Source organism: Nocardia sp. NPDC019395 (assembly GCF_040632335.1).
In the GTDB taxonomy this organism is placed as follows: Bacteria; Actinomycetota; Actinomycetes; order Mycobacteriales; family Mycobacteriaceae; genus Nocardia.
This window is the reverse complement of the sequence record NZ_JBEYBT010000001.1, coordinates 1153068-1268410: the sequence shown is the minus strand read 5'-3', so window position 1 is coordinate 1268410 and position 115343 is coordinate 1153068. Positions and strand designations below refer to the sequence as shown.

Genomic DNA, 115343 nt, shown 5'->3' with positions numbered 1-115343 from the left:
GCAGATGTAGGAACGTCCGGCGCCTGACGCGTACCTCCTGTTCCGCGCAGGTAGGCGCGTCAGGCGCCCGGATCCAGTTCGCGGACGACGCGGGCGGGATTACCCACCGCGACAACATTCGGGGGCAGATCACGAGTGACCACGGCCCCGGCCCCCACCACCGTGTTCTCTCCGATCGAGACCCCGCCGAGCACGATCACTCCGCCGCCGAGCCACACATTGTCACCGATCGTGATGGGCTCGGCGGCTTCCCATTTCGCGCGTCGCGGCCCCGGGTCCAGCGGATGGGTGGGTGTCAGCAGTTGGACGTTGGGGCCGATCTGGACATCTTCGCCGATAACGATCTCCGCCACATCCAGGGCCACGAGCCCGAAGTTGGCGAAACTGCCCGACCCGATACTGATCCGGTTACCGTAGTCCACGCGTAACGGGGGACGGATGTCGATGTCCTCCCCCACCGAACCGAGCAGCTCGGTCAGGATTTCCCGCCGCCTCTCCGGCGTCCGGGCAGAGGTCCGGTTGTACGCCTCCATCAGTTCCATCGCCCGCAGGCTCAGTTCGCGGAGCTCCGGATCGTCGGCCAGGTACAGATCCCCGGCCAGCATCCGCTCCCGCATCGACCGCTCGTCAGCCACCCGTGGAGCGTAACCGCCAGGGGGATCGATCACGGGATCCGCCCTCGACGATTCCCCGGAAGGCCGACCGGGCGATCCCGCGCGGATGTATGCAACCATCGGGTACCGACGACCCTGCCCCTCGAGGAGCGCCCCGTGCCGATGATCGAATTCCCCGCGCCGCGCGGCCCGCTGCCCGGCTACCTCGCGGTACCCGACTCCGATGGGCCCTGGCCGGCCGTCGTGGTCGTACACGATGCGTTCGGACTGAGCGACGATATCCGCCGCATCACCGACCGATTCGCGGCGAACGGCTATCTGGCCCTCGCTCCCGCGCTCTTCCGGCGCGGCCTGCGGATCGGGTGCGTTGTGCGCACGTTCCGCTCCCTCGCCGAAGGGCGCGGCGATGCGATCGACGATCTCGTCGCCGCCCGCGACCACCTCGCCGCCGACCGGCGGTGCACCGGCCGGGTGGCTTCGGCCGGGTTCTGTATGGGTGGCGGATTCTGCTTGTTGCTGGCTCCGCGCGGAGTATTCGACGCCACCGCTCCCAATTACGGTGTCTCACCACGCGGGATCGATGAATTGCGGAACGCGTGCCCGACCGTGGCCAGCTACGGGGCTCGCGACCGGATGCTCCCCGGAGCTGCCGAGCAGCTCGAGCAGGTACTCACCGCGGGCGATGTGCCGCACGATGTGCGCGAGTATCCGGAGGTGGGGCACTCGTTCATGAACAACTGGCCGACGCCGGCGCCGCTGCGTGTCGTGGAGCGCACGGCCGGACTGGCCTATTCGGAACCGGAGGCGGAGGATGCCTGGCGGCGGATCACCGCGTTCTTCGATGAACACCTGAGGGAGCCCAGTAGGTCGTGAATCGCAACCCCCGCTCGATCAGGAGTGGGTACGGCGGATACGCCGCGGCCGGTCGGGTTGCGCCGACCGGCCGCCGCCTGCCCCGAGCCGGATACCGAGATCGATGAGACATAAACCATCATCGATATCGACCGACCGTGGCACCCGGCTACATCAACATCATCGCGCCGAACATCAAGAACATGAATCCCATGAGCTTGCTGTACATTTCGGTCCTCTCCGCTCCTTCGCGGCCGCGCCTCCGGGCATTCGACCCGGAAGTACAACCATGCCGCCATTGAACGGTACGCCGGATGGCGACTCATATGACGCGCGCGAGCATTCCCCGCGACGGTAAATCGAATCGCTCCGCCCGCCTGCCCGCACCGGGGTACGCACCGTTCCACTCGATCAGTCGTGTTCGGCCGTACCGAGGACATCCCCGGTATTCGCGTCCACCGACACCTCGTACTCCGCGCCGGCGGGCGTGACGACCTCCACCTCCCAGACGGTCGTCCGATGCTCGGTATCGAGTTCCGCCGATATCGCGCGGCCGCCGCCGGGAACCGCGGCCGTCGCGGTATCCATGGCCCGCTGCCGGTCGATTCCGGGAGCCGAGACGAGCATCCACTCCCCCGCCGAACTGCCCCCGGCGACACTTCTCTCGACGGCATCCGGACCGACCGAAACCGCGGCGACGGCGAGACAGGCACCGGCGACAACCGCGGCGACCGCGGCGCCGACGAGAAGCCAGCGCAAACCCGCGACGGCGTTACGAAGAATTGTTCCCATGGTGAGACCTCCTGTGTACGTGGATGTTCGGGATGTGTCACCACTGTGGCAAGGCGACGCTGAAGACGACCTGAAGCCACCTGAAGATCGTTTCAGCATTCTTCTGACACTCTGGGTGGATGCGCCTGCTGATCGTGGAGGACGAGAAACGCCTCGCTCATACCTTGTCGAAGGGCTTGTCCGCGGAGGGTTTCGCCGTGGATGTCGTACACGACGGCGTCACCGGACTCCATCACGCCACCAGCACCGACTACGACCTGATCGTCCTCGACATCATGCTGCCCGGAATGAACGGCTACCGGGTGTGCTCCACACTGCGCGCCGCGGGCCACGAAACCCCGGTACTGATGCTGACCGCCAAGGACGGCGAGTACGACGAAGCCGAGGGCCTGGACACCGGTGCGGACGACTATCTCCGCAAACCGTTCTCATATGTGGTGCTGGTCGCCCGGATCAACGCGCTCCTGCGCCGGCGCACCCGCGGCGGCGCCCGGATTCTGCGCGCCGGCGATCTCGTCGTGGACCCGGCCACCCACACCTGCCGCCGCGGCGAGCACGCGGTCACCCTCACCGCCAAGGAATTCGCGGTCCTGGAACAGCTGGCGGTGCGGGCGGGTGAAGTGGTGTCCAAAGCCGATATCCTGAGCCACGTCTGGGATTTCGCCTACGACGGCGACCCGAATATCGTCGAGGTGTACATCAGTACGCTGCGCCGCAAAATCGACGCGCCTTTCGGCCGCCGCAGCATCCTGACCGTTCGCGGCGCCGGTTATCGGCTGGCTAGTGACTGTGGCTGAGCGCGAACGCCGCGGACGATCGTGGTGGCGTTCGGTCCGGGCCCGCACCACTACGGTGGCCACCGCGGTCGTCGCGGTGGCGCTGACGGCGGCCGGGCTGATGGTACTCACCTCGTTACGTCACAGCCTGGTCGACAGTGCCAGTGTCCAGGCCGAGCACACGGCACGCCAGATCGCCGGACAGCTGGAACAGGGAACCGAACTCACCGCGCTCCGGTTCCCCGATTCCGACGATGAACCGGTACAGATCGTGTCGGCCGACGGCCGGGTACTCGCCGCCGAGGGCGATCTGCTCGGCCGGGAGCCGATGGCGAACTTCGGTCAGTATTCGGCGACAACGGATAGCGGTGCCGACGACGACGAGGATGACGACGACGAGAACGAGGACGACTCCGACAACGCGGCGAGCGGGGCGCACGATACAGGCGAATCCACCGGCAGCGCAGCGAATACCGCGGCCGGCACAGTAGGCGGCAACACCGCCACATCGTCGAGTGCCGACCCGATCCTCGGGAATGTGCAGCTGGCAGTGGACGATTCGTCCGCCCCGGAGAACTTCCGGGTTGCGGCACTCGCCGGCTCCGCCCCCGACGGGCGTCCGGTCACGGTCTATGCGGGCGCTTCGCTCGAAACGGCCGACAGTGCCGTCGCCGAGGCGCGCGAGGCCATGTTGCTCGGATTGCTGCCACTTCTCGCGGTGGTAGCAGCCGTGACCTGGCTGGTCACCCGGCGCGCACTGCGTCCGGTCGAGGCCATTCGCAGCGAACTCGCCGAGATCATGCACGGTGATCTGTCCCGCCGGGTACCCGAACCGGCCACCCGCGACGAGATCGCCAGACTCGCCGCGACCACCAACGACACGCTGGCGGCATTGGAACAGACATCGCAACGACAGCGCCGGTTCATCGCCGACGCCGCACACGAACTACGCAGTCCCATCGCCAGCTTGCGGACCCAGCTCGAAGTCACCCAGGCACATCCCGGCCTGCTCGAGCTGGACGGCCTACTGGGCGATACCGTGCGACTGGAACATCTCGCGGCCGATCTGCTGCTGTTGGCCCGGCTCGACGCCGGCGAGCAACCCCGGGCCGATACCGTGGACCTGACGTCGCTGATCGACGAAGAACTCGGCCGGCGCGTGGGCGACCGAATTCCGGTCGAATCCGTTCTGCCCGGCGAGCAAGTTCTGGTCACCGGTAGCACCACGCAGCTCGCGCGGGTATTGGGCAATCTCGTCGACAACGCCCAGCGGCACGCCGCCACAGCGGTCCGGGTGAGCCTCGACCGGGTGGTCGGCCGGGCCGTCGTGCTGGTCACCGATGACGGGCGCGGTGTCCCGGAAGCCGATCGGGACCGGATATTCCAGCGTTTCGTCCGCCTCGACGACGCCCGCAGTCGTGACGACGGCGGCGCGGGCCTGGGCCTCGCCATCGTTCGCGATGTCGTCACACGCCACGGCGGGGAGATCCGCGTCGAGGGCGCGCGGCCCCGGGGCGCCCGGTTCGTCGTCGAGATCCCGCTGCACCGGTGACAGCGGGTATCTGCGCCGGTATCAGGCGGCGGCGAACAGCTGCCCGGTGTCACCGAGTGCCTGCTCGCGCAGCGCACTCAGCGTGCGGGCCAGGATCCGGGAAACCTGCATCTGGGAGATCCCGAGCCGTGCGGCGATCTGGTTCTGGGTCAGGCCGCCGAAGAATCGCCAGACGAGAATCTGACGCTCCCGGCGCGGCAACCGGTCGATCAGCGGCCGGACTGTGATGGCGTCCTCGAGCAACTGATAGCAGGGTTCTTCACGGCCCAGCCGGGTGAGCACGGCGGGCGGCGGAGTGTCGTCGTCGTGCTCACGGACCGCGGCATCGAGGGAATTGCCGGTGTGGCCGTTACCGGCGATCAGTGCCTGGGTGACCTCGGTCAGTTCGGCCCCGAGTTCCGCGGCGATCTCCCGTGCGGTCGGCACCCTGCCGAGGCGCTGGTACAACGCTTCGGAGGCGGGGCCGATACGCAGATGAAGTTCCTTGGTGCCGCGCGGCACTCGCACGGCCCAGGTGTGATCCCGGAAGTGGCGGCGCACCTCACCCATGATCGTGGGGACGGCGAACGACAGGAACGAACTGCCCCGCGTCATATCGAAGCGATCCACGGCCTGTACCAGTCCCACCCGGGCGATCTGGAGCAGATCGTCGAACGCCTCCCCGCGACCGTTGAACCTGCGCGCGATGTGCTCGGCCAGCGGCAGGCCCAGATGTACGATCTCCGCCCGTATCTCCTGCCGTCGCGGGTCATCGGGTGCCAGTGCGGCGAGCTTCTCGAACCGGGGTTCGAGGTTGTCGTAGCTGTCGCTGCCACGCCCGGGACGGGGGGCGCGGCCTGCGGCGGCGCGTTCGCCGGGAACGGCTGCGGTCGTTTCGTTCATCGTGGGCTCCTCGGGTGTTCCCAATCGGCTCGCTGATCGGCTCGACTCAGGAGAAGTACCCGATCCGGCGTGATCGAAACGTGACCTACACCCGGCCGCCCCGATCGCCGTGACCCGTCACCGTCCCGGGAGGCCACCGAAATACACTCTTACCCAGGTGCATTCACCGATACCGCAATGACTCACGACGGATACCGTTGCCAGGACGAGCTACCACCGGCCGATATGCACGATCCGGTCGAGATCGGCTCGGGCAGCGGGTTTGAAATCGGTCCCCTTCGTATACGCGACAGGCAGCAGCGCACCCTGGGACACCTTCTCGTACGGTATGCCGAGAATATCGGCGGCCTCCCGCTCGTACTTCAAATGCAGTGTGGTCCACGATGTTCCGAGCCCCCGGGAGCGCGCCGCCAGACAGAAGCTCCATGCCGCGGGGAACAGCGACCCCCAGTAGGACGCGCTCTGCGCACTGGGCGCATTGTCGACACGTCCGGCCAGGCACGGCAGGACCAGGACCGGTACCTCGCCCATCTTCTCGGCCAGGTACTGCGCCGACCCCGCGACCCTCCGGCGGGTCGCGTCCTGTTCGGCGTCCCCGATCATCTGATTACCGGGGAAGTACTCGGACGCGGCATACTCCTCGAACGCTTTGCGATAGAGCTCACCCAGCGACCGGCGCTGCCCCGGATCGGTGACGACGACCCAGTGCCAGCCCTGTTTGTTGGACCCGCTCGGCGCCTGGACCGCCAGCTCGATACATTCACGGATGATCTCGATCGGTACGTCACGCTCCAGATCGAGCCGTTTGCGAACAGCGCGGGTCGTGGACAGCAGCTCGTCCGTGGACAGGTCCAATTCGCTCGGCACAGCAGACTCCTTCACTCGTTCGCGGCACGGGCGGGGAACCGGCGAGCGGCTGTCGCGGGCGCCGGCAGCCCTCTGGGAAAGATACTCCCGGTCGCACTTCGTCCGCGCCGCCGTCGGCGACACGCACAAGGCCCGCTCCCTCCCTGCGCGATGGGGCGCCGGCTGCCGCCCGGGCAGGCTCGGCACCGGCGGGCCGGTGAGGCGCCGGTGGTACCGCCGAGTGTCCCGGCGTCGCAGTGAGCGCGCCGACCCTACGAGTGGTGGTTCTCGGCGTGCCTGATCTGATCCCGGGGCTGAGCGAACCGGATGGTCTCCCACACGATCAGCAGCACCAGCACCCCGCACAGAATGGCCAGGGAGGCCAATGCGGGCAACGCCGCGGCCAGCGGGGTCGACGCGGCCAGCAGCACTATCACGACCACCCGCGATACGGTGACCTCGCCCGTCGCGTACGCCTTGAAACCGACCAGACCGATCAGATACAGAACCACCCCGCCGTACAGGGCGAACAGCGGGATCCCGTACAGGGCGTCGCTCAATGTGTGATGGGAACTGTCGCCGACGTAATACAGCACCTTCTTCAGCCCCAGCGACAACGCGATAACGCCCGCGATCATCGGAAAATGCCAGTATGTATAGCAATTCCGCGCGATCTTGATCTGCCGATCGCCGGTGGCCGCGGCCAGCGCGTGCTCCACCGACAGCGCGGCGACATCGAAATACGCCCACCACAGCAGACCCGATATCGCGAGCCCGAGAAGGGAGCCGACCGCGATCGGCCAGGAGATGGGCAAGGCCGCCACCCCGATCCCGATCGATACGATGGATTCGCCGAGCGCCACGATGACGATCAGGCCGTAGCGTTCGGAGAAATGCTTCGCGGAGTTCACCCGCCAGCCCTCACCCGACAGCAGGGTCCACACCATATCGCCCGCGATCGCGGCGATCCACAGCCAGATCTGCGCGGCACCCGAGGTGGTCGCCGCGACCACGAGCAGCGCGGTGCCGACGGTGATCGACCCGAGTCCCCAGCGGATCACCTGCGCACGCAGTTGCCGGTCCTGCGCACTGGCCAGCCAGAACATCGTCAGATGCACGAGCCTGGCTACCAGGTATGCGATGGCGAAGACCAACGGCCCCGACCAGCCGCCCGGCAGATCCTGGAACGCCTCCGGGATGGTCAGCGCGGCGATGAACGCGGCACCCATGGCCGCGAACATCGCGACCCGGGCCAGGCCTTCGTCGGCACGCACCACATTGCCGAGCCAGCTGTAGGCGATCCACACCCACCACATCACCGCGAGGACCAGTAGTGCCCGCAACATGTTCACGGCGCTGGTGTCGTCGGCGGCCAGATCGGTGACCTTGGTGAGCGCGAACACCAGCACCAGATCGAAGAATAGTTCGAGCTGTGTGACCGCGGCGCCCTGAGCCACCGGCCGTAATCGCACCCGCTTGGTTCCGATCATATGGCCAATACTCGCACTCGGGGGACGGCGATTGCCACCGGCGGGGATCGCCCGGCGCCGTGGCGCGCGCCGGCCCCGATATGATCTTGATCGGGTATTGGCAATGAGGAGTGGAAACCGACGTGGGAAGCTGCGGCCGAGGTCTCGGATCCGGCGTCGAGTTCGCTGCTGCACGCGAGCCGGTCCGGACGTCGGGGGGCATCGAGCAACCGTCTCCGGCCGTATGCGCGCGCACCGCATCGCACTGTTCGCGAACCATCGCCACCCATCAATGCAACGATCACCTTTTCCATGGAGGATTTGTCATGTCCAGACGTATGCCCGGGTTCCGATTCCGTGGCCTGATAACGGGCGTCGTAGTGGCGGGTTGCGCCGTACTCGCACTCTCGGGGTGCTCCGCCATCGACTCGTCGCTGGCCACGGACACGGATACGGACTCGGCACCCGTGTCCACCGTTCCGGGACAGGCCGGTACCGACGAGGGCGGCGACGTCTCGTTCGACGCCGAGATCGGTGAGTGCGTCACCCTGTCCGGGACGATGTCGGCCGCCGAAATCGACCATGCGGCATGCGGGTCCCCGGAGTCCAATTACAAAGTGGTTGCCAAGGCCCCCACCCAGGACGGCTGCGCATCCGATGTCGACCAGACCTATTACGTGACACGTGGCGGCGTGGAGCAGGGCGCATTGTGCCTCGATATCGACTGGGTCGAGGGCGAGTGCATCACGATGCCGTCGGGCAGCGACAGCCCCGCCCACAGCCCGTGCACACCGGGCACACCCGACCTCGTACGGGTGGTGAAGATCCTCACCGGCACCACCGATGAAGCCGGTTGTCCCACCGAGACGACCAGCTACTACACCTACGACGAACGTCAGCTCGTCACCTGTGTGGCCGAGGTCTAGCGATACCCGATCACCGAACAGTATGTGTGGCCCCGCGCGACAGCGTGGGGCCACACATGTTCTCGCGGAAAAGAACCGGCCGGCCCGGACGCGTGTGCCCGACCGCCTGTTCACGACGAACGAGGACGGCTTGTGGGTCACGGAAACGCCCACCGGAGCCCGGACCACCCGAGTAGCCTCGCGAGTGGTCAGGTGATCAGCATCTACGTCGACCCCGGTGGTATCGAGATGCGCGACGAAATGAACGACGAGGCCTACAGCGCGGACCGGACCGCTGTAACCGATACATCGGTCGCGGCGATGCTCGGCGTAGTGGCACCGTTGTGCACCGCACCGCCCGGTGTCCTGATGCCGGACCCGACCCCGCACTATCTCCTGGAGTCCGAATGAGTTCACCCGCCCTCACCGTCGCGGTGCTGGGAGCCGGCCTCCTCGGTGACCGGATCGCCGACCGGATCGGCGCCCGGCCCGGCCTCGAACTGGCTGCCCGTATCCCGGATTCGCCGACTCCGCCCGCGGGCACCACATGCGTCGTCTATGTACCGTCGTTCACCGAGATCACCGCCGGAGCACCGGAAGCCGTACTCCCTCAGCTGTTGCGGGCCGGCTACGACGTGATCTCGACAGCGCCCTTCGACGGCGACGTCCCGGCCCCGGAACTCCACGAGGCCTGTACCGCCGGAGATTCCACTTTCCACGCGACCGGTGCGTTCCAGGCCACGATTCCGGCCCGCCTCATCCGGTCATTGACGGAGGTCACCCGCGGTATCCGCCGCGTGGAGCTCGTGGAGGAACTGGACCTCACGGGTACCGGCGTCTATCCCTGGGGCGCGGTAGGAGAAACCGGTATCGGAGCCGCCGATACCGCGGCCGCGGCGGCCTGCGCGGGCGCAGTGGACGGCTACTACACGGCCGGTCTCCGGGTTCTCGACGAGGTCGCGTTCGCCGGTACAGCCGGTGATGCGGCTGTACCGAGCCGGACGGTCGACGTGGTCACCGGCGACGACGGCACGGTCGAGAAGGTGATCGTCGAACGCGAACTCGGGCCGTCGCTGAGTTATCGGTCCATCTGGAAGGCGGCCACCACGGACCGGGCGCCGTTGCGCTACCGGCTCACCACCACCACGGACTCCGCGAAGGGCACGGCCAACGTCCGATTCCGCTGCACCGAAGGCCTGCATCCGGCCGATCACCTGACGTGCGTCAATGTCGTGGAGGCGATCGGCCCGGTACGCACGCGGGCCGCGGGGATCTCCCACAGGGATCTCTCGATCACCGGTCTCGTCGCCGGCGATCGCCTCAGCGGATGAGCCGACCGCCGCGCCGCGAACCCACTGCGACGTAGCCGATCTACGCGTCGAAGAGCAAGTAGAGCCCGGTGAACGTATAGCCGACCATGAGCAGCATGAGCGCGAGCTGGCCCGTGAGACGATGCGCGCGCGGTAGCAGGCGCAGGCAGCGGTCGTGGGCCGCGGCGACCGCGAGGATATGGCCGGTGACGACGGCGAGGACTTTGATGGTGCCCAGCAGCGCCGGATGCGTGGACAGCAGGTAGGCGACATCACGGCCGGCCAGGCCGAACAGGTTCCGGCCGGCGCCGAACGGGTCGGCGAACAGGATCACCGTGGCCTGGCCCTTCTCGACCAGGAATGTCAGGTAGTGCGCGATCACGTACCCGGCGATGATCGGAGTCAATGTGTAGGACAGCCGGGTCGGCAACCGGAGCCGTTCGGCCCGCGGCAGACCGCCTGTCGCCGCGGCCGCGAACCGGAAGCTCGCCCCGACGATCACGATGAAAACGAGCAGGCCGGCGGTGGTGACCGCTGTTCGGGCGGCGGTACCGTGCACATCCGCCAACAGACCGCGCCACCACGGGAAGAGCGAGAAGCTGTCGAACGCGGTGGATCCCAGCAGCGTGGCCGCCACGGCCACCGAACCCGGACCCACCGGTGTCCCGGCGAGATTCGACAGCGGGGAGCGCAGGACGAACGTACCGTCCGCAGCGCGCCCGAGCGGGCTCAACCGGCCCAGCAGGCTGCTGAAGACCTCGAGTGGATCGGCCTTTTCGGCCCAATCGGAGCCGAAAACCAGGAGACCGCCCAGGCCGAGGACCAGATATCCGGCCAGCCATACGGTTACCGCGGTGACCGAGCCGGGATCGGGCGAGGCCAATTCCAGCCAGACGAAGCTGAACAACCCGAGCGCCGCCGGCCACCGCCCCCACGAATCCGGATACCGGAAAGGTCCGGTGGCCGGAGAACGCCCGAGCAAGCGACAGACAGCGCGGTGCACCGCCCGTACCGGGGACAGCAGCTTCCACACCGGACCGGCGACGAGCGAGGCCACCATCACCCCGACCCATACGAACACGTAGACGACACCGGGAACCGGATTCGCCGCGGGGTCGGACGGACCGAACACACCGATCGCCAGCACAACGGCCACGGCCGCGACCGTCAGCACCGACACTCCGGCGCGGACCACCGCGGCATCCACGATCGCCCGCACCACCGGCGGCACCGGCACACCACGTGACCCCGGATCCAACCGTGGTTCCCGCCAGGCGAAGGCGACGACCGCGAACGAGAAGGTGAGCGCCCAGGCCGCGCCGATCAGCGCGTAGGTCAGGGGAATCGGCAGATCCGCGGCACCGCCGAGCCCATGGGCGAGCGGCGTCACTCGCGGACGAGGACTGTCGCCACCGTGATCCCGGTGTGGTGCAGTTCGATATCGACCCGGCCCGGGATATCGACAGTGAACTGGAAGCGCTGGCTCTCTCCCGCTACCACCGGGAAGATGTGGTCCGGGTGCGAATGCACGTGCAGTTCGTCGTCGGTATCGCTGTCGACGGTCAGCTCGATCGGCTGGCCCACTCGCGCATCGAGTCTGGTGTCCACGGGCGTCACCGACCCGCCGGCGATTCGCACGGCCAGAGCGACGCTCTGCGCCGTATCGGTCACGCCGGCCGACACTCCCGTATCCGTCTGCTCCGGGTCGGCGGCCGCGCAGCCGGCGGCGAGCAGGCCCGCGACCAGTAGTGCGGGGAAACAGCGGCGCGGTAGGGGCATCAACTCTCCTCGTCGGTATCGGAGCCGGGTTCGTGGTCGTGGGACGGCGGCTCCGGGTCGTCACCGCCGCGGCGATCACGCACGGCGATACCGATCACGACGGCGGCGATGAGAAAGGCCGGCAGGAAGGCGGGGATCGCCAACAGGATCGAATGGTCGGCCAGCACCACCACACCGTCGTACCGGTCGCTCATGGCACTGTCGCCCGGGCCCGCTCCCCCGCCCGCTCACTGTGCGGATAGCGGTCGTTGATCCGGGCGGCACCCCAGGACAGCGCGGTGATCAGGGCCAGACTGCAGACCAGGACGACCAGCGATGCCGCGCCGAATAGCCAGGCCGGATGATCGAACGACCGCTCGCGCTGCAACACCGAGATCTCGGCGACGAACGGGCGGGTGAAGGTTTCCGCCGCCGGGACCTCCTCGGCACCGATTCCGGGATCGGCGGCCATGAAGATCGGCAGCGCGGTGTAGGTGCGCCCGTCCTGGATACGCAGCACCGTCTTCCAGGTACCGTGCACCGGAACGGGTTTCGTCGATTCGTAGTGACCGGGTCCCACCCGCCGCAGTTGGTCCACCACCAGGCCGCGTCCCGGGCTGTCGCTGCCGACACCGCCCTGCCAGGACAAGATCTGCACCCATTCCGGGTCGGTACCGACCAGATCTTCGGGCGTGATCCGGATATCGGCGTACACCATGCGGCCGCCGGCGGCGGGAGCGTCGCTCAGGTGTACTTCGGCCCGGGCGTCCCGGGGAACCTCGATCATCAGGCCACTCGTGGTGGTCGCGGCCACCACGAGCACCGCGGTCACCATCAGCGTCCGGCGCACCGCCGGGCGCGGGAGGGGTTCACCCAGCAGTACGGTCGCCAGCATCGCGCCGACCACACCGCCCGCGATACCGGTGGGCACCGCTGTCGCCAGCAGTTCCGGCCACATCGCCGCGGGCCACGGGTCGACGAACATTGCCGCCACCCACAGCGATTCGAGCCAGAGCCCGATGGTCGCGGCCGCCAGGCCGGCCAGCGCGCCCCAGAGGATCCGGCGGCGCGCGAGCGGCAGCAGGGCGAGTAGTTCCACCACGACCGCGATACCGAGATAGAGCGGGAAAACATTCCGCGGCGCGTCGATGATCGGACCCCCGACGAGCACCGCCACCACGGCCCGTACCGCGGCCGCGAACGCGACCACCACCAGCGTGCTGCCCGCGCCCGATGTCAGGCGCGCGGCCACCAGCGAGACCGTCGCCGCGGCGACTATCAGCATGGGCTGCAATACCAGCCGGAACTGCTCCACGCCGAAGTCGTATTCCACCTGGAACACCGAGAGTCCGATGAGCAGGCCGCCGAACGCGAAGGTACGCATCAACCACATCCGCCACGGTCGCGGCCGGTCCGTGGGCGGCCGGTTGTGCCGCCCTTCGAACTCGAGCAGCAGCACACCCACCAGCGATAATCCGGCCCCGCCGATCAGCATGAGATGCGTCGGCCCCCACAGAGTGACGTCCTGACCGAATATCCGGTGCCATATATCGTCGAGCGGGAATCCGATCAGGGCATACAGTCCGGAGCCGGCCAGCAGGATTCCACCGACGGGCGCGTACCAGGTGCGAGTGATCCGCACCGCGGCCACGCCGGGTTTCTCGTCCAGCGGCAGCACGATCGCCGCCATCCCGGCGGTGAACAGGAAGAACAGGCCCGCGAGGATGAAGTAGTGCGCCGGGTTGGCCAGCGGCCCCTCGTCACGGCCGTTGCCGATATGCAGGCTCACATCCCAGATGAAACCGAGCAGCGCCGTCAGGATGGTGGCCAGGAACAATGCCAGCGGCAGCGCCACCCAGCCGGGCTGGTCGAACGCGCTGCCGAGCCGGTCGGCCAGGCGCTGCAACCAGGTGATGCGGCGGGTCCGGTGGAGGTAGCCCACCCACATGAGCACCAGCGCGATAACCCCGGCGGACCCTGTCATGAGCGCGACCTGGTCCAAGGCCGCGCCTCCACCTTCGCTGCCCGGAGCGGCCGACCACTCGATCAATTCGTACGCACCGTACGGCACTGGACCTCCACACCCGCGGGGCTAACTGTAACGAAAAGTAGCATGAATTCGACTCGGATACGCGTCTTCCCGCCCCCGCGGCAAATCGAGCCTGTCCCAAGGCCATTCGACCCGGTGGGCCGCCAGGTGCGGGCATGACCTGTTCGCCACAGTGCCGGGCAGCGAACAGCTCTACCAGCCCCACCGGTTTCCGTCGAACCCATCCGGATCATGGCGCCGGGCACCTGCCGGATCAGCGCCCGGACCGCGCCGGCGCCGAGGTCGAACGGCGCCACCGCCGATCTCGAGCGCCGCGCGTGGCCCGATCAGTCGCGGAAGGCGTCCTTCACCTTCTCACCGGCATCCTTCAGATTCGATTTGACCTGATCGGCCTTACCTTCGTTCTTCTTGTCTTCGTCGCCGGTGGCCTCGCCGACCTTCTCCTTCGCCTTACCTGCGATGTCCTCGGCCTTATTGCTGATCTTGTCGGTTCCGCTCACGACCGGACTCCTCTCATCGGGCGACCGACCTGCCCTATCCAGCCGGTCCGGGGCGCGAGTAGCCACCAACCGACCGGGTAAACAGGTTCGCCGGCGAAGTTCCTGTTCCGGTTCGAAGGTTCCACCGGCCTGCCGGTACCAGGACGGACCGTCAGGCCGGATGACCAGGTTTCAGATCGGCGACGTGGTGGTAGCGCAGCGCCGTAGGTTGGGGTTGCCCCGCCTCGCCCTCCTCGGGCGCCAGAACCAGTCCGGCATGATCGCCGAAATCGTGGCGGGCGAGGATCCGGCCACAGAACCAGGCCGCGGCATCACGAAGGACAGGCACACCGTGCGGACCGGCCCGCCAGGCACATCGCGCGAATTTATCGGTTTCGTCCCCTGTCTCCCCGCCGAACAGAGCCGCGAGGGATTCCGTGGCCGTGTCGACCAGGTGCACCGCGACAAAATCCGTCCGCCGCGCGACACGGTAGGTGTGATTCGCCTTGGACAGACAGACCAGGAACCGGGCGGGTTCGATCGCGACCTGCGACGCGAAGCCCACCAGGCACCCGGCTCGCTCCTCACCGGCTGCGAGGGTCACCACATAGACCGGCGCGTCGGCGGCGGCCACCAGGGCGTCGAAGGCACCGTGTGGGTGCCCGGATTTCTCCGGCATACGCCGTGTATAGCAGGCCGCCGCGGCCGCGACACCGTCCGGCGCGCACGACCGTGCGACCCGGCAGTCCTCGATCCCCGGCGCCTGCGGTCGACGGTTCCGGCTCTCCGTCCGCATGCCGCCAGAGGTTGCCCGAGCGGCGGCAGATCGGCATCGGTGAAGCGAGAGGGTCCGCCGGACACGCGCGCTTGGCTACGATGGCATCCATGTCGTACGACCGAGTGCCCGTCGCGCCGGCGAGTTCATCTGCCGGGTCCGGGTCCGTGTACGCGATGCCGGTGTCGTCGGGGCTCGGGTCCACCGGTGCCGGCAAAGCCTGAGTCCGGGGAGTTGCTCGTCCCCGCTGTCCTCGGGCGGGCACACGACGCCGCCGAAGAGCTGGCCGAGATCGCCGGCAGCACCGGTATCCGGGTGGCGGTCGCGGAATCCCTGACCTCCGGCCAGCTCGCCGCCGCGCTCGGCGCCGCGAGCAATTCGAGTGAGTGGTTCCGCGGCGCGATCGTCGCCTACAGCAGGGACGTGAAGCACCAGGTACTCGGCGTTCCCGACGGGCCGGTGGTCTGCGCCGCGGCGGCCGCCGCGATGGCCGAAGGAGTCCGCACACTGTTCGAGGCGACGATCGCCGTCGGAGTGACAGGAGCGGGCGGCCCCGCGCCACAGGACGGGCACGAGCCGGGTTCGGTGTGGTTCGCCGTATCAGTCGACGGTGCGGTCAGTACGCGGCATCGCGTCTTCGACGGTGCACCCGCCGAGATCCTGGACCAGGTCGTCGTATTCGCCGTGGAACTGCTGCTCGACGCGGTCCGCGAGCGAATCTGACGCCCCGGGGTGTCACGAACCCCGTAGCATCCGGCCGGCGGCTTCGACCGCCGGTCCCGAACTACCCGCGTCGGCGACGAAAACCGCGAAGGCGAGATCGCCGCGGATTCCCACGAACCAGCCGTGCGCATGGGTGTTGTCGCCGTACTCCGCGGTGCCGGTTTTACCGAGCAGATCGGGGATATCGGCCAGCTGAGTGGCAGTGCCCCCGGTGACGGTCTCCCGCATCATGGTTTTCAGCTGATCGGTCACCGTGGCGGGCAGTGGTTGCGGTGTGCGATCGGCCTTCCCGGGAGAGCCCGCGACCAGTACCGGCAGTGGTGCCGAACCGTGCGCGATCGAGGTGGCCACCATCGCCATTCCGAACGGCGACGCCGTCACTTCGCCCTGGCCGATGGCGGTCTCCACCCGCTGGGCCGGGGTTTGGGCCACCGGCACACTGCCCGTGACCGTCGTCAGGCCGGGCGTCACATAGTCGACACCGAGGCCGAGGCGTTCGGCGGTGGTCGACAGCGCCTCCGGCGGCAGATCGACGGCGAGCCCGGCCATTGTCGTATTGCAGGACCGGGCGAAGGCCGTATGCAGCGGCACCTGCCCCAGATCGAAATTGTCGTCGTTGGGGATACGCCGGCCCTGGATATCGGCGACACCGGGACACGGCAGCACGGTATCGGGGGTGGCGGTTCCGGCGTCCAGGACCGCCGCCGTCGTCACCGTCTTGAATGTGGAACCAGGGGGATACAGACCGGTGAGCGCGATCGGGCCTTCGGCGTCACCGGCGGCGTTCTGCCCGGCGGCCACGATTTCGCCGGTGGACGGCCGTATCGCGACCATCGCCGCGGGCTGACCGATCGGATCGAGCGCGCTTTCGGTCGCGCGCTGCAGCCCCGCGTCGATGGTGGTCCGGATATCGGTCGTCTGCCCGGGGTCCTCGCCGGCGACCCGTGTCGTGCCCTCGGGAGTCCGTGCCTCCACCACCCAGCCCGCCGCCGCGTCGGCCTGCTGCTGCCAGAGTTCGGCCAGTCCGGACATGGTCTGCGCCGAGATCGCCCGATCGTCTGTCAGCAGCCGCTTCTGCGGTGCGAGCGTGACACCCGGAGTCGCGGTCAGGGCATCACGGATCGGCGCGATATCGGTTTCCCGCAGGCTGATGGCGGTGACCGGCGCGCCCCGCGCGCCCGCGAGGTCCGCGTTCAGCGAGGCGGCGGTGATCCCCGGTGCGAGCGGGGCCAGCAGGCTCGCCGTGGCGGCGGTATCGGCGCCCGGCGCCAACTGGACCAAGGTCACCACCTGCTCCGACATCAGTTCACCGCCCGCGGCGTCGAGGACACGGGCGGGTTCCGGATACCTCGGCGTGTAGGACAACTGCCCTTGCTCGAGCCCCGGGGCGATCGTCGCCGGATTCCAGTGGACGCGACGGCCCGAATCGGTTTCCGCGGCGGTGCCGGTGGTTGTGTACTTCCATTCCTTCAGGCCCTGGTTCCCCAGCTTCCAGGTCGCGTCGAGGGTGAACGTATCGTCCTCGGTTCCGGTGACCGTGAACGTCACCTCCTTGCCCAGACCGTCGTAGAGGGTGCCGAGAGCCTGTTCCGCGCGGGCGGGGTCGTCGGTGAGCGCCGCCGCCGCGGCGGGATCGTCATTGTTCAGCGCCTCGGCGAAACGGCCCGCCGTGGTTTCCGGTTCGGGCGGCCCGGAGGAGCAACCGGCCAGCGCCAGACCGAGGATCGTCGACAGAACGAGGACTTTCCGATCGATTCGCATCACGTCCGACTGTATCGACCGGAACCGCCGCGCGCGTTATCCCGCGCGTCCCGCGGTCGAAGACCCCATCCGGCGACCGTGCGCTGCGCCCGCCGGTGAAATCCCGGCGTCTACGCTCGTCTCATGCCTGCCGAGCCTCCCACCGTCACCCGGTTGCGGCCGTTCGCCGCCACGATCTTCGCCGAAATGACCGAACTCGCGGTCCGGTACGACGCGGTCAACCTCGGGCAGGGTTTCCCGGACAGCGACGGCCCCGCGGCCATGCGCGAGGTGGCCCGCCGTGCCATCGCCGACGGCGGCAACCAGTACCCGCCGGGGCGCGGGATGCCGGTGCTACGTCACGCGATCGCGGCGGACCGCGCCCGCCGCTACGGAACCCCGTACGACCCCGATACCGAGGTGCTGGTCACCGTCGGCGCCACCGAAGCGGTCAGCGCCGCCGTCCTGGGGCTGGTCGAACCGGGTGCGGAGGTCGTGCTGATCGAACCCTTCTACGACTCGTATCCCGCGGCGGTGGCACTGGCCGGCGCACACCGGCGCACCGCCCGCCTCACCGCTCAGGGCGACCGTTTCGTCCTCGACCACGACAGCCTCCGGGCCGCGATAACCCCCGCCACCCGGATGCTGATACTCAACTCACCGCACAACCCGACGGGCACCGTCCTGGATCGTGCGGATCTGGCCGCGATCGCCGAAATCGCCTGCGAACACGATCTGATCGTGCTGGCCGACGAGGTATACGAGCATCTGGTGTACGACGGTGCCGAACACATCAGCATCGCCACTCTGCCCGGAATGGCGGAGCGGACCCTGGTCGTCTCGAGCGCCGCGAAAACCTTCAGCGTCACCGGCTGGAAGATCGGCTGGGTATGCGGTCCCGCCGCGTTGATCGACGGTGTGCTGGCCGCCAAACAGTTCCTCACCTTTGTCGGCGGCGGTCCGTTCCAGCCCGCTGTCGCCCACGCGCTCACTCATGAACTGGACTGGGTCGCGGGCCTGCGCGAGAACCTCGCCGGTGAACGGCTGCGCCTGTCCGCCGCGCTCGCCGATACCGGGTTCCGGGTACATCCGAGTGCCGGAAGCTATTTCGTCTGCGCCGATATCCGCCCGCTCGGCGCGGACGACGGTATCCGGTTCTGCCGCGAGCTACCGAAGCGGCTGGGGGTGGCCGCGGTACCGGTGAGTGTTTTCACCGATGACCCCGGCCCGTGGCGCCACCTCGTCCGGTTCACCTTCTGCAAGAAACCCGAGACGCTGGACGAAGCGGTACGCCGGCTCCGGCTCGCGCATATGCCCTGACGGCCGCGGCACTCCGCGATCACGCCGGGTTCTCGGCGATATGCACGGGCAGATCGTCGTCCCACGGCTGACGCACGACCATATCGGCGACCCGCACATATCCGCGTTCGAATTCGCCGGTCGCGGCATCCACCAGCCGGTAGCTCTGCCGCTGCCGGTGCAGGGGCTGCGCGTCCAGCAGCACCACCCGCACCTCGCCGGGCTCGAATCCGCAGCGTTGCTGCAGTGCGCTGATCAACTGCTCGTTGTGCAGGTGGCCGTCACCGAAATTCCAGCCGAGGGCCGTGGAGCAGATACGTTCGCCGTCGGTGAGCAGATAGTCGTCCTCGTTATGACCCGCCATCGCACGATGCGCCAGGGTGAACAACGCCTTGCCGTGCGTATTGAACGCGCGGAAGGCGTATCCCAGATACAGCGGTATCTGTGCGGCCTCCCTGCTCCCGTAGTACCGCTCGAGCTGGGCGGCGGGCATGGTGGCCACGGCGACGATACCGGCCCGGATCTTCGCATCGGCCGACGGTTTGATGCACCACAGCGTGGTGTCCCAGTTACCGGCGTAGTACCGCATACCGGGCAGGAAGGAGACCTTGCGCGGGAACACATTCCCGATCGCCACGATCCCGGCGAGTACCACCAGCAGAATCACCACCGGTACCGGATTGCCGATATCGCCGATACCCACATCCGCGTGCGCGACGAACAGCGTCAGCAGTCCGAAGATCATGAAGACATTCCACTCCAGCGGCACTCCCATCGGAATCGCCGTGAGGATCACCAGGTGGAAGCAGATGAGCGCGGTGGCGGCCACAGCCGTCGGGATACCGCCGTGGCTGAAGAACAACACGACCCCCGCGCACATCTCGATGGCCGTACCGCTGTGGGCGAACAGCCGGGAAAGCCGCCCGGGCCGCAGATCGTCGGGGAACCGCTCGAAAAACAGCCGTTTGACGGCCCGCGGCCGGACCACGGGGCTGTTGGACATCATCGTGGACACCACAAACGGAAAGTGCTTGTTCAGCTTCGATACCGCCGCGCCGACCCAGATGACGACGAAAACCACCTTGGCGGCGACGAGCGTATCCGCACCGCCGAAGAGGAAAGTGACCGCGAGCGCCCCGTACACCTCACCGCGCGCCGCCAGGAAAATGACCTTGTCGCGCAGTCCGAGCACGGCCAGCACGCCGAGCACCGCCGCGATCTCCCAGACCGGCAGCAGTCCGACCGACGTGCCCAGTTCGGGCACCGGCCCGGTACCGTCCGAGAACAGCGCCACCAGCAGCAGGATCAGCAGGGCCGCATACAACACCACGTCGAACGGGGTCCGGGCCGTGCCGCGCGTGAACGGCACCCGGCGCGGCCAGGGTGGCAGCCTGATGGTGCCCGGGCGCAACCAGTACAGGATCGACCCCATCGGCGGGAAGAACCGGTTGTTCAACGGCCCGAAACCGCAGCCGAGCCCCACCACTTCGAACAGCATCGTGAAGAGCACGACCTTCTGGAAGACGATCGGCTCCGACCACCACGACCCGACTGCGGTGAAACCGTCGATTCCCGCGGTGGTCAGCGCGAACAGCATTCCGCCGAGGATGTAGAGGGCGATCTTGACGACATAGAACAGGTGCAGTGGCGGCGGTGTCCCGAAGCCGACCTCGGCCCAGTGCCGGGCCATCGGACGGATCTTCTCCGCTCTGGTCCCCCGGCTCCATTCGTCGTAATCCACCACCGGAAGCTCCGGCCGGAGAATGCCGAACAACCGATCCGCTGTACCCACTGCGCGTCCGATCCCGTCCTCGTTCAATCACTTGATTGAAAAAGGTACTACGCGAGGGCTCGCCTCGGTCAAGTTTCGGCCCGGCGAATACGGATCTACTCGATGAGCTGCTCGCTCTTCAACCAGTCGTAGGCGACATCGGCAGGATCCTCACCGTCGATATCGACCCGGCCGTTGAGCTCCTGCATCAGATCGTCGGTGAGGCGTTCGGAGATCGTCCCGAGCAGCGGCCGCACCTCGGGATACTGCTCGATGATCGCGCCGCGCACGACCGCCGTACCGCTGTAGGGGAGGAAGAACTTCAGATCGTCGTCGAGAACCACCAGGTTCAGATTCTTCACCCGGCCGTCGGTCGTGTAGATCATCCCGAAATTGCACGGGGCGCCCTCGGCCGTCGCCGTGTACACCACACCGGCGTCCATCCGCGTGACATTCCCGGCCGGAACCCCGTTCGGATCGTTGTACGGGATCCCGTATTTCTCCAGCATCGGCAGGAAACCGTCGGAGCGGCTGAAGAATTCGTCGTCCACACAGAAAGTCCGGTCGGCGACCGGGAGCGCGGCCACATCGGACAGCGATTTCACTCCCAGGCGTTCAGCGGTCGGGGTGGACGCGCCGAAAGCGTAGGTGTCGTTGAAATTGGCCGGTGGCAGCCACTCCAGGTCGTACTCGCTTTTCTCGATATCGTGGACCCGTTGCCATAGTTGTTGCGGATCCGCGATCGTCTCGGTCTGGTTGTGGTAGGTGACCCACCCGGTACCGGTGTACTCCCAGAGAATATCGGCGTCGCCGTTCAGCTGGGCCTGTCGTGAGGACGCCGAGCCCGGGGCGCCGGTCAGGTCGGTGACCTGGGCGCCCGCCGCGGCCAGATAGGTGGCGGTGATCTTGCCCAGCAGAACACCTTCGGTGAAACTCTTGGACGTGACGGTGAGCTGCGCACCGTCCAGCGGCCGGTCACCACCGGGCAGGCTCGCGTCGTGGAACGTTCCGGACGAACTCACCAGGCCACATCCGGTGAGCATCGACAGTGTCACGGCGAATACGGAAATCGCGGTGGCCAGCCGGGTTCGTGGCGATCTCATGAGATACCTCGTGGGGTCGCGGCGAGTTCGACGAGTCTGCCCAGCCAATCGATGATCAGCGCCAGCAGCCCGACCAGGATGGCGCCGGAGACCAGCAGCTTCGGCAGGAAGAGGGTGACCCCGGTGGTGATCAGCGTGCCCAGGCTGGTCGCGCCGATGAAGGTGCTCAGCGTCGCGGTCCCGACCAGGATGACCAGCGCCGTGCGCACACCGTTGAGGATCACCGGCACGGCCAGCGGCAGCTCGACCTGGAACAGCGTCCGGGCGCCCGAGAAACCGATACCGCGCGAGGCCTCGATCGTCCGCTGATCCACCTGCCGCAAACCGACGATCGTGTTCTGCAGGATCGGCAGTACCGCGTACACCACGAGCCCGACGATCGCCGTACGGAACCCCGTTCCCAGCCAGAAGGTGAACAGGACCAGCAGGCCGACCGCGGGCGCGGCCTGGCCGATATTGGCGATATTGACGGCGAGGGGTTCGAACCGTTTGATACCGGGACGGGTCAGCGCGATCCCCAGCGGAATCGCGACGACGACCACGATCACCGTCGCCACCACCGTCAGTTTGATGTGCTCCAGAATCGTGGTCTGCAGGTTCGCCCAGCTCAGCGACGCCTCTTCGGTCGCGGTGAAGGTCGCCGACCGGTACCACAGGAAGTATCCGATGCCGATGACCAGGATGATGAGCGGTTCGAACCAGACATCGAGCGGTAGGCGGCGCACTCGGTTCATGACGGGCCGGCCGATCCGTGTTCTCCGGTGCCGGTCGCGTCGGGCAGCCCTGCGTCCCCGGTGCCGCCCGGTACGTCACCGGCGGCCGCATCCGGTACTTCGTCGTCCGCCGCGATTACGGGGGTCGGCGCCGGATCGGTCCCGTCGACATAGGTCACGTAGGAAACGTCCGATTCCTCGTCGCGTACGTCGGCGAGCTTGTCCCGGATCACCTCCGTCACCGAGCCGATACTGAGCGAACCGACGACCGCGCCGCGCCCGTCGGTGACGAGTGCGGCGCCCTGGCTGGTCGCCAGCATGGCGTCGAGCGCGTCGTTGAGTGTCGAGGAGCGCGCGACGACGGGCAACCGCCGGTCCAGGAAATCGGAAACCTCGGGTTTGGTGCCCAACTCCGCGAGTGTGGGCCACGACCGCGGCCGTCCCGCCTTGTCGACCACGACGACCCAGGTATGCCCGGCGGCCTTCGCACGGTCGATCACGGCCGGCGCCGGCTCACCGACCCGCGCGGTGACCACCTCGTCGCAGTCGACATCGCGCACCCGCGAAACGGTCAGATACGCCAGCTTCGCCCCGGATCCGACGAACTCCTCGACGAACGGCGTGGCCGGGTCGGTCAGGATCTCCTCCGGGCGCGCGTACTGTTCGATATGACCGCCCTCGGACAGAATGAGTACCTTGTCCCCGAGCTTGGTCGCCTCCTCGAAGTCATGGGTGACGATCACGATCGTCTTACCGAGTTCGTGCTGAATCGACAGCAGGCTGTCCTGCAGACGCGCCCGGGTGATCGGATCCACCGCCCCGAACGGCTCGTCCATGAGCAGCACCGGCGGATCGGCGGCCAGCGCCCGCGCCACACCGACCCGCTGCTGCTGTCCCCCGGACATATCCTTCGGCAGCCGGTCGGCGAATTCCGCCGGGTCGAGGCCGACCAGATCGAGCAGATACTCGGTGCGCTCGGCGATCCGTTTCTTGTCCCAGCCCAGCACCCGGGGTATGGCACCGATATTCCGGGCTACCGTCCAGTGCGGGAACAGCCCACCCGATTGGATCACGTACCCGATCGACTGCCGCAGTTTGTCCGGGTCCTCCCGGGTGACATCGCGGCCGCCGATGAGGATCCGGCCCTCGGTCGGTTCGATCAGCCGGTTGATCATCTTCAATGTGGTCGTCTTACCGCACCCGGACGGTCCGACGAAGGCGACGATCTCGCCGGCTTCGATCTCGAGATCGAGCCGGGCCACTGCCGGATTCTCCTGGCCCCGATAGCGTTTGACGACCGAGTCCAACGTGATCGACGCCCCGGTCACAGCGCGCTGCGCTGTCGCCGTCGCGGTCCGGCCGTTCACATCCTCGTTCACAGTGCCTCCTCGGAAGCGGATTCGTGCTGTCGGCGGAGGCCGTAGCGAAGGCGGAGGTATCGCATCACGATGCCTCCTTCGGAGCTGGTTCATGCGGTGCCCGGAGGCCGTAGCGGAGGCGCGGACACCGCGTCATGACAGTCCCTTCGCGATCGTGAGACGTCCGAGCAGGACGAGCAGCGCGTCGAACACCAACGCGATGACGACGATGAGGATGGTTCCCGTGAGCGCCATCTCCAAGGCGTTCGCTCCGCCGAGCCGGGACAACCCGTTGAAGATCAGTGATCCCAGGCCCGGGCCGAGAACGTAGGCGACGATGGCGGCGACGCCGACGATCATCTGGGTGGACACCCGGATACCGGTGAGGATCACCGGCCACGCGATGGGCAGTTCGACCGTCAGCAGAATGCGCCAGCGCGAAAAGCCGATTCCCTCAGCGGATTCGATCACCGAGGCCGGAACCGACCGCAGCCCGACGATCGCATTGCCGATCACCGGCAGGGCCGCGAAGAACGCCAGCATGAGAAACGACGGCACCACGCCGAGCCCGAACGGGACCAGCAGCAGCGCAAGCAGCGCCAGCGAGGGGATCGTCAGCGCGACCCGGCTCGAGGTCAGCGACAACGCGGACAGCAGCGGCATCCGGTACACCGCGACCGCGATGAGAACGGCGACCACGGTCCCGACCAGCACCGTCTGAAAAGCCAGGGACGCATGCTGGTACGTGAGGAACGTCAGGGTCTCGCCTCGCCCCTGCACGTAACTCCATAGATTCACGTGATTCCCCTCGTCGACCGCACACCCGCCGGAACGGGGCTGCGCAAGGCCACCGGACATACAAGGGGCCAAGAATAGCCGAACCCCGGCCGCGGGGCCGGATACAACGCGCGGTGGGTGGACCGCCGGATCAGCGGCCGGCGGTCGGATTCACCGCCACAACCAGTAATTGCGTGGCATCCATCGCAACGGACCGGCGTTGCGATCACCGTGATTCCATACGCCCGACACATACATCACCACCTGGCCCCGACCAGCTCTATCGCTATCGCGCGACCGTACAGCGAGCGGTCCACGCCGCCCGGTGCACCGGCCACCGCCACCGATCAGGATCCGGACGCGATCGACCCGCTGCGCGAATAAGACTCTCGGAGTTCGGTTTTCAACACCTTCCCACTGGGATTGCGCGGCAGTTCCGGGACCACCACGATATCCTTGGGGCATTTGTATCCGGCCAGCCGGGTCCGGGCGAAGGCCTCGACTCCCTCGGCGGTCGGCGGCACCGACGGGTCGGCCGGCACGATCACCGCGAGCGGTGCCTCACCCCAGGTCGGATGCGGCACACCGATCAACGCGGCATCCGCGATTCCCGGGTGGGCGGCCAGCACATTCTCCACCTCGGCGCAGTAGATGTTCTCCCCGCCGGAAATGATCATGTCCTTTTTGCGGTCGACGACATAGAGGTACCCGTCCTCGTCCTGACGCACCAGATCTCCGGAGTGGAACCAGCCACCGGCGAAGGCCTCCGCCGTCGCCTCCGGTTTGTTCCAGTACTCCCGCATCACAGTGGGTCCCCGATAGACGATTTCCCCGACCTCTCCGGGAGTCACCTCGTTCATCTCCTCGTCGACGACCCGGACCTCCACATTCAGGATGGGCGTGCCGACCGAGCCGATCTTGCGGATGGCATCCTCACCGCGCAGCGTGCAGGTGACCGGGCTGCATTCGGTCTGCCCGAACGCCGTGGACACCGAAGCCTGCGGGAAGGTCTCGATCATCGTGCGCAACAGGGTCGTCGACGCAGGCGCCGCACCCCACGAGATATGCCGCAGGGCGGACAGATCGTAGCGCCCGATATCCGGCAGCGCGCAGATCGCCTGCCACTGAGCCGGAACGTAGAAACAACTCGAAACACGTTCCCGGGCCAATAGTTCGACCGAAGCCGCGGGATCGAATCCGCCCGACGGTGTGATCACGAACGTGCCACCGGGTAGCAGGCACATCAGATAGCTGGACAGTCCGGCCACGTGGAACAGGGGCGCGCCGTTGAGCGCTACCCGGTCGTCGCCGGATACTCCCTGGTGCAGGATCACGCTGAAGGCATGGAGCAGCAGGTTGGTATGCGTCAGCACCGCGCCCTTGGGTCGTCCGGTGGTCCCGGACGTGTACATGATGTAGGCCGCCGCGTTCTCGTCGACGGTGATCTCGCCGCCTACCGGTTCCACGGCCCCCAGCGCCGTCTCGTACTCGTCGCCGTGCTCGCTCTCCGCGCCGATCACCAGACAGGCCCGCAACCCCGTGGCCTGCCGCCGCGCATCGGAAAAGACATTCGCGAACCGCGAATCCACCACTGCCGCGACGGCTCCGGAATCCTCCAGCAGATACGCGATCTCCGGCGCGGTCAGCCGGAAATTGATCGGCACGCAGATCGCCCCGAGGCGCATCGGCGCGAGAAAAGCCTCCACCACCTCCATCGAGTTGAGGCCGAGGACGGCGACACGATCACCCGCGCCGACCCCGCGGGCCCGCAATGCAGCGGCCAGCCGGGACACCCGTTCATCCAGTGCGCGGTAGCTCCGGGAGATTCCGCCGAACCGCAGTGCGGCGGTATCCGGGATCTTGCGGGCGTGGCGCGCGAGCTGATCGCCGGCGGTCATCCCTCGTGCGGTCAATTGCGAATTACCGGCCATGGCGAGCTCCAAAATCCGAGTCGATCAGACGCGAAGCCTACGCCGCTGTCCGTCCCGCCGTGACGCGTTCGGCATTCCCTACCGGACGACCTACCGCTTGTTCAGCTGTCCCGCGTCGACGGGGACGACCGTGCCGGTGACGTAGCGGGCGTCGTCGGACACCAGCCAGGCGATCGCGTTGGAGACGTCCAGCGGTTCGACCAGATCCACGGGCATCGCGTTGGACAGCGCCCGTGCCAGTTCCGGGGCCCGTTCCATAATGGCCGTCAGGTTGCCGTCCCCGGCCATCGGAGTGCGCACGGCGGTCGGGGCGACGCTGTTCACCCGGATATTGTGCGGTGCCAGGAAGTTCGCCCAGGAGCGCATCAAGCCGATCACGCCGTGTTTGGCCGCGGTGTAACCCAGGAATCCGGCCGTCGGGATACCGACACCGATCATGCCGCCGGTGGAACTGGTCAGCACGATCGAGCCGCCCTGACCGCGTTCGAGCATCGACGGGATCGCGACACGACCGGTATTCCATACACCTTTGAGGTTGACTCCGACGACGTCGTCCCATTCCTGGTCCTCGTCCACTCCGGCGCCACCGGCCCCGATCCCGGCGTTCGCCAGCACTATATCGACCGGACCGAGTTCGGCGGTACCGTCCTGGAACGCCTGCTTCAGCTCGGATATCTCGCGAACGTCGGCCTGCCGTGCGACGATTCGCCGGCCCAGTTTCTCGACCTCGGCGACGGTCTCGTCGAGCTCTTGGGCCGTACCCATCGGGTATCGCACCGAGCCCAGCTGTGCGCAGATATCCACCGCGATCACATCGGCCCCTTCGGACGCCAGCCGGATCGCGTGGCTGCGGCCCTGGCCGCGTGCGGCGCCGGTGATGAACGCGACTTTACCGTCGAGCTTTCCCATTTTCTCTCTCCTCGGGAGGCAGTGGAACTGCGATAGCGCACTGGGTGTGCGGTGAGCTAACCGACGGTGACCGGCAAAGTTTCCCACCCGCGCATCGTCGAGGTGGACGACAGTTCCAGCGCATCCCAGTCCACATCCCAGGCCGGGAAGCGGCGCAGGAATTCCTCCAGCGCCACCCGCGCTTCGAGCCGGGCCAGGGCCGCGCCCAGGCAGAAGTGGGTACCGAAGCCGAATGTCCGCAGGTTGGTCATCTTGCGGTGGATATCGAAACGGTCCGGGTCCGTCCAGCGCTCGGGGTCCCGGTTGGCGGACGCGACCAGCAGCATCATGGCACTTCCGGCCGGGACGGTGGTGCCGTGCAGTTCCACGTCGGCGGTGACGTAGCGGGCCAGGGCGTGGCCGGTCGGTTCGAAACGCAGGGTTTCCTCGATCGCGTTCGGGATCAGCCGCGGGTCGGCCGCCAGTTCGGCACGTTGATCGGGGAAACGGGCCAGTAGCGATCCCAGCCAGCCGATGAGCCGCGCGGTGGTCTCGTTTCCGGCCCCGGCCACTACCGAGATGTAGGTCAGGATCTCCTGACGGGTCAGGGTGCGCGTCACCCCCTGGGTGTCTTCGAATTCCGCGTGCAGCAGCTCGGTCATCAGATCGTCGGACGGGTGTTCGGCCCGCCAGTCGATGTATTCGGCGAAATGATCCGCGTTCGGGATCGCCTGGTCCGAGACCTGCATCTGCTGCCCCGGCTCGGTGCGCAGGTTCGCGTCGGCCCGATCGCGGACCCCCTGCTGGTCGGATTCCGGAATACCGAGCAGCATCCCGATGACCCGCATCGGCACCTCGTTGGCGAACTCGGACATGAGATCGAAACTGCCGGTGCCGGTGAGGCGATCGAGCGAGCGGACGCACAGGTCCCGGATCTGTGGCTCCAGGGAGAGTACCCGCCGCGGGGTGAACACCCGGGCCAGCAGCGCGCGGTGGATATCGTGAGCCGGCGGGTCCTCCATCAGCAGGGTGCCCGGCGGGATCTCGACTCCCGCCTTGATGATCTCCAGGATCGGGCCGCGCGACGATGAGAAGGTCTGCCAGTCGAGCAGGGCACGGTCGATATCGTCGTAACGGCTCAGTACGTAGAAATCGTGCTTGTCGTTGTAGTAGAGGGGTGCCTCGGCCCGCAGGCGCCGGTAGACCGGATACGGGTCGCGGGCGATTGCGCGGTCGAAGGGATCCCAGTAGACCGGATCATCACGACGCACGGGCGAACTCCTTCGATCACTACCGCCTCCGGTGACACGGTGCGACCGACCGCTGGAATCCCGGATGGTCGCGGGCGCCCAGCCGGTCGTTCCGGGCCACACCGAAAAGACGGTTTCCATTGAGCGATAATCACGTTACCAATCAAGGAAGCTTGATATAGCCGGAATGCGATTTCCATTCTTCCGGTGTGCGGGCCGGACGAAGTGCGACCGGCCCGCCAACCGAAACTCAGCGTTTTCACAGGTAGAGGCGCGCACCGGACCGTTGAACGCGGTTCCCGGACTCCGGGAGACAACACGCCTGCTCACGCAGTTTGCGGAGCGGATTCGGCAGAGCTGCACAGGCGAGGATGGTTTGCCCGACTTTCCCGATTACGAATGAGTCACGTTACCATCGCCCCCCGTGACGGACACCATGGTGAGGGCGGACCAGACGCCCCCGGACGAGCAATCTCGGGCCACCCGGCCCGCACGCGGACAATGGGCGAAAGCCGTCGCGTTGGTGGCCGGGCTTCTCGCTACGGTGTTCGCTCTGGCTGTACCGCTGCTGCCGGTGCATGTGGACAAGACAACCCTCTCCTGGCCCCAGGAGGGCTCGACCCGCAGCATCGCCGCACCGCTGGTGTCGTACGCCCCGCAGAGTTTCGACGCGACCGTTCCCGGAGCCGCCCTGGAGCAGCTCGCCGAGAACGGCGGCCTGGCTGCCGCGACCATGCCGGCCGACGCCCCCGATCTGGAGGAGTACGGCTTCGTGGCGCGGGTACAGCCCGCCGAGCGCGGTCAGCCGGCGCGGCTCGAGGTGGTGCTGCGCAGTCAGTCGATGTTCAGCCTGCCGCTCGACCAACTCGGCGACTCCACCCTCACGGTGCATTCCGACAATTCGTCGACCACCGCGGAACTGACCGGATCCGATAACCAGCCCGTGGTCCTACAGGGCGATTTCCGTCCGCAGATGGTCGGCATTTTCAGCGACCTGCCCAGTTCGGGCGGCACCATGGTGTCCGCGGAGGTCGACAGCCGATTCTCGGTCACGCCGACCCTGGCCAAACGCGCCGCCTGTGTCCTGGCGGTGATATTCGCCCTGATCTCGCTGGCTGCCCTGTTCCGGCTGGACCGTATGACCGGCCGGCGCATGAGGAGCCTGCTGCCGCAGCGCTGGCGCACCGTCACAGCCATCGACGCGGTAGTCCTCGGGACCCTGGCGGTCTGGCATTTCATCGGCTCCACAACCTCCGACGACGGCTACCAGTTCGGTATGGCCCGCACCTCGCTCGTCTCCGGGTACATGGCCAACTATTTCCGGTTCTTCGGCGTACCCGAGAACCCGGTCGGCACACCCCCCTACGACGTGATCGCCCATATGACCGAGCTCAGTGTCGCCAGTCCGTGGGTACGGCTGCCCACGCTGCTGGCCGCCTTCCTCGCGTGGCTGGCCTTGAGCCGGGAGGTCATCCCGCGTCTCGGCGTCGTACTGCGCCACGACAAGGTCGTCGTCTGGACCGGTGCGCTGGGGTTCCTCGCGATCTGGCTGCCCTATAACAACGGGCTGCGCCCGGAACCGGTGATCGCGGTCGCCGTACTGCTCACCTGGTGCTTCGTCGAGCGTGCCATCGCGACCAGGCAGCTGCTGCCCTACGCGATCGCCATCCTGATCGCCGCGTTCAGCCTCACCGCGGCACCCTCGGGCGTGATCTGTTTCGCCCCGCTGGCGGCCGGGGCACGGTCGGTGGTGCGGTTCGGCATCGCGCGAGCGCGCAGTATGTCGGCTGCCGATACGGGCCGGCGAGGCGGAGGCACGGCACAGACCTGGATCGCCCGCGCGCTGCCCTACGGCGCCCTCCTCGCTCCCTTGGCCGCGGCCGGAACACTCGTACTGGTATTCGCGTTCGGCGTCCAGCCGCTGTCGGCGATGTTCGAGATGACGCGCGTGCACAACGAAGTAGGCCCATCGATTCCCTGGTACGACGACTATGTCGCCTATCAGCGGCTGTTCACCCCCACCGCAGACGGCTCGATCGGCCGCAGGTTCGGTGTGGTCGCCATGTGGCTCGGCCTGCTGGTGTGCGCGTTCGTGATGCTGCGCAAGGGCGGCCGCATCCCGTTCGTCGCCTCGGGGCCGGCCAAACGTCTGCTGGGGATCACCTTCGGCGCGATGCTGCTGATGGCGACCGTCCCGACCAAGTTCACTCATCACAACGGCGTCTTCGCCGGACTGGCCGGTGCGGTGGCCGTCGTCACGGCCGTGGCGGTGGGTCCGCGGGTGATGCGGGCCCCGCGCTATCGGGCCCTGTTCGCGGCCGTGGTCGCGATCGCGATGGCGCAGATCTTCACCGGCGTCAACAAATGGTTCTACGCCTCCGGGCACGGAATCCCGTGGTGGAACGAGGCCCCGAAGATCGGGGGGATCGGTATGAGCCAGATCTTCTTGACGATCGCGGTGCTGTGCCTGTTGCTCGCCGCCTGGTGGCATGTCCGGGCGCCGGAACCGGGAACGCCGCACCGGGTGTCACCGCGCGCCTGGCGGCTGGCGAAGATTCCACCGCTGACGGTGGCCGCCGCGTTGATCGTGGTGTTCCAGGTGGGTTCGTTCGCCACGGCCGCGGTCAGCCAATATCCCGCGTTCTCGCTCGCCCGTTCCAATATCGACGCGGTCCTCGGCAAACCGTGTGGGCTGGCCAACGATGTACTGGTCGAGACCGACCCGAACGCCGCCATGCTCACGCCGCTGTCCGGCGACGCGGGCGACACCTTCCGTGGAGATTCCGCCGGCTTCGCACCCAGCGGCGTCGGCACCGTCACCTCCCCGGACGACGATGACGAATCCTCCGACGACGGCAGTATCGCCGACTCGATCGACGACGAGACCTCCGACGGCAGCCAGCGGACGCAAACCGGGGGCGCTCCCCTGCCGTTCGGGTTGTCGCCGGCCACACCGGTGCTCGGCACCGCCGGGCAGCAGGAAGCGGCCGAGCTCACCACCGGCTGGTACCGGCTACCCGACCCCGCGGACCGCGCCGGCATCATGGCGATCACCGCGGCGGGCCGATTCCGCGCGGTCACCCAGGACGGTTCGGTGATGCCCGGGCAACCCGTGGATATCGAATACGGCACCGCGGAATCGGCGACCAGCGCGCGGACACTCGGATCGGTGATGCCGATCGATATCGGCCCGGCACCGTCGTGGCGCAATCTCCGGGTGCCGTTGGACGAGATCCCCGAACAGGCCGATGTGGTGCGCATCGTGGCCAAGGACCAGACGCTGGACCCCTCGCAGTGGCTGGCGCTCACACCGCCCCGTATCCCGCAGACGGAATCGCTGGACAAGGTGATCGGATCGGACCAGCCGGTACTGCTGGACTGGGCGGTGGGGCTGCAGTTCCCGTGTCAGCGGCCGTACGACCACAAGGACGGTATCGCGCAGGCCCCCGGTTGGCGTATCCTGCCCGACCGGCCGGCCGCACAGACCACATCCGTATGGCAGAGCCACGACGGTGGCGGCCCGCTGGGCTGGAGCCGTCAGCTGCTGCGCTCCCAGACCATCGCCACGTATCTGAAGGACGACTGGAGCCACGACTGGGGCCAGCTCCAGCGCCTCACACCGATCGACCCGTCGGCCCGCGCGGCCACACCGGCGGTCACCCGGGAGCCGCACGGCGGGCTGTGGAGCCCGGGACCGATCAACGTCGACTGGTAGGCGGTCAGTCGCAGACAGCGCCCTCGGACGCCGACCCCACCAGCCGCGAATACTTGGCGAGCACCCCGCGCGTATAGCGCTGGGGCAGTGGTTCCCAGCCCTCGCGGCGGTGGGTGAGGTCCCCTGGCTCGACCAGTAGGTCGAGGGTGCCCGCACCGACATCGAGGCGGATGCGGTCACCGTCGCGTACGAAGGCGATGGGACCGGCATCCACCGCTTCCGGAGCCACATGGCCTACACAGAGGCCGGTGGTGCCGCCGGAGAATCGCCCGTCGGTGAGCAGCAGCACGTCCTTACCGAGTCCGGCGCCCTTGATGGCCGCGGTGATCGCCAGCATCTCGCGCATCCCCGGACCCCCTTTGGGTCCTTCGTAGCGGATGACCACGACGTCCCCCGCGGTGATCGTCCCGTCCTCGAGGGCGTCCATGGCGGCCCGCTCGCGGTCGAAAACCCGTGCGGTGCCTTCGAACACATCGGATTCGAAGCCCGCGGATTTGACCACGGCACCGCCGGGCGCGAGCGAACCGTGCAGGATCGTGATCCCGCCGGTCGGGTGGATCGGCGCCGACAGCACCCGCACCACCTTGCCGTCCGGGTCCGGCGGCGCTATATCGGCCAGATTTTCCGCCACCGTCCGGCCGGTCACGGTGAGGCAGTCGCCGTGCAGCAGACCGGCATCCAGCAGGGTTTTCATCAGTACCGGGACACCACCCACCCGGTCGATATCGGTCATCACGTGCCTGCCGAACGGTTTGACATCGGCCAGATGCGGGACGCGCCGGCCGACCCTCGCGAAATCGTCCAGGCTCAACGCGACCCCCGCCTCGTGCGCGATCGCCAGCAGATGCAGTACTGCGTTGGTGGACCCGCCGAACGCCATCACCACCGCGATGGCGTTCTCGAACGCCTCCTTCGTGAGAATGTCCGCGGTGGTGATCCCCCGCCGGATCAATTCGATCACCGCTGCCCCGCTGCGGCGTGCGTATCCATCGCGCCGGCGATCCGTGGCCGGCGGCGCCGCACTACCGGGTAGCGACATCCCCAGCGCCTCCGCCGCGCTGGCCATCGTGTTGGCGGTGTACATACCTCCGCAGGCGCCCTCGCCCGGGCAGATCGCCCGCTCGATCGCGTCCACATCCGCCCGGCTCATCAGTCCGCGCGAACAGGCCCCCACCGCTTCGAACGCGTCGATGATGGTCACCTCGCGTTCGCTGCCGTCGGACAGTTTCGCGATTCCCGGCAGAATCGAACCGGCGTAGAGGAAGACACTGGCCAGGTTCAGCCGGGCCGCCGCCATCAGCATCCCGGGCAGCGATTTATCGCAGCCGGCCAGCAGAACCGAGCCGTCGAGCCGTTCGGCCTGCATCACTGTCTCCACGCTGTCCGCGATCACCTCGCGCGAGACCAGGGAGAAATGCATCCCCTCGTGACCCATCGAGATACCGTCGGAAACCGAGATGGTGCCGAACTGCATGGGGAAACCACCGGCCGCGAAAACGCCGTCCTTGCAGGCGCCTGCCAGCCGGTCCAGCGACAGATTGCACGGCGTGATCTCGTTCCACGAGGACGCCACGCCGATCTGCGCTTTCGCCCAGTCGTCGTCACCCATACCGACGGCCCGCAACATCCCGCGGGCGGCGGTTCGTTCCAGGCCGTCGGTCACATCACGGCTGCGTGGTTTCATATCGGGGGAAGTCGAATCACGGGACACGGTGCCATCGTCCCCGCCGCGGGCCGGAATTTCGATGTACCACGCCGAACGGCGACACTGCGTGGACGCCCTGCTGCTCGGTGAACCGAATATCGAGTCCCGGACGGTGTGCTGCCGGCCGAACCATTCGTGCACCGGGCGAGCACAGCCCTGCGCGGCCTGATCTTACGGCCGCGGCGGAATCGGCCGGCCGCTCACCAGGTTTCGATGATCGGCGCGGGGTGCTCGATTCGCCGCCACTGCTCGGCGAGCCGGTCGAGCCGATGCGCGCCCATACCGCAGACGGCCGCGATCTTGTCGTCGCGGACCTCCAGGACCACCACGCCCACCACCCGGTCCGCGGTCGCGGCGATCATCGCCGGAGCACCGTTGACGAGGCCGGCGTAGACCGACATCGGACCGCCGACCAGCCGGCGTTTCGCCGCGGTCGGCTTGAAACCCGCGCGCAGGACGGTCGCGATCCGGCGGGGTGTCGTCAGAACCTGCAGCTTGGCGGCCAGTCCGGCGCCGTCGGAGATCGCGGTGGCGTCCTCGGTCAGCAGCGCCACCAGATGTTCGGTCCGCCCCGAGGCGGCGGCGGCGACGAATGCCTCGACGATCCGGCGGGCCGAGGCACGGTCGGTGGCGCGGGCGTTGCGCCCGGCGGAGACGCGCTGCCGGGCCCGGTGCGTATGCTGCTGGCTCGCGGATTCGGTGATGTCGAGGATTTCACCTATCTCGGCGTGGGTGTAGGAAAACGCTTCGCGCAGAACGTAAACGGCCCGTTCGACCGGGGACAGCTGCTCCATCAAGCGCAGCACCGCCAGAGTCACCGATTCGCGCTGTTCGACGGTATCGGCCGGGCCCAGCATGGGGTCGCCGTCGAGTAACGGTTCCGGTAGCCAGGCGCCGGCCGCGCGTTCGTGCCGGGCGCGCGCCGAGCGCAGCCGGTCGAGCGACAGATTCGTCACCACCTTGGTGAGCCATGCTTCGGGGACCTCGATACGGTCCCGGTCGGCGGCCTGCCAGCGCACGAACGCGTCCTGGACGACGTCCTCGGCGTCGGCGGCCGAGCCGAGCAGCCGGTATGCCAGCGAGGCCAGCCGCGGGCGGCCGGCCTCGAAGCGTTCCACGGTGGTGGTGTCCACGGTCGTCACTTTATGCCGCGACCCGCTCGCCACTCCGGTCCGGCACACCTGCCACACGAAGCCTGCGGGCGGGCAGGCCATAGGTCGGATGGCGCAGGCTCCACGGTCCCGCCGCCAGAATGGCGGCCTTCACGCCAGCGGCCGGACGGCCCCGCAGGGCCCCGGGCCGGGACCGCTCGTCACTGTCGACCAACTGGAAGAGCGCATCCTTGCGGCCGAGGCTGATGTGATTGCCGACGTAGGACAGCGCGGTACGCGAGACCGGACGGCCGGTGAGATCGCCGAGAATCGCGGCCGCGGCCTGCTTGGCGGTGAATCCCGCCGAAGCGCACGACATGGGCAGCGGCCGGCCGCTGTCACCGATCACGAACGCGCTGTCTCCGGCGGCGTAGACGTCCGGATGCGAGACCGACCGCATCATCCGGTCCACCCTGATCCGGCCGTTCTCCTGCACGGCGAGACCGCTCGCGGCGGCCACCGGGTGCACGGCGAAGCCGGCAGCCCAGACGGTAGCGTCCGCGGGGAAAACGGTGCCGTCGGCCGCGACCGCACTCTTGGCCTCCACCTTTTCGACGGTGGTGTGCTCGTGCACCGCGATCCCGAACCGGTCGAATGCCCGCCACAGATGCCGACTGGCGGCAGATCCCAGCCAGCCGCCGAGTTCACCGCTGGTGGCGAGGGTGACCCGCAGGCCCGGCCGGGATTCGGCGAGTTCGGTGGCGGCTTCGATGGCGGTGAGATTGCCGCCGACAACCAGCACGGTCCCGTTCCCCTCGAGATCGTCCAGCCGCCGGCGCAGCCGCAGCGCCGACGGACGTCCGGCGACGTGGAAGGCGTGCTCGGCGACGCCCGGCACGTCATGCGCGGCGGCGGTACTGCCGAGGGCGTAGACGAGGGTGTCGTATTCGAGCCGGTCGATACCGTCACCGGCTGTTACCGTGACGGTCCGCTCGCGCGGGTCCACGGCGTCGACATGTGCAATGTTCAGCCGGATACCGGTACCCGCGAACAGCTCCGTCAACTCGTGCCGGCGCAATTCGTGGCCCGCCGCGAGCTGGTGCAGGCGCATCCGTTCGACGAAATCGGGTTCACCGTTGACGACGGTGATCTCGACCTCGTCGCGGTGCAGCCGCCGGGCGAGCAATCCGGCGGCGTAGGCGCCGGCGTATCCGGCCCCGAGAATCACGATGCGATGCTTCATGACGTTGCTCCTGTCTGGTTCGCGTGCACTCTGAACGGCGCGGCGACGCGATCCCTGACAGGTTCAGGCTGTGATGTGGATCACTCCCCCGCTGGAGCAGGTCGCCCGCGCCGCAGAACCCGCCGCGCCCACGCCCGGATACGGGTGCGCCGCGGTTCCGGTTCGGCCACCTCGGCACCCTCCGACGCGGCCGCCGCCTGCGCGAACCGGGTATGCAACTGCTCGCGGACCTCGTCCGGCGTGTAGGCGCGACGGCGGCGCTCCGCGCGCACCACCACCACACCGGTGGCCACCACACCGGCCGCGCCCGCCAAACCCAGCACCTTCCACCACGTCATACCGCATAGGCTACTTGTATGGCGGGTACGGATATCGATCTCGACCGGGCTGTCGAGATCACCAGAACAGGCGATATCTGGCTGTTCCGTGGGCATTCCACGGCCGACCGGATGATCCGGATGACGACCAACAGCCCGGTCAACCATGTCGGTATGGCCGTGACGATCGATGATCTCCCCCCGCTGATCTGGCACGCCGAACTGGGCCGGTCGCTACCGGATATGTGGTCGGGCACCGCACACCGCGGCGCCCAGCTGCACAATCTTCGTGACGCGGTTCTGGTGTGGGCCAACCGCTACGGGCAGCGGGCCTGGCTGCGCCAGCTCGATCCACCGGCCACCCGCGAGATGGAGGACGGTGTGCTGCGCACCGTCGCCCGGCTCGACGGCACCCCGTTCCCGTCCACCGCCGCACTCGCCGGGCGCTGGTTCCGCGGCCGGATCCAGTTGCCCCGCCGCAAGTCTCGCCGGCCGGATGCCCGTGAGGTGGAGAACGCGTATTGCGCGGAAATCGTGGCCGCCACCTACCAAGGGATGGGATTGCTACCGGAGAACCGTAGCCCCGACTGGTACGACCCGGGCCGTTTCTGGAGCGGTGACCACCTCCGGCTCGCGGGAGGTCATACACTCGGCGGCGAGGTCGCGGTGCGCGTACCCGCCGAGGCAGCCGAACGACCGAGTGACCGGTGAGCCACCCACGGTGTACGGGGTGCGCGTATTCCACTGCATCATCGTCGTGACCGGCGAGCGGAGGATCTGGTACGGGGTCCAGTTGTCGCGTGGTGGCCCTGTACCGGGAATCCACTGCCCTGCATGCTCGTCCCATGACCCGACGCCTCTTCGCATTGTTCGCCGGTCTCTGGCTGTACGGATTCTCGATGGCCGTGATGATCCGTGCCGCAATGGGTTTGAATCCATGGGGCGTTCTCCATCAAGGCGTGACACGCCATCTCCCGCTGAGCTTCGGCACGGTCACCATCCTCATCGGTGCCCTCGTACTCCTCGCGTGGGTTCCGCTGCGACAGCGACCAGGTTTCGGGACGGTGTGCAATATCGTTCTGGTCGGGGTCGCGACCGATATGGGGTTGTGGTTGCTGCCGCAGTGGCATTCGATACCGCTGCGGGTGGGCGCGATGGTGCTCGCCGTGGTGCTCAATGCGCTGGCCGGGGTGCTCTATATCGGTGCGGGACTCGGGCCGGGACCACGGGACGGGCTGATGACCGGGCTGGTGCAGCGCACCGGGCTGTCGATACGCGTGGTGCGGACGACTATCGAGGTATCGGTACTGGCCACCGGCTGGCTGCTCGGCGGTGGGGTGGGAATCGGCACGGTGGTCTACGCCCTCGCCATCGGACCGTTGACCCAGTCCATGGTCCCGCTGGTCTCCGGGTGGTTGCCCGGGTTCGACACCAGGACGCAGGCCGGCGGACCTCCCACCGATTCGAAGGCCGCTGAACCGGAAGGTATCGGATGCGGAGACGGTACCAGCCGGCCGCGTGCGTGAGCGGTCGATGTGCCGGGCTCGTATCCGGGGCATTTCCATGGCGGACCCGGGGCAGTAAACTGGGCACTCGGTATTCGACTGCGCGCTGTGCAACGACGACCGGGGGGATCCTCCAACCACCAGGAATCTCCGATGGACATCCGAACCGACGAGATCGCCGACGGGATCTACCGCTTCTCCACCTACGTCCCGGATGTGGGCCCCACCGGCTTCACCTTCAATCAGTTCTTCGTGGATGCCGAGGAACCGCTGCTGTTCCATACCGGTATGCGGGCCCTGTTTCCCGCGGTATCCGCGGCTGTCGCGCGGATCAGGCCGGTCGAGCAGCTGCGGTGGATCACCTTCGGTCATGTGGAAGCCGATGAATGCGGGGCGATGAACCTCTTCCTCGAGGCCGCCCCGGACGCACAGGTCGCCCACGGTGAAGTGGGCTGTCTGGTGTCGCTCGACGATCTGGCCGACCGGATGCCGCGCCGGCTCGCCGACGGCGAGGAGATCGATCTGGGCGATCGGCGGGTTCGCCATTTCGACACTCCCCACGCACCGCACAACTGGGAAGCGCGGGTCTTGTACGAAGAGAGCACCGGAGTGCTCTTCTGCGGCGATCTGATGACCCAGCTCGGTGACGGTCCGGCGCTCACCGACAGCGATCTCGTCGGACCTGCGACGGTCGCCGAGGATGCGTTCCATGCGACCTCGCTCGGCCCCGCCGTACCCGCGACACTGCTCCGGCTCGCGGCGCTGGAGCCGAAGACGCTCGCCGTGATGCACGGTTCCAGCTACACCGGCGATTGCGCGCAGGCATTGCGCGATCTCGCGGCGGTCTACCAGGAGCGGATCTCCGACTGACCGCCGAATCGTTTGTTGACGGGAAATAGTTTTGTTGCAAAACTAACGCGCCATGGGAATTGTGATCGCCGGTGCGGGTATCGGCGGGCTCACCGCGGCGTTGAGTCTGCATGCCGCCGGGTTCCGGGATATCGCGGTATACGAGCGCGTCGACACTCTGCGCCCCCTCGGCGTCGGCATCAACCTCCTCCCGCACGCGGTGCGTGAACTGACCGAACTGGGCTTCGGCGAGCGCATGGCCGCCTTGGGTGTGGCACCCGGAACGCTCGCCTACTACAACAGGCACGGCCAGGAGATCTGGTCCGAGCCACGGGGTCTCGCCGCCGGCTACCACTGGCCGCAGTTATCGGTCCATCGAGGCGGGTTGCAGATGGAGTTGCTCGCCGCTGTCCGGGAGCGGCTGGGGGCGGACGCCGTCCGCACCGGGCACCGGCTCGTCGCCGCCGAACCGTCCGGTATCGCCCGCTTCCACACGGCAGCCGGTGAGGTGGCCGTGCACGCGGAACTGATCATCGGGGCCGATGGTATCCATTCGGCGCTGCGCCGCCGGCACCAGCCGGACGAAGGGGCGCCGGTGTGGAACGGGCTGACGCTGTGGCGCGGTACCGCGCGGTCCCCCGGCTTCCTCGACGGCCGCACGATGATCATGGCGGGTGACGCGCAGCAGAAGTTCGTCGCCTACCCGATCGGCGATACGGTCAATTTCATCGCCGAACGCCGGACCACCGGCCCGGGTGCCGGGGATGCCGATTGGAATCGTGCGGTCGACCCGGCTCCGATCGTCGAACTGTTCCGGGACTGGCGGTTCCCGTGGCTGGACGTGCCCGGACTCCTCGCCGCCGCCGACGAGATCCTGGAATATCCGATGGTCGACCGGGACCCGATCGACCGGTGGACCTACGGCCGGACCACCCTGCTCGGCGATGCCGCGCATCCGATGTACCCGAACGGTTCCAACGGTGCTTCCCAGGCCATCCTCGACGCGCGCACCCTCGCCTATCATCTCGCCACCGCACACTCCACCGACGCGGCGCTCGCGGCCTACGAGAACGACCGCCGGCCCGCCACGACGGCACTCGTGCTGAGCAACCGGCGCCAGGGACCCGAGCAGGTCATGGTCCTCGCCCACGAACGAGCACCGGACGGGTTCGCGCATATCCACGATGTCGTCTCGCCGGAAGAGCTCACCGAGATCGCCACCGGGTACAAGAAGGCCGCCGGATTCCACCCCGACGCGCTCAATACCCGGCCCTCGCTGTCGCCGCCGGCCGCGAACCGCTCCCTGGACCCGCTGGAGGCCGCTTCGTGACGGATCTGGATGCGGCGCGGCTGGCGTCGGTGATCTCCCCGCTGCGCCGGACACTGCTCGCCGCCGCCCGGGCCACCGAACACCTGCCGGAAATCCCGGACGCGCAGATCGAGATCATCCGGGCGCTGCCACCGGACACCGTCGTCGCTTCGGGCGAACTGGCCGAACAACTCGGCCTGAGCCGCTCTACTGTCAGCAATCTGCTCACCACGATGGCAGCGGGCGGATTGATCGAACGCAGCACCCGATCCGCCGACCGGCGTCATATCGAAATCCGCACCACCGCGCGGGCCCACGACCTCTTCGCCCGCTTCGACCTGGCCAGCAGCGCACTCGTCACCGACGCCGCCGCCACCCTCAGCGAGGCGGACCGCGCCGCGCTGGCCGCCGCCCTCCCCGCGCTCGAACGCCTGCGGGAGGCTCTCCAGGCACTTCGCACCACCGAGGAAACCGTATGAACATGCTCCGTCAGCGCCTATCCCGATGGATACAGGCGCGAGTCCTGCAGGGAGTCGTTCCGGGCCCGCACGATATAGCGATCCGCAAGAATCTGCGGGTCCCGATGGACGACGGGGCCGAACTCCTCGCCGATCTGATCACGCCGCTCGGCGATACCGATCCACAGCTGCCCACGATCGTGATCCGCGGCCCGTACGGCAGAAGCGGCCCGGTTGCCAACCAGGCTCGCGCGCTGGCCCGCGAGGGGTTTCCGGTGCTGTTCCAGAGCTGCCGCGGAACCTGGGGGTCCGACGGTGTGTTCACTCCGCAGATCGATGAGCAACGCGACGGGATCGCCACGCACCGCTGGGTCCGGAAACAGCCCTGGTGCACCGGCTCGGTGGTCACGTACGGGCCCAGCTATATGGGTTTCACCCAGTGGGCGGTGGCCGGGAAACTGCAGAACGAGGATCCGGCGAACGCGCCCGACGCCCTCTGCCTACTCGTCACAATGCCCGACTTCGGCGCCATCACCTGGGACAATGCCGCGTTCTCGCTGCGTAACGCGCTCGGCTGGACCCAAATGATGGACCGGATGATCCACCGGCAGCTGCTCGCGCTGGCACTGGGGCAGTTGCGGCCCGACGGCAAGCTACGGAAGGCCTTCGACGCGCTGCCGCTGGCCGACGGTGATCGCATCGCGAACGGCCGCCGGGTGCACTGGTACCAGGATTGGGTCGCGCACGAACGGCTCACCGACCAGTACTGGACGCAGCAGTCGCATACCGCGTCGGTCCCCGATGTCACCGCGCCGGTTTTCATGATCACCGGCTGGTACGACATCTTCCTGCCGTGGCAGCTGCGCAACTACGCGCAACTGGTCGAGGCCGGGCGGTCCCCGCGGCTCACCCTCGGCCCCTGGGGTCATATATCCCGGGGTATGGGAGCACCGACGATCAACGAGTCGGTCTCATTCCTGCGAGAGCACTTCACCGGCGCGCCGAGTACGCGGGTGGCGCCCGTACGCGCTTATCTCACCGGCGCCGAACACTGGCACGACCTGCAATCGTGGCCGCCGCCCGGCACGGTGACCGACGTCCGGTATCTGCAGTCCGAGGGCGGGTTGGCCACCGAACTTCCGGAAGGTGGAACCACGCGCTACATCTACGATCCCGCCGATCCCACCCCGGCCCTCGGCGGGCCGAGTCTCCAGCCGAATTCGGGTCCGGTCGACAACACCGCACACGAGCGTCGCGACGATGTCACGGTATTCCGGGACGAACCGCTCGGCGCACCGGTGACGGTCGCCGGAGAACCGGTGGCCCGCATCCGATTCCGGTCGTCACAACCCAGCGCGGACCTTTTCGTCCGGATCTGCGACGTGCACCCGGACGGCCGGTCGATGACCGTCTGCGACGGGATCCGCCGCATCGGCAGTATCGGCTCCGCCGCCACCGACCCGGAACCGGACGCCGACGGTTTCCGGGAGGTCGAAGTGCGGCTGTGGCCCACCTTCCACCGGTTCGGGTCCGGCCACCGGATCAGCGTGCAGATCAGCTCGGGTGCCCACCCCCGGTATGCCCGTAACCCGGGGTCCGGGGAGCCGGCCGTATCGGCCGTGACCCTGCATCGCGCCACCCAGGAGATCTCCCACGACACTCCCGCGCCGTCGCGTATCGATCTTCCGGTGTGGTCGTCATGAGCACCCCGCCCGTACCCGGACTGGAGCCGGCATTCGAGGTGGAGGTCCTACTCGGCCCGCTGGAGGATCACGGCGTGACCCGCGCCGGGCACCGCAGGGTCGTACCGATCGCGGGCGGCCGGGTGACCGGTCTGTTCGACGCGCATATCCTGCCGGGCGGCGCCGACTGGCAGGTGGTCCGGCCCGACGGCGCCATCGAGATCGACACCCGGTATTCGGCGCGCACGGACGACGGCGCGTATATCCATATCCGTACGTTCGGCGTGCGCAGTGGCAGCCCGGAGGTGCTGGCGGCGTTGTTGCGCGGTGATCAGGTCGCCCCTTCCGAGTACTACTTCCGTCTCGGCGTACAGCTCGAAACATCGGATCCACGCCTCGCCGAGCTGGAACACTCCATTTTCGTGGCGTCCGCGATCCGGGACGCCGGCAAAGTCCGCTATACCGCTTACCGGGTCACCTGACGGGCCCATCTCCGTCGCGGACCCGACAGACGACCCCGTGACTCCGGCAGCCGAGCCGAGAACGGGCAATGAGCCGCGCGGGCCGACTGTGTGGAACCGGGGCCCGGTTCGAGGATCAACCCGACGCCGAGCGCACCTCTTGCGCCAGCTCGTCATCGATTCCGACCCGTACCAGCGCGGCCGCGAACTCCGCCGCATGGTCGCCGGGCGCCAGACCGGCCAGTTTTCCGGGATCGCCCGGCAGCGCGACCCGTTCGGCGCCGTGCACCGCGCGGTCGTCGAAATGCGGGCGCACCCAGGTCCACACGTCCTGGACCTCGCGCAGGAATACCTCGCTGCCGGTCGGGCCGATACCTTTGAACTGCTGGATCAGTTCACCGGCCCGCTCGACGTCGTGATCGGCTTCCTCGGCCAGTTTCCGCAGGTCGCCGTCGTATTTCTCGAGTGCCTTACCGGCGATTTCGCCGAGCTGGGTGGCGGTGCTCTCGTCGTACCGGCGGTAGTGCCCGCGGCCGAGCGCGTCGACCAGTTCCTGCCAGTCCGCGTCCGCCACCCGCCGCGCGGTCCGGTAACCGCTGCCCACCAGCTCCGTTGTCGCGGCGATCGCGATATCGGCCGAGATCCGGGCACTGAGCAGTTCGGTCAGCATCAGCAGCTGGAACAGTGGCGCCGGCTTGTCGTCCAGCCGGATCCCCGCTTCCGCGGCGTAGGTGGTTCCCGCCCGGTCGAGCAGCGCGTGCACAATATCTCGCTGGTTCACCGTGCCTCCTTCGAAGCAGGTACTACGGTCGGCGAAGGCGGAGCTCTCGCATCATCGCGCCTCCTGCCCTCGCAGCGCGTATACCCGGCGCCCGGAGATCCACACACCGCGCTGCCACGCGTGAGACCGGGCACGCCGGTACAACGTGCCCGGACTTCCCGGCCTCGACCCGACGCGTTCGGTTCAGTGCGCGGCGAGGGCGGCTTTCTCCGCCTTGGCGGCTTCGCGGGCGACCAACCGCGCGCGCTGCTCCTCGAACCGCTGGACATCCTTGGCGAGCTTCTCGAGATACTCGGCCAGCTCTTCCCGGGCGCGCTCGCCGCGGGCAGTGAAATCGGTGCGGTCGAAAACATTCCAGATCCGCAACACCGGCCACAGCACCTCGTCGAGATGCTGACGCAGATCGTAGATCCCGTGTTTCACCATCAGCACCCCGTTGCGGCGCCAGTTGGGCATACCCTTGCCCGGCATGGCGAAATCCTTGATGATCTTGGTGACCGATTCCATCGCCTGATCGGGTGCGAGATCGAAGGCGGCGGCGGCCAGATTGCGGTAGAAGATCATATGGAGGTTCTCGTCGGTGGCGATCCGCTTGAGCATCGCGTCGGCGATGGGATCACCGCAGACCTTGCCCGTGCAACGGTGGCTGATCCTGGTGGCCAGCTCCTGGAACGTCACATACGCGACCTGATCGAGGACACCGTGGAAATCATCCGGTGCGTGCACACCCCGGGTCATATGCACCATCCGGTCGTTCTCCAGGGCTACCGGATCCACACCGCGAGTGACGACGAGATAGTCGCGCATGGCGATCGCGTGCCGGCCCTCCTCCGCGGTCCACCGGCCCACCCACGTCCCCCAGGCACCGTCCTGCGAGAAGTGCTCGCTGATCGTCCGGTGATACGAGGGCAGATTGTCCTCGGTCAGCAGGTTGGTGATCATCGCGACCTTGGCGACCTCGGACAGCCGTGACTGCTCGGGATCCCAGTCGACTCCGCCCAATGCTGCGAAGTTGCGGCCCTCGTCCCACGGCACGTAGTCATGCGGGTTCCAGGCCTTGGCGGTGGCCAGGTGCCGATCCAGATTCTCGGCGACCACCGGCTCCAACTCCACCAGCAATTCGTACTGCGTGACATCGCGTCCCATGCAGATCCTCTCAGCTCGTCCTCGGTGATGATGCCAAACTGGCTGCGACGTCGCACCCGATCAGGCCGATCGGCACGGCGCCTACGATCGTGAACCCGGTCGAACACACTCCGCGCGGATGCGTCCGCCGCACTCCGCGCCACTCATGACAGACAGTAACCACCTGCCGGTGCAGACGATACCCGCCACCGGGAAGCCGGTTCGCCTGTCGGCTCGGGCCGGGCCTGCGGGAATCGGCGCGGGACCGTGGGCGGTGTAGCTATACGCTCGTGCCGCTGTGCACCATACGGGCTTCGGCGGACAGCGGCGCGCGCAGTAAACCGTCCCAGGCGTCGATGAGGGTCGCGAGGGTCGCCTGATCCGGTGCGGCGCCGGTCCGCCCGTAGCGGGCCAGCGTTCGCAGCACACTCTCGTACACCATGCGGATGCGCTGGCGCCGGACAGTCTCCGGCAGTTCGGACAGGGCCGCATACAGGGCACTGTCGACCGCCATTCCGCCGGCGGTCATCTCGGGGTCCGCGGAGCTGAACGCCCGGTCGAGGATATCGGATTCCAGCAGCCGATCCAGCAAGCCCACATAGTGGTTTCCCTCGTGCAGGGTGTTGGCCAGCGGCTGTACCAGAACCCACAGCACCTCGCGGATGGTCAGCGTGCGGCCCGATGCGGTCAGCCGGTCGACCAGATCCGTGCGGTCGGTACTGATCGTCGGTAGCCGGTGGTCGAATACCGCGCGCAGCAGGTTCTCCTTGGAACCGAAGTAGTAGCTGATCACCGATGCGTTGTGTTGTCCTGCGGCGCTGCGGATCTCAGAGAGGGCGACGGCCTCGTAACCGCGCCGGGCGAACAGGCGCTCGGCGGTTTCGATCAGGAGTATCCGGGTGCCCTCACCGGCGCTGTAGCGGCCGCGTCTGGCGGTCATGGATGCCAACCATACCGAGCCGAAGCCGCGGCGGTCCGGCATTCGGGTGCAGGAATCCCAGGTCACCGCTGTCCAGCTGCACGGCAGCGATCTGTAAACAAATGAACGCACGGCGATCGCATCCATTCGCAAATTAATGTCATCCGATTATTTTTCTCGTGGACGGACCACCCGAACTTGTTCCAGGCCCCCGATTTCCCGTTGCGGTGCGCACCACTCGCTCACCGTCCAGTTCGATCCACGAGGAGAACCGTGACCACCACCGAGACCCGCCCCGCCACCGCAGCCGATATCTACGCCGCCGGCGGTATCACCGTGACCAAACTGGGTGAGAACATCGGCGCACTCATCGAGGGCGTCCGGGTATCCGGCGATATCGGCGCCGAGACCGCGTTCGCCATTCGCTACGCGCTGGCCGCCAACAATGTGATCGTCTTCCGCGGCCAGCACCATGTCGACGACGATGTGCAGTACCAGTTCGCCTCGACACTGGGCACGCCGACCACCACCCATCCGACCCTCACCTCCGAGGACAACCGGACGCTGGTGATCGAAGGGGCCGCGAACAGCTGGCATACCGATGTCACCTTCATCGACCGCATTCCGAAGGCCTCCATCCTGCGTGCCGTCGATATCCCGCCCTATGGCGGTGCCACGACCTGGGCGTCGACGACCGCCGCCTACGCTCAGCTGCCCGAGCCGCTCAAGGCGCTGGTGGAAAAGCTGTGGGCCGTTCACAGCAACGAATACGACTACGCGGGTGTCCACGCCGACGCCCGGTCGCGCGGGCTCGCCCGGCAGGAGCATATGCAGAACTTCACCCGCATCGTGTTCGAGACCGAACATCCGGTGGTCCGGGTGCACCCGGAGACCGGCGAGAAGTCGCTGCTGCTCGGTCATTTCGTCAAGAATTTCGTGGGACTCAAGACCTCGGAGTCGGCCGCCCTGTTCCAGGTCCTGCAGGACCGGATCGTGCGCCTGGAGAACACACTGCGCTGGTCCTGGACCCCGGGCGATCTGGTGATCTGGGACAACCGGGCGACCCAGCACTACGGGATCGCCGATTACGGCGACCACAAGCGCAGTGTGCACCGGGTGACGCTGGCCGGCGATATACCGGTCTCGGTCGACAACGACACCAGCCGGATCCGCACCGGCGACGCCTCCCATTTCTCGATCGTCGATCCCGCCGGCCGTTTCCCCGGTTTCGGCGCCTGATTCACCCGCCCGTCGATCGGACCGGTCCCGCGCGATCCGCGTGACCGGTCCGCACGGCCCCGAAAGGACCACCCCGTGTTCAGCCGCTCCGACCCACTACGACGCCGGACCATATCGGTATTGGCGCTGTGTTTCGCCGCGGCTCTGGCCCTGGCGGGGTGTAAATCGGCGGTCGAGCAGGCCTCCGGATCCGGCACGGAGGTCACCGAAGGCGGTGTGCTCCGGATCGGTGACAGTGGCGACCTCACCCCCAGCAGCATCTATGCGGGTTCGCCGGCGCAGGCCACGGTCACCGGCCTGGTCTACGACACCCTGATCCGCTACCCCGCGGACGGGCTCGAACCGCAACCGGCACTGGCGGAATCGTGGCGGATCTCGCCGGACGGCCGGACCGTCGAACTCGCGCTGCGCGACGATGTCACCTTCCACGACGGCCGGCCTTTCACCTCCGAGGATGTCCGGTTCAGCCTCACCACCTACGCCGACCCGGCCCGCGCCGGCCAGCTCGCCCGGACGGCCGGCCTGATCACCGGCTACGACACCAGCGACCCGCACGCCGTCACCCTGGAACTCGACCGGCCCGCCGGTAATATCCTCGACCTCCTCGTCCTGGTGCCGATCATCGACCGGAATACGATGGCCGAGTTCGACGCGGGTACGGGGTACAACGGAACCGGCGCCTTCCGGTTCACCGGCTGGAAGCCCGGCGCGTCCATCACATTCGAGGCCGACAAGAACTATTGGGGCGGAAGGCCGCACCTGGACGGCGTCGAATACGTCATCGTCCCCGACGCCCAGACGCAGATCTCCCAACTGCGCTCCGGACAACTGGATCTGCTGCTCAGAATCGCGCCACGCGACGCCGATGCCCTCGCCGGCCGTCCCGGCGTGCGGATCGTGGAGCAGACCGGTGTGGCGACCAACTGGTACATCGGCGCGAATGTGCGGGCACCGGGGTTGAGCGATATCCGGTTACGCCGGGCGATCGCCTACGCGGTGGACCGTGACCGTATTCTGGCCGATATCTATCAGGGCCACGGGACCGCTGCCAGCCTGCCGTGGCCCGAACAATCGCCGGCCTACGACGCCGCCCTGAACTCCACCTACGACCACGATATCGATCGGGCGAAGGCGCTGGTCGCCGAAGTCGGTGAGATTCCGGTGATTCCGATCAGTTACACCACAGGGTCGGTCGATACCGAGGCCGTGGCGCAGATCGTGCAGGCCGATCTCGAGGCCGCCGGACTCGAGACCAGACTCGAGCCTCTCGACCTCGCGTCCACTCTCGAACACCTCATCGGCGGTACTTTTCCCGGCTTGTGGCTCACCCTCCACACCTACAGCCAGTACACCCCGGTCACGTTGCCGACCAGTGCCTTTCCGTTCAACGCGCACAAGAACACCTCGAACTTCGTCGACGCGGACTATCGCCGAGCGGTCGAAACAGCCTGGCGGACCGTCGATCCCGCAGGACCCGAAGCCAAGGCCGCGTACCGGGTACTGAACAACGAACTGCTCGACAACGCCTTCGTGATCGAACTACTGCACAACGAGAACGAACTCGCCCTCTCGGGCCGGGTGCAGGGCGTGCGCTGGTCGAAGAAGTCGGAGCTCGATCTGAGCGACGCCTACCTGGGGAGCTGAGAAAAGATGCTGCGATACGGTCTGCGGCGGATACCCTCCGCACTACTCGTCCTGGCCGTCGGTTCGGTGGTCGTCTTCGCGCTGCTGCGGCTGGTGCCGGGTGATCCCGCGTTGATTCTGGCCGGTCCCGATACCTCACCGGAGGCACTGGCAACCCTGCGAGAGGAACTCGGTCTCACCGGATCCCAGTTCGGTCAGTACTTCGCCTGGATCGGCGATATCGTCACCCTGGATCTCGGACGGTCGCTGATCCTGGGCGGCGATATCGGCAGCCTCCTGCTCGACTCGCTGGGCAATACGCTGGTCCTCGCGGGAGCGGCACTCCTGCTGGCGGTGGTCATCGCGCTGATCGCGAGCATCGTATCGGTGACGCTCGACCGCCGCTGGCTCAACAGCGCGGTGACCGCATTCGGCACCATCGCCGTGGCGATCCCCAACTTCGTGACGGGCACAATTCTGGTGGTGCTGTTCGGCGTGGTCTGGATGGTGCTGCCTGCCGGGGGTATCCCACGCCGGGGGCTGCTCGACGATCTGGAGATCAGCGCGCAATATCTGATCCTGCCCGCGATCTGCCTGGCCCTGCCCATCGCGGCAGCGCTGACCCGGTTTCTCACCGAATCGCTGCGCAGCCAGCTCGCCGAACCGTATGTCACCACCGCGCGGGCGCTCGGAATACCTCGCCGGCGCATCGTGCTCACCCAGGCTCTGCCGAACGCACTTCCCGCGACGGTCACCGTGCTGGGTATCCAGATCGGCCATCTGCTCGGCGGCGCCGTCCTCGTGGAGGCGATTTTCGCCTGGCCGGGGCTCGGGCATCTCATCGAACGCGCGATCGCGAGCCGCGACTATCCGGTGGTTCAGGTGATGCTGCTGTTCTCGGTCGCGCTTTTCGTGGTCATCCAGCTCACCACCGACCTGATCAACGCATGGCTCGATCCACGAATCCGGCTGGGAGGCACGGTATGAACCCCGAAGTCGACACCGTGGCGAAGGCCGCGGCGGGCGGCGGCGACCGGGACGATCGCTGGGCCGCGCTGCGTACCGGCCGCGGCCTGACCGGAGTGATCCTGGTGGCGATCGTGGTCCTCGCCGGGCTACTCGCGCCCTGGCTGGCGCCGTACGCCCCGGACCGGCAGTTCGCGGGCGCAACCCTGGCCGACCCGAGCGCCGCGCATCCGTTCGGCACCGATTCGGTCGGTCGCGATATCCTGTCCCGGACCTTCTACGGGATCCGGATCGATCTGCTCGTGATCTTCCTCGCGGTCCCCATGGGCGCGATGATCGGCGCGCTGCTCGGCCTGGCCGCGTCCCGGTTCGACCGGTTCGATACCGCGATCCAGCGCCTGTTCGACCTGGTCCTGTCCTTTCCGGCGATTATTCTGGCGATCGCGCTGACCATGATCGCCGGACCGGGCGTCGTCACGATCGGCACAGTGATCGCACTCGCCGAGATACCGGTATTCGGCCGGCTTACCCGCACCTCGATTCTCACGGTCCGACAGCTGCCCTATGTCGAGGCGGCCCGCGCGCTGGGGGCGGGCGAGAACTGGATTCTGCGACGGCATGTCCTGCCCAACTGCCTCGAACCGCTGACCGTGCAACTCGCGCTGGCGATGTCGGTCGGTGTGTTCGTCGAAGGCGCCATGAGCTTCCTCGGCCTCGGTGTCGTCCCACCGGCCCCCTCGCTCGGTTCCCTCATCAAAGAAGGCGCGCAGAGTGCCTACCATTCACCGTTCTTCGTGGCCGGCCCGCTGGCCGTCGTCGTCGTCCTGGTTCTCGGTCTTCTGCTGATCTCACAAGCCCTGGCCGCACGGTCGCGGCGCCGATGACCTACCCCGAACAAGGAGCTCACCGTGCCCACTCCACTCCTGTCCGTCAGTGATCTGCGGATAGATTTCGGTCGCTCACGCACCGCTGTCGACGGGATCTCGTTCGAGGTCGATCCCGGCGAGTTCGTGGCCCTGGTCGGCGAATCCGGCTCCGGCAAATCCGTCACCGCACGCGCGGTCCTCGGCCTCCTCCCCGACGGCGCCACCGCCGCGGGATCGATACGCCTGGACGGGACCGAACTCCTCGGCGCTACCGATCAGGAGTTGAACCGGGTGCGTGGCAGAAGAGTCGCGCTGATCTTCCAGGAGCCGCAGAATGCCCTGAACCCGGTGCGCCGGGTGGGCTGGCAGCTGCGCGAGGCCATCCGCGCACATCGCAAGATCTCGAAGGCCGCGGCCCGGGCAGCGGCCGTCGACCTGCTCACCCAGGTCGAGATCCCCGATCCGCACCGGCGAGTGGACTACTTCCCGCATCAGCTGTCCGGCGGGCAGAAGCAGCGGGTCGCCATCGCGCTGGCGCTGGCGGGCGATCCCGACCTGCTCATCGCCGACGAGCCGACCACCGCGCTCGATGTCACGGTGCAGGCGGAAATCCTGGCCCTGCTCGACCGGATCCGCGGCCGCGCCGGTATGGGTGTCCTGCTCATCACCCACAATATGGGCGTGGTCGCCCAGTACTCCGACCGTGTGGTGGTGATGCGCGCCGGTGCGGTCGCCGAAACCGGTGCCACGCATTCGCTGTTCGATACCCCGACCCACCCGTACACCCGAGCCCTGCTGGCGGCGGTACCCCGGCTCCCCGATCATCCTTCGGCGATACCGCGATCCGAATCCGGCACCCCGGTCGTGCTCGAATTCGATTCGGCCGCTGTCACTTACCCGGCCCGGCACGGCCGGCCGGCCTTCCGTGCACTCGAATCGGTCAGCCTGACGGTAAGCCGTGGTGAAGTACTCGGCCTCGTCGGCGAATCCGGTTCCGGTAAGACCACGCTCGGCCGGGTCGCGATCGGACTGGAACGCCTCAGCAGTGGCCGGATACTCTTCGAAGGCCATGATCTGGCGGCGATCCCGGACCGGCGGCTTCGCGAACTACGCCGCGATATCGCGGTCGTCCAGCAGGATCCCGCGACCTCCCTCGACCCCCGGCTCACCATCGCCGCCAGTATCCGCGAACCACTCGACGTCCACCGGGCGGGCTCGGCGGCCCAGCGACGACAGCGGGTACTCGAACTGCTCGACGCGGTACGCCTGCCCACGAACTTCGCCGGCCGCTTCCCCCACCAGCTTTCGGGTGGCCAGCGGCAACGGGTCGCACTGGCCCGCGCGCTGGCACTACGGCCCCGGCTGCTCATCGCCGACGAGCCCACCAGCGCCCTCGACGTATCCGTCCAGGCGGATGTACTCGCCCTGTTCACCGAGATCCAGCGCGATCTGGGATTCGCCTGCCTGTTCATCAGCCATGACCTGGCCGTGGTCCACCAGGTCGCGGACCGGGTCGCGGTACTGCGGTCCGGCTCGGTGATCGAAACGGGCCCGGTCGATGCCGTGTTCACCGCCCCTCGCGAGCCACACACCCGGGCACTCGTCGCCGCGGTACCCGTCCCCGACCCCACCCACCGGCTCGACCGGGCGCGGCAGCGGCCGCCGGTCCCGGCCTGACGCCGACAGCGCATATCTCGAGGTATACGGAAACGTTCTTGCGTGACGCCGTATTCCGGCACGAATGGATACGCGGTGTTGTGGTGTATCGCCACCAATTCCATGGACACCGAAAAGAGCCGGGATAACCTATCCGAGCAAGAAGTTTCCGACCAGAAAGAAAGCATTATGCGCGCATTTTCCGGAATTCTCGCCTCCGCCGCGATCGCGGGCACGCTGGCCCTGGGCGCGGCTCCCGCACAAGCCGCACCGACAACGGTGCCCGACAATTCCGGCACCAGCCCGGGTGTCACCGATTCGGGAGTGTTGCCGAGCACCGGATCGGGAATGCTCGACAGTAGTACGGATATTCTCGAATCGGGCCTCGACACCGTGCTCGACCTCGTCACGGGCCTCACCGGGAGCGCGGGGTCCTGACTCCGTGAACCAGCGCCGGACAGTGTGATACGGCGTATTACCGGGCCGGGCCCTGCCGGCGTCACGGACACGACCCGGCGGGGCCCGGCCACCCGGGTTCCGCTGCACCTCATCGACACTGTCATTCCGAATATCCCTGCGGAATATCCGCGCGGAATCAAACTTATCGTCGCCGTCGCGGACGACCCGGGAGGAAACTCCTGAACGCACCGCGGGCGTATCATTTCTCTTATTACACCTCTCGGCAGGCATTATTTTTGTGAGTTTTCATTGCCGCCGGATCTTCGAGGAAGGCTCGCGAAATGTCGAAATCAGGCCGTATCGCCGCGGCGGCAGTCCTTCTGTGCGGGATATGGTTCGCGCTGGCACCGGCTCAGGCGCAGGAACCCACGACAGAGCCCGCACCGAGCACGCAAGCGCCCGATAGCTCGTCACCCCGAACCCCTTCCCGGACCAACACCGCACCGTCGGACACTCCGGTCCCGGAAGCCGGCGATTCCCGGGTCTCGGTGTTGACACTGGCCGCGGTCGCGCGCTCGGGTAAACCGGAGTTCCGCACGACGACCCTGCTCTGCGCACCGAAAGAAGCGGGAACGCATCCCGAACCGGCGGACGCATGCGCCGAACTGGAAGCGGCCGGCGGGGATTTCGCCGAACTCACCGCCGAACCGGCCGCCTGCCCGATGATCTACGAACCGGTCTCGCTCGTGGTGGTCGGCCTGTGGGACAGCCGGCCGGTGACCTACCAGCACGATTTCGCCAACTGGTGCGTTATGGCAAACGCCGCCGAGCACGTCTACAAATTCTGAGTACCCGGTACGCGACTTCCCGTGTCCGAGGACCCTACCGGCGGCGCGGTGGGGTCCTCGGTGCGCGGCGCCGCGTTGCCGGCTGCCGCCGGGACGATCCCAGACCGTGCCGCATCAGCGGAAGAATCGTGGCACGGACAAAGGTGCGCGCCGACTCCTCGTCGCCGAAATCGGCACCGGCGGTAGGCGTCAGCATCAGCGAATGGGCGAAGCGGGCCACCAGTTCGGCCACGGGCCTGGTGTCGTAGCTGTCGATCTCGCCGCGTTCCTGGGCGGCGTCCAGAATGCTGACGATGAACTTGATGCCCTGGGATACCAGCTCCTCACCGCGGACGGTGTAGAAGCTCAGTGCCTCCTCCGGCGCCACCTCGATCAGCTGGGTCACCAGTGGATGTGTTCTGGTGAGCCGCAGGATGTAGAGGACCGTCTCCTCGATCTGCGCGTCGACACCGCGTGTGGTGGTGGCGATCGCCGTGGCCTCCGCCAGGACTCGCTGGATCTCCCGGGCGAGAACAGCGTCGACCAAATTGTCCTTACCGGCGAAGCGGCGATAGATCGTGACCCGGTTGAGCCCGGAGCGACGCGCGATATCGTCGAGGCTGCTCCGCCGGATCCCCACCTGCAGGATCCGCTGTAGTGCCGCGTCCAGGATCGTTTCGTCGACCTCGTCGAATGCGCGCAACATGTATCAAAAATACCTACGCTGTTTCATTGCGTCAAAGATCGGCGGCGCAGCGAATTCCGGTGACACCGGTGCGCAGAGGTCGCGGGGCGGCCCGGGGCTCGGCCCGAAGCCGCGAACAGCTCGAACTTTCATGCATCAATGTATCCCTACTCGATACGTAAGGTCAACAGCGAACCCATTCTTGATGCATTGTTACATTCACGCTATCGTATGGCTGTCCGCCCGTCCTACCATCGTTCGCGCCCTGCTCGACACCTCCTCCCTGCGCTTACCGACCCGGCGCCGCTCTCGCGTCACACCGAGCCGATACGGCCCCGGATCCCCCGGTTCGTTTCCCACCACCGCGCGGACCACCTGCCGAATGGAGCCCGATATGACCGTCACCGCCGACGTTCACCGACCCAGCGATACCGAGAATCGGCCGGGCGGGCCGATCCGTACTGCCGGGCCCGCCGGTGCAGACCCCGGTAGCGAACAACCGGGCCGTCCGGTGCACATCTCCGACAACAGACCGGAGATCGTCCGGGCCTGCACACGGTTGCTCGCCGAGACCTCCACGGACCAGCATGCGGCGCCGGCCGGATCACCGGACCTGACCCGTCTTCACGAGCTGGCCGCGGACTGGATACGCCACGGCGGCACCGCCGAAGCGTTCCACCGGGCAGTGCGGTCGGCGGTCGACGAATCCCTCGCCCAGCTCGTCGCCACCGACTCGGTGCGGTCCACCGAGGAATTACTGCCCACGGTCCGCCGGTTCGTACGCGCCCACGAGGCGATCGCGCGTGCCGTCTCCAGCGGTCTCATGCGACCGCTGGCGGCCGGCGCGGACAGCCCGGTGCCCGCACTGCGGTCCCTCGCCGCCGCGACGGCCGAGGGTCGTATCGAGGCGCTCCTCCCAGGAGCCCGGATCTGCGAGAACTATTCGGTCCTCGCGCTGACCCTGCACCGCCACGACCCCGAGACGCGGGAAGGCGCCGCAGCCGATGAACCGGTGTCCGATGAAGGGACGCACCGCGCGCTGCACCGGATGCGTCTCGTTCTCGCCCGGGACCACGACCCCTCGGTGCTCGCCGCGCTGGGCGTGCACGGTGGCACCGTCCTCGTTCCCACCGATTCCGGAACCGACCCCGACGCTCTCGTCGCCGATCTCACCGCGGCGGCGGATATCCCGCTCATCGCGATCGTCGCGCCGGCCGAACGCACGCGGATCACCGAGGTGGCGGATACCGCCCACGAACTCCTCGATCTCGCGCAGCGCCTGCGATACCGGCCCGGCCTCTACCGGTTCCGCGACCTGGCGCTCGAATACCAGCTGACACGGCCGAGTCCCGCGCGCACCCGGCTGTCCGCCCGGGTGGCGCCCCTCTACGACCATCCGGAGCTGCTCGATACGCTGCTGCTCTATATCCGCAACCGCCTGCGAAGACAAGCGACCGCGCATATTCTCGAATTACACCGCAACACAGTCGATTACCGCTTGCGGCGGATTCAGGAACTCACCGGATTCGATCCGGTTCAGCAAACCGGTCTGTGGTATCTGCAGTCCGGCCTCATCGCCTACGGCTACGAGTCCGACAGCTCCGGACAGCCGGCGGCACGAGCAAAAACGTTCCGCCTGATGAACCGGGAAACTCCCGGGCTCCGGGACGTGGATACCGGCGGGCCGCTCGATTCCGGTCAGCCGATCGGAGCCGCCGTGGGAGGCAGGTGATCAGTGATGCCGGTCGACGACAAGCCGTACCCCACGGACACCACGCCTACCGACCCCGGCGCCGGTGAAACCACCTGCCCGGTACCTCGCACCCTGGCCGCCACGCTCCTGTCCGGGCGCAGCGCCGCTTCGGTCGCCCGGGAAATGGGAGTGGTGGTCGCCGACTCGTACCACGTACTGGCACTGGATATCCCAGTGCCGGACCGCCATACCCGCCGCGAACTCCTGTCCGGCGGACCTTCCCGGGCTGTGCCCGCTGAGCTCGTCGCCGCGATCTCCCCGCAGGCGCTCGCGCTCGGCACCGAGGACGGCGCCACCGTCCTCGTACCCGGCGAGGCACTCACCGACGGCGATATCGACGCGGTGGCCGGCCGGCTCACCCGGGAGCGGGAAATACCGGTGGTCGCCGTACACGCACGGGCGTCGAGGGATCAGCTGCCCGCGGTGGCCGAGCAGGCGTGGGAAATCGTGGACCTGATCCGCCGGCTGCGCCTTCCCGCCGCGGTCTACCGCTTCGATGATCTCGCCCTGGAATATCAGCTCACCCGGCCGGGACCCGGCCGGGACCAACTCGGGTCACTGCTGGATCCGCTCGACGAGCACCCCGAGCTGACCCGCACGCTGCAGATTCATATAGCCAACAACCTCAATCGCCAGCGAACCGCCCGGGCTCTGCATATCCACCCGAATACGGTGGACTACCGGCTCAAGCGGATCGGTGAGCTGACCGGGCTGGACACGAACGAAGCGCCGGGCCTGTGGTACCTGCGGTCCGCGCTGGTAGTGCGGGGCTATGCGGCCGACACCGAATAAGCTCCGGCGGCCGGCGCCGCCGGAGCCCGGCAGTAGCTATCCGGCGTCGCCCCCGTGCACCGGTTCCGGTTCGGGTTCAGGTATTTCGGAGGCGACATCATCGGGTAGTGCGTGCTCGGCCCGCCGGGCCCGGCGCTTATCGTTGAATCGGGCGAACTGGACGGCCAGCTCGAACAGCACCGTGAGCGAGAGGGCGAGGGCCAGCATCGAAAGCGGGTCCTGTGGGGTGACCACGGCCGCGAAAACGAAGAGCCCGAAGATGATTCCACGCCGCCAGGCCGCGAGCCTCGCGTAGTCGAGTACGCCGATCAGGTTCAGTCCGACGATGAGCAGCGGAGTTTCGAAGCTGACACCGAAGATCACCAGCAACTGGATCACGAAGCCGAAATACTCGGCGCCGCTCAGCGCCGTGATCTGCGCGTTGTCGCCGATCGCGAGCAAGAAGCCCAGGGCGTGCGACACCACCAGGTAGGCCAGCACCGCACCGCAGGCGAACAGGGCGCTGCCCACCACGGTGAAGCCCACCGAATACCGCCGCTCGGAATCGCGCAGGGCCGGTGTGACGAACGACCACAGCTGATACAGCCAGACGGGCGAGGCCAGGACGACGCCGGCGGTGAGACCCACTTTCAGGCGCAGGACGAACTGCTCGAACGGCGCGGTGGCCAACAACCGGCAGGTACCGTCCGGTGTGATCGCCGCGCGCACATTCGGCGGCAGCGAACAATACGGTCCGCGCAGCATATCGCCGAGGCTCGGCACGCCGAGGACCGAGTGGCTGTACCAATAGAAGCCGATCAGTGTTGTCACGGCGACCACGGCCAGCGATTTCAACAGTCGGCCGCGCAGTTCGCGCAGATGCTCGACCAGCGGCATCGTGCCGTCGGAGTTCGACCGTCGCCTGCCGCGAAGGAGCTCCACGAAAATTCCCATTACCTCGCCTCGGGTGGTGTTATCGCGCCAGGTGGTCACGGCACGGCCGCAGAAGTGTCAGTGCCGCCGGATCTTCCGGCGGCACCGCACCCCGGCATATCGCCGGAATTGTCAGGCTCGCGCCGAATCCCGCAGGACCAGTTTCGCCTCGGACACCTGCACGGACTGCTCGCCCGCGGGCAGGTGCCGCACCGTCGCACCGTCGGAGGCGGGCGTATCCGCGTCCGGCTTCGGATGCATCTCCTGTACTTCGGTCTTGAAGATTCGCATCGAGCGTCCCAGGCTGCGGGCGGCATCCGGTAGCCGCTTGGCACCGAAGAACAGCGCGAAGACCAGGACCACTATCAGCCAGTGTGCGGGGCTCATCGAACCCATGGCTGCCTCCAATCACTATCGAAGGGGTCCGGCCGGCCCGGCGAGGGGACCCGGGCCGGCCGGACCCGAACTGAAATGGAACGGATTACCGCTTGAAATCCAGCAGGTTGGGCAGACCGGCCGCGAACCGCTTGGCGTCGAGCTTCCGGGCCCCTTCGAACTCCTTCAGAGTCGGGTGCGGCAGAATTACTGCCTTCTCCGCATCCGAGCCGGCCGCGTCGAGGATGGCGTTCGCCGCGTGCCGTCCGCCCTCGCACGCACCTTCCATCGTCGCGAGGTCGACCTCGGTCTTCAGATAATCGCCGGCCAGGAACAGGTTCGGAACCTTGGTGGGCCCGGTGGGACGATTTTCCCAGGAGCTCTTGGTGTTGATCATCAAGTAGTCCTCGTTGGTACCCTTGCCCGCGGCCGGATCGTACCGGTATCCCGGATCGAGGAACCACGAGTGCAGCTGACGGTCCGTCAGATCGGGGACCAACGGCTCGCCCTGGGCCGCCTTCGTGACCTGATGCCAGACCTCCTTGGCGATTTCCTCCGGGCTGCACTCCATGGCGGGCTTGCGCACGACCTGGCCCGGCACCTCCCAGTCCGAGATGCACAGCGACAGGCAGTCTTTGGCATTGCCGTCGCCATAGGTGTCGGCAAAGTCGGTGGTCCAGAACTGGCCCTGCTGGATACCGGTGAGGCGCCAGGGCGAGTCGATCCAGCCGACGTGGCCCCGGAAGAACCGGTTATCCGTATTCAGGTAGAACTGGATACCGTTCATCCAGTCCACCTCGAGCTTCTTGATCCGCTCCAGATCCGGATCCAGCGCCATGATCTCCGGGCTCAGGTACTGCGGCACCTGCTCCGGGGCGAAGGCGAGCACGAACCAGTCGGCCTCGATATCGGTGTCACCGGATTCGGTGGTCGCCTTCGCCGCCCTGATCTTCCCGTCGGCGACTTCCAGCGATTTGATTTCCGTACCCATCTGGAACTTGACACCCTGGCTCTCCAGATAGGCCAGCCACGGGTTGAACCACCGCTCGTTCGTCGGCCCGTTCAGGACCTGGTCCGGGAACCGGCCGTCGGTGCGGTGCAGGATGGCGGCGAGGAATCCCTCGGCCTGGTTGCAGATCGTCCGGGCGCTGGCCTTCTCCTCTTTGGCCGCCACCAGGGCGCGGGTGACGGTGGAGATGAGCAGGTTGTAGGTGGGGTTCGAGCCGTCCATCAGGACGAAGTCCTTGAAGGAAGTGTGCTCCCACTGGCCGAGCCGGCGCTCGTCACTACTGGTGAAGAAGACGAGCAGTGACCGGAGCAGCACGACGAGATCGGGGATCGGCAGCTTCGGCAGCCAGATCATTCCGCCGAGCAGTGTCCGGATGATCTTCTCCGGGTTCGCCGCCAGCCCGATCGCGTCGAAATCCAGCGCGAACGGGATGGTTATGTCGGGGGATGCCTGCGCGCCGGTCGCGGTGAGCGCCTCGACGAGATTGTCCTGCACCCCACGTTCGTTTCCCTCGAAGGGAATTCGGCTCATCGTATCGGGGATGGCCTGGTAGTAGCCGGGGAAGAATCGGAAGCCGTGCTCGCCCGGCAGTGGTTTGCGGCCGCCGGCCACCGGCAGCGGTGTGTCGATACTGCGGGCTTTACCACCCCAGGCACGACGTTCGTACACGGTGACTTCGAACCCGCGCTCGACCAATTCGTGCGCCGTGGTCAGACCGGCGATACCGCCACCCAGCACAGCTACTTTTTTCTTGTCGGGTGCGGCGTGGGCATTGGTGAGGCCTACCAAACCGCTGTTTGTGGCTGTCACGGCGGCGACGGCGATCGAGCCGGCCGCAGCACCTTTCACGAAACTACGGCGGGAGACTTCGGATTCGGCCATTGGATCACGTCCTTTTTGGCATCAGGCTTCCGATCAGGTGGGCAACAACGTATCTAGATTCGATACATGTGGTCAACGGAAGTTTCGCTATTGATGTGATGTCACAGACAGTGACGTGGATTTCCGCAACCGCTTACCAAGCGGCTACCCAAATATTCACGGAGAGCGGGGAACAGAACAATTCCGGCCGCCACCCCAGCAGTGAGGGCCCGGGTCCGACGAGGTCGGATATGCGCGAATGCGACGATCCGGGAAGCGGACTATTCGAAGTGGCAGCGGATATCTCGCTCGGCGGCCCCGATCGGTGCCTGTTCCAATATTTCGAAACCGCCGAGCGAGAAAAGGCACCCGCCGCGCGTTACGGTGCCCGTCACATACGGTACCTGTAGAACAGGGCACCACAGCCACTTTCGGGACGCGATCGGAGAATTGCCTACCGAGTACCCGAACCGCTGTGACAGGTTCACAACAACGAAAGCGGCGGCGGTCCGGGATCACTCCCGAACCGCCGCCGCACCGCGAAAGCGGTTGTTACCGGCCCGAATTATCGCGTCCGAACCGACACCCGCGCGAATGCTACCCCGGCAGACACCACGGACCGGCCGAAACGGTCGACGCGACACAGGAGAGCACCGACGATCCGGCGCTGACCGCACCGGATCCGGTGGCACTCAGCGAAGACAGCGGATCGGCGATCGCCGCCGGCTCCGCGACGGGTGCCGCGGGCTCGAGGACTGTGCCCGGATCAGCCTGCGCCGGTATCGCACCGAATACCAGGCCACCGAAAATCATTCCGGCTGCACCCACTTTTGTCATAGCACGCATAAATCACTCAACCTTTCGCGCGGCTATCCGATAAGACGTGTCAGATCGTATCGTGGATATTTTCTTCGTCGAGATAGTTTGTGACGGTATATAAGCCGATCTATCACTTCTTTGTATTCACTGTTCACCACCCCCGAATATCCGCATCGATCGGCGGCGACAAGACCGTCGGTTCCTTGCCCGCCGGAAAAGGAAGAGTATTCCCGCGCCCCCGATATGCGTGTATCACGGTTGACCTGAATTCGTGCGGCCGGAGGGCGCTCAGCTCACCTGCGTGGGATCGGAGCCCTCGCGATAGGACTGTTCCCAGGCCATTACCGAGACCGCATAGGCCATGGAGTTGTTGTAGCGCAGGATCGCCCGCTCACGCTGTTCGCGATGATCGAGCTCGGAACCGCCGTCACAGAGATACCGGCCCGCGGCCAGAGCGGCATCGAAGATATTCTGCGGGTCCGTCACCCCGTCACCGTTTCCGTCCGAGGCGTAGTTCTGCCAGGTTTCCGGAATGAATTGCATCGGGCCCACCGCACGATCGTGGGTCGTCATACCGTCGAGGAGGCCGTCGTCGGTATCGGTGATTATTTCGTTTCCGTCCAGACTCCCGTCCAGCACGGGACCGTAGATCGGCTGAACCGGATTTCCGGCGCCGTCGTCCAGCGTACCGAATGCGTGCCCGGACTCGATTCGTCCGATTCCGGCGAGCAAGGTCCACGGCAGGCCACAGGCGGGATCCTCGGCGCCGAGCACCTCGGCACTGTTGCGGTACGCGGCCACCGCCACCGCCGGTATGTCCTGTACTCCGGCGGCCGAGACGGCCACGATCGGTGGCGGGGGCGGGGGTGCCGGTTTCGCTTCCTTCAGCGGTACGAAAGGCACCGGAGCCACCCGGGTCCGGGGTGTGGCGACCGGATTCCCGGCCACCCCTTTCACCCCCCGGGCGAGGTCATCCTCGGGCGCCCCGACCGCCTGGTCCGCGGGACCGGCCACAGCGAAGACGCCGGTCGGGATCAGGCTGGTGAGGGTCACCACCGAGATCCGGGGCAGCGCCCGGCGCCGTCGGCGTGAATGCCTGCCCATCAGCGGGTACCCACCCGCCGGGCGGCACCGGCGGGTCGCGCCGGCGGACTGCCGCGGAAAGTGTTGTGTACGAGTGCCGTCCGTTTCGGCATAGAACGTGCTCCTTCATCTGAACCCCCTGACCGAGTCGCCGATCACCACCGCATCCGACCCGGTGAGCGTCCACTGGAACGCCTCTTGGGCCCGGCGGCCGCGGGCTGCTGCCCGGTCCGCGCCACCCGGCAGCCGGATCAGCCCCGACCGGACCAGATTCACCGGTAGCCGCAACAGCGGGTACCACGGCGGCATATACGCCGGAAGTCCGAGCCTGCGCATCGCCTTCGGGCCCAGCAGCGCACTGGCGATGGAGAGGTGCTGGGCTCGGGCGATCCGCCCGCGCAGCGCCGGGAAATTCCGGTAGTGCCAGTTCAGCGGGTCATCGGCCATGGGCACCGCGAGCTGGGGCGTCGTCTCGTCCGGGTCGGTGATCGCTGCGAGCGTGTGGTAAAGCACCCGCACAGCGCCGGGGAAGTCGGTGGGCAGGAAACTGTCCTGCACACCGATGAGCCGGCCGACGTAGCGAACCAGATGCGCGGCGGCGTCCAGATCCCGCCGCGGTGGCACGATTCCCATCGGCACGGATCCGACCAGCGGCGCGATCAAGGCTCCCACCAGCGTCGCGGCCATATCTGTCTGGTTGATGGGCAGTCCCCAGTCGGACCCCTGCCAGTCGGGCATGGCCGCGACCTGCCGCCGCACCAGCGCGTGGATCAGCCGTACCTGGATCGTGGACCGGTAGCCGATACCGCCGGGCTGTAACCCGTTCTCCGCGGTGACGTTCAACGCCCACTGGGCCGTTTCGGCGAACCGTTTCGCGGGGCCCTTCTCCAGCGCCCCGGTCCGCAGCAGTGTCTTGTTGAATCCGGAGGCCAGGTAGCCACCGAGAAACGAGACATCGCGGGCGATATAGACACCGTCGACCCCGCCCAGCCGGTATACCCGCGCGCCCCGGCGCAACTGTTCCGGATCCAGCCACCGCGGTGGGGACTCCACCCGCACGAAGAAATCCCGTAGCGGCCGGGGCGCGCCGCGCATTTCGGCGATTCCTTCCCGCAGCGCCTCGTCGAACAGTGGCCAGGTGACCTCCAGCCCGTCCCGGTACATCCAGTCGACTACGGCGTCCATCGGCGGATCGCCGATCGTCAGCGATTCGCCGAGCTCCTTCCATTGCGCCGGTGTCGGTCCGGAGACACCGACCATGGCGGCGAGGGCACGCATCGCCGGGAGCTTGCGGGGTAGTTCGGGATGCCGGACGGGAACGATCACAGCCATATCTGTTCCTTCGAATAATCGACGGGGCGTACGGGATCGGCGGCACGGTCGAATGCGGCCGGGCAATATCGGAATACCGGAATGGGGAATATCGAAACCCGAAAGGGTATGCACCAATGATACCGATCCCGTTACATAGGGTCAATCGCCCACAGGTGCCGTACGACCGCCGGCCGCCCGTCAACGGCCGCGTGCCAACGCGTCCCGGAACAGCGGCCACGACTTGTGCAGGTCCTGTTCCCAGTAACCCCACGAATGCGTCCCGTTCGGCCGTAGATCGAACACCGCGGGGATTCGCAGTTCGTTCAGCCGGTCTCGCAATGAGTACGCGCACTGGTTGGTGACAGCCTCGAGCAGACCGCCCACCACCGACTGATCCACGAGTTTGCCGAGATCACCGTTGATCCCCGGCCCCCGCACAGTTTCCAGCGGCCCCGGCAATCCGGTGCCGGTCGAGACGTACAGGGTGACTCCGCGCAATTTGCCGGCATGAAGGTAGGGATCATTGGCCGTCCACGCCGGGCTCTGCCACGGCCCCCACATATTGGTCGCATCGCCGCCCCAGCGGCTGACCACCGCGCGAACCATCGCCCGGCCCATCGGGTCCGAGGTGCGAATACAGCCGCTGTACGAACCGATCGCCACATAGCGCCGCGGGGCTGCCAGGGCGAGCTGGAAGACAGATGTCGCCGCCATCGATATACCCGCGGCGGCGTTCACGCCGGTTCCGTTGAACGCCTCGTCCATGAGTGGCGGCAGCTCCTGCGTCAGGAAGGTCGTCCACTGCTGGCGGCCGAGCACCGGGTCGTCGGTCAGCCAATCGGTGAAATAGCTGCCCGAACCGCCCAGTGGTATCACGACATTCACCTGTTCGTGGGCGAAGAATCCCCGGATATCGGTCTTCTGGTGCCAGCTGCTGTCACCGTGTCCGCCGGCGGCCCCGTTCAGCAGGTACAGGGTCGGCGCCGGGGTGGCGGTATCGCGCGCGCGGATAACCTTGACCCCGAGGACGGTATCCATGGCCGCCGAATACACCTGGACATCCAGGACCCCGTCGGGGTCCGGCTCGATGCCGACGATATGCGAACCTCCGGGGTGATCTCCGGAATCGGCCGGAGCCGACGCACCCTGGCCCGTGCCGACGACCGGCACAATCGTCATGAGCAGCAACGCGGCGAACCATCGTGCGATCGTGCGCGGGCCACCGCCCGAAGCCCCGGGGATCCACCTCCGCCCGGCGCTGAACCGTCGTTTCCTCGGCACGGACTCCGTGGTCCGCGAGGCGAACTCCGTTGTATCCGGTACGTACCGGGTCATCATTACTCCTTCGGGGAGGAATACGCTGTGCCGCGTGCTCACGCGACACCCATATCGAGCGCCAGAGTTTCTGTGCGCGTCCAGATTTCGTGCCACGGTCGAAGAGGTTCCGTGCACAGTGCGACGGTTACCGACCGGCTGATACCGGGAAAGCCGAGCGGATCATCGGCCGCTGCCACAGCCGTGGCTGTCCGGAAGTGTGCGCACAGCCCCGTCCCGCCCCGCCATGGGCCGACGTACAGCACGTTGCCGGTCGCATCGGGTGGCCGGCCGAAATAGGCGTATCCCCGATTCGGGCTGTAGATCGGCGGCAGTTCCTCGCCCGCGAAGTGCTCGAGCCCCGAGGCCTGCCAATACGAATCGGTGACGATCACCGTCCGACGCGCTACGTCCGCGGGGAGCGCCCGATAGGCGCCGGTCACCGTCACCGTCAGCTCCGGCCAACCGCTCGTCCCGTATATCCGCATCCGGCTGTAGACCTGTGTGGCCGAATCGCTGGGTTCTCGCAGGGAATCCGCGGGCCGTGGTAGGGCGACCACCGCGGCAAGTGCGATCACCGCGGAGACCGCACCGAGACCCAGATGCAGCCGGCGCCACCACCGCCACGACGAGGCCGTTACCGCGACGGCGCCGGCGGCGAACACGGCCGGTAGCACGGCGGCGGTGTAGTAGGGGCGAGTGGCGGTCACAAAGACGAACAGCAGCGCCACCGCGGCCGCCACCGCGACGAACCGGTAGCGGCGCAAACCCTCGTATCGCAGGAAACCCGCTGTCGCCGCGGCCAGGAGAATCGAGCCGAGGGCACCCGCCTGTACGAACTGGTGTCCGAGCAGGGCTGCGCGACCCCCGGTCGCCAATTGCTGTTCCGCGCGTATCGCCTCCCCCATCGCCCACTGCGGCCATCCGTGCCCGGCCTGCCAGACGATCGCCGGCAGCACCGTCACCGCCGCCCCCGCACCGGACACCCAGAACACCCGGTTGCGCAGCAGGTCGCGTGGACCGAGGGATGCGATACCGGCGGCGAGTCCGATCAGAACCACGATCGCCAGCCATTTGATCTGCAGGTCCAGTGCCGCCGCGCAGAACGCCACCGGGATCAGCCGGTCGTCCCGAATCCGGGTCCACCGCACCAGCAGCCACACCACCAGGGCCGAACATGTGCTGTCGAGCGCGAAGGTCGACAGCGAGGCGGCCTGGGACAGCGCGAACGGAGAGGTCGCGTACGCGAGCGCCGCGAGCACCTGCGCACGGGTGTCACCGCCGAACTCGCGCGCCACGGCAGCAGTGATCACGATGGCCGTGACAGTCGCGAGGACCGCCGGAGTGCGCAATACCACCAGCGACCCAGGGGCGAGCAGATCGACCGCACGGGCGATGACCGCGACGACCGGGCCCTGATCGACGTATCCGGCAGCGAGATGCCGGCCGGCCGCCAGGAAATACAGTTCGTCACCGAAATGGCCGTATCGGTCCACCCGCAGCAGGAACACCACCCCAGCCACGAACGCCGGGATGGCCACCGGAACCGTCGCGAACGGCGGCACCCCGGAAGTCCGGGGACGCCGGACATCCGGTGTGCCGGTGGGAGGGGCGATCCGCGGAGAGGACATCATCGCCCCCGGGGCAGCGCGAGGACCACCACCGACAGGACAGCGGCGGCGGCGACTACGATCCACAGGGCGGTGCCGAGCGCGGCAAGGTAGGCATATGTGATGTTCCCTGGCATTCCGGGGTCGAGCCGGGTGAGCAGGACCACCGGCCCCAGGGCGCTCCCCAGCTGCTGCAGTGTGGGCACCAGGCCCGAGGCCGGGCCCGTATCCGCGGGGCCGATCCCCGCCATCAACAGGGCGGGCAGCGGCGCCGCGAACCAGCCGAGACCGATCCCCGCGGCGGTCAGGGGCACCACCAGTGCGGGCACGTCGATCCGCCCGGCACCCGGATCGATCAGCAGCGCGACCGTGGCCGTGGCGAATCCGAAAAGGATCATCCCGGCGGTGAGCGTCGCGTTCCTGCCCCGGTTCACCAGGATCGGTGCGGTGAGCGCGCCCACGACCGCACCGGCGGCGCTCGGTAGCAGTAGCAATCCGGCTTGTTGTGCGGTGAAGCCCAGGCCGAGCTGAACGGTCTTCGACACAGTGACCGGCATCCCGGCGAATATCGCCGAGAAACCCACTACCGCGACAGCACCGAGGGCGAATTCACGCCGGGCGAAGAGGCCCGCCGGAAAAGCCGGTGCACTGCCCGCACCGCGGCCGCGACGCACGACAACCGGCAGGAGCACCGCCGCGACCGTCCCGGCCAGCGACCACTCGAGCACAGATCGCGTTCCGCCGACCGGTATCACGAGGTAAAGAAGCACCGCGATCAAGGCGACGCAGAGGACCGCGCCGACGGTATCCAGTCGTCGCGCGGCGGTGGGCCGGTCCCGTGGCAGGAATCGCCCGGCAACGGCCACCGCGACCAGCGCGATCGACATCTCGGTCAGGAACAGCGAGCGCCATCCGATACTCATGGGATCCGAATCGACGAGTACGCCCCCCAGGACGGGGCCCGCCACGGCGGCGGCCGCGGCGGTCGCACTGTGGGCGGCGAACGCGGTCATCCGGCGCCGCCCGTCGAACGATGTGGTGATGATCGCCAGGGTCTGTGCCGCCACCAGCGCACCACACAGGCCCTGCGCACACCGTCCGGCGATCAGTTCGGCGCCACCGCCGGCCGCGGCGCACCAGGCCGCGCAGAGGGCGAAACCCGCCATACCGGTCAGATACGCCCGCCGGCGCCCGTATCGGTCACCGAGGTATGCCCCGGCGATGAGCGTGCAGCCGAAGGCCAGACTGTAGCCAGAGACCACGAGGACCTGCTGCATCGCCGGCAGCGGGACGTCACGAGCGATCGCCGGCAGCGCCGAGGCCAGCATTGTCAGATCCAGCACCTGGACCACGACGGCGAGCATGCAGGCGAACAGCGGTCCCCGGGCTACGCGGGCCCGGCGGCCAGCCGGCCGGGCAGTACCGCCCGACACCGTCGAAACGATCACGGCACAGTTTCCACGGCGAGTCCGCACTCTCCTGTGGCACAAACGGTGTCAACTACCCGCCGAAATACCGCGAGATACCGTCCGACCGACTCCCGGGCCCGATCGGTATCGGGAAACAGCACGGTGATCCGCGTGGCCTCCGCGAATCGGTTCACCCAGATGTAGACCTCACGCGGACTGAGCGGGTTGGCATAGATCCCGCCGTTGACGGCCGTGAACATCGCCGCGCCCGAAATCCGCCGGATGTCCAGATACGACAGCATCGGAGTCGAACATCCCGGGGCGGCGGCGATATTCGTATCGTCGGCCGCGAGCTCCAGCACCCGGTGCAGCGATACGTCGGACAGCTGTCTGGCCTGGTCCATGGCCCGCTGGGCGGCGCTCACCAGGGACGCGAAATCGTCGGCCGGGCCCACGGGAAAAGCAACCGGGACAAGGTTCGTGTACCACCCCACGGACGCCGCTTCGCCGTCGGTGTGCCGGGTGTTCACCGGTGTCAGGCCGAGATATCGCGACCGGCCGGCGAGTTCCTTTTCCACACATGCCGCCACCGCGAAGATTCCGGCCAGGAACCTCCCGCCCTGCTTCGCGCACAGTTCGTCGAACTCGACGGCGCGGGATTCCGGCAGCAGAGTCGCGGTCACCTGTGCCCCGTGGGTGTAACCGCCCGGCCCCACCCCGGTATCCAGCGGGAACGACGGGATCTCACCACCGTGCCGATACAGGATATTGCGCCATTCACGCACCCCTGGCGAGTTCTTCCCGAGGGCTTCGTTCACCCTCCGGTCCCGCGCGCAGTAGGCGATATGGCCGGATACCTCCGGTAGCGCGGGCGAATGGTCCGCGCATTCCGCGGAATAGATGGTCAGCAGATCGACAAAGGTCAGCGCCTGGGCGACACCGTCGGTGTGCAGATGGTCGATCGCCGCGTAGACCGTGAATGTATCCGCGCGCTCGATGATTCCGAAGGTGAAGCAATCCCATCGGGTCGGTCCCGGGGTTTCCTGCTGTACATGTGCCCGCACCGTCGCACTCCCGTCGACCTCGCCGTGACGCACCGGCAGGAATTCGATCGTCCGGGGATCGGTGACGTGCCGGGCGAACGACCCGTCCGCGCGGCGCACGAAGTGACTGGCGAACGTATCGTGGCGGCGTAGAAACGCGTTCACCGTCCGGGTCATGGCGCGATGGTCGGGCGATCCGGGGAGATCGAACGCGATCATGCACAACCGGGACGCGCGGAACTCCGCGTTCGCCTCGCGGTGCGCGGCGCGGAGGTAGACCTGCTGCTGGTACGAGGGCGCGGCGGGATGAACCGGCGCTCGACGAGCTGCCTCGCGCGACTCGCGCGTGGCTGTCCACGTGGTGAGTACACCTCCCGCCGGATCCCATTCTTCGAAGAAGCCGTAATTGACCACCGATTGCCTCGATTCGTACCGACTGGGGCCGGACGCTGTCACAACAGTTGTGCGCGCACCGGCCCGGGAACCGACGGCCGAGACCGGCCGTCGCATCGGCGTTCCGGACGCCGGAGCCGCCGAAAACTACGTGTTCCCCGGCGAACTCATCCACGAGTTAACGACACCGATCGGCACAGCGCCCAGAGCTCGTGCCGATTCTGTGAGCAACCCCAGCCGCTATCGATCGGGTAGCTGGACCATGATCCAAATAACGGTCCGGCGGCCGGAATACCGGATTGTCCACGAGGCACGACTATTACCGGCGTTCTTTATGTGACAGTGAACAAAGTTACGTTGCTTTGTAATTCAGGCGAATTCCGAGCGCTACGCTCGCCCTGTGTTCAGCAGCATCGGATGGGGCGAGATCCTGGTTCTCCTCGTCGCAGCGCTCGTAATCCTCGGCCCGGAACGGCTTCCCGGAGCCGCGCAATGGACGGCCCGGGCGCTGCGGCAGGCCCGTGACTACGCCACCGGCGCGACCGCGGACCTGAAGCGCGATTTCGGCCCCGAGATCGACGAACTCCGGGCTCCACTGACCGAACTGCGGCGGCTACGCACCGTGAACCCGCGCACGCTGGTTACCCGGCACCTACTCGGTGACGAACCGCTGATACCCGAGGATATCCAGTCGTTCATGGCCGATATCAACGCCGAGAAGATCGATCCCGGCAATTTCGGCCTGATGGACAAAACCCCGGCAGCTCCGGTGGTGGACCTGTCGAAACCGGTCTCCGGCGAACCGGCCGCGCCCGGCGGTCATCCGGGTACCAGCAACCGATCCGGCGAACCGGCCCCCTAGTACCACACACAACGGTCCCGTTCGCTGCCACGACCACGAGAGCGGAGCATCCCGGATGAGCGGACCGACACGATACGCCGGCAACGATACCGATGACCGGCGGTACAGCCGGCAGCAGTATGCCAGCGAAGAACTCGCCCGATCGCTGCTGTCCCCGCCGCGGGCCGCGGCCGCCGCCCGGATCGCCGGGTACGCCTACACCGACCGGTACGGTGTCATCGCGGTGACGACACGCACGGTGAAGCCGCCTCGGCGGCACCGTGTTACGCCGGAAGACAGCGAAATCATCGAGCGTATACGCGCCGAACTCCTACTCGACGGACCAGATCCGCTGCCCGCGCAGTTGGGACCGGAGCGGAACACAATTCTGATACCGGGAATGGGCCGGCACGCGCGCAGCGCCGACGAGCTGCTGACCCAACTGTCCGATGCCGCAGATGCCGACCTGCTGGCGACCGTGGTACACGCCGAGACCGAAAAGATTCCGGCCGCAGCCGAACTCGCCCACGATCTACTGGAGGTCGCGGTGCGGCTGGGTCGCCAACCGGGTATGTACCAGTGGGAGGATCTGGCGCTGGAGTACCAGATCACCCGGCCGGGCCCGGCCTTCGATCATCTCGGTGCCCTCCTGGAACCGCTCGCGGCCCATCCACATCTACTGGACACCCTGGGGCACCACCTCGAGACCGGGTTTCAGCCACGGCGTACGGCGCGGCGATTGGGGCTGCACGTGAACACCGTGCGCCATCGCCTCGAGCGTATGCACCAGCTCATCGGACTCGACCCCATGCGGCCACAGGACAGCTGGCTGCTGCGGTCCGCGCTCATCGCCCGCAGATTCCGCCTCGGCGGCAGGGCAATTCGTACGGATCGGCCGATGGGCAACGCGGTGGAATTCCCGCGATATCTATATCAATGAACCCACTTCTGATACATTGTTACATCAACGCTACCGCTGATCTACTCGCAGGCCGTTCGGCCTCAGCACACCGGAGCAGATGTGATCATGACTATCGCAACCCCTCACCTGGTGAATGCACCACTCGCGCGCCCCCTGCGCAGCAGCCCGCCGCCGCGGCCGGGAATACCCGGCCCGCTCACGCGGCCGGCGCACCAGCCGGATCGCCACCACCCCGCCCCCGTCCGCGGAGTCGACAACCATCCGATCAACGGTCCGGTTATCGCCCTGCTGCTCTACCTGCTCGAACCGACCCTGGGAACCGGCGAGAAGACCGATGCGCTGGTCGCCGATCTCCACCGAGCCGTCGAGGCAGCCGTCATGCGGGAGGAAACGGCCGACACTGTCACCGCCGCGGCCCGCGGGGCCATCGCGGTAACCGTCGAGGAATTGCGAACCGCCGGGCTACCCCCGGGGCATATCGCGGCATACAGCCGGAGACTGGGCCGCGTCCGCGAGTTCATCCTCGCCACCGCGACCGCCGCCTACCACGGCACCGCACCTCATAGCCGGAGCCACTCCCCCACGGCACGGAATCATTCCGCGGAGACCGGAGGTACGAGACCCGCCGCGGAGGTCGTCGCCGTAGTAGCGCTGGAGTTCACGGCGACCGCTGGATCCACGATCGATTCGCCACCGGCCCGGCGGATATCCACCGACCGGATCGAATCCTGCCTCGCCGGCGAAGCCGGAGCCGGCACGCTGTCCCTGGTCACCGAACACGGCGGTACGCTCGCCGTCCCCGTGGACGGCGATACCGAGACCCGCGTGGCCCGGATCATCGGCCGGCTTCGCCGCGTGATGCGCGCGGAAGTCACCGCCGCCGTATTGCACTGCACGCGCGAGCGAGTCGGGGACTCCGTCGACGAAGCGCACGAGATGCTGGATGTGGTCCGGCGGCTGGGATACCCGCACGGTATCTACCGATTCGACGGTATCGCGCTCGAATACCAGGTAACCCGGCCCGGACCGGCCCGGGAGAGCCTCGCCAAGATCGCCTCGTCACTGGACGGTCATCCTGATCTGATCGACGCCCTGCTGCTGTACATCCGGTGCCACGGCAGTCGTAAGAGCACGGCCCGGCAGTTGCATGTCCACCCGAATACCGTGGACTACCGATTCCGGCGGGTCCACCAGATCACCGGCCACGACCCGGCGACCGTATCCGGGTTGTCGAAATTGCAGGCGGCCATCGTGGTCGGCGCCTACGAAGGCGGCGGATACCCGGGACCGTCGGTTCCGCTCCCGGCCGCGCAGATGCGGGCCCGGTCCGGTGCGGTCCTGGCACAGAAGGCCGTCTGAGTACGGCACCACCGCAATCCGGCACTACCTTCGCACGGTGCCACAAACCAGTTCCACGCACTCGGCACGCGACACCGGCGTCGACCACCGAGGAGACATGATGCAGATCGTCAACGGACTACCGAGGCCCACCCGGACAGTCCAGCGCAACGGTACGGCCCCCCGGGCCCGCAATTCGGCCGCGTCGCCCGCCGACCGGTGCCGTGTTCGCGGAACCAGCCCGTATATCGTTACCCGGGAACGTATCCGGATATTCGCCGACCTCACCCACAACGAGCATCCGATCCATCGCCACGAGACGGCGGCGCGGGACTACGGCTATCCCGCGCTGGTGGCGCCGCCTACTTTCGCCACGCTCGCCATGCTGCGGGCCCAGGACGACGCCATCCGGATCCTCGCACCCGGCGTGCGGCACAGTCCGCTGCTGCATACCCGGCAGACCCTCGATATCCGGCGTCTGCTGGTCGCCGGCGATATCGTCACCACCGATGTCCAGATCCGCTCGGTACGAACGACCTCCGAATACGCCATGGTCGAAGCGCATCTGGTGCTGACCGGCCACGATGGCGAAATCGTGCAATCCGGCTCCAGCTTCCTGCATGTTTGTATACCCACCGCCGCGGCCGCCCTGTCAGCGGCCCGGCTGTCCGCCGCGCGGGAAACGGCCGCGGTCCCGCACGCCGTACCGGAGGTATCGGTCCACCGCGACCCCGCTCCCCCTGGGATTCCGCTGCCGCGGCGGACTTTTCGCCTGGACCGGACCGAGTTGGACAGCTACGCCGCACTCGGATATCCGCGTTCCACCCCGGCGGCGCGCCCGAATCCGGGTTCCGGGACCGGCCCACCCAGCGGCATGATGCGGCTGGCGCTGACTGCCGGGTACCTCTCGTCCTGTCTCGGCGATCCCGCCGCGGTATCCCGTTACGAAGCCGAATTCACGCATTTCGGTGGACGACCGGGCCGCACCGTGGCGCCGGTGGAGATATCCGGCCGGGTGATATCGGTCGACCGGACCGGTTCGGCCGCTGTCGAACTGGACGGCCGATGCCTCGAACGCCGGCTCTTCATCCACGCACAGGCCGTACTCCGGCCACCGGCACACTGATCCCCCGCCGGCCAGGGTCCGCATACCGGCCGGTCAACGTGTATATGACCGCTTCCCGGCGGGCGACTCCGGCGCCGAACGCGCCCCGGCGGCCGCACCGTGCCGGACCAGGGGCACCACCGCCATCCGCACGAAAGACGAGGCTTGATCCTCGTCCCGGAAATCGACGCCACCCAGCGGGGTGAGCAGCAGCGAGTGCGCCAGACGTGCCAATATTTCGGCCACCGGTTGCGGATCGTATTCATCGATCGTGCCCGCGGCCTGCCCCTGCTCCAGCATCGTCACGATATAGCCGATCGCCGAACTCACCATCTCCTCACCGCGCACGGTGTAGAACTCCATCGCTTCCTCGGGTGAGACCTCGATGAGCTGGGTCAGCAGCGGGTGGGAGCGGGCCTGCTGTAATACGTACAGCGCGGTCCGCGCGATCTGGTCGTCGACATCGGTCCCTTCGGCGGATATCCGGCCCACCTCGGCGAGCATGCGCTCGATTTCACGCATGATCACGGCTTCGATGAGATTGTCCTTGCCGGCGAAACGTCGATAGATGGTCACCCGGTTGAGCCCGGACCGGCGGGCGATATCGTCCAGGCTGGCCCGCCGGATACCGACCTGCAGCAACCGCACCAGCGCAGCATCCATGATCTTCTCGTCGACCGCGTCGCCCTGCCTCACCATGATTTCAATCTACCAACGGCGGTATGCCGAGAGGCGATACAATCCACCACCCCCGGGTACACCGTTGCGCAGTCGATACGAACCGTTCGGACGATCGCTCGGCGGACCACCCAGTGATTTGTGCCCTGCCACAAAGGGCCCGTTCCCACGGCCTCCCGGCCGGGACCGCATATCCCGGCTGTCGGCTCCGATGGCGGGTTATGAGCGATAACAGATAAGCCCTGATCACCGCCGGGCCAGTGTTACTTTACAAACATATTGACACCATGCAACGGCGTTCGTATGTTCGTTACACACGCCGCGCAGGGTCGGTGAACCAGTTCGACGGCAGCATCGGGAGGCCTTCCAGGTGACTCCACCGAGGGGCACTCGGGGTATGGCAACCCGCCGTACCACCGCCTCGGCGTTCCGGCACAGCAGGCTTGCTCGAAGGACGGGACAGATGACCCAGATCGTTCCCACCCGCCATCCCGCCACACCGCGCGGGGTACCCGGCCTCCGGCCGTTCGCCCTTCTCCTGGGCATCCGCAAACCCGATACCGGACGATGGCAGGCGCTGGGACGGTCACTACTCGTCGCCGACCCCGCCATGGACGATCTCGCCGCCTGGATGTGCGCTACCGGCACCGGCGCCACCCGGCCGCTCTTCGAACAGGCGCTCACCTCGGGCATCGCGTCGGTGCCGAATGCCCCCGGACCGTTGGTCACCTTCTTCGACCACGTCGAGACTCCGCCGGAATGGCTCGACGAGAACGCACTCCGGCGTGGCGCGCAGGTCTATCGTATGGGCGGCGCCGACGGGCTCTACCTCGCACGCGATGTTTCGTTCCTCGGCGGATATCTCGCCTCGGGTTTCAACAAGACCCTGCTGCGCACGGGAGCTCTGGAGAAAGGGCCCGCCACCAGATTCGCCGAAACCCTGCAATGGGCAATGGACGTCTCCAGCGAGGAGGGGATGTCGCGGTTCGGTCCCGGATACCGTTCGACCCTGCGGGTGCGGCTGATCCACTCGATGGTCCGCAGACATCTTCTCGGCATGCCCGACTGGCGTACCGAAGACTGGGGCCTGCCCATAAACCAGACCGATATGGCCGCCACCCTGGTCGGTGCACTGCTGGCACCGTTCGTCGGTGGGATGGCCATGGGAATGCTCACGAGTCGCGCCGACCTCGACGCCGCCGCGCATCTGGCCCGGTACGTCGGATGGCTCATCGGGGTCGAAGACCAATGGCTGCCCGACGGATTCCGCGACGGGGTCCGCATTCTGTACCACAGCCTCACCGCGATCATGAATCCCGACGAGACGAGCCGGCGACTCGCGATTCCGATGGCCCGCGATCCACTCACCTGGTCGTACCCGAACATGGTGGGCCTGCGCGGCCAGTTCGCCCGCGCCCAGCATCTGTCCATCGCGACGACATTTCTCGGCCCCCGCGCGGTGCGGCAGCTGGGCTTGTGGCCGTATATGCCGCCCTGGTACCTGCTGGCCCGGTTTCCGGTCAACATCGTCCGCAGTGCGGACGCCCGGTTCGGCCGCGACGGGCGCGCCCGAGCTGCCCGCCGCGGGCGCCGGCAGCAGCAACGATTCCTCGAATTGCTCACCGGATCCACGGAGCCGGCAGAAACCCGATTGTGAAATTCTCGAATGATCCGTCCCGATATTTTCCATTCGATACGTAACGGGTCCCACCACCGAACGAATCGCAGTGGATAACCGGATTCCTTTTCCGCTGGGCGGAACTTTTTCGATTGTGCAGCGGCCCAGACGTATCGAAAGATTTTATGTCAATAGGCCGGGAATCGACATTTCCAATTATTCCACGCATACACTTCGGAGACCGATCGGTAATCGAGATCTCGAAATTCTGGTAACACAACAGCAAGGATTTATGATGCCGATAACCTCCCGCAGGCTCGCGACGTTCGCGATCGCGGTGGCAGCCGCCGGATCGGTCGCGCCCATCGCGTCGGCGCAGCCACCGGAAGTGACCACCCCGGTACCCGCCCCGACCACCGAGGCGCCGGTCGAACCCGGGCCGAGCACCGGAAGCGAGGAAACAACAACCCCGGCCGTACCCGCGCCCTCCACGGAGGAAGGGGTCGCGCCGAGCACCGAACCCGCACCGCCCGCCGAGGGCGAAACCCCGCCGCCGGCCGAGGGAGGGACGACACCACCCGCGGAGGGGCCGCTGACCGTTCCCCTGGAAGTTCTGGAAGGCCAGGTGGCCTGCATGTTCGAAGACGCTTCGGTCGCGGTGCTGCCCAGCCAGGCGGACGCCGACCGGATCGCCGAGGAAAAGGGCGTGAAGATCCTCGCGTGCGCCACCCATCCGGTCGACGAACCACCGGCCGAGGGACAGCCCACCGAGGAACCGCCTGCCGTGCAACAGCCGACCGAGGAACCGCCTGCCGACGGCCTGCCGACCGAAGAGCAGCCCACCGAGGAACCGCCACTCGGGGACCAGCCGATCGAAGAGCAGCCCATCGGGTAGATCCGGTCGATACGGGCACCGTAGCGACACCGCCGCATCGGCTCACAGCCGAGCACGGGTTCGCCGGGCCCGGCCGCGCGGCGCGATTTCGCGAGGCCGACCGGCACCGGCCCATTTCCGGCCCCTATTGCCGAGCGCACCGCTCGGCAATAGGGGCCGTCGCCGTTGGCGGCTCATACCGAACCCGGCCGGACTCCCGGCGCCGTGTGCCATATACGGAACGCCGATGGCATCACATACCGGCCGAGACGGCGGAAACCGCCCGGCTCGAAGCGGTGGCCAAACCCGCAACGCATCGACGGCACGTAGAACACGTTGCTCTACAGCCTCTTCCGCCGCGAGCTCCGGCAGCCGGGCTACACGTCTCGTCGTCGCGGCCGGAGACGCTCCGCGCCGGGTTATCGGTATCAGACTGTTCCATCGCGGGTAGTAGCAGCCGGGCGAGGAACCGTCCGGTAGTTCTCGATATCGAATCGTTTGGTCCTACGCCGGTATCCCAGCATCGACCCCGGCCAGTTGTTGGTATTCAGTGGCCCCCTGGCGGTATCGGCCACGTACCAACTGTGGCAGCCACCGGTATTCCATACCGTATCGGCCAGACTCTCCTGAGTCGCGGTATCGAAACTCTCGAGGGCCTCGGGCCGGACATCGAGATAGCGCACCCGGCTGATTTCGCCGACGGCGCCGACGATGTAGTTCATCTGGCTCTCCAGCATATGGACGATCGAGCCGGATCCGACATTGGTGTTGGGGCCGTACATCAAGAAGAAGTTCGGGAAACCCGGCACCGTGAGCCCCAGGTAGGCTCGTGGCCCGGCGTGCCACACGGTATCGAGTTCGCCGCCGGCGAGCCCCGTGATACGCATGGGTGCCACGAAATCGTGCGAACGAAAACCCGTCGCGTAGATAACGGTATCCACCTCGAAACACCGGCCGTTCTCGGTCTCGACAGCGGTGGGCCGAACCGAGGTGATCGGGCTCGTCACGACCCGGGTCCCTTCCCGGTTCAACGCGTCGTAGTACTCGTTCGACGTGAGAATACGATTACAGCCGAGTTCGTAGCCCGGCAGCAGGGTGCGGCGCAAATCGGGGTCGGTGATCCGCCGTAGATTCCAGCGGCACCACAGGCGGATCGGCGCGGCCATTGCCCGGCGGCCCCAGCGCGAGACCAGCATCGGATTGAGCACACCTTCGAACCAGAGGAAAATGCCCAGCCGCGGCAGTTTATGCAGTATCGGCAGCCACCTGTTCAACCGGCGCCGCAGCGCGGAGTACTCACCGTCCGGTTTCGGGCTGATCCAGTGCGGTTGCCGCTGGAAAACGGTGACGCTGCGGGCCTTTTCCACCAGATGCGGAACAAATTGGATGGCGCTGGCGCCGTTGCCGATCACCGCGATATCGCGACCCGTGGGGTCGTAGTCGTGATCCCAGCAGGCAGAATGGAATGCGGTACCACCGAATTCCTCGAGACCGGGTAGCCGGGGGTACGCGGGGCGGCTCAATTGCCCGCACGCCGACACCACCACGTCGGCATGCACGGTCGCGCCGGAAGCCAGCTCGAGCTCCCAGCGATACCGATTCTCATCGAATTCCGCCGCGACGACCTCCGTCGATGTACGGACATACTGGCCTATTCCGTACTCGGCGGCGCAGCGTCGCAGATAATCCAGAATTTCCGGCTGCGGCGCGAAACGCCGCGACCAGTCGGGATTCGGCGCGAAAGAATACGAGTAGAGACGTGACGGCGCATCGCAGGCCGCACCCGGATAGATATTGTCACGCCACACTCCGCCGATACTTTCGGCCCGTTCATAGACGGTCAGATTGGTGAATCCCGCTTGGACGAGACGTATCGCCAAACCTATTCCGCTGAACCCGCTGCCGATGACGGCGATGGCCGGCTGGTTCGAATCTTCGGTGCTCACTACCGCTCCTGTCGGGGCTGAAAAACGGCGACGGGTACCGCGCCCCAACGTAACTCAGCGGTACTGCCGCAAGAACACACCGGTGACAGATTGGTGATTTTCTCCAATCACAGACACACGCCGGTACAGCAATTACGCGTCGCTGCTCCGATACGTCCGGAACACGGCACCAAGGGATGCTTTTACAGGTCGAGGACGAGACGGGTGACCGACCCCACCGTGGTCACACACAGTCGTATCGGCGTGGGTACCTGATCGGGCCGGTGGTCGCGACCTCCCGGCGCTCGTTCGACCGCGAGCGGCCGGTGTTCGCAGGCCCCGCACAGTCCCGCACGACACATCGACGGTACCCCGATGCCGCGGCGCTCCAGGGCTTCGAGCACCGTCAGCGCCGGTGGGACGACGAGTTCGATACCGGACCGGCGCAACTCGACGATCAGAACCTTCGCCGGTTCGGGGCGCCGTCGGTTGCGCTTACCTCTCACCGCAGGCGACGGGACAGCTGTCCGCCCGCGGAACCGTCGTGATGGTTGTAGGGCGTATCGCGGATTCCGGCGCGCGCGGCCGCCGCTTTCGCGATACGCGACTGCCACCGCCACATCGGATCGTCCCGGCGGGCTTTCCGTTCCAGCCGGGCCCGCGCACCCGGTAGCCGGTCGCCCAGCGCACGTGCCCGGACCTCGGCGGTCGATACCAGCGCAGTGGCCGATTTCCAGGGCTGCAACGGCACCGTGCGCAGTGGGGTGGCCGCCAGCAGTTCCCGGACGAGAACGTTGCTGCTGTAATAGGCCATCATCCCCGCGACGGGCGCTGTCGCGGCGACCTTGGCCCGCGCGACCGGCCCTTCCCCGGCGAATCCGGAGGTCGCGGCGCCGGCCATCTTTGCCGTCCACTCGGGTGCGGTCCCCGCGTTGGCGACCATGTAGTCGACCATTTTCATGCCGTCGAGTGCTGTGGCGGGGATCAATTCACCGGTCACTCCGAAAACATGCGCGATACCGGCCCAGTAGTGCATGACATCGTCCAGCCGGTCGTCATCGATACGCCGGCCGTGCACATGGTCGAAGCACAGCGGCGTCAGCCCGAAGGTCACCGCCGCGCCCATCATGGTGGCATTGGAGATCGGGTTGCCGTGCCGCGCGAAATGCTCCGGCCCCCACGCCTTTTTCAGCCCAGATCGCACCTGTGCGTGCATGAGGCGGACTCGCACCGTGTCCTGGAAGGTCGGCGACCACCGCTCCAGCGCCCCGGCCACCGTCATACTCCGGAACCAGTTCGCGGTCTCCAGATTCCGCAGGTAGGGATCGTGGACATAGCGTCCCGTGGCGCCGGTCGCGGAGGCGACCTCCGCGCCGACGAAGGTGCCCATGAAATCCTGGATCAACATCGCCGTCTTCCCGGACATCGAGGCGTTCAGCCACAGCCGCCGGCCACGCTCCCACCGCTGCGGGTCCAGCCAGTCCGGCGGATTGTCGAGGTGATCGAAGAGCGCGATCAGCTCCACTGGTGGCTGGTCCACCGTATCGATGCCGTGCGCGAGGGCCTGATCGAGCATGCTCCGTCCCGCCGCGGTACCCACCCGCGCGAACGCGGCGACCACACCGTCCATCAGTTCGTCGCCCTGCCAGAGGTGGTCGGCCATCAGCCGAGCCTGCGGGGTGTCCAGCGGAACCCGCCGGACATCGATCCAGGGTGAGAGCATCCGCTTGCGGGTTTCGAACCACAACCCGGACGGCGCCACCCGGGGCGGCGGGGGCCGCAGGGGCATACCGGGGCGGAAATAGTAGTCGAAACGGTGCCGATTCCCTTCATCGAAGGATTCGGTGCCCCGGTCCGGAGGGTTCGTTTTCGGCTCCTGTGGCAGCATGGGCGAATGCTGACACGAATAATTACTCGCGTTCAATTCGCATTCTGATATGCCTCCCGCACCTCGCGCCAACCTCCGCCGGACACCGCGCCAGCAACGCTCGCGGCAAATGGTCCAGCGCATCATCGACGCCGGTCAGTCCGTGCTGATCTCATACGGGTACGAGGGCGCCTCGACCAACCGCATAGCGGCGGCCGCCGGAATCAGTCCCGGTTCGCTCTACCAGTACTTTCCCAATAAGGATGCCGTGATCGGTGCCGCCATCGACCGTTACAACGGCGAGGTATCCGAGAGGGTCCGCGCGCAGGTGCTGAAATATATGACGGAGCCGCCGGAAGTCGCGCTGCAGCAGTCGATCTCCGCGCTACTGGACGCGCTGGGAAATCAGCCCGAACTCCTGCGCGCGGTGGTCGAACAGACTCCCCGGCTCAGTGTCGGGCATACGGTCGTCAACTTCGAAGACCAGATCGCGGACCTCACCCGCGCCGCGCTCACCCTGCGCGGATACCGGCCCCACGAGGACACGGATATCCCGACGGCCGCCTGGATGCTCGTCCGGACCGTGGAACATCTGACCGTCCGCTATATCCTCGACCAGCCCGATATTCCCCGCGATATCTTCCTCACCAACCTCATCCGGATGATCCTCAACTACTTCCGCCGACCGTGAATCCACCATCCCGGTGTGGCCGAAGCCGAGTATTACGCGAGTACTGTCGTTCTCGTCGATCGGCGACGCGCGCAATAGGCCGCCGAGAGCACCGTCCGTCCGGTGCACCCGGAATTACGCGAATGATTGCTCGCAATCTGCCCGCAGGGACGCCGAGGTGCAGGACAGCTGGGCAACCGATCACCAGGCCGACAACGTGAAGATGTGCCAGGCCAGATCGTTGAACCACGCGCTCATAACGAGTCCTCTCGATTCCGCTGGAGTTTCCCAGCCTAGATCCAGTTACCACAGAGAATAGCTCCGCGGCCCGCATAGGCCCCTGCACAAAGCCCATTCGTGACGCTCATCAGCAACACATGAGCTACGCATCCACCGTCTCCGACAACGGGTCGGACCATCCACCTCTGGACATCATCAGGGCTCGAGCCGAGTGACAGTTCGCTGTCCCCCTTCCGCACGGCCGCCGCACCGATGCGGGTTGACAAACCCCGCGGGCGTCTGAAAATCTCGGGCCAGGTCATGAGTGCCAGCATCGAGCCCCGGCTTGCTGGCCGGCAACCCTCCTCCGCGGTGGGGTGCCCCGGGTGACGACCTGGCCGACGCTCGACCGAGCGCGGCAAGCGCGGACTCCGTTCGTTCGATCACCGCCGGAGTCCCTGAATCGATGGGATTGCGTGATGACCGCTGTACTCGACCGGACCGGCGCCCTCGCCCTTGTCTCCGGCTCCGATCTCCGAGTTCCCCTGGTACAGGGCGGGACCCGGACCTACGCCAATTTCGACTACGCGGCCAGCGCTCCGGCGTTGGTACAGGTCACCGACCGTATTGCCGAACTGCTGCCCTATTACGCGAGTGTCCATCGTGGGGCCGGGTACGCCTCACGGGTGTCCACTCAGTGCTACGAGGCGGCGCGCGCGACGGTCGGCCGATTCCTGCACTGCGCCGACGATCAGGTGGTGGTGTTCACTCGCAACACCACCGACGCGGTGAATCTGCTGGCCGGATGCGTTCCCGGCGATACGGTGGTGCTCGATATCGAACACCACGCGAACCTGCTGCCCTGGCAGCGACGTGGTCGCCGCGTGGTGCACGCGGCCGATACCGTCGAAGAAACACTGCGCCGGCTGACGGCCGAATTGTGTGCGAAACCGGCCGCGCTGCTGGCCGTGACGGGGGCATCCAATGTGACCGGTGAGGTGCTGCCGCTGGACCGCCTCGCCTCCCTGGCGCACCAGTGCGGCGCACGGATTCTGGTGGATGCGGCACAGCTGGCTCCGCACCGGCGGATCGACCTCTGCGCCACCGGTATCGATTACCTGGTGTTGTCCGGGCACAAGCTGTACGCACCGTTCGGCGCCGGGGTACTGGCCGGGCGCCGGGACTGGCTCGATACGGCGGAGCCCTATCTATCCGGCGGTGGCGCGGTTACCGACGTCACGGTCACGAACACGGTGTGGGCGGCGGCACCGCAGCGTCATGAGGCGGGGTCACCGAATGTGCTCGGCGCGGCGGCCCTTGCCACCGCGTGTGAAGTTCTCACCGAACTCGGTGACCGCGCCGAAGAATACGAGCGGGCGCTCACGCACCGGCTCCGCGATGGTCTGGCCGATATCCCGGGTGTCCGGTGCCTGCGGGTGTGGACCGACAGCGCCGACAGTGTCGGCATCGTCGCGTTCACCGTGGACGGATTCGAAGCCGGCCGGGTGGCAGCGTATCTCTCCGCCGAATACGGAATCGGCGTGCGCGACGGCAGGTTCTGCGCCCATCCACTACTCGCCCGTCTCGGCGTCGATGCCGCGCTGCGCGCGAGTATCGGCCTGGGAACGACGCACGCCGATATCGACCGGCTGCTCGAAGCCGTCGCCGTCCTGGTCGACCGGGGGCCGCGATGGGATTACGCGGGCACCGGCGGACGCTGGGATCCGGTACCCGAGACCCGGCCGGGCCTGATTCCCGGCACTGCTGCCGGCAACGCACCGTGCACGATCTGAGTACATCCGGCGGATGATCCTCGTACCCCGCTCCCGAGTGCGCCGGCCGTCCTTCCGCACGGCGGGGTCACCCGGATTCCTCGAGAATTGCGCCGCTAGGGTGTCACGGCCCGGTAGCGGATCATGGCGTCAGAATTGCATTCTTCGTTTCGCGAAGCTTATTCTCATCAGGGAACAGGCGCGCTGGGCGAGGAGCAGACGATGACGGAAACCGCAGTGATCACAGGAGCCGCGGGCGGGATCGGCGAGCATACGGCCCGCCGACTGTCCGCGCGGGGTGTGCGCTGCGTCCTGGTCGACCGCAATCCGCTGGTCGAGCAGGTCGCGGCGGAACTGGGCGGCGATGCGGTCGTCGGGGATCTGGCAGATCCGGCCCTGTCCCGGGTCGCGATCGCCACGGCCGGAGAGCGGCTCGATCTGCTCGTCCTCAACGCCGGGATCAACTCTGTGGACAAGGACCCCGCGGAACTCGACCTCGACCGCTACCATGCCGTCGTCGGCGTCAACCAGCACGCAGTCGTCTGGGGTCTGCGCGCCGCTCTCCCGGTCATGCGGCGGCAGGGCAGCGGTTCCATTGTGATCACCGCGTCGCATGCGGGAATCGCGGGTGTGCCGCAGGACCCGATCTACACAATGACCAAACATGCGGTCATCGGGCTGGTACGCGCGCTGCACGGCCGGCTCGCACAGGAAGGTATCCGCCTGAGCGCGGTATGCCCCGGCCTGGTGGACACGCCGCTCACCGCGGGCGGGCGGGAGCGATTCCGCGCCGCGGGAATCCCGATGCTGGATGCGGACGAGGTGGCCGCCGCCGTCGAAGGGTTGCTCCGTGACGGGGATCCGGGCACCGAACTCGTTGTCCGCCCCGGAAAACCGGCCATCCGGTACATCTCCGCACCGATCCCCTGAAAGCCCGGGCCACGCCGGACCTCATCTCCAACGGTATCGGCACGGCTATGCTCGGGAACGATGCATATCGACCTGATGCTCGATTCACTCGACGGGCTTTCTGTGGGGGATGCGCTCGGGGCGGAATTCCCCGTGATGCGCCGCTCGATTCCGGATCTCCGGGCCGGGAATCTCACACCGGGACCGTGGGGATGGACCGACGATACCGAAATGGCCTGCAGCGTGGTCGCCGAACTCCTCGGCCACGGCACGATCGACCCCGGCCGGCTGGCACCCGCCTTCGCCCGGCGGTTCGATCCGCGTCGTGACTACGGGTTCATCTCGGTCGGCACGCTGCGCCGGATCCAGGAGGGTGTGCACTGGCGGGAGGCGTCCGGAGCCGCCTACGACCACCAGGGTTCCTGCGGTAACGGCGCCGCCATGCGGGTGGCGCCGCTGGGCGCCTACTTCTCCGGCGACCCGGAACGTATTGCCGTGGAAGCGGTCCGGTCGGCCGAGGTCACCCATATGCATCCGGAAGGGATCAGCGGTGCCGTCGCGGTGGCACTCGCGGCCGGGGAGGCCGCACAGGCCCGCCGCACCGGAACACGGCCTACACCATGGGATTTCATCACCGCCGTCGCCGACCGCCTCGACGACGGTGAAACGGGCCGGCTGATCCGGCACGCCCGCACCCTGCTCGGCGTCTCCGTCGAGCAGGCCGCGGCGGAACTGGGTAATGGCTCCCGGGTGACCGCGCAGAACACGGTGCCGTTCACGATATGGGCCGCGGCAACGCATCTCACCGACTATCCGGCCGCGATCACCACGTGCATCACCGCCGACGGCGATATCGACACCACCAGCGCCATCGTCGGCGGGATCGTCGCCGCGCACACCGGCAGCGGCCCCGATTCGATCGCCGGGGTGCCGCAGGCATGGCTCGCCGCACGAGAACCGCTGCCCCGCTGGTTCGATCCGGACCACCGGCCACAGCGCAAGAAGTCGGGATTCGGCAGGGTTCGACAGTGGCTGACCGGAGGCTCGCCGGACGCACCCCTGGCCCGGTGAACGAGCGTCAGTCGCGGGCGCGGGCGATGATGAGCGGAATCCGGGTACCGTGCAGCACCGCCTGTCCGACCGAGCCGAGCGTCATTCCCGCGAACCCGCCTCGTCCATGGCTGCCGACCACGATGAGCTGAGCGTTCTCCGCCTCCGCCAGCAGCCGGCTCGCGGGCCGATCCTCGGCCACCGAATGGGTGACCGGCACCTCGGGATAGCGTTCGCACCGCCCGGCGAGGCTCTCCGCCTGGACCACGCGTGCCTGTTCCTGCATGTCCTCGCGGGAGGTGTAGCGGAAGAACTCCGACCAGGTGGTTACCGCGAGCACGCCGACACCGCCGCGGGCTGCTTCCTCGAAGGCGATATCGACAGCTTCCTGCCCGCGGGGCGACCCGTCGACGCCGACCACCACGGGCAGCCGCGAAAGATCGCGCGCCGGATCCGCGGCGTCGGGGATCACCGCCACGGGACAGCGTGCGTGGCGGGCCAGCGAGGTACTCACCGAGCCGAGCAGAAGACGGCCGACGGTGCCGAGCCCACGGGTTCCCACCACGATCATCCGCGCGTCCGGCGAACGGTCGATCAGCACGGTAGCGGGCCCCAGATCCGCGACGGTGGTGACAATATCGAGATCGGCCGCAGACTCCCTGGCAGTTTGCTCGGCGGCTGCGAGTAATGCCTCACCGTCTGCGCGCAGCCCCTGGTTGTCCAGGCCGACAACGCTGACCTCGGGCCCGAAGGTGACCGGGGCACCGATCGCGTGGACGAGTTCCAGCGGGCAGCGATGCAGGGCGGCGCGGCGGGCAGCCCAGCGCAGGGCATCCCGTGACGTCGAGGAACCATCGATGCCCACGACGATCGGCATTTCGGAATGTACGGCCATATCGGGTGCCTCTCACCTCGCCCAGCTCGGTGCGGCGGAGTTCGCCGGCTGCTGCCCACCTGATCCCAGTAGAGGATATGGCGGGACCGGCGCCCCACTCCGCAGGCGCCGGTCCCGTGTCCCGGATCGGCCGGGATCAGCCGAGATCGAACCGATCGTTATCGGCCACCTTGACCCACGCGGCGACGAAGTCCTGGACGAACTTCGTCCCGGCGTCCTGCTGTGCGTACACCTCGGCCACCGCGCGCAGTACCGAATGCGACCCGAAGATCAGATCATTGGCGGTGGCCGTCCAGATGGGCTTTCCGGTGCGCCGGTCGACCCCCTCGTAGACGTTCTCCGCCGATTCCGACGCCTTCCACTCGGTGCGCTGGTCGAGGAGGTTGACGAAGAAATCGTTGGTCAGCACCCCCGGCCGGTCGGTGAATACGCCGTGTGCGGTGCCGCCGTAATTGGCGCCCAGAACGCGCAGACCGCCGAGCAGTACCGTCAGTTCCGGAGCCGTCAGATCGAGCATGTAGGCCCGGTCCACCAGAAGGCGCTCGAGCGGGGCTTTCTCCCCGGCCCGCACATAGTTGCGGAATCCGTCCGCCCGCGGTTCGAGTACCGCGAACGATTCCACATCGGTGGTTTCCTGCGTCGCGTCGGTCCGTCCGGGCGTGAACGGCACCGTGATGTCGTGACCGGCGTCCTTCGCCGCCTTCTCGACCGCCGCCGCCCCGGCCAGCACGATCACGTCGGACAGCGAAACCTTCTTACCGCCGGAAGCCGAACCGTTGAAGTCCTGCTGGATCTGTTCGAGCGCCGGTAGCACTGCCGCGAGCTCGGCCGGTTCGTTGACCTCCCAGCTCTTCTGGGGCTCGAGCCGGATCCGGGCGCCGTTGGCACCGCCGCGTTTATCGGTACTGCGGAAGCTCGCCGCCGACGCCCAGGCCGTTTTGACCAGTTGCGGTATCGACAGCCCGGATTCCAGGACCTTGCTCTTCAGGGCCGCGATATCCGCATCGTCGATCAACGGGTGATCGACCGCGGGTACCGGATCTTGCCACAGCTGCGGTTCGGGGACCCAGGGTCCGAGATAGCGGCTGACCGGCCCCAGATCGCGGTGCAGCAGCTTGTACCAGGCTTTGGCGAACGCTTCGGCGAGTTCCTCGGGGTGATCCAGCCAGCGGCTGGTGATCTCGCGGTAGACCGGATCTTCCCGCAGGGCCAGATCGGTGGTCAGCATGCTGGGGGCCCGCGCCGGGCCGTCGAAGGGATCCGGGATCGTGCCCTCCCCCGCCCCGTCGGCCGCTTTCCACTGCCAGGCTCCAGCCGGGCTCTTGGTGAGCTCCCATTCGTAGCCGTACAGATTCTGCAGGAAACCGTTGCTCCACTGGGTGGGGGTGGCGGTCCAGACGACTTCCGGGCCGCCGGTGATGGCGTCCTTGCCCACGCCGGTCCCGTGGGAACTCTTCCAGCCCAGCCCCTGCTGTTCGATCGGGGCCGCTTCGGGTTCGGGGCCGATCAAGTCCGGATTGCCGGCACCGTGCGTTTTGCCGAAACTGTGCCCGCCGACGATCAGCGCGGCGGTCTCGATATCGTTCATGGCCATCCGGGCGAAGGTCTCGCGGATATCGCGCGCGGCGTCCACCGGATCGGGCCGGCCGTTGGGGCCCTCCGGGTTCACGTAGATCAGGCCCATCTGGACGTTGGCGAGCGGGTTCGCCAGTTCCCGGTCACCGCTGTAGCGCTCGTCGCCGAGCCAGGTGTCCTCGGGACCCCAGTAGATCTCCTCGGGCTCCCAGATATCGGGGCGGCCGAAGCCGAAGCCGAATGTCCGGAACCCCATCTCGTCGAGGGCGACGTTACCGGCGAACACCAGCAGATCGGCCCAGGAGATCTTGTTGCCGTGCTTCTGTTTGACCGGCCACAGCAGCCGGCGGGCCTTGTCCAGGCTGGCGTTGTCCGGCCAACTGTTCAACGGCGCGTAACGCTGGGCTCCCTGACCACCGCCGCCGCGGCCGTCGGCGATCCGGTAGGTACCCGCGGCGTGCCAGCTCATCCGGATGAACAGGCCACCGTAGTTTCCGTAGTCGGCGGGCCACCAGTCCTGCGAATCGGTGAGAACCGCCGCGACATCGGCTTTCAGCTCGTCGACGTCGAGTTTCGCGAATTCTTTCGCGTAGTCGAAATCCTCACCCAGCGGGTTGGCCTTGGAGGAGTGGGCGTGCAGGACCGAGACATCGACCTGGTCCGGCCACCAATCCTTGTTGGTGTGGGGCCGGCGATCGGTCTGCGCGGTCGGAGACGGGATCGCCGGGTTCTCGCTTTCGCTGGTGCTCGAAGTCCCGGTCTCAGGTGGACGGCTATCGGAGGTCACGATATTCCTTCCTGACGAATGGTGCGGGCTGCGATCAATAACGCTGTGCTGTGGCGCAGGCGGGGCACAGGCCCCAGTAGATGACCTCGGCCTCGTCGATCGTGAAGCCGTGGTCGTGCGAAGCGGTCAGGCACGGAGATTCGCCGACGGCGCAATCGACGTCGGCGATGGACCCACACGCCCGGCAGACGACGTGATGGTGGTTGTCGCCGACGCGCGTCTCGTAACGAGCCACCGAACCGGAGGGCTGGATACATCGGATCAGGCCGGCGGCGGTGAGCGTACGCAACGAGTCGTACACCGCCTGATGGGACACCGCCGACAGGCGGGACCGTACGACGCGGATGATCGTATCCGTATCGGCGTGCGGGTTGTCGTGCACCGCGCTCAGCACCGCGACCCGCGGAGCGGTCACGCGCAGTGAAACTCCCCGCAGCAGCTGCTGGAATTCCATGGCCGTATGCACACAGAAAAGTCTCGTCCGTTATCTGGAATGGGTCAAGGATATGACCGGCGACACCCGGATGGATTGCGACCGCCCCGCACCGCGGTCTGCGGTACAGGGCGGTCGACGCTTCCGGAGGTCAGTGGGTGATCAGCTCTCCGCTCACAGTCAACGGAACGCCGGTGGCGGCCCGCACCTCCTCGATGCTCACCCCCGGAGCCGTTTCGCACAGCACCAGGGTGCCGTCACCGGCGATATCGATCACCGCGAGATCGGTGATGACGCGGTGCACGACCGCCTGCCCGGTGAGCGGCAACGTGCACTTCTCGACGATCTTGGGACCGCCCTGGCGGTCGGTGTGTTCCATGACCACGATGACCCGTTCCGCGCCGTGGACCAGGTCCATCGCGCCGCCCATCCCCTTGACCATCTTGCCGGGCACCATCCAGTTCGCGAGGTCCCCGGTGCGCGAGACCTGCATACCGCCGAGAACCGCGGTGCCGATATGCCCGCCGCGGATCATGCCGAAGGACAGGGCCGAATCGAAGAACGCGGCCCCGGGTTCGACCGTGACGGTCTCCTTTCCCGCGTTGATCAGATTGGCGTCGACCGCGTCCTCGGCCGGGTAGGGCCCCGTGCCCAGGATGCCGTTCTCCGAATGCAGCGTCACCCGCACCGACGGATCCAGATATCCGGGAATCAGCGTGGGGAGACCGATTCCGAGATTCACATAGTCGCCGTCACGGAGCTCCGCGGCGGCGCGGCGCGCGATGTCCTGCCGGGTCCAGCCGACCCGGGACTCGGTACCGGTCATGCGTTCGCTCCTGTCGTCTCGCGGGTGGTGCGCTTCTCGATCCGGGTCTGCTGTGGTCCGGTCTCGACGATCTGCTGGACGAAAATCCCGGGCAGATGGACCTGTGCCGGATCGATCGTGCCCGGCTCCACCAGCCGTTCGACCTGCGCGATGGTCACCCGGCCCGCCATCGCCGCCAGCGGATTGAAATTCATCGCCGCCTTGTCGAAGACGAGGTTGCCGTCGGTATCGCCCAGCGCCGCGTGCACCAGAGCGAAATCCGCGACGATACCGGTCTCCAGGACGTAGCGCTTACCGCCGAATTCACGAGTCTCCTTGGGCGGGGACGCGATCGCCACCGAACCGTCCGGGTGGTACCGCCAGGGCAGCCCGCCGTCCGCGATCGGGCTGCCGACGCCCGCGGGGGTGAAGAATGCGGGAATCCCGGCGCCCCCGGCGCGCAGCCGTTCGGCCAGCGTGCCCTGCGGGGCGAGTTCCACCTCGAGCTCGCCGGCCAGATACTGCCGCGCGAACTCCTTGTTCTCTCCCACATACGACGCGGTGACCCGGCGGATACGGCCCAGACCCAGCAGGATTCCCAAACCGTGATCGTCGATCCCGCAGTTGTTCGAGAAGACCTCGAGGTCGCCGATACCTGTATCGGCCAATGCCGAGATCAACGCGTCGGGGATTCCACACAACCCGAATCCACCGACGGCGATCGCGGCGCCGTCCCTGATATCGACAACGGCTTCCGCCGCTGTCCCGACAACCTTCGTGGCCATACCCAACCTCTCCGCAGCTCCGAGCAGAGCCCTTCTCGCCCATTGGATGGACGCTCGACTCCTGACGACGACTCAAACAAGGCACCCGGTCAACTGGCAACTCATCCGGCATTCGCCATCGCAAATTGGTCACTGAGCGATACATGCGGGAATACAGTGTCCACTGAATGAACGTATGATCGGTCCATGGCCGACAAGCCCCACGTCATCGGACGCGCGACAGCACTGGTCCGCGCGATCGGTGACCACGAACCGGCGGGCGCTTCCACCTCCGATCTCGCCCGCGAGGCGCACGTGGCCCGGCCGACTGCCCATCGGATGCTGACGATGCTGGCGCGGGAAGGTTTCGTCGACCGCGACAACGCGACCGGCCGCTGGAGCCTCGGGCCGGAGATCTACCTGCTCGGCGCCCTGGCCGCGGACCGCTACGACATCACCGGGAGCGCCCGTGCCATCCTGCGCGAACTGGCCCGCGATACCGGCGAGAGCGCGTTCCTGTCGGCCCGGCGGGGCGACGAGACCGTCTGCGTCGCGTCCGAGGAAGGCAGTTTCCCGCTGCGCTCGCATGTACTGCATCCGGGAATCCGGTTCCCCCTGGGTGTCGCCTCGGCCGGTCTGGTGATCCTGGCCCATCTCCCCGACCGCGATATCGACGAGTACCTGGACCGTGCGGACCTCACCACCGATCACGGCACCGCCCATGCCGCCGGCGCGGTGCGAGAACGTATCACCCGCACCCGCACCGACGGCTACGCCACCAACCCCGCCCTTCTGGTCGAAGGCAGCTGGGGTCTGGGTGCGGCGGTCTTCGACCATCGCGACTCCCCAGCCTGGGCCCTCAGCCTCACCGGCGTCGAGACCAGGTTCTCGCCCGACCGGCGACCGGAACTCGGCGCACTACTGCTACGAGCCGCGCACCAGCTCACCCGCGACCTGCGGACACGCCACCGGCCCGCATCGGACCACCATCCGAGCAGCTGAGCCCGCCCATCCCGGATATGCGGTGAGCCGCGGGCCGGTGCTCCCCTGTGCCGGCTCCCCGCCGTAGTTCAGTTCTGGAGCAAGGTGATCGGCAGGCCGTCCTTGGGGAACGGCAGCGAGTGGTAGTCCATCGGCGGCACATAGGCCGGGTCGAGGGTCCAGTGGTATTCGCGCAGCAGCCGGTGCATGATCGCCTTCACCTCGAGGCCGCCGAAGTACAGGCCGATACATTTGTGCACGCCACCGCCGAACGGCTCCCAGGCGAATCGGTGCGATTTGTCCTCGCGGCGCTCGGGGCCGAAGCGGTCCGGGTCGAAGGCCGTCGGATCCGTCCAGTAATCCTCCATGAGATGAGTGAACTGGACGCCCACGATCAGATCGGTACCGGCGGGGATGTGCACACCCTGGATCACCGTGTCCTTCACCGCGTACCGCACCAGTACCGGGACAGGGGCCCGTAACCGGAGCGCCTCCCGCATCACCAGATCGATCGAGACGAGACCCTCCAGCTCCGCCATCGACGGCTCGGGGCCGAGCGCGAGCGCTTCGTCGCGGCAGCGCTGCTGCCACTCCGGATGCTGTCCGAGATATTGCAGGATGGCCGAGGTGGTGATGGTGGAGGTGTCGTGCGCCGCCATCATCAGGAAGATCATATGGTTCACCACGTCGTCGTCGGAGAACCGTTCGCCGTCCTCGGTTTCGACGTGGCAGAGCACCGAGAAGATATCGTCGGTCTGCTCCGCGCGTTTGGCGGGCAGATAATGGCGCAGGAAATCCTCGAGGACCTTCCGGCCGCGATAGGCGCGACCCCATCGGGTGAACGGGATATTGGCGCGCACGATACCGGCGGCAGCCTGGACACAGGCGATGAACGCCTTGTTGACCCGGTCCATCTCGGCCTGGCTGGTGTCCTGGGCACCGCCCATGAACAGGTCCGCGGCGATATCGAGGGTGAGCTGCTTGAGTTTCCAGTACGACGGGAACTCCTTACCCGGCTCCCAGCCCGCCACACCCTGTTCGATGGCGGGGTGCAGGCGACGAGTGTAGGCCTCGAGCCGCGGCCGGGTGAACGCCTGCTGCATGATCCGCCGGTGCCCGTGATGCTCCTCGAAGTCGATGAGCATGAGTCCGCGATTGAAGAACGGCCCGACCAGCTCGGACCAGGCCGGCCCGTTGGCCAGCGCCTTGTCCTTGTTCTGGAAGGCCTCACCGCAGGCGTCGGGCCCGAGCAGCATCACCGCGTTCTTACCGAGTGCGCGGAACGGCGCGACCGGACCGTAGCGCTCCCAGCGACCCCGGCACAGCGCGACCGGATCCTTGGCGTATTCGAAGACCTGACCGATCACGGGCAGGCCCCGGTCGTCACGATGCTGGACCGGAATCGGCCGCGGTTGCGCAGCCTCGTCCGCTGCCGTTTCCTCGCGTGGTTCCAGGGCCTCGGCCTTCATGGCTCACCTCATGTCGTGTGGCGTTTGTCACGTCCAGACTGATTCAGGAAGTGTCTCCTGTCAACCTTGGATCGCGGATCCGCTGTGGCATGCTGGGGACGTGGCCGTGCAATCAGGGGTCTACCGGGGCGTGAGCGCGGCCGATCGCGCCGCCGACCGCCGGGCGCGGCTGCTCGAGGCCGCCCTCACGGTATGGGCGGACCCGGAAATACGGACCACGATGACCGCCATCTGCGCCGATGCCGGGCTCAGTGAGCGCTATTTCTACGAGAGCTTCACCGGTCTCGACGCTTTGCTCGCGGCCGTGATGGACCGGATCGCCGCCGAAATCGAGGAGATCAGCCGGCGCGCCGCCGACAACGCCGGCACGGACCCGGAAGCACGGGTGCGCGCGTCGGTCCACTCGTTCGTGCAGCTCCTGGTCGACGACCCCCGCAAGGGCCGGGTGGCCATCGTGGAATCCGTGGCCGTCCCCGAACTGCGCCGGCGCCGGACACAACTCCTGCGCCACCTCGCCCATCAGTCGGCACTCGAGGCGCGCGAATTCCTCGGCTCGCCCGGCCGGAGCGAAACCGCGGACGAAACCGCGGGCCTGCTCTTCATCGGCGGTATGGCCGAACTGGTCACCGCCTGGCTGGACGGCACCATGCAGGTGACCGCCGACGATATCGTCGACGCGGCGGCCCGCTCACTACTCGGGCTCTACCGATGAGCGGCGTCACCGCCCGCGGCCGCCCGCGGGATACCGGCCATCCGGCTGATCACGTCCACCAGAGCCCGCGCGACGTCGGCGGTCTGGTCGTCCGGGCTGCCGCGCGTATGGGCCGCCACCGTGAAGCCACTGCCGAAGGACGCGGACGCTACTTCCTGTGGCGGCAGATCCGACCAGCCCCATTTGCTGCCCTGGACACCGGGCAGCCGGGCGGTGCCCCAGTTCTGCTGGGTGCCGTCGGCGGCGACCGGCGGTGCGGTGGCCATCCAGCCGAGGATCGGTGAGCCGGGGTCGGTGGCCTGTTTCGTGGCCAGGAAATCGACGAGATCGGCCGCACTGGTGGTGGCGGTGTGCCAACTACCGGTAGACGCGGTTCGTTCCAGGCCGTATTCCATGGCTGTCGAACCGATGGCTTGCGGATATTTGGCGGCTACCGCATCGGCGGCGGCATCGTCGGAAACCCGGACCATCCGTTCGGCGTGAACGCGGTCCTCGGCCGAACCGTCACCGTGGCGCAGTGCGTAATCGGCCAGGTAGAGCTTGGCCATCGATAACGCGCTGCGCGTTTCGTTCTCGTTCGCCGTACCCCATCGAATGCCGTCGGGGCCGCGCAGCGAGATCGAACTGCGGGCGGGCACAGTCTCGGCTGGGGCGGCGGGGACACCCGGTTCCGGGATCGGTTGCGCGGCCGCCGGCACCACGCCGGAGCCGGCGGCGGCGATCAGGGCCGCCAGGACCAGGGTTCGCAAGCTCATGCTCGTCTCCTCCGGTACGCAACGATGGGCGCCCGCGAGCAGTTCGCCGGCGCTGCCCGTCGGCACGAAGGCCGGCGCGGCGACCCACCTCCCGCAACCGTGAACATGCGGGATCGACGGTGAGACGGAGGCTCCTTCCTGGCCGGGTCACGGTGTGCGGACCATGCATACCCACCGCACCGAGGATCGAACAGGCCGATATACAAACGTTGTCGCGACACATCCGTAGCAGCGCGGTACGTGCTCGGATACGCGAAATCAGGTCTTGCGGCCGACTGCTCCGTAGAGCACGAGTTTGGTCTCCGGCAGGCTGTCGTCGAGCCACTGCTGCAGCGGGACAACACCCGGTTCCAGTTGCTCGAAACCGTCCAGGAACGAGGTCACATCCGCCTGGGATCGGTATCTGACCTGCGCGGAGGTGTCCATGGCATCCGCGGAGGTGCGCGCGATGATCTCCGGATGGCTGATATCGGCGCCGTGTGTGAAGGCCAGATAGCTGCCCGGCGCCATGGCATCGCGATAGCGGGCGACGAGTTCGGCCGGGTTCTCGTCATCCATCACGAAATGGAGCACACCGACCATCATGATCGCCACCGGTTGCGCGAAATCGATACCCGATTCGGATTCGAGCCGTTCGAGCAGCACCTCCGGGTGGCGTACATCGGCGTGCAGCGCGGTGACCGCGGGATGATTCCCCATGAGCGCGTTGCAGTGCACGAACACCACCGGGTCGTTGTCGACGTAGGCGACCCGCGCCCCGGGATCCGTCTCGTGCGCCACCTCATGCACATTCGGTGAGGTCGGAATACCCGAGCCCAGGTCCACGAACTGCCGCACCCCGGCCGCCCGGGCGATCCGGACCGATTCCAGGAGGAAGTTGCGGCTGAACCACGCAAGCGATCTGGTTTCCGGCGCGACCGCCAGAATGCGGTGCGCGAACTCCCGGTCGACCTCGTAGTTGTCCTTCCCACCCAGTAGGTAGTCGAACACCCGGGCCGAGCGCGGCTCCAATGGGGACACACCCTCCGGTACGCGTTTCATATCCGCCACGGCACCTCCGTTTGCCTGCCGCCGCGGTCGGCGACCATACGGTTCGGACTCACGCCTCCGGTTCTCCCGCCGCGAGACGTTCGGCGCGCGCCATCAGCGCATCGGCAACGGCGCGGGGGCGCCGGCCCAGCCCGCAAGCGGAGGCGACGCCGTCCAGCGGGCGCCCGAGCGCGTGCTCGACGAGCGACAGCACGTGCAGCTGTTCTTGTTCCGTGGGTACATCGTGCACCAACCCGGCATAGAACGCAGTGCCCACGCCCAGCGCCAGACTACTTAGGGGCGCATAGAATTCCGGCTGCACCGGCGGCGGCACATCTCCCGCGGCGAGCGGGGCGTGCACGAACTCCAGGGGCCGGCCCGGCGGCCACTGCCGCACGATCGCGTTGGCCAGATCCACCAGCGGCCGGGTATCACGCAGGGTGCCGCGCGCCTTGTTGCGCAGACTGCCCAGGCACAGGTGCACGCCGAACCGGGTGCCCGCGGGCGCGGCGGCGGCCGTCGCCGCTATTCCACGGGCCAGACCGAGCGCCCGGTCGACAGCCCGGTGAGCCGGCTGCGCTCCCGCCGTCAACACCAGTTCCGCGGTGGCCTCGAGCTGGATCACGACGTCGGTCCCGGCCAGTTCGTGGATGGCGGCGATGTCGCGGACGGTGGCGCCGGTGAAGGCACCGCGATAGCGCAGCACACCGGCCGTGCCGAGAGCGATGAAAGCGAGCGTGAAACCGGTGGGCATCCCGATCTGCAACGCCCGCCCGGACAACCGGCGGGTGCGGCACAACTCGGTGAAAACGGGTAGCGCCTCCTCGGTTTCCTTCAGATACCCGAGATCGATGGTATCCGCGGTCAGCGATCTACCCCGGGGCACCCGATGGCGGGTGCGGTCCCGGCTCGTCTGCCATTCCCTGGGGCGTACCACCTCCAGGGCGCCCTGCGCGACGAGATCCTCCAGGATCGGACGGATATAGAACTCGTAACGGCGCGTCTCCCCGGTGGGCACGGTGCGCATCCGGGGGCCCGCGGCATCCAGCATGGCCGTCATCGCCGCCTCGGTACTCTCAGCCGGAAAACTTCCGACGAAATGCACAGCGCGCCTGCTCACCCGCGCGATTCTAGCCGGGCACGCGGTCGGCGGCCGTTCCCGGGCGAAAAAGCGATACGCTGTCCCGAAACCCGTCCGATCCCGGTTGACGCGACACGCGTTGCGCGCCACCACACCCCCTATTAGGGTCCCGATCCGATGACTGCACAAAGGATTCCGCTCAGCGGCCCGCGCCGGACGCGACGTGCGCCGACCGCCGTACGCGTATTGGCCACCGTGGTGGCCGTTATCGCGGGCCTCGCACCGGGAGTGGCACACGCTGACGAGCCCGATCCCGCGCGCTGCGAGTCGATTCCGTTTCCGCTGAGCGGTGGCGGCACCTTGGCGACAACGCTGTGCCGGCCCACCGGCGCGCGGGCCGATGCGGTCATGGTTCTGATGCCCGGTTCCAACTACAACCACACCTACTGGGATTTCCCGTACGCCCCGGAGACATACAACTTCCGGCGCGCGATGAACGCCGCGGGATACGCGACGCTGGTGATCGACCGGCTCGGAACCGGCGCGAGCTCCCGGCCCAGCAGCACCGAGGTCAACGCAACCGGTGACGCACAGGCGCTGCACGAGATCGTCGGCGCCCTCCGCGGCGGCCTGGCGGGTACACCCGCTTTCGATACGGTTGTCACCGGCGGGCATTCGCTCAGTTCCGGTGTCGCGGTACTGGAGGCGACCACCCACCACGATGTCGACGGTGTACTGCTCACGGGGTATTCGCACGGCCTGAACGTCCCCGGTGCGCTCGGGGTCATCAGCACCTATCAGCCGGCCGACCGGGATCCCGCGTTCGCGGGCCGTGGCTACGACACCGGATATCTGACCACCCGCCCGGGCACGCGGGAACGGTCCTTCCACGGAGCCGAGACATCCGATCCCCGAGTCGTTGCCGTCGACGAAGCCACCAAGGATGTGTTCGCCGCGACCGAATATCCGGACGGGCTCACCTCCACGCTGCCGCCGATGTCCACGGATATCACCGCTCCGGTGCTCGTGGTCAACGGCAGCGCCGACGTATTGTGCTCCAGTGTCTGCGCCGACACCGCCACCCTGCAGGCCGCCGAAACCCCGCATTTCTCCCCTGCCGCCCGCCTGCGGACATTCGTCCTGCCCGGTAGCGGACATTCGGTGAACCTCGCCCGTAACACCGGCGAATACCAGGCCGCAGTACGAGAGTGGATGGCTTCGGTCACCGGCTGAGAACCCGGGTGCCGAGGGTTTCGGCGAACCAGTCGTAGACCAGCCCAGAGGTATGCGGAACGTTTCCCACACCACAGTGGCCGTCCGCGCCCTGTCGAGCGGTCAATTCGGCAAATCGCTTGGTGGATTTCACCATATCGTGGAAGCGCCGAGCCTGGTCCATCGCCACTTTCGTCTCACCGGCCGCCGCCAGACTCAATACGGGACAGGCGATATCGCCGACCATCCCGTCCAGTGTGAAACGTGCCGCGTGATCGGCGAACTCAACGGGTCCGGATACCCCGTGGTGCCACATCAGATAGTTCTCCACATACGCCCGCGTACTCCACGGCGCGGCGCGCAGCTCTCCCTCGGCACCGTCAGGAGTGTTCTCGGCGGTCGTGCCCATGATGATCTGCAGCAGGTCGAGTATCGGCGCGTTGCACGCCAGGGCGTTGATACGCCGATCGTAGGCCGCGGCACGCGGGGCCAGATACCCCCCGAAACTCATTCCATACAGACCTATGCGATCCCCGTCCACCTCCGGCCGGGTCGACGCATAGTCGATCACGGCGGCGATGGGCTCCTCGGACTCCGGACGGAAACCGAGGTCCGGATGGTAGAGCTGCAGCCCGCGCTGGCCCGGACCATGGAAGGTGAGCACATTCAAGCCACGGGCCGAGGCCTCCGGGACGCCGGCCAGGAAATACATTTCCTCACCGGCTCCGTCCTGCCCGCCACATACGACGACGGTCGCCCGGGGCTTTTCGACGCCGGCGGCACGGAAGAAATAGCCGGGAATAAAGACACCGTCCCGATAGGGCACTTCGATCTTTTCCGCCGGGAAAGGCATCAACGGGAGTGCGGCATCGAATTGTGCGACGCTGTCCGCGTACCTTTCACGTCTCTCTTCCAGCAGCTGAGCCGGGAAAAAATATTCCGCGGCCCGTAAATAGTTGTACGCACGTAGATAGGCGCTCAGTGCGGTGGCACGGCGCCCGGATCGCAGCGCATCGTCAGCCGAATCGGCGACTCGCCTGCCCAAATCCGTCCAGGCGGCGATATAGCTGTCACGGCTCCCGCTCCCCGCCGCTACCTCGCGCGCCACGTAGAGCACCTCACCCATCGTCGCGCCGCCGTACGGCGCTCCCGCCGCCGCACGCATATATTCGGCATTCAATGCGCTGTCTCCGCTGATTTCCGGCCGGTCGGCCGGAGAGTTTTCCTCGAACACCGGGCCCTCGCTTTCCCTGGTCGTTTTCCACTCTGTACGTATGAGCGTAAGAACGGCCCGGGATCGAAGTCATCCGGCAGAATTCACCGTATGTCGCATAGACAACAGGAGAGCGGAGTTGTCGCATGAGCCAGGAACCCGAAGGTCAGCCCGATATCCGGGTGCGGCGCACCCGGGGGCATCTCCGCTCCGCACTACTGGGCCTTGCCGGCGAGCAGGGGTATCAGAAGGTGACGGTCGGCGATATCGCTGATCGCGCCATGATCAACCGGGCCACGTTCTACCGTTACTACGAAGACAAGGACGACCTCGCCGCGGATATCCTGGTGCATGCCGCGCGGAGCACCGGCGACCTGTCCCCGATCACGGATGGCACCCTCGATATGGACGCACGGATCGCGAGCGGTGCATTGTTGTTCGACCATATCGCCCAGCACGACCGGTTGTACCGGCCGCTACTCGCCTACCCCCGCAGCCGGCGGTTTCTGATCCGGGCCAGAAGTCTCCTGGGTGGTCTCGTGCAGGAGCGGATCGATGCCGTGCCGCGGCCGGATGGACGGCGTATGCCCGAGGAAATGGTCGTAACCTTCGCGGCCGAACTCTTCCTCGGCATGGCCGCCTGGTGGCTCGAGAACGGCACCACCCACTCATCCCGGCAGATGTCCACCTGGTTCACCCAGTTCCTCTTCTTCGGATACTTCAATGCCCTCGGAATCGAGGACCTGCTACCCCGGCTGCCACCCCGAGCGGAACAATGAGGTAGCGTCCAGGCCTCACACCGGCGGGGGCCTGCTCGATTCCCTGCTGATTGCGAACCGGGTCGCCGGAGGACGGGCCCGCCGCGGGTACGCTGAGCACATCAGTCGACCGTGACGGTCGGCCGGCGGCGGTCGTAGATGATCCACCGGCGAAACGACACCTGTGCAGAGATCGGTTACCACATGACGGCAAAAGCCGCCGAGTACGACGTTCCCGCCGAGCCCATCGAGAAACCGCAGGCCACCCGCACGAAGCGCACCACCGACTATTCCGTCTTGTTACGGCAGGTGCGCGATGCGGGCCTGCTGGACCGGCGGTTGCGGTACTACGCCTGGAAGAGTGCGGCCGTCCTGCTCGCGCTGGTCGCCGGTTGGACCGCCTTCGTAGTGATCGGCGACTCGTGGTGGCAGCTCGGCACGGCCGCCTTCCTGGCCGCGGTCTTCGCCCAGTTCGCCTTCCTCGGTCACGATGCCGGGCACCGGCAGATCTCCGGGCGCCGCGGTACCGACTACCTGCTGGGGCTGGTTTTCGGGAACCTCGCGATCGGGGTCAGTATCGGCTGGTGGACGAGCAACCACAACCGCCACCACGCCCACCCCAACACCGAGGACGCCGATCCCGACATCATGGGCGTGCTGGCGCATTCGAGTCTGCGCGCACGAGCGGGTCGCGGGTTTCGCCGGCTGATCTTCCGCTATCAGGGCTGGCTGTTCTTTCCGCTACTGCTCCTGGAAGGTTGGAGCCTGCACTTCGCGGGTGTCCGGGCGCTCATCCAACGGACCATCCCCCGGCGCCGGCTGGAAGCCGCGACGCTGCTCGCCCATGGCGCCGGGTATCTCGCGATCGTCTTCCTGGTACTGCCGCCGCTCCAGGCGATCGTTTTCATCGTGGTGCACCAGGGCCTGTTCGGGCTGTACATGGGATGTACCTTCGCGCCCAACCACAAGGGCATGGACGTCCTCCCGGCCGGCGACAACACCGACTACCTGCGGCGACAGGTACTCACCTCGCGCAATGTCCGCGGCGGGCCCCTCGTCGACACCGCGTTCGGCGGTCTCAACTACCAGATCGAACACCACCTGTTCCCCTCCATGCCCCGACCCAACCTTCGCCGCGCCCAGCCGATGGTCGCCGCGTACTGCGCCGATATCGGGGTGCCGTACTGCGAGACCGGCCTCATCGACTCCTACGCGCAGTCCGTGGGCCACCTGCACGCCGTTGGGCGGTCCATCCGCACGAGAACCCCGGTCGGCAGCTCACCGTAGCGGCCCCGGCGCCGCGAAATACAGATCCCGGTGATCGCTCCGGCCGAACCCTGGAGCGCCGGCGGACGCGCTCACCGATCCCACCCCCAGAACGCGTGGCTATCATCGACAGACATGTATGCACATCGCTGAACGCGCGGTTCAACTCTCGGCGCGGGTTCAACGCCGGAACCGATTGAGGGATGTCGGATGAAACCGTTCAGCGTCGGCGCCGCCTTGGGTAGGGGGAAGGCGCGATTGGCGGCAACGCTCGGGGCCGCGGGATCGCATACCTCCAGGATCTACCGGGGATTCGCTGGGACCACACGCGATTCGCGGGAATGGGCCCTCGCCGAACAGCGCGGTGTCCGCAGGTTGGTTATCGCTCACCCACCTGTACTGGGTGGGGTCGCGCTGGCAGGCGCCGGCATTTGGGTCGGGATCGACAACATGAGCGCTGTCGATCCGCTCGATCCGAAGGTCGCGGACTACATCGCCATGTCTCCCTTCATGACGAAAGAGCTAGCACGTCTCCGTGAGGACGGATGGCGTATCGGGTACCGCGACGTGAAGGAAGACACTGTGCTCGGCTATTGCGACCGGGATTCCAAGACGATCATCCTCGACAAACAGATACAGAAAGACCCCAGGTGGACCATTGCCGTCCTCGCGCACGAGATAGGACATGCCTACCCCGGCAGCATCAACCCCGAGACCGACCCACCGAAGCCCGGGGAAAAGTATATGGACTGGCTGAGGCGCAACCTGTACACCAGACTCGAAGCGGAAGCGGAATCCGGATTGGTCAGCGCTCAGGTGCGAAAGGAGATCCAAGATAACGGCGGCCTCGATATCGGCCCCGAGGGCGGCGGTGAAAGTTCAGACCAAACGATTGCCTACGAGCAGATACTCGACGGCAGGGACACGCGGGAGGAAACACGTCGTCAAATTGTGCAATACGATCTCGTCGACGAACCGAATGTTTTCGATCGCTATCAGTCCAAATTGGAAAAGACATGGAACGAGAACTACGCTGAATCCCATGGGGCGGCCGAGGGAAAGTTGAAACCGGACGATCTTGTGCGCTGGTAATGAGCAGCACGATCCGCTGGGCCTCATCGCAGGCATTCGGGGGATGTTGATCGGGTCGATGCAGGCGGGCGTGGTGCCGGAGATGATGGCCCCGTCCACGTCGGCACGCGTGGTCGCTCGACAGGCGTCGTTGCGGGCGGGTATGTATGAGCGGGTGGTGAACCGCCGAGACCAGATCAAACGCGTTGCCGCGGGGCTCTTCGTCGAGCACGGGGTGGCGGGGACCAGCGTTCGGGATATCGCCGAGGGGGTCGGCATATTGTCCGGCAGCCTCTACCATCACTTTCCGTCCAAGGACGCGATCGCGTTCGCGATCCTGAACGACTTCCTGACCGACCTGAACGCCCGGTACCGATCGGTACTCCCCCATGTGACCGGGATGCGCGATGAACTACGCGCACTTGTCTATTCGTCGATCGAGATCGCCGAGGCGCATCCGTACGCGACCGAGATCTACCAGAACGAGAAGACCTACCACGGGCCGGGCGCACCGGACACGATCGCTGATGCGGTTCGTGAGGCACATACCTTCTGGATCGATGCCGCGACCCGGGCGAGCGCGGACGGAGAACTCCGCGCCGGGCTCGACCCGGTCGAATTCGCGCGGATGCTTCGCGAAGGCGTGTGGTGGTCGATCCGCTACCACCGGGAACACCTGGCCGAGCGGCGCGACGAGGTCACCGACACTGTGGTCGCCGCTTTTGTCGACGGCGGCGCGGCACCGGATACTCGCGCGAACAGCGCCCCCGCCGGTGGCACTCGGATCATCACCGATCGGCTCGATCGTATCGAACATCAGCTCGCCGAACTGTCGAAATCCCTGCTCAACGAGCCGTAGTCACGTTTGCGGTGGCCGGAGCGCCTGGCAACCCGTTGACAGGCGCAGTGGTACAGGACACACTCTCAATCAATCGCTTGGCTTTGACCAAGCGCGTGCTTGATTGGTGGTGGTCTGATGAGACGTGCCCGGATACTTTCCTGGGTACTGGCCGCGGCGTTGATGCCGGCGGGATGTGCCCAGGTGCGGGAGCCGGTGGACGATTACATCGTTATCGGTATGGACGAGGATTCGACCGGCCCGGGAGCCTCCTATTCGACGATCGCCGGTGACACCGTCCGTGCCACCGTGGACCGGCTCAACGCCGCGGGCGGGATCAGCGGCAAAGAGGTCCGCCTGGTGGTGGAGAACGACGAGAGCAGTCCCACGAATACGCCCTCCATCATCCGCAAACTGGTCGATCAAGGTGCCTCCGCCGTCATCCTGGCGACGGGCAGCGGGTCCGCGCTGCAGGCCAAACAGATTTCGCAGTCCACCGAGGTCGTCACCATCGCTCCCACCGCGCTGACCGACGCGGTGGCCGGACCGCCCGGGAACGAGTTCGCCTATATGGTCCCCAACCCCTTGGCCCAGTACGCCGACGTCTATTGCGGTGCCTTCGCGGCGCAGGGCAAGAAACGGCTCGGCGTACTCGCCGATTCGAGTCCGGCGATCGCCGGGATTCTCGACACGCTGTACCCGAAGCTCCGTGAATGCATCGATATCGTCGGCACCCAGAAGGCCGCCGTCGATACCGCCGATCTCACCGCGGGTGTGAGCCGGCTTCTGGACAGCGATCCGGACGTGGTGCTCGTCGCGAGCGTCGGCGGCAACTTCGAACTCCTCGCGCAGAACACGGTGCATCGTTTGGCGCCCGAACTTCAGCGCTTCTCACTGGCGTCGATCGGCAACCAGCCCCAATCGTGGAAGCTGGCCGCACCCGGCTCCCTCGACAACCTCGTCTACATGGGCAGCCTCAGCGACGACAATCCCCGGACCGCCCAGCTGCAGAACTGGCTGCGAACCATCAAGGGGCCGGACTACTCCCTGACCGCTTACGACGCTCAGGCATACGACTCGGTGATGTTGCTCGCGCGGGCGATCGAGATCGCGGGGACCCATACCGATCCGCATCGTCTCAACGAGGCGATGCAGCAGGTCCGTGACATTCCGGCGAGTTTCGGTCAGGAACCACTCACCCTGTCGTTCTCGCCGGACGAACATATCGCCCCGGATTCGGCGTGTGGGCTGGTGCTCATCGAGTTCGGTGCCCGCAATGTCCCGACCGGACCCTGGCCGGAATACCAGCCGGATTGCACACCGAAGGGATCCGATCGATGACTGATCTCCAACTGTGGCTTGCCGCCGCCGAGATCGGATGCTTCTTCGCCCTGGTCGGGCTGTCGATCTATCTGGTCGTCGTGGGGGCTTCGTTCTTCAATTTCGCCGCCGGTCCGTACGCGATGGCCGCCGCGCTGCTCGCCGGCTACGCGTCCGCCCACTGGGGTGTCCCGATTCTGTTCGGTGCCGTGCTGGGAATCGCCGCGGCAGTGGGAGTATCGCTGCTGACCGAAATCGTGGTGGTCCGGCCGGTGCAACGCCGATCCGGCGGTGCGGAACTTCCGGCCCTGGTCGCTGTCACCGCGACCCTGTTCGCCATTCAGCAACTGGCCGGCACGATCTTCGGCCGGACCCCGGTATCGGTAGCGAATCTGTTCCCGCTACCGGACTTCCGTATCCGGTCGGTCTCGATTCAGGGCACGACAGCCACCATCATCCTGGTCACCGTGGTGGTCCTGCTGGCCACCGTGCTCTGGTTGCGGACCACCGCCACCGGACAGCTCCTGCGCGCGGTCGGCGACAACCACGAGGCGGCCCGGATGATCGGCGTGAACGTCAACCGTGTCCGGCTGTGGGCGTTCGGTATCTCCGGAGCAGTCGCCGGGATCGCCGGAATTGTTTTCGCGGCCAAGTCCGGTGCCCAGTTCACCAGCGGATTGTCCTGGACACTCACCGGATTCCTCGCGCTGGTCGTCGGCGGTACCGGGAAGCCGTGGGCGCCGCTGATCGGCGGACTCGCGCTCGGCTGGGTCCAGGTGTTCGGCAGTTTCTATTTCGGTGCGACCGGCAGTTCGATCGCCATCTTCCTCGTCGCCCTCGTGTTCTTCGCGTTCCGGCCCGAAGGCCTGTTCCAACGAAAGGTGCGTGTCTGATGGCTGTCACCGCAACCACCGGACCCGCCGCGCGGACCGTGCTCGGTGAGCTGGGTATCTGCCTCGCTGTCGTCGTCGCGGTGCTGCTCTGGATGGGGCCCAGCCTCTACCGGCAGGACCTTGTTTTCCTGGCCGCCACCTATGCGCTGGTCGCGCTGGGTATGTATCTGCCCTTCGTCCTGGCCGGCTCACTGTCCATGGCGTACAGCGCCTATGCGGCCATCGGTGCGTACGCGGTCGCCTATCTGTCGGTGGAAAAGGGGCTGTCACCGTGGTGGGGCTGGCTCGCCGGCATGCTGATCGCCGCCGCGGTCGCTCTGGTTCTCGCGATATCGACCAGGAAACTGTCGGGCTTCTACCTCGCCGCGGTGACATTGCTCTTCGCCATCGCGTTCGAGCACTGGCTGGGCGACGCGACCACCATCACCGGTGGCGCCTCGGGCATCTCCGGTATTCCGGTGCCGTCGCTGTTCGGATGGGAACCCCCGCGCTACGCCCAGGTGGTGGCCGCGATCCTTTTCGTCTGCGCGGTCGCGGTATTGATCGACCGGCTGCGCAGATCCGCCTGGGGGCTTTCACTTTCCGCCGCGCGGGAGAACGCGCCGGCGGTGCGATCGGCCGGTATCTCCCCGACTCATCTGACCGTTGTGGCACTGGCCGTCGGCGCGGCGATCGCCGCCACCGGTGGTGCCCTGTTCACCGTGTCGGTACAAGCGGTGACTCCGGAGACGTTCGGCCTGGAGCTGGTGTTTCTCGCGATCTTCATGCCTATCATCGGTGGTCGCGGATCGGCCTGGGGCGCTCCGCTCGGAGCGCTGATCGTCGTCGGTGTCACCTTGAACATGCCCGGTTACCAGGGCTCCGGTGAGCTCCTGCTGGCGGTGGTCGTGCTGGTGATCCTCTTACTCGCCCCGGGCGGCGTCATCGGCTGGGCGCACCGGCTTCTGCTGCGGCTCATACCGTCCCGGAACCTGGACAGGAGGTGACAACAGTGGCGACCGAAACTTCCACGGCCCTGCTGTCCGTGACAGGGTTGACCAAACACTACGGGGGCGTGACAGCCGTCGACGATGTGAGCTTCGATCTGCCCGCCGGCCGGGTGCTCGGCTTGGTCGGCCCCAACGGTGCGGGGAAAACCACCCTCGTCGACTGCATCGTCGGCACCCAATCCCCGAACGCGGGCACGGTGCGCGTGGACGGCCGTGATCTACCCGCCGGAGCCGCGGTCCGGGCGAGAGCGGGACTCGCCCGGACCTTCCAGCACCCGCAGCTGGCGCTGGAACTGACCCCGGTCGAGAACATCGTGCCCGGTATCGTGGGCCGTTCGATCGGTTCGTACGGTGCTTCCCTGCGCGCCCTCCTCCGTGGTCTCGCGGGCACACCCCGTGCGGTGCTCGACAAAGCGGCGGCGGTGGCCGAGGAGTACGGGGTCACCACCGCGCGCGTCCCCACCGGCAGTCTCGGGCTCGGTTCCCAGCGTCTGGTCGAAATCGCCCGCGCCATGGCCGCCGAACCCCGGGTGCTGCTGTTGGACGAGCCCTTCGCCGGGTCCGATACCGAGGGGATCGCGGCGATCTCCCATGCTGTTCGCCGGGTCCGGGAGGCGGGACATTCGGTGGTCCTGGTGGATCACAATGTCGATCTGATCGCCGAGCTCGCCGATTCGGTGGTACTGCTGGCCGACGGCGCGGTGGCTTTCACCGGGACCCCGCAGGACTGTATGCGCAGTGCGGAGATGCGGTCGGTGTACTTCGGTACCACCCAGGAGGCTCGATGATGCGATACCTCCGCCTTCGCTACGGCCTCCGCCGGCCGGATGTATCTACTTCGAGGAACGCTCAATGATCACTGTCCACGGACTCACTGTCCGATACGGAAAGGCCGTCGCGGTCCGGGACGTAGCGCTCGAAGCGCGGGCCGGGGAGGTCACGGCGGTGGTCGGGCCGAACGGTGCCGGCAAGTCGAGCCTGCTCTCCGCGTTGTTCGGCAGCACACCGGCAACCGGTGTCGTTACCGTCGGCGATAACGACCTCAGCGGTGTTCCGGCCCAGAAGAGGTTGCGCGCCGGAGTCGCATTCGTCCCGCAGGGCCGGCAACTGTTCCCGCGCCTCACCGTGCGGGAGAACCTGGAGATCGGGGCACGCCTGCTGGGCGCCCGCAACGATGTCATCGATACGGCATACGACCGGTTCCCGATCCTGCGGACCCGGTCGAAACAACTCGCCGGAGTACTTTCCGGCGGCGAGCAGCAGATGCTGCTGCTCGCCCGCGCCCTGCTGGTTCCACCTCGAGCGCTGCTGCTCGACGAGATGACCACCGGGCTGTCGCCCAAGATCGCCGCGGAACTGCTCGACCATATTCGCGACCTCGCCGATTCGGGGATCACGGTGCTCGTCGCCGAACCGGCACTGCACCGGGTGTCCCGGATCGTCGACCGCGGATACGTGATGATCCGAGGCTCCCTCTCCGAGCCGAAGGAGAACACCGACGAACTCGATACCGCGTACCGAGCGTCCATGGGGATGCTCGAGGAAGCTCTCTGATGGAACACGTACCGCTGGCGGATATCTCCACCGCCCCAGGATTCACCGCGGACCCCGAGGCCTACACGGGCTACTCCGTCGGCGACCTCGTCCGCCATTGGTCGGACACCCGCCCGGACGAACCCGCCTACATCAGCCCGGCCGGAACCACCACATGGGCCGAATACGACCGTCTCGCCGACCGCGTCCGCGCGGCACTGCTGTCCCTCGGCGATATTCCCGCGGTCACGGTGTATCTCCCCGATACCGTGGAGTTTCACGCCACGCTCGTCGGTGCCTATCGGGCAGGTGTCCTGGCCGTCGCGGTCGGAGCGCGTTCCGGGCCGGCCGAAGTCGCCCATCTGATGTCGGCCTCCGGCTCCACCGTGCTCGTCACCACCGGCGACAACCGGGGCGTACCGGTATCGGATCTGCTGCGCGAACTACGGATACGGAATGCCGCCCCAGCGCATCTGGTACTCGTCGACGGCACTCACGTCGTCACCGACGGCACCGCCGATCGGACGGGGAACCACCCACCTGACCTCCCCGGTTTCTCCGTCGACGATGTATGCCTGCTCAACAGCACCTCCGGTACCACCGGCCGGCCGAAACTCGTTATGCAGACCCAGCGCCGGTGGAGCACTTTCGCCGCGATCGCGTGCCGGAACGCCGAGATGAGCGCACAGGAGGTGGTCGCCGCGTTCGTCCCCGCCCCGTTCGGGTTCGGACTGTGGACCTCGCATTTCCTGCCCGCGCTCCTCGGCCGGCCGGCGCTGGTGATGAACCGGTTCGACCCGGCGGTCGCGATCGATCTGATGACCGAGCACCGCGCCACAATCCTCGCCTGTGTGAGCACCCAGTTCCGGATGATGCTGCAGACACCGGACCGGGAGCTGTCCCGCGCCGGCGCATTGAAGGTCATGTTCACCGGCGGTGAGGCCGTGCCCTACGCCGAGGCGAAGCGTTTCGAAGACACCACCGGGGCCCTGGTCCTGCAGTTCTACGGTTCCAACGAGACCGGAGCGGCCAGCGCCACCACGATCCACGACGACGACGAGACCCGCCTGGGCACCGGTGGCCGCCTCATCGAGGAGATGAACGTACGAATCCTCGACGACGGAACGGACACCCGAGCACCGGGTATCCGCCGTGGACAACCGGCCGTACACGGACCGCTCATGTCCCCCGGTTACTGGAACGACGACACCGCGAACGCCGAACTTTTCACCGGTGACGGCTGGATCCTGCTCGGCGATATCGTGGAAGTCGACGATACCGACCGCCTGCGAGTGGTCGGCCGCCTGGCGGACCTGATCATTCGCGGTGGAAAGAATATCTCCGCACTCGAAGTAGAGGATTTCATCCGCGAACACCCCGCGGTGGAGATGGTCGCGGCGGTAGGCGTGCCCGATCCGATCTTCGGCGAGCGGCTCTGCGCGGCGGTCACACTCGCGCCGGAAGCCGATCACCTGACACTCGACGAACTGAACTCCTGGCTTCGGGAACGAGGAATCACCCGGGAATACCTACCGGAACGGCTGCGAGTTCTCGAGCATATGCCGTTCGCCCCGGGCGGGAAGATCGCCAAAGCCCAGGTCAAGCAAATGGTCGAAACGATTGTGGGAGACGATGATGCCGGACAACGCAACCAGAGATGATCTCGGCGGCCGCACGGCGATCGTCACGGGCGCCGCGCGGGGACAGGGTCGCGCCGTTGCTCACGCGCTCGCCCGGCGCGGGGCCACCGTATGGCTTTCGGATATGTGCGCACCCAGCGACACCGCTCCTTACTCGCTGGCAACCGAAGACGATCTCACCGAAACCGCCCGCCTGATCGAAGCGGACGGCGGGCGCTGCCACGCAACCGTACTCGACGTCCGGGACGCCACCGCCGTAACAGCCTTCGCCGACTCCGTTGCGGAACAGTCGGGCGGTATCGACATTCTCGTCACCTGTGCGGGAATCGTCGGATTCGCGCGGGTCACTCAGCTTACGGACGCCATGTGGGCGGATATGATCGCGACGAATCTCACCGGAACGTTCCACTGCGTCCGGGCGGCGCTCCCGCATATGACCGCCACCGAGTCGGGCAGGATCGTTGCCATCTCGTCGATGAGCGGCAGGCAGGGGACTCCGAACCTCGCTCACTACTCGGCGTCGAAATGGGGAGTGATCGGCTTCGTAAAATCCGTCGCCCTCGAATACGCGGAACGCGGTATCACCGCGAACGTGGTGTGCCCCACCAACGTGGACACCCCGATGCTGCACAATCCCGCCCTCTATTCCCTGTTCGCCCCCGACCTCGAGAATCCCTCCCGGGACGAGGTCGAAGACCGCTACGCGCGCATGAGTCCCATGCGAATCCCTTGGTGCCCACCGGAAGCCATCGCCGACGCGGTCGGCCATCTCGTCGGCGAGTCCGGGCGCTACGTCACCGGAACCGTCGTCGACGTGGGACTCGGAGCGGCCGCCCGGATGCCGTGAGGATCGCTGCGCTCGACAGCGAGCGTCTCGAAACCCGCGCCTCCCCCGGCTGCCGGCACGCCGGAAAGATGCCGCGTGCGTTATATTCGCTTATGTCACATAGTTATTCGATAGCGACAGTTCGGGTAGCGCCCAGCATCGGGAGCCGAGGTGGTTTTGCAGTCGGGGGACGTGTTCGCCGGGTTCGTCATCGACCGCACGCTCGGGTCCGGTGGAATGGGCGTGGTATACCTCGCGCAGCATCCGCGGCTGGAACGCCGCGTGGCGTTGAAGGTGCTCAACGACGCATTGGCGACCGACCCGAAGGCCCGTATCGCGTTCGAGCGTGAAGTCACCCTGGCCGCACGATTCGACCACCCCAATATCGTTCCCGTCTACGACCGTAGCGGCCCCGATGATCCCGTGCTGTGGCTGTCGATGCAGTACGTCAGCGGTGGAGACGCCAACACCCTGCTGGCCGCGGACCCCGATGGGTTGTCCCCGGCCCTGGCGGTGGACCTGGTCACCGATGCCGCCGATGCTTTGGACACCGCCCACGCCGAGGGGGTGCTGCACCGCGATGTGAAACCGGCGAACCTACTGATCGGCCCGGGCCCGCGGCGGAACCGCCGGGCGGTACTGACCGATTTCGGTATCGCCCGCGCACTCGACGAATCGGTGACGGCGTCCACGCTCGCGGTGACTTTCGCGTACGCGGCCCCGGAACGATTCCTCGCTCAGCCCACCGACCACCGCACCGACGTCTACTCCCTCGGCTGCACCCTCCACCAACTACTCACCGGGCAGCCCCCTTTCCCACGGGACGCGCATGCCGCCGTGATGGCGGCCCACCTGAACGATCCGCCGCCGTCACCCCGCGCGCTGCGCCCGGAACTGCCGGCGGCGATCGATACCGTCATCGCCACCGCACTGGCCAAACAACCCGCGGAACGGTACTCGTCGTGCGGTGAGCTCGCGGACGCGGCGCGTAGGGCGATCGACAGTCTTCCGCCGGCCGCAGCCTCGCCCGATGTACCCGCCCCGTCCACGGCGGCCGGTATCGCGGTGTCGGCGCCGACAGGCCGTCCCGGACTGTCGGCCCCCCCCGGGCCGGGGCCTCGAAACCAGACCCGGAACTCGCCACAGCGGCGACCGCGGCCGCTGCTGCGGCGTCGGTTCCGCAGGACGGAATCGACGCACGCCCGAGCACGCCGAATCCCCGTCCGCCCGGGCCCGCAGGCTCTGCGGGCAAGCGCTCATACCGGGCCGGTATTGCCGCGGCCGTGGTATTCGCTGTACTGACTCTGGTTGTCGCGCTGGGAGTCTTGCTCCTGCGCGATACCGGATCCGAAGCCGCCTCGGGCCCGCGGACAGATGACCTCCCCGCTCCGCCCACCGTCGCCGCGACGATTCCGGTCGGCGCCCAGCCGGCAGAGATCGCGTTCGTCCCGGGCAGCCCCAACGCCTATGTCAGCAACACCGGCGACCACACCGTTTCGGTGCTCGATACGACGACCGACATTGTCACCGGCACCATCCGCGTCGGACCCGAGCCGGCGGCTCTGGCGGCCCACGCGGCCGCGGGAAAACTCTACGTTGCCAACAAGGGCGACAGCACGGTATCGGTGGTGGACCTCGCGAGCCGGACCGTCACGCACAGCATCCAGGTCGGATATCAGCCGTGGGATGTGGCCGTCGACACGGCGACGAATACCGCCTACGTGACCAACCGGCTCGATGACACGGTGTCGGTGATCGACACGAACACCGACACCGTGAAGCGGACCGTCCCGCTCAGCGGCGGCGACTCCAGCGTGGGTGAGACCGCCCAGCAGGTCGTGGCCGACCCGGTCACGCATCGCGCCTTCGCGACGGGAGTCGATCACACCACTGTGACAGTGATCGAGCCGAACACCCATGAATCCAAGGTAGTCCCGGCCGATACGAGCCCGGGTGGTGCCCTGGTCGATCCGGAAACGCACCACGCCTACATCGCCAATTATCACGGGCAATCGCTCACCGTGATCGATACAAGAACTCTCGCCGTCGTCGCCACCGTCGCAACCGATATATACCCCGACGACATGGTGGTCGATTCGGCCACCCACACCCTTTACCTCCTGTGCAGGGAGGGAACGCTGTCGAAGATCGACACCACCACGAACACCATTACCGCGACCCTTCGCCTCCCACCGGAGCAAGACGAGCTCGCGGTCGATCCGCATTCCGATACTGCCTACATCACCAGCGAGTTCACCGATGACGTAACGGTCGTCGATACCGCCACGCTCACTGTCATTCCCGATGAACCGCCCAAGGGAGCGAAGCCCGGGGCGGTAGAGGTGGATCCGGCCACCGGTGATGCCTACGTACTGAACACAGCCGGCAACTCGGTTTCGGTGATCTCCCGCTGACACCGGGATCAGCCGGCGACCACCGAAACCGGATGCATCCTTGTTCCGGCACTCGCGGCGGCGGCATCCTCATGCCGCCGGGTACATCTGCACCACACCGTGGGACCCGCTTGTCCGCCAACCTGGTTCAGTGCTCTCGAGGGTGCTCAGTACACGCGCGTCGATGCCGACGGCGACATCGCATTTGAGGGTCCGCAGTGCGATCACCCGGGTGGGAAAGTACTCGGTGACTGTGGTGAAGGGTGTCGTGGCGGGCCGGTGGCAGTCACCCACAAGTCGGCGGTAGTTGAGGTCCCCTTTCAGGATCACCGTATCGGCGCCCGCGAGATCGGCGCGCAGATCGCCGGGCAGGTGATGAAAGGACAACGGTGCGCAGTAGAACTCGTGCGCCCGCACCCGCAGCCGGTCGGTCCTCAGCGCCGCGTTGAGCCGAGCAGCCGCGGTACGGGCTCGGCCGGGGATCCGCGCGAGGCGTTCGAGGGTGGCCAGCAGGTCGGCGGTGGTGGCGTCGGAGACGTAGTACGGCCGCGGCTTGAGATGCAGTTCGACGGTGAGGGCCGGGTGCAACTGCAGAAGGTGATCGATGAGGAGCAGGTCGGGGATCAGCTCCCGACCGGCATTGTCCGCGATCAGGGTGATGGTTCCGGCCGAATGGGCATCGAGATGGTCGGCGACCGCGGCAGTGTGATCTTCCAGAATGCTGCCGGGTGCGTCGTGCGCGGCCGCGGACGAACCGGACAAACGGAAGCCCAGGTCTGCCCGGTTGCCCCACAGCGCCGCACGAACCAGGGCGGCAGTGCGCTGCCCGGGTGCTCCGGCGTCCTGTTCGGGTGCCGCGGAAAGTTCGGTGTCCAGCGCGGAATCCGCGAGCTCGGCGCGCTTGCGGGTGAACGGATCGATGCCCTGCCACGGACCCGGGCCGAAGTAGCCCACCGCGTCCAGCAGCAGGTGGTAGAAGTAGCTTTCGGCCCAGAGGAACGGAATATCGAGCCACCGGTGCCCGTATATTTCGCTCCCCCACCGGTCCCATTCCGCTTTCCCGGTAGTGCCGTCGGGCAGCGGCTGCACGGTTCCGGTGATCTGCTCGCGAAGAGCATCCAGCCGGCGCCGGATCTCGGGCGGGTAGGGGTGCGCTGCACCGACCTGGTCGATGATGGCCGGGTGCCGGCGGGTCAGCACGGTCCACGCGAACGATTCCGGTTCCGTGGACACGATGGGCCGGGCATCGGGTGTGCTCGTGACCATAACGCTCCGATCGCGGTTCGGTGAGTCCTTCGCTGCTGCCACTCCGGTGGCGCCGGCAATCGTGGCATACCGTCGCGCGGGACAGAAACCGGTGGTAGCTCCGGTCCCGCGGCCGGCCCCAATTGTGATCACGACGAGAACAAACCTCTGCATGCACACGTTCGACCGCTAAGTTCCCGCCGGTGAGTATCGCGATCAGCAGTCCCGAGGCCCCACCGGGTGCTCGGCCGTCACCGCGGACCGTGGCGTTCGGGAGCATGATCGGCACCACCATCGAGTGGTACGACTTCTACCTCTACGCGACAGCCGCCGCACTGGTGTTCAAACCCCTTTTCTTCCCGAATGTCTCCTCCACCGCGGGCACCCTGGCCACCTTCGCCACCTACGCGGCCGGTTTCGGCGCCCGCCCCGTCGGCGCGATCATCTCGGGACATCTCGGTGACCGGATCGGTCGCAAAACCGTGCTGGTGGTCGCGTTGCTGCTGATGGGCGCGACCACCACCGCGATCGGTGTGTTGCCCACCTACGCCCAGGTCGGACTGGTGGCCCCGGCGCTGCTCGCGACACTGCGGGTGCTGCAGGGCCTGGCGGTCGGCGCCGAATGGGGTGGCGCGGCGCTGCTGTCGGTCGAACACGCGCCGGCCGGAAAGCGCGGATGGTACGGCAGCTTCACCCAGCTCGGATCGCCGGCGGGAATGCTGTTGGCGACCGGAGTCTTCTATGTGGTGCGCGCCGTATCCGGTGAACAAGCCTTCCTCGACTGGGGATGGCGGATCCCGTTCCTGCTGAGCATCGTGCTGGTGGTGGTCGGTTTGCTGATCCGGCTCCGGCTGACCGACGCGCAGATCTTCGACCGGCTGCGCGAACGGGACGAGGTGGCGCGGCTCCCTGTTGTCGAGGTGCTGCGCACCCAACCACGGAATGTGCTGCTGACCACCGGTTTACGGCTCTCCCAGATCGGGCTGTTCGTCCTGCTGACCACCTACTCCCTGACCTACCTCCAGGACGAATTCGGCAAGGACAGCCAGGTGGGGCTCGTCGGCGTGTTGATCGCCTCCGCACTCGGACTCCTCAGCACCCCGCTGTGGTCATGGCTGTCGGACCGGGTCGGCCGCCGGCCGCTGTACCTGTTCGGCGCCGTGGGCGGGCCGGTCGCCCTCGCCTTGTTCTTCCTGGCAGTCGACAGCGGGTCGGAACTCGCGATAGTCCTGGCCATCGTTTTCGGTGTCAACGTCCTGCACGACGCCATGTACGGCCCGCAGGCCGCCTGGTTCGCGGAACTGTTCGATACCCGGGTCCGCTACAGCGGAACCTCGCTCGGCTATCACATCGGAGCGGTGCTCTCCGGCGGATTCGCCCCGCTCATCGCGGCCGCTCTGCTGGTCGCCGGCGGTGGACGGCCGTGGCTCATCGTCGGCTATTTCATCGTGGTGTCCGCGCTCACGGCCGTAGCGGCCGTGGCGGCCCGCGAAACCTATCGCGACGATCTCAGCGAGGTCTGATGAAACGCATATATCTCAACGCCTTCGATATGGCCTGTGTCGGCCATCAGTCACCCGGACTGTGGAAACATCCCGCCGACCAGGGCCACCGCTACAACGAACTCGGCTACTGGACCGAGCTCGCCCGCTCGCTGGAGGACGGCGGCTTCGACGCACTGTTCCTCGCCGATGTACTCGGCGCCTACGACGTGTACGGCGGCTCCCGCGACGCGGCGGTCACCGATGCCGCGCAGTTCCCGGTGAACGATCCCACCCTGGCGGTCTCGGCGATGGCCGCGGTCACCGAACGGCTGGGCTTCGGGGTCACGATCTCGCTGACCTACGAGCAGCCGTACGCACTGGCCCGGCGGCTCACCACACTCGACCACCTCACCGGCGGGCGGGTCGCGTGGAATATCGTCACCTCGTATCTGGCCAGTGCCGCGGCGAACCTGGGACTGGACAGCCAGATTCCGCACGACGAACGATACGAGATCGCCGAGGAGTATCTCGAGGTCTGCTACAAGCTGTGGGAGTCGTCGTGGGAACACGATGCGGTGCAGCGGGATCCGGACCGCGGTGTGTTCACGGATCCGGCGAAGGTCCACGATATCGAGCACAAAGGTCGCTACTTCACGGTGCCGGGGCCCTTCCTCTGCGAACCGTCGCCACAACGCACTCCCACCCTGTTCCAGGCCGGCGCTTCCCCGCGCGGGGTCCGGTTCGCCGCCGCGCACGCGGAAGCGGTATTCGTTTCGGGCCCGAACCCCGAGGTGGTGAAGCGACCGGTGCGCGCGCTACGCGAGGCAGCGGCCGAACTCGGCCGCGATCCCCGGTCGATCAAGGTGT

The 115343-nt window shown here is 67.0% G+C and carries 107 protein-coding genes and 1 riboswitch (2 of these 108 cut by a window edge); of the genes, 54 read left to right on the top strand and 53 right to left on the bottom strand.

Annotation, left to right across the window (positions count from 1 at the left end; translation table 11 throughout):
* On the top strand, nt 1-10 hold the 3' end of the coding sequence (locus tag ABZ827_RS05230; RefSeq protein WP_357233001.1) for a YceI family protein. Its footprint begins 812 nt before the window's first position; only the last 10 of its 822 coding nucleotides appear in the window; its start codon lies beyond the left edge, outside the window; the stop codon is at nt 8-10.
* Nucleotides 11-59: 49 nt separating this feature from the next.
* On the opposite strand, the gene ABZ827_RS05225 is transcribed toward ABZ827_RS05230, so the two are convergent.
* On the bottom strand, nt 60-605 hold the full coding sequence (locus ABZ827_RS05225; protein ID WP_357234504.1) for a sugar O-acetyltransferase: 546 nt from the start codon (nt 603-605) through the stop codon (nt 60-62).
* Between the two features lie 165 nt (nt 606-770).
* Between ABZ827_RS05225 and ABZ827_RS05220 the strand changes: the two genes are divergently transcribed.
* Nucleotides 771-1487, top strand: coding sequence for a dienelactone hydrolase family protein (locus ABZ827_RS05220; RefSeq protein ID WP_357232999.1), 717 nt, complete (start codon nt 771-773; stop codon nt 1485-1487).
* Between the two features lie 390 nt (nt 1488-1877).
* Here the strand turns inward: ABZ827_RS05220 and ABZ827_RS05215 are convergent, their stop codons facing one another.
* A complete protein-coding gene (locus tag ABZ827_RS05215) occupies nt 1878-2258 on the bottom strand; it encodes a PepSY domain-containing protein (protein WP_357232997.1) in 381 nt (126 codons plus the stop codon).
* Nucleotides 2259-2377: 119 nt separating this feature from the next.
* Between ABZ827_RS05215 and ABZ827_RS05210 the strand changes: the two genes are divergently transcribed.
* Together ABZ827_RS05210 and ABZ827_RS05205 are read left to right on the top strand one after the other, a co-directional pair.
* A complete protein-coding gene (locus tag ABZ827_RS05210; RefSeq protein ID WP_357232995.1) occupies nt 2378-3055 on the top strand; it encodes a response regulator transcription factor in 678 nt (225 codons plus the stop codon).
* Nucleotides 3048-4586, top strand: a complete 1539-nt coding sequence (locus ABZ827_RS05205) for a HAMP domain-containing sensor histidine kinase (protein WP_357232993.1) — start codon at nt 3048-3050, stop codon at nt 4584-4586. Before ABZ827_RS05210 ends, ABZ827_RS05205 begins: the two co-directional genes overlap by 8 nt.
* 21 nt (nt 4587-4607) lie before the next feature.
* Here the strand turns inward: ABZ827_RS05205 and ABZ827_RS05200 are convergent, their stop codons facing one another.
* From ABZ827_RS05200 to ABZ827_RS05190, 3 genes are all read right to left on the bottom strand, one after another.
* Nucleotides 4608-5468, bottom strand: coding sequence for an RNA polymerase sigma factor SigF (locus tag ABZ827_RS05200; RefSeq protein WP_357232991.1), 861 nt, complete (start codon nt 5466-5468; stop codon nt 4608-4610).
* Nucleotides 5469-5678: 210 nt separating this feature from the next.
* On the bottom strand, nt 5679-6335 hold the full coding sequence (locus ABZ827_RS05195) for a nitroreductase family protein (RefSeq protein ID WP_357232990.1): 657 nt from the start codon (nt 6333-6335) through the stop codon (nt 5679-5681).
* A gap of 251 nt (nt 6336-6586) precedes the next feature.
* Nucleotides 6587-7804: a low temperature requirement protein A gene (locus ABZ827_RS05190; RefSeq protein ID WP_357232988.1), complete on the bottom strand. Its 1218-nt coding sequence runs from the start codon at nt 7802-7804 to the stop codon at nt 6587-6589.
* 305 nt (nt 7805-8109) lie between these two features.
* Here ABZ827_RS05190 and ABZ827_RS05185 point away from each other — a divergent pair, with 305 nt between their 5' ends.
* From ABZ827_RS05185 to ABZ827_RS05175, 3 genes are all read left to right on the top strand, one after another.
* On the top strand, nt 8110-8709 hold the full coding sequence (locus tag ABZ827_RS05185) for a hypothetical protein (protein WP_357232986.1): 600 nt from the start codon (nt 8110-8112) through the stop codon (nt 8707-8709).
* A gap of 192 nt (nt 8710-8901) precedes the next feature.
* Nucleotides 8902-9099: a hypothetical protein gene (locus tag ABZ827_RS05180; protein ID WP_357232984.1), complete on the top strand. Its 198-nt coding sequence runs from the start codon at nt 8902-8904 to the stop codon at nt 9097-9099.
* A complete protein-coding gene (locus ABZ827_RS05175; RefSeq protein ID WP_357232982.1) occupies nt 9096-10019 on the top strand; it encodes a hypothetical protein in 924 nt (307 codons plus the stop codon). The genes ABZ827_RS05180 and ABZ827_RS05175 overlap by 4 nt, the downstream gene beginning before the upstream one ends.
* A gap of 40 nt (nt 10020-10059) precedes the next feature.
* Here ABZ827_RS05175 and ABZ827_RS05170 read toward each other — a convergent pair whose 3' ends face one another.
* The 6 genes from ABZ827_RS05170 to ABZ827_RS05145 all read right to left on the bottom strand — a co-directional run bounded on the left by ABZ827_RS05170 (nt 10060) and on the right by ABZ827_RS05145 (nt 14964).
* Nucleotides 10060-11388 carry a hypothetical protein gene (locus tag ABZ827_RS05170; RefSeq protein WP_357232980.1) on the bottom strand — a complete coding sequence of 443 codons (1329 nt, stop codon included), beginning with the start codon at nt 11386-11388 and terminating at the stop codon, nt 10060-10062.
* Nucleotides 11385-11777, bottom strand: coding sequence for a hypothetical protein (locus ABZ827_RS05165; protein ID WP_357232978.1), 393 nt, complete (start codon nt 11775-11777; stop codon nt 11385-11387). Before ABZ827_RS05165 ends, ABZ827_RS05170 begins: the two co-directional genes overlap by 4 nt.
* Nucleotides 11777-11971, bottom strand: a complete 195-nt coding sequence (locus tag ABZ827_RS05160; protein WP_357232976.1) for a hypothetical protein — start codon at nt 11969-11971, stop codon at nt 11777-11779. The genes ABZ827_RS05165 and ABZ827_RS05160 overlap by 1 nt, the downstream gene beginning before the upstream one ends.
* Nucleotides 11968-13740, bottom strand: coding sequence for a hypothetical protein (locus ABZ827_RS05155; protein WP_357234501.1), 1773 nt, complete (start codon nt 13738-13740; stop codon nt 11968-11970). Before ABZ827_RS05155 ends, ABZ827_RS05160 begins: the two co-directional genes overlap by 4 nt.
* A gap of 392 nt (nt 13741-14132) precedes the next feature.
* The gene (locus tag ABZ827_RS05150; protein ID WP_357232975.1) at nt 14133-14306 is read right to left on the bottom strand and encodes a CsbD family protein; all 174 of its coding nucleotides are present in this window, start codon (nt 14304-14306) and stop codon (nt 14133-14135) included.
* Between the two features lie 151 nt (nt 14307-14457).
* Entirely contained in the window at nt 14458-14964 is a 507-nt protein-coding gene (locus ABZ827_RS05145; RefSeq protein ID WP_357232973.1) for a flavin reductase family protein, read from the bottom strand.
* 303 nt (nt 14965-15267) lie between these two features.
* On the opposite strand from ABZ827_RS05145, the gene ABZ827_RS05140 reads away from it, so the two are divergent.
* The gene (locus tag ABZ827_RS05140; protein WP_357232971.1) at nt 15268-15783 is read left to right on the top strand and encodes a CinA family protein; all 516 of its coding nucleotides are present in this window, start codon (nt 15268-15270) and stop codon (nt 15781-15783) included.
* Between the two features lie 12 nt (nt 15784-15795).
* Here ABZ827_RS05140 and ABZ827_RS05135 read toward each other — a convergent pair whose 3' ends face one another.
* The gene (locus ABZ827_RS05135; RefSeq protein WP_357232969.1) at nt 15796-17544 is read right to left on the bottom strand and encodes a penicillin-binding transpeptidase domain-containing protein; all 1749 of its coding nucleotides are present in this window, start codon (nt 17542-17544) and stop codon (nt 15796-15798) included.
* Nucleotides 17545-17667: 123 nt separating this feature from the next.
* Here ABZ827_RS05135 and ABZ827_RS05130 point away from each other — a divergent pair, with 123 nt between their 5' ends.
* On the top strand, nt 17668-18843 hold the full coding sequence (locus ABZ827_RS05130) for a pyridoxal phosphate-dependent aminotransferase (protein WP_357232967.1): 1176 nt from the start codon (nt 17668-17670) through the stop codon (nt 18841-18843).
* Nucleotides 18844-18862: 19 nt separating this feature from the next.
* On the opposite strand, the gene ABZ827_RS05125 is transcribed toward ABZ827_RS05130, so the two are convergent.
* The 8 genes from ABZ827_RS05125 to ABZ827_RS05090 form a co-directional block, all read right to left on the bottom strand.
* Nucleotides 18863-20596 carry a DUF3556 domain-containing protein gene (locus ABZ827_RS05125; protein WP_357234498.1) on the bottom strand — a complete coding sequence of 578 codons (1734 nt, stop codon included), beginning with the start codon at nt 20594-20596 and terminating at the stop codon, nt 18863-18865.
* Between the two features lie 113 nt (nt 20597-20709).
* Nucleotides 20710-21696: a glycine betaine ABC transporter substrate-binding protein gene (locus ABZ827_RS05120; protein WP_357232965.1), complete on the bottom strand. Its 987-nt coding sequence runs from the start codon at nt 21694-21696 to the stop codon at nt 20710-20712.
* Nucleotides 21693-22430 carry an ABC transporter permease gene (locus tag ABZ827_RS05115; protein WP_357232963.1) on the bottom strand — a complete coding sequence of 246 codons (738 nt, stop codon included), beginning with the start codon at nt 22428-22430 and terminating at the stop codon, nt 21693-21695. Before ABZ827_RS05115 ends, ABZ827_RS05120 begins: the two co-directional genes overlap by 4 nt.
* A complete protein-coding gene (locus tag ABZ827_RS05110; RefSeq protein WP_357232961.1) occupies nt 22427-23788 on the bottom strand; it encodes an ATP-binding cassette domain-containing protein in 1362 nt (453 codons plus the stop codon). Before ABZ827_RS05110 ends, ABZ827_RS05115 begins: the two co-directional genes overlap by 4 nt.
* A gap of 132 nt (nt 23789-23920) precedes the next feature.
* Nucleotides 23921-24565 carry an ABC transporter permease gene (locus ABZ827_RS05105; protein WP_357232959.1) on the bottom strand — a complete coding sequence of 215 codons (645 nt, stop codon included), beginning with the start codon at nt 24563-24565 and terminating at the stop codon, nt 23921-23923.
* A gap of 326 nt (nt 24566-24891) precedes the next feature.
* Nucleotides 24892-26475 (bottom strand): long-chain-fatty-acid--CoA ligase, encoded by a 1584-nt coding sequence (locus tag ABZ827_RS05100; RefSeq protein ID WP_357232957.1) that lies wholly within the window; start codon nt 26473-26475, stop codon nt 24892-24894.
* Nucleotides 26476-26565: 90 nt separating this feature from the next.
* Nucleotides 26566-27384 (bottom strand): mycofactocin-coupled SDR family oxidoreductase, encoded by an 819-nt coding sequence (locus ABZ827_RS05095; protein ID WP_357232955.1) that lies wholly within the window; start codon nt 27382-27384, stop codon nt 26566-26568.
* A 56-nt stretch (nt 27385-27440) separates the two neighbouring features.
* Nucleotides 27441-28634, bottom strand: a complete 1194-nt coding sequence (locus tag ABZ827_RS05090; RefSeq protein ID WP_357232953.1) for a cytochrome P450 — start codon at nt 28632-28634, stop codon at nt 27441-27443.
* 403 nt (nt 28635-29037) lie between these two features.
* On the opposite strand from ABZ827_RS05090, the gene ABZ827_RS05085 reads away from it, so the two are divergent.
* Nucleotides 29038-32328 (top strand): arabinosyltransferase domain-containing protein, encoded by a 3291-nt coding sequence (locus tag ABZ827_RS05085; RefSeq protein ID WP_357232952.1) that lies wholly within the window; start codon nt 29038-29040, stop codon nt 32326-32328.
* A gap of 4 nt (nt 32329-32332) precedes the next feature.
* On the opposite strand, the gene ilvD is transcribed toward ABZ827_RS05085, so the two are convergent.
* From ilvD to ABZ827_RS05065, 4 genes are all read right to left on the bottom strand, one after another.
* Entirely contained in the window at nt 32333-34012 is a 1680-nt protein-coding gene (gene ilvD, locus ABZ827_RS05080) for a dihydroxy-acid dehydratase (RefSeq protein WP_357234495.1), read from the bottom strand.
* A gap of 221 nt (nt 34013-34233) precedes the next feature.
* Nucleotides 34234-35166 (bottom strand): sigma-70 family RNA polymerase sigma factor, encoded by a 933-nt coding sequence (locus ABZ827_RS05075; protein ID WP_357232950.1) that lies wholly within the window; start codon nt 35164-35166, stop codon nt 34234-34236.
* Nucleotides 35167-35176: 10 nt separating this feature from the next.
* Nucleotides 35177-36367, bottom strand: a complete 1191-nt coding sequence (locus tag ABZ827_RS05070; protein WP_357232948.1) for an FAD-dependent oxidoreductase — start codon at nt 36365-36367, stop codon at nt 35177-35179.
* An 80-nt stretch (nt 36368-36447) separates the two neighbouring features.
* On the bottom strand, nt 36448-36705 hold the full coding sequence (locus ABZ827_RS05065) for a hypothetical protein (protein WP_357232946.1): 258 nt from the start codon (nt 36703-36705) through the stop codon (nt 36448-36450).
* Between the two features lie 18 nt (nt 36706-36723).
* Here ABZ827_RS05065 and ABZ827_RS05060 point away from each other — a divergent pair, with 18 nt between their 5' ends.
* The 7 genes from ABZ827_RS05060 (at nt 36724) to ABZ827_RS05030 (ending at nt 42969) form a co-directional block, all read left to right on the top strand.
* On the top strand, nt 36724-37395 hold the full coding sequence (locus ABZ827_RS05060; protein WP_357232944.1) for a hypothetical protein: 672 nt from the start codon (nt 36724-36726) through the stop codon (nt 37393-37395).
* Between the two features lie 134 nt (nt 37396-37529).
* The gene (locus ABZ827_RS05055; RefSeq protein WP_357232943.1) at nt 37530-38210 is read left to right on the top strand and encodes a hypothetical protein; all 681 of its coding nucleotides are present in this window, start codon (nt 37530-37532) and stop codon (nt 38208-38210) included.
* 132 nt (nt 38211-38342) lie between these two features.
* Complete coding sequence (locus ABZ827_RS05050) at nt 38343-39059, top strand: MBL fold metallo-hydrolase (RefSeq protein WP_357232941.1); 717 nt, start codon at nt 38343-38345, stop codon at nt 39057-39059.
* A gap of 52 nt (nt 39060-39111) precedes the next feature.
* Complete coding sequence (locus ABZ827_RS05045; protein ID WP_357232939.1) at nt 39112-40368, top strand: flavin-dependent oxidoreductase; 1257 nt, start codon at nt 39112-39114, stop codon at nt 40366-40368.
* Nucleotides 40365-40826 (top strand): MarR family transcriptional regulator, encoded by a 462-nt coding sequence (locus ABZ827_RS05040; protein ID WP_357232938.1) that lies wholly within the window; start codon nt 40365-40367, stop codon nt 40824-40826. The genes ABZ827_RS05045 and ABZ827_RS05040 overlap by 4 nt, the downstream gene beginning before the upstream one ends.
* Nucleotides 40823-42508: a CocE/NonD family hydrolase gene (locus ABZ827_RS05035; RefSeq protein ID WP_357232936.1), complete on the top strand. Its 1686-nt coding sequence runs from the start codon at nt 40823-40825 to the stop codon at nt 42506-42508. The genes ABZ827_RS05040 and ABZ827_RS05035 overlap by 4 nt, the downstream gene beginning before the upstream one ends.
* Nucleotides 42505-42969 carry a DUF3237 domain-containing protein gene (locus tag ABZ827_RS05030; protein ID WP_357232934.1) on the top strand — a complete coding sequence of 155 codons (465 nt, stop codon included), beginning with the start codon at nt 42505-42507 and terminating at the stop codon, nt 42967-42969. Before ABZ827_RS05035 ends, ABZ827_RS05030 begins: the two co-directional genes overlap by 4 nt.
* Before the next feature lie 115 nt (nt 42970-43084).
* Here ABZ827_RS05030 and ABZ827_RS05025 read toward each other — a convergent pair whose 3' ends face one another.
* The 3 genes from ABZ827_RS05025 to ABZ827_RS05015 form a co-directional block, all read right to left on the bottom strand.
* Nucleotides 43085-43729, bottom strand: coding sequence for an endonuclease (locus ABZ827_RS05025; protein WP_357232932.1), 645 nt, complete (start codon nt 43727-43729; stop codon nt 43085-43087).
* Between the two features lie 183 nt (nt 43730-43912).
* Entirely contained in the window at nt 43913-44875 is a 963-nt protein-coding gene (locus tag ABZ827_RS05020) for an acyl-ACP desaturase (RefSeq protein WP_357232930.1), read from the bottom strand.
* Between the two features lie 259 nt (nt 44876-45134).
* Entirely contained in the window at nt 45135-45794 is a 660-nt protein-coding gene (locus ABZ827_RS05015) for a helix-turn-helix domain-containing protein (RefSeq protein ID WP_357232928.1), read from the bottom strand.
* A gap of 252 nt (nt 45795-46046) precedes the next feature.
* Between ABZ827_RS05015 and ABZ827_RS05010 the strand changes: the two genes are divergently transcribed.
* The 7 genes from ABZ827_RS05010 (at nt 46047) to ABZ827_RS04980 (ending at nt 53370) form a co-directional block, all read left to right on the top strand.
* The gene (locus ABZ827_RS05010) at nt 46047-47012 is read left to right on the top strand and encodes a TauD/TfdA family dioxygenase (RefSeq protein ID WP_357232927.1); all 966 of its coding nucleotides are present in this window, start codon (nt 46047-46049) and stop codon (nt 47010-47012) included.
* 75 nt (nt 47013-47087) lie between these two features.
* On the top strand, nt 47088-48656 hold the full coding sequence (locus ABZ827_RS05005; protein ID WP_357232925.1) for an ABC transporter substrate-binding protein: 1569 nt from the start codon (nt 47088-47090) through the stop codon (nt 48654-48656).
* 6 nt (nt 48657-48662) lie between these two features.
* On the top strand, nt 48663-49622 hold the full coding sequence (locus tag ABZ827_RS05000) for an ABC transporter permease (protein WP_357232924.1): 960 nt from the start codon (nt 48663-48665) through the stop codon (nt 49620-49622).
* Nucleotides 49619-50485: an ABC transporter permease gene (locus ABZ827_RS04995; RefSeq protein WP_357232922.1), complete on the top strand. Its 867-nt coding sequence runs from the start codon at nt 49619-49621 to the stop codon at nt 50483-50485. Before ABZ827_RS05000 ends, ABZ827_RS04995 begins: the two co-directional genes overlap by 4 nt.
* Before the next feature lie 24 nt (nt 50486-50509).
* A complete protein-coding gene (locus ABZ827_RS04990) occupies nt 50510-52144 on the top strand; it encodes an ABC transporter ATP-binding protein (RefSeq protein ID WP_357232920.1) in 1635 nt (544 codons plus the stop codon).
* Nucleotides 52145-52312: 168 nt separating this feature from the next.
* A complete protein-coding gene (locus ABZ827_RS04985; RefSeq protein WP_357232918.1) occupies nt 52313-52561 on the top strand; it encodes a hypothetical protein in 249 nt (82 codons plus the stop codon).
* 302 nt (nt 52562-52863) lie between these two features.
* Nucleotides 52864-53370: an SSI family serine proteinase inhibitor gene (locus ABZ827_RS04980; RefSeq protein WP_357232916.1), complete on the top strand. Its 507-nt coding sequence runs from the start codon at nt 52864-52866 to the stop codon at nt 53368-53370.
* A gap of 34 nt (nt 53371-53404) precedes the next feature.
* Here ABZ827_RS04980 and ABZ827_RS04975 read toward each other — a convergent pair whose 3' ends face one another.
* Entirely contained in the window at nt 53405-54055 is a 651-nt protein-coding gene (locus ABZ827_RS04975; protein ID WP_357232914.1) for a helix-turn-helix domain-containing protein, read from the bottom strand.
* Nucleotides 54056-54428: 373 nt separating this feature from the next.
* Between ABZ827_RS04975 and ABZ827_RS04970 the strand changes: the two genes are divergently transcribed.
* Both ABZ827_RS04970 and ABZ827_RS04965 read left to right on the top strand, forming a co-directional pair.
* The gene (locus ABZ827_RS04970) at nt 54429-55766 is read left to right on the top strand and encodes a helix-turn-helix domain-containing protein (protein ID WP_357232912.1); all 1338 of its coding nucleotides are present in this window, start codon (nt 54429-54431) and stop codon (nt 55764-55766) included.
* A 6-nt stretch (nt 55767-55772) separates the two neighbouring features.
* Complete coding sequence (locus tag ABZ827_RS04965; RefSeq protein ID WP_357232910.1) at nt 55773-56579, top strand: helix-turn-helix domain-containing protein; 807 nt, start codon at nt 55773-55775, stop codon at nt 56577-56579.
* A gap of 36 nt (nt 56580-56615) precedes the next feature.
* On the opposite strand, the gene tatC is transcribed toward ABZ827_RS04965, so the two are convergent.
* From tatC to ABZ827_RS04915, 10 genes are all read right to left on the bottom strand, one after another.
* A complete protein-coding gene (gene tatC, locus ABZ827_RS04960) occupies nt 56616-57512 on the bottom strand; it encodes a twin-arginine translocase subunit TatC (RefSeq protein ID WP_357232908.1) in 897 nt (298 codons plus the stop codon).
* A gap of 111 nt (nt 57513-57623) precedes the next feature.
* The gene (gene tatA / locus ABZ827_RS04955) at nt 57624-57878 is read right to left on the bottom strand and encodes a Sec-independent protein translocase subunit TatA (protein ID WP_357234492.1); all 255 of its coding nucleotides are present in this window, start codon (nt 57876-57878) and stop codon (nt 57624-57626) included.
* A 94-nt stretch (nt 57879-57972) separates the two neighbouring features.
* Entirely contained in the window at nt 57973-59757 is a 1785-nt protein-coding gene (locus tag ABZ827_RS04950) for an FAD-dependent oxidoreductase (protein WP_357232906.1), read from the bottom strand.
* A 576-nt stretch (nt 59758-60333) separates the two neighbouring features.
* Nucleotides 60334-60582, bottom strand: coding sequence for a hypothetical protein (locus ABZ827_RS04945; RefSeq protein ID WP_357232904.1), 249 nt, complete (start codon nt 60580-60582; stop codon nt 60334-60336).
* 261 nt (nt 60583-60843) lie between these two features.
* Nucleotides 60844-61659, bottom strand: a complete 816-nt coding sequence (locus ABZ827_RS04940) for a lytic murein transglycosylase (RefSeq protein WP_357232903.1) — start codon at nt 61657-61659, stop codon at nt 60844-60846.
* 105 nt (nt 61660-61764) lie between these two features.
* Nucleotides 61765-62970 carry an oxygenase MpaB family protein gene (locus tag ABZ827_RS04935; protein WP_357232901.1) on the bottom strand — a complete coding sequence of 402 codons (1206 nt, stop codon included), beginning with the start codon at nt 62968-62970 and terminating at the stop codon, nt 61765-61767.
* Between the two features lie 180 nt (nt 62971-63150).
* Nucleotides 63151-64131: an alpha/beta hydrolase family protein gene (locus ABZ827_RS04930; protein ID WP_357232899.1), complete on the bottom strand. Its 981-nt coding sequence runs from the start codon at nt 64129-64131 to the stop codon at nt 63151-63153.
* A gap of 194 nt (nt 64132-64325) precedes the next feature.
* Nucleotides 64326-65897, bottom strand: coding sequence for a glycosyltransferase family 39 protein (locus ABZ827_RS04925; protein ID WP_357232897.1), 1572 nt, complete (start codon nt 65895-65897; stop codon nt 64326-64328).
* Entirely contained in the window at nt 65897-67324 is a 1428-nt protein-coding gene (locus ABZ827_RS04920) for an MFS transporter (RefSeq protein ID WP_357232895.1), read from the bottom strand. The genes ABZ827_RS04925 and ABZ827_RS04920 overlap by 1 nt, the downstream gene beginning before the upstream one ends.
* A complete protein-coding gene (locus ABZ827_RS04915; protein ID WP_357232893.1) occupies nt 67321-68742 on the bottom strand; it encodes a condensation domain-containing protein in 1422 nt (473 codons plus the stop codon). The genes ABZ827_RS04920 and ABZ827_RS04915 overlap by 4 nt, the downstream gene beginning before the upstream one ends.
* Nucleotides 68743-69121: 379 nt before the next feature.
* Here ABZ827_RS04915 and tatB point away from each other — a divergent pair, with 379 nt between their 5' ends.
* The 4 genes from tatB (at nt 69122) to ABZ827_RS04895 (ending at nt 72948) form a co-directional block, all read left to right on the top strand.
* Nucleotides 69122-69583 (top strand): Sec-independent protein translocase protein TatB, encoded by a 462-nt coding sequence (tatB, locus tag ABZ827_RS04910; protein WP_357232891.1) that lies wholly within the window; start codon nt 69122-69124, stop codon nt 69581-69583.
* A gap of 55 nt (nt 69584-69638) precedes the next feature.
* Complete coding sequence (locus ABZ827_RS04905) at nt 69639-70502, top strand: helix-turn-helix domain-containing protein (protein WP_357232890.1); 864 nt, start codon at nt 69639-69641, stop codon at nt 70500-70502.
* 87 nt (nt 70503-70589) lie between these two features.
* Nucleotides 70590-71843 (top strand): helix-turn-helix domain-containing protein, encoded by a 1254-nt coding sequence (locus ABZ827_RS04900; protein ID WP_357232888.1) that lies wholly within the window; start codon nt 70590-70592, stop codon nt 71841-71843.
* 100 nt (nt 71844-71943) lie between these two features.
* Nucleotides 71944-72948 (top strand): MaoC family dehydratase N-terminal domain-containing protein, encoded by a 1005-nt coding sequence (locus tag ABZ827_RS04895; protein ID WP_357232886.1) that lies wholly within the window; start codon nt 71944-71946, stop codon nt 72946-72948.
* Nucleotides 72949-72981: 33 nt separating this feature from the next.
* Here ABZ827_RS04895 and ABZ827_RS04890 read toward each other — a convergent pair whose 3' ends face one another.
* Nucleotides 72982-73626, bottom strand: a complete 645-nt coding sequence (locus ABZ827_RS04890) for a TetR/AcrR family transcriptional regulator (protein WP_357232884.1) — start codon at nt 73624-73626, stop codon at nt 72982-72984.
* A gap of 442 nt (nt 73627-74068) precedes the next feature.
* Between ABZ827_RS04890 and ABZ827_RS04885 the strand changes: the two genes are divergently transcribed.
* Both ABZ827_RS04885 and ABZ827_RS04880 read left to right on the top strand, forming a co-directional pair.
* The gene (locus ABZ827_RS04885) at nt 74069-75262 is read left to right on the top strand and encodes an oxygenase MpaB family protein (RefSeq protein WP_357232882.1); all 1194 of its coding nucleotides are present in this window, start codon (nt 74069-74071) and stop codon (nt 75260-75262) included.
* 256 nt (nt 75263-75518) lie between these two features.
* Nucleotides 75519-76118 (top strand): hypothetical protein, encoded by a 600-nt coding sequence (locus ABZ827_RS04880; RefSeq protein WP_357232880.1) that lies wholly within the window; start codon nt 75519-75521, stop codon nt 76116-76118.
* A gap of 407 nt (nt 76119-76525) precedes the next feature.
* Here the strand turns inward: ABZ827_RS04880 and ABZ827_RS04875 are convergent, their stop codons facing one another.
* From ABZ827_RS04875 to ABZ827_RS04865, 3 genes are all read right to left on the bottom strand, one after another.
* Nucleotides 76526-78043 (bottom strand): NAD(P)/FAD-dependent oxidoreductase, encoded by a 1518-nt coding sequence (locus tag ABZ827_RS04875; protein WP_357232878.1) that lies wholly within the window; start codon nt 78041-78043, stop codon nt 76526-76528.
* Between the two features lie 182 nt (nt 78044-78225).
* Nucleotides 78226-78528: a 2Fe-2S iron-sulfur cluster binding domain-containing protein gene (locus tag ABZ827_RS04870; RefSeq protein ID WP_357232877.1), complete on the bottom strand. Its 303-nt coding sequence runs from the start codon at nt 78526-78528 to the stop codon at nt 78226-78228.
* The gene (locus ABZ827_RS04865) at nt 78525-79910 is read right to left on the bottom strand and encodes an oxygenase MpaB family protein (protein ID WP_357232875.1); all 1386 of its coding nucleotides are present in this window, start codon (nt 79908-79910) and stop codon (nt 78525-78527) included. The genes ABZ827_RS04870 and ABZ827_RS04865 overlap by 4 nt, the downstream gene beginning before the upstream one ends.
* Before the next feature lie 109 nt (nt 79911-80019).
* On the opposite strand from ABZ827_RS04865, the gene ABZ827_RS04860 reads away from it, so the two are divergent.
* From ABZ827_RS04860 to ABZ827_RS04845, 4 genes are all read left to right on the top strand, one after another.
* Entirely contained in the window at nt 80020-80580 is a 561-nt protein-coding gene (locus ABZ827_RS04860) for a TetR/AcrR family transcriptional regulator (protein WP_357232873.1), read from the top strand.
* A gap of 515 nt (nt 80581-81095) precedes the next feature.
* Nucleotides 81096-81209: riboswitch (SAM riboswitch) on the top strand.
* A gap of 48 nt (nt 81210-81257) precedes the next feature.
* Complete coding sequence (locus ABZ827_RS04855; RefSeq protein WP_357232871.1) at nt 81258-82571, top strand: aminotransferase class V-fold PLP-dependent enzyme; 1314 nt, start codon at nt 81258-81260, stop codon at nt 82569-82571.
* 201 nt (nt 82572-82772) lie between these two features.
* Entirely contained in the window at nt 82773-83480 is a 708-nt protein-coding gene (locus ABZ827_RS04850) for an SDR family oxidoreductase (protein WP_357232869.1), read from the top strand.
* A 60-nt stretch (nt 83481-83540) separates the two neighbouring features.
* Nucleotides 83541-84530 (top strand): ADP-ribosylglycohydrolase family protein, encoded by a 990-nt coding sequence (locus tag ABZ827_RS04845; RefSeq protein ID WP_357232867.1) that lies wholly within the window; start codon nt 83541-83543, stop codon nt 84528-84530.
* A gap of 7 nt (nt 84531-84537) precedes the next feature.
* Here ABZ827_RS04845 and ABZ827_RS04840 read toward each other — a convergent pair whose 3' ends face one another.
* From ABZ827_RS04840 to ABZ827_RS04820, 5 genes are all read right to left on the bottom strand, one after another.
* Nucleotides 84538-85404, bottom strand: a complete 867-nt coding sequence (locus ABZ827_RS04840) for a universal stress protein (RefSeq protein ID WP_357232865.1) — start codon at nt 85402-85404, stop codon at nt 84538-84540.
* Between the two features lie 136 nt (nt 85405-85540).
* Nucleotides 85541-87766: a catalase/peroxidase HPI gene (katG, locus tag ABZ827_RS04835; RefSeq protein WP_357232863.1), complete on the bottom strand. Its 2226-nt coding sequence runs from the start codon at nt 87764-87766 to the stop codon at nt 85541-85543.
* A 34-nt stretch (nt 87767-87800) separates the two neighbouring features.
* Nucleotides 87801-88232 carry a Fur family transcriptional regulator gene (locus tag ABZ827_RS04830; RefSeq protein WP_357232861.1) on the bottom strand — a complete coding sequence of 144 codons (432 nt, stop codon included), beginning with the start codon at nt 88230-88232 and terminating at the stop codon, nt 87801-87803.
* A gap of 118 nt (nt 88233-88350) precedes the next feature.
* On the bottom strand, nt 88351-89025 hold the full coding sequence (locus tag ABZ827_RS04825) for a 3-oxoacid CoA-transferase subunit B (protein ID WP_357232859.1): 675 nt from the start codon (nt 89023-89025) through the stop codon (nt 88351-88353).
* Nucleotides 89022-89789: a CoA transferase subunit A gene (locus ABZ827_RS04820; protein WP_357232857.1), complete on the bottom strand. Its 768-nt coding sequence runs from the start codon at nt 89787-89789 to the stop codon at nt 89022-89024. The genes ABZ827_RS04825 and ABZ827_RS04820 overlap by 4 nt, the downstream gene beginning before the upstream one ends.
* A gap of 186 nt (nt 89790-89975) precedes the next feature.
* On the opposite strand from ABZ827_RS04820, the gene ABZ827_RS04815 reads away from it, so the two are divergent.
* Nucleotides 89976-90770 carry an IclR family transcriptional regulator gene (locus tag ABZ827_RS04815; RefSeq protein ID WP_357232855.1) on the top strand — a complete coding sequence of 265 codons (795 nt, stop codon included), beginning with the start codon at nt 89976-89978 and terminating at the stop codon, nt 90768-90770.
* Nucleotides 90771-90838: 68 nt separating this feature from the next.
* Here ABZ827_RS04815 and ABZ827_RS04810 read toward each other — a convergent pair whose 3' ends face one another.
* The gene (locus tag ABZ827_RS04810; RefSeq protein WP_357232853.1) at nt 90839-92218 is read right to left on the bottom strand and encodes a cytochrome P450; all 1380 of its coding nucleotides are present in this window, start codon (nt 92216-92218) and stop codon (nt 90839-90841) included.
* A gap of 100 nt (nt 92219-92318) precedes the next feature.
* Between ABZ827_RS04810 and ABZ827_RS04805 the strand changes: the two genes are divergently transcribed.
* Nucleotides 92319-92930 carry a TetR/AcrR family transcriptional regulator gene (locus tag ABZ827_RS04805; protein ID WP_357232851.1) on the top strand — a complete coding sequence of 204 codons (612 nt, stop codon included), beginning with the start codon at nt 92319-92321 and terminating at the stop codon, nt 92928-92930.
* On the opposite strand, the gene ABZ827_RS04800 is transcribed toward ABZ827_RS04805, so the two are convergent.
* From ABZ827_RS04800 to ABZ827_RS04790, 3 genes are all read right to left on the bottom strand, one after another.
* Entirely contained in the window at nt 92921-93685 is a 765-nt protein-coding gene (locus ABZ827_RS04800; protein ID WP_357232849.1) for a hypothetical protein, read from the bottom strand. The genes ABZ827_RS04805 and ABZ827_RS04800 overlap by 10 nt on opposite strands.
* Before the next feature lie 258 nt (nt 93686-93943).
* On the bottom strand, nt 93944-94726 hold the full coding sequence (locus ABZ827_RS04795; RefSeq protein WP_357232847.1) for an SAM-dependent methyltransferase: 783 nt from the start codon (nt 94724-94726) through the stop codon (nt 93944-93946).
* 58 nt (nt 94727-94784) lie between these two features.
* Entirely contained in the window at nt 94785-95834 is a 1050-nt protein-coding gene (locus ABZ827_RS04790) for a hypothetical protein (protein WP_357232845.1), read from the bottom strand.
* Nucleotides 95835-95972: 138 nt separating this feature from the next.
* On the opposite strand from ABZ827_RS04790, the gene ABZ827_RS04785 reads away from it, so the two are divergent.
* Nucleotides 95973-97028, top strand: a complete 1056-nt coding sequence (locus tag ABZ827_RS04785) for an alpha/beta fold hydrolase (protein ID WP_357232843.1) — start codon at nt 95973-95975, stop codon at nt 97026-97028.
* Here ABZ827_RS04785 and ABZ827_RS04780 read toward each other — a convergent pair.
* Entirely contained in the window at nt 97018-98241 is a 1224-nt protein-coding gene (locus tag ABZ827_RS04780) for a prolyl oligopeptidase family serine peptidase (RefSeq protein ID WP_357232841.1), read from the bottom strand. The genes ABZ827_RS04785 and ABZ827_RS04780 overlap by 11 nt on opposite strands.
* A 125-nt stretch (nt 98242-98366) precedes the next feature.
* On the opposite strand from ABZ827_RS04780, the gene ABZ827_RS04775 reads away from it, so the two are divergent.
* The 13 genes from ABZ827_RS04775 to ABZ827_RS04715 all read left to right on the top strand — a co-directional run bounded on the left by ABZ827_RS04775 (nt 98367) and on the right by ABZ827_RS04715 (nt 111768).
* A complete protein-coding gene (locus ABZ827_RS04775; protein WP_357232839.1) occupies nt 98367-98999 on the top strand; it encodes a TetR/AcrR family transcriptional regulator in 633 nt (210 codons plus the stop codon).
* A gap of 183 nt (nt 99000-99182) precedes the next feature.
* A complete protein-coding gene (locus tag ABZ827_RS04770) occupies nt 99183-100265 on the top strand; it encodes an acyl-CoA desaturase (protein ID WP_357232837.1) in 1083 nt (360 codons plus the stop codon).
* 189 nt (nt 100266-100454) lie between these two features.
* Complete coding sequence (locus ABZ827_RS04765; RefSeq protein WP_357232835.1) at nt 100455-101336, top strand: hypothetical protein; 882 nt, start codon at nt 100455-100457, stop codon at nt 101334-101336.
* A gap of 43 nt (nt 101337-101379) precedes the next feature.
* A complete protein-coding gene (locus ABZ827_RS04760; protein ID WP_357232833.1) occupies nt 101380-102174 on the top strand; it encodes a TetR/AcrR family transcriptional regulator in 795 nt (264 codons plus the stop codon).
* 117 nt (nt 102175-102291) lie between these two features.
* Nucleotides 102292-103494 (top strand): ABC transporter substrate-binding protein, encoded by a 1203-nt coding sequence (locus ABZ827_RS04755; RefSeq protein WP_357232831.1) that lies wholly within the window; start codon nt 102292-102294, stop codon nt 103492-103494.
* Complete coding sequence (locus ABZ827_RS04750) at nt 103491-104366, top strand: branched-chain amino acid ABC transporter permease (protein ID WP_357232829.1); 876 nt, start codon at nt 103491-103493, stop codon at nt 104364-104366. Before ABZ827_RS04755 ends, ABZ827_RS04750 begins: the two co-directional genes overlap by 4 nt.
* A complete protein-coding gene (locus tag ABZ827_RS04745; RefSeq protein ID WP_357232827.1) occupies nt 104366-105352 on the top strand; it encodes a branched-chain amino acid ABC transporter permease in 987 nt (328 codons plus the stop codon). The genes ABZ827_RS04750 and ABZ827_RS04745 overlap by 1 nt, the downstream gene beginning before the upstream one ends.
* Before the next feature lie 5 nt (nt 105353-105357).
* A complete protein-coding gene (locus tag ABZ827_RS04740) occupies nt 105358-106143 on the top strand; it encodes an ATP-binding cassette domain-containing protein (RefSeq protein ID WP_357232825.1) in 786 nt (261 codons plus the stop codon).
* Between the two features lie 64 nt (nt 106144-106207).
* Entirely contained in the window at nt 106208-106909 is a 702-nt protein-coding gene (locus tag ABZ827_RS04735; protein WP_357232823.1) for an ABC transporter ATP-binding protein, read from the top strand.
* The gene (locus ABZ827_RS04730) at nt 106909-108549 is read left to right on the top strand and encodes a class I adenylate-forming enzyme family protein (protein WP_357232821.1); all 1641 of its coding nucleotides are present in this window, start codon (nt 106909-106911) and stop codon (nt 108547-108549) included. The genes ABZ827_RS04735 and ABZ827_RS04730 overlap by 1 nt, the downstream gene beginning before the upstream one ends.
* Entirely contained in the window at nt 108524-109375 is an 852-nt protein-coding gene (locus ABZ827_RS04725; protein WP_357232820.1) for a mycofactocin-coupled SDR family oxidoreductase, read from the top strand. The genes ABZ827_RS04730 and ABZ827_RS04725 overlap by 26 nt, the downstream gene beginning before the upstream one ends.
* A 150-nt stretch (nt 109376-109525) precedes the next feature.
* Nucleotides 109526-110656 carry a protein kinase gene (locus tag ABZ827_RS04720; protein WP_357232818.1) on the top strand — a complete coding sequence of 377 codons (1131 nt, stop codon included), beginning with the start codon at nt 109526-109528 and terminating at the stop codon, nt 110654-110656.
* Nucleotides 110638-111768, top strand: coding sequence for a hypothetical protein (locus ABZ827_RS04715; protein WP_357232816.1), 1131 nt, complete (start codon nt 110638-110640; stop codon nt 111766-111768). Before ABZ827_RS04720 ends, ABZ827_RS04715 begins: the two co-directional genes overlap by 19 nt.
* Before the next feature lie 69 nt (nt 111769-111837).
* Here the strand turns inward: ABZ827_RS04715 and ABZ827_RS04710 are convergent, their stop codons facing one another.
* A complete protein-coding gene (locus ABZ827_RS04710; RefSeq protein ID WP_357232814.1) occupies nt 111838-113013 on the bottom strand; it encodes a damage-control phosphatase ARMT1 family protein in 1176 nt (391 codons plus the stop codon).
* Nucleotides 113014-113270: 257 nt separating this feature from the next.
* Between ABZ827_RS04710 and ABZ827_RS04705 the strand changes: the two genes are divergently transcribed.
* Both ABZ827_RS04705 and ABZ827_RS04700 read left to right on the top strand, forming a co-directional pair.
* The gene (locus ABZ827_RS04705; RefSeq protein ID WP_357234490.1) at nt 113271-114515 is read left to right on the top strand and encodes an MFS transporter; all 1245 of its coding nucleotides are present in this window, start codon (nt 113271-113273) and stop codon (nt 114513-114515) included.
* Nucleotides 114515-115343, top strand: partial view of an LLM class flavin-dependent oxidoreductase gene (locus ABZ827_RS04700; protein WP_357232812.1) — the 5' portion only. The gene runs 527 nt beyond the window's last position; 829 of the gene's 1356 nt are visible here — the first part of the coding sequence; the start codon lies at nt 114515-114517; the stop codon falls past the right edge of the window. The genes ABZ827_RS04705 and ABZ827_RS04700 overlap by 1 nt, the downstream gene beginning before the upstream one ends.

Coding starts and splice junctions, on each gene's coding strand:
- ABZ827_RS05225 (WP_357234504.1), bottom strand. CDS start 605: ATGCTGGCCGGGGATCTGTACCTGGCCGACGATCCGGAGCTCCGCGAA.
- ABZ827_RS05215 (WP_357232997.1), bottom strand. CDS start 2,258: ATGGGAACAATTCTTCGTAACGCCGTCGCGGGTTTGCGCTGGCTTCTC.
- ABZ827_RS05210 (WP_357232995.1), top strand. CDS start 2,378: ATGCGCCTGCTGATCGTGGAGGACGAGAAACGCCTCGCTCATACCTTG.
- ABZ827_RS05200 (WP_357232991.1), bottom strand. CDS start 5,468: ATGAACGAAACGACCGCAGCCGTTCCCGGCGAACGCGCCGCCGCAGGC.
- ABZ827_RS05190 (WP_357232988.1), bottom strand. CDS start 7,804: ATGATCGGAACCAAGCGGGTGCGATTACGGCCGGTGGCTCAGGGCGCC.
- ABZ827_RS05185 (WP_357232986.1), top strand. CDS start 8,110: ATGTCCAGACGTATGCCCGGGTTCCGATTCCGTGGCCTGATAACGGGC.
- ABZ827_RS05175 (WP_357232982.1), top strand. CDS start 9,096: ATGAGTTCACCCGCCCTCACCGTCGCGGTGCTGGGAGCCGGCCTCCTC.
- ABZ827_RS05165 (WP_357232978.1), bottom strand. CDS start 11,777: ATGCCCCTACCGCGCCGCTGTTTCCCCGCACTACTGGTCGCGGGCCTG.
- ABZ827_RS05160 (WP_357232976.1), bottom strand. CDS start 11,971: ATGAGCGACCGGTACGACGGTGTGGTGGTGCTGGCCGACCATTCGATC.
- ABZ827_RS05155 (WP_357234501.1), bottom strand. CDS start 13,740: ATGACAGGGTCCGCCGGGGTTATCGCGCTGGTGCTCATGTGGGTGGGC.
- ABZ827_RS05145 (WP_357232973.1), bottom strand. CDS start 14,964: ATGCCGGAGAAATCCGGGCACCCACACGGTGCCTTCGACGCCCTGGTG.
- ABZ827_RS05135 (WP_357232969.1), bottom strand. CDS start 17,544: ATGCGAATCGATCGGAAAGTCCTCGTTCTGTCGACGATCCTCGGTCTG.
- ABZ827_RS05130 (WP_357232967.1), top strand. CDS start 17,668: ATGCCTGCCGAGCCTCCCACCGTCACCCGGTTGCGGCCGTTCGCCGCC.
- ABZ827_RS05120 (WP_357232965.1), bottom strand. CDS start 21,696: ATGAGATCGCCACGAACCCGGCTGGCCACCGCGATTTCCGTATTCGCC.
- ABZ827_RS05115 (WP_357232963.1), bottom strand. CDS start 22,430: ATGAACCGAGTGCGCCGCCTACCGCTCGATGTCTGGTTCGAACCGCTC.
- ABZ827_RS05100 (WP_357232957.1), bottom strand. CDS start 26,475: ATGGCCGGTAATTCGCAATTGACCGCACGAGGGATGACCGCCGGCGAT.
- ABZ827_RS05095 (WP_357232955.1), bottom strand. CDS start 27,384: ATGGGAAAGCTCGACGGTAAAGTCGCGTTCATCACCGGCGCCGCACGC.
- ilvD (WP_357234495.1), bottom strand. CDS start 34,012: ATGAAACCACGCAGCCGTGATGTGACCGACGGCCTGGAACGAACCGCC.
- ABZ827_RS05070 (WP_357232948.1), bottom strand. CDS start 36,367: ATGAAGCATCGCATCGTGATTCTCGGGGCCGGATACGCCGGCGCCTAC.
- ABZ827_RS05065 (WP_357232946.1), bottom strand. CDS start 36,705: ATGACGTGGTGGAAGGTGCTGGGTTTGGCGGGCGCGGCCGGTGTGGTG.
- ABZ827_RS05060 (WP_357232944.1), top strand. CDS start 36,724: ATGGCGGGTACGGATATCGATCTCGACCGGGCTGTCGAGATCACCAGA.
- ABZ827_RS05055 (WP_357232943.1), top strand. CDS start 37,530: ATGACCCGACGCCTCTTCGCATTGTTCGCCGGTCTCTGGCTGTACGGA.
- ABZ827_RS05050 (WP_357232941.1), top strand. CDS start 38,343: ATGGACATCCGAACCGACGAGATCGCCGACGGGATCTACCGCTTCTCC.
- ABZ827_RS05045 (WP_357232939.1), top strand. CDS start 39,112: ATGGGAATTGTGATCGCCGGTGCGGGTATCGGCGGGCTCACCGCGGCG.
- ABZ827_RS05035 (WP_357232936.1), top strand. CDS start 40,823: ATGAACATGCTCCGTCAGCGCCTATCCCGATGGATACAGGCGCGAGTC.
- ABZ827_RS05030 (WP_357232934.1), top strand. CDS start 42,505: ATGAGCACCCCGCCCGTACCCGGACTGGAGCCGGCATTCGAGGTGGAG.
- ABZ827_RS05020 (WP_357232930.1), bottom strand. CDS start 44,875: ATGGGACGCGATGTCACGCAGTACGAATTGCTGGTGGAGTTGGAGCCG.
- ABZ827_RS05015 (WP_357232928.1), bottom strand. CDS start 45,794: ATGACCGCCAGACGCGGCCGCTACAGCGCCGGTGAGGGCACCCGGATA.
- ABZ827_RS05000 (WP_357232924.1), top strand. CDS start 48,663: ATGCTGCGATACGGTCTGCGGCGGATACCCTCCGCACTACTCGTCCTG.
- ABZ827_RS04995 (WP_357232922.1), top strand. CDS start 49,619: ATGAACCCCGAAGTCGACACCGTGGCGAAGGCCGCGGCGGGCGGCGGC.
- ABZ827_RS04985 (WP_357232918.1), top strand. CDS start 52,313: ATGCGCGCATTTTCCGGAATTCTCGCCTCCGCCGCGATCGCGGGCACG.
- ABZ827_RS04980 (WP_357232916.1), top strand. CDS start 52,864: ATGTCGAAATCAGGCCGTATCGCCGCGGCGGCAGTCCTTCTGTGCGGG.
- ABZ827_RS04975 (WP_357232914.1), bottom strand. CDS start 54,055: ATGTTGCGCGCATTCGACGAGGTCGACGAAACGATCCTGGACGCGGCA.
- ABZ827_RS04970 (WP_357232912.1), top strand. CDS start 54,429: ATGACCGTCACCGCCGACGTTCACCGACCCAGCGATACCGAGAATCGG.
- ABZ827_RS04965 (WP_357232910.1), top strand. CDS start 55,773: ATGCCGGTCGACGACAAGCCGTACCCCACGGACACCACGCCTACCGAC.
- tatC (WP_357232908.1), bottom strand. CDS start 57,512: ATGGGAATTTTCGTGGAGCTCCTTCGCGGCAGGCGACGGTCGAACTCC.
- tatA (WP_357234492.1), bottom strand. CDS start 57,878: ATGAGCCCCGCACACTGGCTGATAGTGGTCCTGGTCTTCGCGCTGTTC.
- ABZ827_RS04950 (WP_357232906.1), bottom strand. CDS start 59,757: ATGGCCGAATCCGAAGTCTCCCGCCGTAGTTTCGTGAAAGGTGCTGCG.
- ABZ827_RS04945 (WP_357232904.1), bottom strand. CDS start 60,582: ATGCGTGCTATGACAAAAGTGGGTGCAGCCGGAATGATTTTCGGTGGC.
- ABZ827_RS04940 (WP_357232903.1), bottom strand. CDS start 61,659: ATGGGCAGGCATTCACGCCGACGGCGCCGGGCGCTGCCCCGGATCTCG.
- ABZ827_RS04935 (WP_357232901.1), bottom strand. CDS start 62,970: ATGGCTGTGATCGTTCCCGTCCGGCATCCCGAACTACCCCGCAAGCTC.
- ABZ827_RS04930 (WP_357232899.1), bottom strand. CDS start 64,131: ATGACGATTGTGCCGGTCGTCGGCACGGGCCAGGGTGCGTCGGCTCCG.
- ABZ827_RS04925 (WP_357232897.1), bottom strand. CDS start 65,897: ATGTCCTCTCCGCGGATCGCCCCTCCCACCGGCACACCGGATGTCCGG.
- ABZ827_RS04905 (WP_357232890.1), top strand. CDS start 69,639: ATGAGCGGACCGACACGATACGCCGGCAACGATACCGATGACCGGCGG.
- ABZ827_RS04900 (WP_357232888.1), top strand. CDS start 70,590: ATGACTATCGCAACCCCTCACCTGGTGAATGCACCACTCGCGCGCCCC.
- ABZ827_RS04895 (WP_357232886.1), top strand. CDS start 71,944: ATGCAGATCGTCAACGGACTACCGAGGCCCACCCGGACAGTCCAGCGC.
- ABZ827_RS04890 (WP_357232884.1), bottom strand. CDS start 73,626: ATGGTGAGGCAGGGCGACGCGGTCGACGAGAAGATCATGGATGCTGCG.
- ABZ827_RS04885 (WP_357232882.1), top strand. CDS start 74,069: ATGACCCAGATCGTTCCCACCCGCCATCCCGCCACACCGCGCGGGGTA.
- ABZ827_RS04880 (WP_357232880.1), top strand. CDS start 75,519: ATGCCGATAACCTCCCGCAGGCTCGCGACGTTCGCGATCGCGGTGGCA.
- ABZ827_RS04865 (WP_357232875.1), bottom strand. CDS start 79,910: ATGCTGCCACAGGAGCCGAAAACGAACCCTCCGGACCGGGGCACCGAA.
- ABZ827_RS04860 (WP_357232873.1), top strand. CDS start 80,020: ATGGTCCAGCGCATCATCGACGCCGGTCAGTCCGTGCTGATCTCATAC.
- ABZ827_RS04855 (WP_357232871.1), top strand. CDS start 81,258: ATGACCGCTGTACTCGACCGGACCGGCGCCCTCGCCCTTGTCTCCGGC.
- ABZ827_RS04850 (WP_357232869.1), top strand. CDS start 82,773: ATGACGGAAACCGCAGTGATCACAGGAGCCGCGGGCGGGATCGGCGAG.
- ABZ827_RS04845 (WP_357232867.1), top strand. CDS start 83,541: ATGCATATCGACCTGATGCTCGATTCACTCGACGGGCTTTCTGTGGGG.
- ABZ827_RS04840 (WP_357232865.1), bottom strand. CDS start 85,404: ATGGCCGTACATTCCGAAATGCCGATCGTCGTGGGCATCGATGGTTCC.
- ABZ827_RS04825 (WP_357232859.1), bottom strand. CDS start 89,025: ATGACCGGTACCGAGTCCCGGGTCGGCTGGACCCGGCAGGACATCGCG.
- ABZ827_RS04820 (WP_357232857.1), bottom strand. CDS start 89,789: ATGGCCACGAAGGTTGTCGGGACAGCGGCGGAAGCCGTTGTCGATATC.
- ABZ827_RS04815 (WP_357232855.1), top strand. CDS start 89,976: ATGGCCGACAAGCCCCACGTCATCGGACGCGCGACAGCACTGGTCCGC.
- ABZ827_RS04810 (WP_357232853.1), bottom strand. CDS start 92,218: ATGAAGGCCGAGGCCCTGGAACCACGCGAGGAAACGGCAGCGGACGAG.
- ABZ827_RS04800 (WP_357232849.1), bottom strand. CDS start 93,685: ATGAGCTTGCGAACCCTGGTCCTGGCGGCCCTGATCGCCGCCGCCGGC.
- ABZ827_RS04795 (WP_357232847.1), bottom strand. CDS start 94,726: ATGAAACGCGTACCGGAGGGTGTGTCCCCATTGGAGCCGCGCTCGGCC.
- ABZ827_RS04785 (WP_357232843.1), top strand. CDS start 95,973: ATGACTGCACAAAGGATTCCGCTCAGCGGCCCGCGCCGGACGCGACGT.
- ABZ827_RS04775 (WP_357232839.1), top strand. CDS start 98,367: ATGAGCCAGGAACCCGAAGGTCAGCCCGATATCCGGGTGCGGCGCACC.
- ABZ827_RS04770 (WP_357232837.1), top strand. CDS start 99,183: ATGACGGCAAAAGCCGCCGAGTACGACGTTCCCGCCGAGCCCATCGAG.
- ABZ827_RS04765 (WP_357232835.1), top strand. CDS start 100,455: ATGAAACCGTTCAGCGTCGGCGCCGCCTTGGGTAGGGGGAAGGCGCGA.
- ABZ827_RS04760 (WP_357232833.1), top strand. CDS start 101,380: ATGTTGATCGGGTCGATGCAGGCGGGCGTGGTGCCGGAGATGATGGCC.
- ABZ827_RS04755 (WP_357232831.1), top strand. CDS start 102,292: ATGAGACGTGCCCGGATACTTTCCTGGGTACTGGCCGCGGCGTTGATG.
- ABZ827_RS04750 (WP_357232829.1), top strand. CDS start 103,491: ATGACTGATCTCCAACTGTGGCTTGCCGCCGCCGAGATCGGATGCTTC.
- ABZ827_RS04745 (WP_357232827.1), top strand. CDS start 104,366: ATGGCTGTCACCGCAACCACCGGACCCGCCGCGCGGACCGTGCTCGGT.
- ABZ827_RS04735 (WP_357232823.1), top strand. CDS start 106,208: ATGATCACTGTCCACGGACTCACTGTCCGATACGGAAAGGCCGTCGCG.
- ABZ827_RS04730 (WP_357232821.1), top strand. CDS start 106,909: ATGGAACACGTACCGCTGGCGGATATCTCCACCGCCCCAGGATTCACC.
- ABZ827_RS04725 (WP_357232820.1), top strand. CDS start 108,524: ATGCCGGACAACGCAACCAGAGATGATCTCGGCGGCCGCACGGCGATC.
- ABZ827_RS04710 (WP_357232814.1), bottom strand. CDS start 113,013: ATGGTCACGAGCACACCCGATGCCCGGCCCATCGTGTCCACGGAACCG.
- ABZ827_RS04705 (WP_357234490.1), top strand. CDS start 113,271: ATGATCGGCACCACCATCGAGTGGTACGACTTCTACCTCTACGCGACA.